The sequence below is a fragment of the Aquisalimonas lutea genome (genome assembly GCF_030409225.1).
In the GTDB taxonomy this organism is placed as follows: Bacteria; Pseudomonadota; Gammaproteobacteria; order Nitrococcales; family Aquisalimonadaceae; genus Aquisalimonas; species Aquisalimonas lutea.
Genome location: NZ_JAUFPK010000005.1, coordinates 161303 through 271485, shown reverse-complemented (window position 1 = coordinate 271485; position 110183 = coordinate 161303). Strand labels below are relative to the sequence as shown.

Below are 110183 nucleotides of genomic sequence, written 5' to 3'. Positions count from 1 at the left end.
GTAGCACGGCCCGAGCGAGCAAACAACCTCGACGGCCCCACCATGCGACAGCCGGCCCAAGGCGACTCCTTGGCGCGCTGTCTCGGCGGAGGGCGGCCGGCGATCCCGTGGAGTCACCGGAGGCCGGACCCGACCGCCCCGGGGTGATCCGCAAACCACCCGGGGGAGGTCAAGTCCGTATGATACGGCCGGGCAGAGCCCGGCAAGGTGGAGCAAGCCGGCCCGTCGGCCGACGTCGTGGCCCGGATGGGCAAGTCCGGGCAAGTCAAGCACCCCTGGCCAGAGGCTCCTGTATCAGGGGTGCATGGACCGACCAGCGCGGGGCTGGCGTGCCTCCTCCCGATCCGCAGGCACTTCACCGGGCCTGGATCCGCTCCAGGCGCGCGGTTGCAGGCGCAAGGGCGTTGGCACAGCTGACAACGCCTTGTAGACACGATACTGACCAGGCACCAGCTAGCGACATCCCGTAAGAAGCCGTGGCGCCGACAGGCCTGTTCGCACGCCAGCAGACCATTCACGAAGGCCTGTGACAAACGCAACGGCTCGGCCAGCGCAGGTCATGCGCATCAGCGATTCACCCTGGCCAGTTCTTCCAGCCGCTCAAAGATCAACGTCTCTCGCCCCGGGTCTCGCGCCTGGCTTTGCACGGCGTACTCAAAGTTGCCGTCGTCGAGGAGCCGGGCGAACTCGGCGGCGATATAGTCCTGGAGATCGCTGTCGCTTGCCTGCACGTCCGCCAGTAGCTCCGCGCGTCCATCCACGAGGTTGAGGATGTCCTCGATATCGCGACTCTCGAGCGGGTCACCATTGCCTCGTCCCTTGTAGGCCTCCAGCTTGGTGGCAATGAACAACGCTGGGCCGACCACTCGAATGGTGAGATCCTCTCCCAAGGAGATCGGCAAGGCGGTCTCCAGGGCCTGGCGGTACCATTGGTTGCTGAAACCCAGCACCTTGGGGTCATCCGGCATCAAGTCTATACGCAGATCGTCCAGCTTCACGGCACAAATGGGCATATCGATATCCATCGACGACGGCTCTCTGAAGCCGCGTGCTTTCATGGTTTCCTTGAGCCGATGCAGCTCAGCGTAGCTGATGACGTGCACGACCACGTCGACGTCATCGGTGCTGCGTACCTGCTCCCGCGTGAAATCATCGGTTACCAGAAGCCCGGTCGTACAACCGCCCACGAAGGCGACCTGCTCCCGCAACTCCTCTCCCAATGCCTGAGCCACATGGCGCAGCATGGCGCGTTGATCATCGAACTGGCTCATCACTCACCCCCAGAAACTCTGCCAGCAGAGTGGCCGCCATTTGGCTCTCGCGGGGTTGTCCGAGCCGGATGGCGTCCACCAGAGCCAACATGGCGTACAGATCCCGGTCGCGGCGTACCGCGTAGGGCGCACTCCTGAACAAGGGTGCGACCGCCTGTCCCTTGGTATTCCCCCTGGCGTCCGGCCAGACCATCGGCAGGTCTCCCGAGCTGAACAGTCGCCCTTCCAGCACGGGCGCAGCAAAGGAGGTGGCGATGCCCCGGGTTATCTCGCCGGGCCGAGCGGGAAAGACATAGCGCAGCCCATGCACAATGAACTCGAATAGCGCCTTGGTATTGGCCCGTGGCACACCGGTCTTGCGATCCTTGCGCGCCAGCCCGACCTCCAGGCAGCGCTGCAGTGCCAAGCTGACCTGGCTCTTGCTGATGCCGGTCTCATCCGCCAAGGCCCTGATGCTGTAACGAGCCGACAGGAGGTCGCTATCCAGAAGCGAGGCTTCATCCTCCGCCAGCGGGTCTTCTTCCTCGACCTGCCAGTCGCGCCAGTCGTCCGGGAGTGACATTTCCGCTTTTCCGACCCGTCCCTCAAGGTCCTCACTCTCCCGGTTCTTCAAGGCAACAAGCTTGAGCATCAGGCCGACATCTTGACTTTTCATACCATTCCCCGCTGTACTGTCCCGAGTCCTAGGACGAGGGACAAGCTTCACGACGTGATTGAGAGTTGTCAAGAAGATTCGGGTTCGGTGCGCCCGAGTGCGCTCTACCTGGCGACAGTCCCTGGCCTCCCGTCCGGCATTCACGGTACGCAGGGAGCCGCCGAGCTGCACGCTTTCCATGGCGACGCCTCCATGGCTGCGAGTGACCGTCTGGCTAGCGTTCGTGTCACCCCTTGGCTTGGAGGCAGCAACAAAAAGGGGAGGCCAATCGGCCTCCCCCGGTGCGAACAAAGTGCCCACGAACGGCTCACGCCGCGGTCATGGTTCGTGCCGTCCCAGGGCGGACCGTGGCGTCCGCCTGGCCCATCAGGTACTCGGTGGCCTCCTTGGCCCGCGTTGACGCCTTGAAGATCGCCCGCTTGTCGTCGCGCAGAACCTTGAGCCACGAGGCGATATAGCCCTCGTGGCGCAGATCGCCCTGGATACCGGTTTCGGCACACAGGAACGCACCGCCAAGCTCAGCGACGAGTTCTTCGAAGGCATAGGACGTCGAGCCGAAGCCCTGGAAGTGGACGATCCCTTCACGGGCCAGACGGTCCGCATGCCCCGTCCAGTGCGTGAGCTCGTGGAGCAGCGTCGCATAGTAGCCTGCCGACGTCGCGAACGCCGGAGCCGGCGGCATCCGGATCATGTCGGCGCCCGGGACATAGCCCGCCTCGGGCCCGCCTTCCCGGATCGTGGCCCCCGATGCAGCGACCACCGCGTCGGCGGCCGTCACCGGCTCCGGCGCCGGATCGTCGGTCGGGCCCGGATCCCGATAACGAGCCGGAAGATCCTCGACCTGATCGACGTTGAACACAGTGAACCCCTTGAGCACTGGAACCGTGCGCTCGACGGGTTCACCATCATCGTCGTAGACCGGATTGCCGGCGGCATCGGTCTCCTGCTTGCGCAGCGGCTTGAAGAAGGTGACGAGTGACCCCTTCTCGCCCCTGCGTACGTGGGCACCAACCTCCTTGGCTTGCCGGAATGTCAGCCAGCGGTTCGAGGAAAAGCCCCGCATGGACTGACGCATCCACAGAAGCGGAACGTTGACCCCGTGATAGGGTCGTCCGGTCAGTGCATTGGCGGGGTAGCCCGCCATTACGCTGTCGTGAGCGGGATCCCAGGGCTTCACCCACGGGACAACCCCCTTCTCCAGGGCGGCGATGATCTCGTCGGTGATCTCCTGGTACAGATCGCGCTTGGCCATGGCCTGTCCTCCGTGGTTGTGCCAGGGGACAGGCCACGCCCGTTGCCGGGGGGTACCTGTCCCCGGCAGGGGTGGATTGCGCGCAGTGGATCGACCGGCAGCACTGCCGGCGCCCCTCCTCCCGATCCGCAGGGGCTTCAACGGGCCTGGATACGCTCCAGGTCGGCGCTAGGAACAACGCCCTCAACCCACGCACACACGGGCTCAGGGCGTCGCCCCCGTGAGCCAAGGCAAGCTGGCGATGGAAAAGGGGAGTAGCGCCGGCAGGGGTGGAAAGCCTGTACGCACGAGACTTCCTGCCGGCGAGGACTCACCGGCCGAGCCGGCCGGTGAGATCGTCAGTCACTTCTTGCCGCGTTTGCGGTCCTTGTGCGCGAGGTACAGGCCGAGAGCGCAAAGGACCAATGCTGCAGCGGTCGTGGAGGCAATACCGATCATGGACATAGAGTCATTCTCCGTTGGCCAGACTGTCAATATCGACTGCGATTGCAACGCACACGACACCGACAGCCGCGATTGAGGGCAGACCCCAGTGGCTACCCGCGGGTTCGACGAATAGCTCGATCAGCGGCGTAACAACAAGGGTCACTCCGATCTTCTCGAGTGCTGACGCGAGTCTGGAGCGATTCATGCTGTCCTCCGTGGCAGTGGCGGGGACAGACACCCAAGCCGGGCGTCTGCCCCGGCCCGGGTGCATTCCACGGCGCTACGCAGCCGAACCGTCACCGGTGAGACTGCATGACGTGAGGGTCACGACCTCGGTAAGCCACTCGATGTGGCTCCAGACCGGATCGGCGACCGACCCTGAAGCCGCGACGTCGACGACGTCGGCCGAGACCGGAATCACGAGACCGTCGGTCGTGATATAGACAAGCACCGACGGATCCCGGAGGCCCCCGTAGACGGGGCCTTCGTAGTGGACGAGTTCCCGCACAGGCGTACTGCTGATGGCTTCCAGATCCATGTGGCCTGACCTCCATGGCAGAGCCGGCAGACAGGCCGCCCCTGCCGGGGCACCTGTCCCCGGCAGGGGTGGATTGCACGTGGTGGACCGACCGGCACCGCCGGCGCCCCTCCTCCCGGTCCGCAGGGGCTTCAACGGGCCTGGCTGCGCGCCAGGCGAGCGATGGAAGCGTCTTCCCGAGCCCGCGCACGCACGAGCTCGGGAAGACGCCGGGGCACCGGGCCCCGGAGTCTTCCGTCGTGGTGAGCCGTCTTGTTAAAGAGCACTCAGGCGGTCTCCTGGTTGCGGGCTTCGACGGGCGGATACACCTTCTCACCGTCGATCCGCACCCAGTCGATGCGCAGGAGCCTCGCCTTTAGCGAGATGCCGGTCTCGCCGGCCTTCTCGCCTTCGCGATAGGTGAAGCTCTCCGCGTAGAGATCGCCGAGCTTGAAACCGACGAGCACCTTACGGCCCTGTTCGAGGTGCCGCGGCATGGCCTCAACCAGGCGTCGCGCCTCCTGGCCAGCCACCCGGCAGTCGAACCGCGTCCGTTCAGGGTCCTCGGCGTCGCCATGAATCGCGACGATGTCGCACGCGAGGAACGGCTCGCCGCGCCGGGGCCGGACTTCCCGGATCCGGTTCATGTACCCGAGACCGGTGATGTGGAGATCGAAGTAGGACTTCTCGGACATGGCGCCTTCTCCTTCACGATAAAGAGCCGGAGAAAGCGCCACCCCCCGCGGGGAAACGCTTTCCCCGGCGGGTGGAAGTGAGGTTGGAACCGTGTGGATCGACCGCTCAGGCGGCGCGCCTCTTCCCGATCCGCAGGCGCTTACAAGGGACCTGGATGCGCTCCAGGCAAGCGTGAAAATACCGTACTCCCTATACAGATACGAAACACGGCACGGCCGTGTCAAGACGCGGCCCGACCCCGTCGCGGCGGCCGCGGCGGGTTGCGACCCGAATCGCCGCCGTCAAACTGGAACTGCACTTTCCCGTCGACCAGGCGGGCACGGGTATTGAATGGCTTGCCGTTACGGCTCTTGAGCCCTTTCAGGTGGACGGTCTGCCCGGCGAAGAGAGCCAGCGCCTGCTTATCGGAGAGGCGCTTACGGCAAATCGTCTTCCACACCAGCGCACCGCAATCGCTGCACTGCCAGGCTTTCGGGCCGATCCGGACGCGGCCTTTGCCCCGACAACCACAGGTCCCGAGGACTTGACCGCTCCCCCGGGTGGCCGCACCGGCCTCGCCACCGGAAACCACGGGCGCACCGTCCTGACGGACCTGCTCGACGAGCTGGCGCACCCACTGGCTCTGGCGCTCGAGGAACGCCTCGACACTGCCCTTCCCCTGGGCGATCTCATCGAGTGCCTGCTCCCACATTGCCGTGGTGGCGGGATCGGTCACGGCCTGCGGCAACGCATCGATCAACGCCCGCGCGGCGGCGGTGGACACGAGGTGGTGCTTCGTCTCGACGACGAAACCACGATCAACCAGCGTCTTGATGATCCCGGCCCGCGTCGCCTCGGTCCCGATGCCCGTGGTCTCCTTGAGGACCTGTTTCAGCCGCACGTCCGAGACCTCGCGGGCGATGTTCTTCATGGCAGCGAGAAGCGTACCCTGCGTATACCGCTTCGGCGGTTGCGTCTGCTTGTCGTGGACTTCCGGCTCCGCGAGGCCGACGCGGTCGCTCTCGGCGACGGCCGGCAAACGCTGCGCGGGTTGTTCGCCCTGCTCTGCAGCATCGACTTCCTGCTCGCCGGTGAGCACCCGCCAACCCCTGTTCCGGATGACACGCCCCCGGGCCCGGAAACGCTCGCCGGCGGCCACCACCTCGATGCGGCTTTGATCGTAGACACATGCCGGGTAGAACTGCGCCAGATAGCCACGACGCACGAGATCGTAGAGTCGATATTCGTCGCGCGAAAGCTGGTCCACGGCGACCACCGCGGTGGTCGGAATGATCGCGTGATGGGCGGTGATCCGGCCGTCGTTCCACGCCCGGGAACGCACCTCGGGCTCGGCACCCTCGACCACCGCGGCCAAGTCCGGGTCGGACCGGGCCAGTGCATCGAGCACCTTCGGCGCATCACCGTGCTGGCTCAACGGCAGATAGCGGCAATCGGTACGGGGATAGGTCGTCGCCTTGTGGCGCTCGTAGAGCGCCTGCGCCAGATCCAGAACCTGCTGCGCCCCGAGACCCCAGCGGCGCGACGCCTCCTGCTGCAGGGTGGACAGATCGTAGGGCAGCGGCGGCCCCTCGTGCTTGCGCTCGGTCTGCGCCAGGGCGACTTCCGCACCGGCGCCATCAACACGCCGCGCCACGGCAACCGCCGCCTGCCGGTTGACGCAGCGGCCTTCGCCGTCGGCAACACTTTTGCCGGGCAACCACCGGGCCTGCCACTGCCCGCGCTCGTGCGTACAGCGGACCCAGAGTTCGTAGTACGGCGTGGGCTGGAATTGCTCGATTGCCCGATCGCGGTCGACCACGAGCTTGAGCGTCGGCGTCTGCACGCGCCCAACGGAGAGCACACCACCGTAGCCGCCGCCCCGGGCGGCCAGCGTATACGCCCGGGTGAGGTTCATGCCCACGAGCCAGTCGGCCCGCGAGCGCGCAAGACCAGCATGATACAGCGGCTCCGTACGCTCACCGGGATGGAGTTTCGCAAGGGCGTCTCGGATGCTGGCCTCGTCCAGCGCCGAGAGCCACAATCGCCAGACGGGTCCCTCATGCACGCAACGGTCCAGAATCTCCCGCGCGATCGTCTCGCCCTCGCGGTCCGCATCCGTGGCGATGACGACCTCGCTTGCGCGCCGGACCAACTCCTGCACGGTTGTGAAATGATCCTTGACGTTCGGCCGCACATGGAGGCGCGACTCCGTCGGAAGGATGGGCAACGTCTCCAGGGACCAGCGTTTGAAGGCGACGTCATAGGCCTCCGGCGGAGCCATCTCCAGCAGATGCCCGTAGGCCCAGGTCACCACAACGCCGTCACCCCGGAAGCACCCGTTACCGCGCCGGGTCGCGCCCAGCACGCGCCCGATATCCCGGGCCTGTGACGGCTTCTCGGCGAGGAAGAGTCGTGCCATGAAGCGGGCTCCTTCTGCCTCCGGTCCCGTTACTCCAGCGCGCGGCGGACCGAATCCTTGACCCTCTTCCGGAACGCCTCCGTCGCGGGGAACGCGTCCTCGCCCGTGTAATAGCCAACGAGGATGCGGCTGCCCTCGCCCTCCTTGTCGATATCCACCTGCATGACGTACTCGTACCCATCGAGTTCGACGTGCTGGCGCATGCTGTAGGAGACACCGGGCTGGGTCCGGTGGTGATAGCCAACATCAAGCTGCAGCAATTCGCGCTTCGTGGTGCCTGGCGCGGCGACTTCATCAGGAACCTTGTAACCGAAAGCGTCCCGCAATCGCGTGTATGTCGTATCGACATCGCGATCGGTTTCCATTTCGATGATCACGTCCTCGGCGGCGATCTCGTCGGCCGCGCCGGCGAGCCGCGGATCACGCTCGCTGCGCCGACCGGTCGCCTCCTGCCCTGGGTGATCCCCGCGCCCACCCGATTCATCGCGGTCGGCGTCCTCGCTACCCAGTCCCACGGCTTCCGGGTCGAGACCGACCTCGTAGGCACCGTCGCTCCGGCTGAAGCTGCATCCACCCAGGAGCAACGCGGCAATGATGAGCACACACAGGGATTGCTCCATGCGCATGATGACGTCCTCCCTTACTACTCGACGGACGACGAAGCATCATGGGTGACGTCGGCCCCGTCCGTATCAGCGGCTTCCGTCGTGCGTTGACTGCTTGATCGCAGCTGCAGCGACTCCACACGCGCCAGGTCGAGGTCCACGTGACCGGCGCGGATCTCCAGCTGGCTACGGGGTTGACCGGTTTCGCGATCCTGCCAGGTGGACTGGAGCAGTTCGCCCTCGACAGCGACACGCGCGCCCTTGGGCAGGACACGGGCGGCTACCTCTGCGCGTCTGCCCCAGAAAGAGACGTTCGCCCAGAATCCGCCGCGGTCGGTGAAACCGTCGTTGGTCGGCTTGGGGCGGTCGAAATAAATCCGGAGATGGGCGACGGCGACAGCCTGGCCGCTGGCATCGTCCGTATGACGGAGTGTCGGTGCGGCACCAAGGTTGCCCCGACCCTGGAAGTGGTTGGCCATCACGGTACCCTCCTGTAGCAAGTGCAGCGTCCATGCTGCCCCGACCAACACAGGGGCAGGCGCAAAAACCCGTCACGTGGCCTGCCAGGTTTCCTCCAGTGCGTTCAAGCAACGAATGTGCTCAACGTAGTCCGTCAACCGGCGATACTCGTAGAAGAGCAGCCGTGCCCGGACATTGAGCACCTGTGCCCTGCGGTCAATGGCAGCCCAGGCCCGCCGTGTCTCCGCCGGCACGTTGGCCGATTCCAGCCGCCGTTGAACCTGGTCACTCGTAAAGACCACCGGACCCTGGCCGATGCCGTCCACGCCGCTCGGGCGCCAACGCAGGATCGCCGGACTGCTGGGCCCCGGACGGTGCACAGCCGGATGAACCGGCCAAGGCCTTCGCCACGTCGCTTTGAACTCACGAATCAGGTCATCCATCTCCCGCCGTACCTGATCCAGATCATGCTGGACGCTCCTCAAGCGATCCTTCGCCGAACGGAGTGTCCAAGGGTTAACAGCCATGCTTCCCCCTTACCCTTAAAGGGCCCTTTACACTGGATCTATGTCTCCCGACTCCAAAGGTCCCTAGCCAACTGTCGGAGCTACCTGCGGCCGGCCCCCTGGAACACTGTTCCACCCCCGGACCGGCCACCGGCCCCCCGGAACACTGTTCCACCCCGGCGCCGGCCACCGGCCCCCTGGAACACTGTTCCACCCCGGCGCCGGCCACCGGCCCCCCGGAACACTGTTCCACCCCGGCGCCGGCCACCGGCCCCCTGGAACACTGTTCCACCCCCGGACCGGCCACCGGCCCCCCGGAACACTGTTCCACCCCCGGACCGGCCACCGGCCCCCCGGAACACTGTTCCACTCCGGCGCCGGCCACCGGCCCCCCGGAACACTGTTCCACCCCCGGGGCCCTCCCAAAAAAGGCAGTCCTCCAACCGAATGAAGCATGTTCTCCCATCATCAACACGACGTTCGCCGGAAACGCTGACGGCGGGCTTCGCGGTTTTCCGCCCGCGTATGGCCGAGAACGCGGCAGACTTGTGAGCTGTGCCTTTTCGCTGAAACAAACGGTCGATGCTTCATTGGTTTCGCCAGCGAACGCCGAGCCGCACAAGCGAAGATCGTCCTGTACCTCCCAGACCAGGGCTCCTTCGTATTCACTCGGCAGAACAGTTGCTAGCCGCGGAGCACCGCCAGGTACTCCAACGCCAGATTCAGGGGCAACTTTCTCTACCGGTGGACCACCAAACGGAATACGTCGACAACGCGCTGCATCGCTATGCTGCCTTTGTCCAGCTCCTTCCGGCTTCGGAAGTCCACCACCACGCCGGCCTCGGGGGCCTCCTCGATCACACCATGGAGGTCACGCTCAAGGCGCTGCAGTTGCGCCGGGGGTATGTGTTGCCGCCGGATGCTGAACCCGAACGCATTGCCCACGAAGCCGATACATGGTCGTACGCCACTTTCACGGCGGCACTCATCCACGACCTGGGCAAGCCCGTTGTGGACCAGGAGGTCAGACTGTACAACGCCGAAGGGCGGCTTCTCGGTCCATGGGAGCCATGGCATGGAGCAATGACCGAGCGGACCGGCGCAGCCTGGTATTCCACGCGGTACCGCCAGCACCGGCGACACAAGTTCCACGAACCGGTCGCCCTCCTGGTCGCCCACTGGGTGATACCGGCCGAAGGACTCGCCTGGATCGCGCGTCTACCTAACCTCTTCGCGCACTGGCTCCCGGCCATTCAGGGAGATCTGGAGAACGCAGGCCCCCTGGGCCAGATTGTCTTGCAGGCAGACCGGGAATCGGTGGCTCGTAACCTCGGTGGGCAATCCCCGGAACGCCTGCCGACACCGCGAAAGCCATTGCATGAAAAGCTGATGACGGCGCTGCGGTACCTGCTCAGCGAACAGGTGCTGCCACTGAACGGCAACGGCGCTGCCGGGTGGCTCGTCGGCGATGAGCTCTGGCTGGTCTCAAAGCGAACCGCGGACAGCCTACGGACACAACTGCGCGACGAAGGCCATACGGATATACCGGCTTCCAACGACCGCATCTTCGACACTCTCCAGGAGCACGGACTGCTGATGGCCAACGGCAACCGTGCGATCTGGACAGCCACGGTGTCAGGCGATGGATGGAGCCACAAACTCACTCTCATCCGGATCGATGCGACGCGTGTCTGGCCGGAACCCGACGCACGCCCTGCACCATTCGAGGGCGAGATCATCCCGCTTGATGAACCAGTCCAAACGCCGCCTGAGCCGACGCAGACACATGAACCAACCCCGGCCGAGGACGAAGCCGCTTCCGCCGACGTGGCGGCGACAGCTGACGAAGAAACGACCGATAGCGAGGGCGCTTCTTCCCTGCTCTTGCCGCCCGGTACCGATCTACCCAAAGCCGAAATGGCCGCCACGAACCCCGGGTCAGCAAATGGAGCAGAAGAAGGCGCAGACGAGGAAGCGGACCTCGAATTGCCCGCGGACAACGGCGATGCCTTCCTGCAATGGCTGCGATGCGGGATCACGGACGGCGAAATCGCCGTGAACACGCCTGACGCCCGAGTGCACGTTGTCGATGACGGTGTCCTGCTGGTCAGCCCGGGCATCTTCCGCGACTTCGGGCAGGCAACGCAGCGCAACTGGAGCAACACCCAGAAGCGCTTCCTGAAACAACGCCACCACAGGAAGAACCCCGCCGACGGCACCAATATCCATCATTTCATCGCGGAGCGGGACCGCCGTAGCGGCTATGTGAAAGGCGTACTGATTCCGGACATCGAGCTCATCTTCGGCGCATGGCGTCCCCGGCCAAACCGCTACCTGCGCCCAGCCAGCACTGCCTAGGCCCTATACCCATCGCCTGAGCTGTTCTACTCTGGGTGGTGCCAGAGGCATGATTTTCTTTCCACGTGTAAGCAAGGAGGAATCATGCCACTGGCAGGATTGGAAGGAAGCAGTCCAGAAGCCATCGCGGATCACACCCTGCGGGATGTCTGGGATGTGTACCGCAAAGAACGGATTCTCCGTCCAGCCACCATCGCCAGCTATGACCAGGTCGTCCGGCGATTCGAGGATGACGTCGGGCCGATCCCGCTCGGCACGATCAGCCGTGATCATCTCTTCGCGTGGCGATCAACGGTCCTCGAACGAGCCACCCCGATCACCTGGAACACATACCGCCGGACGTTCCGCGCATTGTGGCGTTATGCCATCCAACTCGGCTGGGTCGAACACTACCCGCTGGACCGCGTCGGTGCCGCCCCCGTCGGCAAGCGCCGCAAGAAGACGGTCAATCAGGATCTGTTGGCCCGCGTGCTGACTGTGCTCAGTGACGATCAAAGCCAGCGCCTCCAGCCACGGTGGTTCTGGCGCATTGTGGTCCTGACCTTCTACTACACCGGGATGCGCCTGCGGCAGCTGGTCAACCTGCGCTGGCAGGATGTCGACTGGAAGCGTGGAGCCATCACGCTGACGCAGGAAGGCAGCAAGACCCGACGTGAATGGGAGATCCCGCTCCCCCCGGCACTGGCCAAGGAACTGCAAGTGCTTTGGTACGAAACCGCCAAGATCGTGGGGCACCGCCGGTTCGGACGGCGGCAGGTCTTCGATCTGGGGCTGCACCGCGGGAATACCGGCTACAAGCCGGGGGAGTTGACGTGGCAGCAGGTCAACGGCTACTTCCGTCGCCTGTCCAATTACATGGATGAACCGATATCACCGCACCGGCTGCGGCATACCTGCGCCACGGAGATCGCGCGGCAACCGCAGCCGAACATCCGTGCGCTTCAACACCTCCTTGGCCATACCTCGCTGTCGATGACGATGGAGTACATCCAACCGGACCTGAAGCAGATGTACGAACTCGTCTCCCACCTCCCCACACCTGGCGAACAGCAGTAGGGTGTGGCCTCGGGCACGCGGACCGCGTGCCCGAGCCGACCGATTGGCGACACCGGGTACGATAGGCTAGGATAGATCCATCTGGTTGTTTTCCTTGAAGGAAGCAACCGGAAGGAAGGGCTCTGGGAGCGCGATTCCAGAACTGTCGTATTAAGAGAGAGCCAGGGGATCCACGAAAAGGAAGAGGGGCCGGTGTAGCAGCACCGACCCCTCTGAGCCCGCGGAAGGGCAAACGGGCTCGCCTCTGGCACGGTAACGCGCGGATCGTGAGGTTCCCGCGCTGCTGTCTGGTGCCGGTGGACGGAATCGAACCGCCGACCTACTGATTACGAATCAGTTGCTCTACCGACTGAGCTACACCGGCTATCTGGTTGGAGGTGCGGAGTATAGCGGAAGTGGCGCGGGGGTCACAACGGCTGTTCTGCATGGCTTTGTACCCGACGCGGCGGCGACTCTCGGCCCGGGTTTGTCAGGCGCCGGGCGTGCGCTCTTCCCAGCGGTCGCCCTGCTCGTCCAGGCGGCGCTGGAGCGCTTCGATGACGGTGTCCACGGCGTCGTTGGGGCCGCGGACGCCGAGCTCGAGCTCGTAGTCCGGCGGGCACCAGCGGGGGAGGCAGGATACGCGCACCTGCGGGTATTCCGCCGTGAACTCCTCCAGCAGCGGGATGGCCTGGCTCTCGCGCACGCCGTGGACGACCAGGGCGCGCTCCTTGCGGCTGCCGACGGCGTGGAGGTGGCCGTAGTGGTGGTCGAGCACCCATTCGATCATGGGCCACGCCATGTTCGGGAAGCCGGGCACGAAGTAGTGATGGCCGAGGCTGAACCCGGGGACGCGGTTCACGGGGTTCGGGACCAGGCTGGCGCCCTTGGGGAACTCGATCATGCGCAGGCGCTCGGGCTTGATGTCGTCGCCGAACTGCTCGCGGATGAGCCGCAGGCCTTCCGGGTGGGTCTCCAGCTCCAGGCCGGCGGCGGCCGCGGCGCATTGGCGGGTGCGATCGTCCGGCGTGCCGCCGATGCCGCCGAAGCTGAACACCACGTCGTTGCCGGCCATGGTGCCGCGGAGGGTGTCGGTGAGCCGCTGGGGCTCGTCGCCCAGGAAGCAGGCCCAATTGAGCTCCAGGCCGCGCTGGTCCAGGAGCTCGATGATCTTGGCCATGTGCCCGTCCCGGCGCTTCCCGGAGAGGATCTCGTCACCGATGATGATGGCGCCGAAGCCGCTGGGGAATGTGGGGTTCATGCATGCTCCGGGTTGGTTCACTCGCGCTCCAGCAGGGGCAGGAGCTGGTCCAGGCTGCGGATCTCCTCGTAATCCACGCGCGGCAGGTTGCTCGGCCAGGGCATGCCGGAGCGGTTCAGCCAGATGGCGCGCAGGCCGTGCTGGGCTGCGCCGGCGACGTCGGTGACCGGGTCGTCGCCCACGTGGATGAGGCGCTCCAGCGGCACCCCGGCGCCGCGGGCCGCTGCCTCGAACATGGGCCGGTCGGGCTTGGCGGCGCCCACGTGGACGGCGGAGTACGCCGCGACGAAGTAGTGCCCCAGGGCGAGCCGGTGGACGTCGGCGTTGCCATTCGTCAGCGCCACCAGGGGCAGGCGCTGGTACAGCGCCTCCAGCACCGGCAGCGCGTCCGGGTAGAGGTCCACCCGGTGGCGGGCATCGAGGAAGACGTCGAAGGCCTCTTCCGCCGCCTGGGGCGGCGCGCCCACGGCCCGCGCGGCGCGCTCGAAGGTGCGGATGCGCAGTGCGGTGACGTTGTACAGCAGCTCCGGGTGCAGCTCGGCGGTCTCGTCGCGCAGGGTACGCATGCGCTCGGGCGGATAGGCCTCGGCGATGCTCGGGTAGCGCTCCCGGAGGAAAGCCACGGTGGCCTCCTCGGCCTGCTCCAGTACGCCGTCCAGGCGCCACAGGGTCTCGTCCAGGTCGAGGCTGATCGCCGTCATTCCGCCGGCTCCTCGGCGGCGCGCCACACGCACCGCCCGCCCACGGACGCGTCCAGCTGATCCAGCCAGGCCTCGTGGGCGGCGCGCTCGTCGTCGCTGGCGGCGACCACGCGCAGCCGCGGGCGGTCGCTGCTCACCGGGCGGGGGGCGTGGCGGCCGCCGCCGGTGGCGGAGCTGTCGTCGTCCTCGGTATCCAGCGACAGCGTGACCTGCCCGCCGGTCATGGTCAGGTACAGGTCGGCGAGGATCTCGGCGTCCAGCAGCGCGCCGTGGAGGTCGCGCTGGGAGTTGTCCACCTGGTAGCGCTTGCAGAGCGCATCCAGGGTATTGCGCTGACCCGGGTGCATGCGGCGGGCCATGATCAGCGTGTCGGTGATGCTGCAGCACTCGCTGACCGCCGGCAGGCCGCGCTCCAGCAGGCCGAACTCGTGGTCGATGAAGCCCACGTCGAAGGGGGCGTTGTGGATCACCAGGTCGGCGCCGTTGATGAACTCCAAGAACTCGTCGGCAATGTCGGCGAAGCGGGGCTTGTCCGCCAGGAACTCGTTGTTGATGCCGTGGATCTCGACGGCCCCCTCGTCCACCTCGCGGTCGGGGTTGAGGTAGACGTGGTAGGTGCGGCCCGTCTTGCGCCGCGCGTCCACTTCCACCGCGCCGATCTCGATGATGCGATGGCCCTGGGTGGTCTCCAGGCCGGTTGTCTCCGTATCCAGTACGATCTGCCGCATGGTGCTCCGATCCCTCGCTAGTTCCGGCTCAGCATCTCGTCGATGCCCTGGTTGGCCAGGCGGTCCGCGGTCTCGTTCTCGGCGTGCCCGCTGTGGCCGCGGACCCAGCGCCAGTCCACCTCATGCCGCTGAGCCTCTTCGTCCAGGGCCTGCCACAGGTCGGCGTTCTTCACTGGCTTGCGTGCCGCCGTCTTCCAGCCGCGCCTTTTCCAGTTGGGTAACCACTCGGTGATGCCCTTGCGCAGGTACTCGGAGTCGGTGGTCAGGATCACGCGGCACGGCTGCTTCAGCGACTGCAGCCCCCGGATCGCCGCCGTCAGCTCCATGCGGTTGTTGGTGGTCTCGCGCTCGCCGCCATAGAGCGTCTTCTCCTTGCCGTTCCAGCGCAGCAACGTGCCCCAGCCACCCGGCCCCGGGTTGCCGCGACAGGCGCCATCGCTGTAGATCTCCACTTTCTTCATGCATCGTCCCGTAGTTGCTGAGGTATGCCCGGCTGCACGCCTGCGCCACGGCGGCCACCGCCTGGCGCTGCCGGACCACGGCCCCCATGGGGATGGCGCGCACGACCCGCTTGCGGCTGAGCTGGGCGTAGACGCCGCCCAGCACCGGCCAGCAGCGCCGGCCGACGCGCTCCAGCACGCGGAGCCGGCGCTGGATGCCGCGCCGCTGCAGCGGCGGCCGGAACACCAGCCGCTCGTGCTGGCGGTGCTCCAGGCCGAGCAGCCGGCACCAGTCGCGCAGGCGCACGCCGGTATAGTAGTGACCGCACCAGGGCGACTCGTTGCCCCGCAAGGGGCCCGCCGCCCGGCCCAGCCCCCAGAGGCTGAACGGGTTGAACGCCAGGATCAGCAGATGTCCCTCCGGCGCCAGCACGCGCTCGGCCTCGCGCAGGAGCTGGTGGGGCTCGTCCTCGAACTCGAGCTGGTGAACCACTACCAGGGTGTCGACGGTGCCATCGCGGAACGGCAGATCGTCGTGCCAGGCGCGGACGTGCGGCCGCTCGCCCGGGGCGCGGTCCACCACCCATTGGCGCACCGCCGCGGGCACCGGCAGGGGCTCACCGTCGCCCATGCCGCCGAGCTGCACCAGGAAGCCGGGCCGGCAGTCCGCCAGGAGGCGGCCCACGGCCTCCCGCTCCGTGTCGGCCACCATCCGGCCGAGCGGTGTCCGGAACCAGGCCTGGAGTGCGGCTGCGTTCATCATGGCGCTGCTCTGCTGTTTCGGGAACCCCTCGCAAGGGCCACCACGACAGGTACCATGGGGAAGTCTATCAGGCCCGGGAAGCCGCAGTCGCGGATTCTTTGGCCACGCACACCGGACTCGTTAGGATGCACACCATGGCAGACGTAACCCCGATTCCCGCACTGCGCGACAACTACATCTGGCTGATCACCGGCGAGGACGACCGCTGCGTGGTCGTCGACCCGGGCGATGCCGCGCCCGTGCTGGAGGAGCTTCGCCAGCGCGGCCTGCGCCTGGACGCGATTCTCGTCACGCACCATCATCCGGACCACCAGGGCGGCGTCGACGCCTTGCTGGCGCAGGCGCAGGTGCCGGTCTACGGTCCGGCCGACGAGAACATCCCCTATCGCACGAACCCGCTCAGCGAGGGGGATACCGTCTCCCTGGGCGCGGTGGGCCTGGAGCTGGGCGTGCTGGAAACCCCGGGGCACACCGCCGGGCACATCAGCTATTACGGCAACGGCCTGCTGTTCTGCGGCGACACGCTGTTCGCCGGCGGCTGCGGCCGGCTTTTCGAGGGCACGCCGGAGCAGATGATCCAGTCCCTGGGCAAGCTGGCGGAGCTGCCCGGGGATACCGTGTTCTACGCCGGCCACGAGTACACCGAGGCGAACCTGCGCTTCGCCTCCCAGGTGGAGCCGGACAACGAGGCGCTCCAGGAGCGCCTGGAGAAGGTCCGGGCCATGCGGGCGCGCGGCGAGTACACCCTTCCCGGCACGCTGGAAGAGGAGCTGCGGACCAACCCGTTCCTGCGCTCGGGTATGGAAGGCGTGAAACAGAGCGCAGAACGCCACGCCGGAAAGAAGCTATCGTCGCCGGTGGAAGTGTTCGCCGCAGTCCGGGCGTGGAAGGACGCCAGCTGAATTCGCGACGCCGGCGGCGGAGGGCATGGCCGCCGGCTTTCATCGCTACAGGTGAACCCTGGGTAGAACAACAACAGGGAGAGGCAACTCGTGGTCTCCATCAGAACGCTGCTGCTCCTGGCCTCGAGCCTGGTACTGACGGCCTGTGCCCACATGACGGGCCTGCACGACGACGATAACGGATCCGCTAGCGCCCGGGGCACGCCACCCCAGTCGGCACAACCGTTGCCTGCCGCCGAGGTCGCCCTGCTGGAGCAGCAGGGCGTGCTTTTCCCGGGCATCGTCCTGCAGCCGACGCCGGAGTACACCGAGCCGGAGGAATCCGGCTCCACCTACCCGGACGATCTCTGGGCGCGGCTGCGTTCCGGCTACGGCATCGATGCCGATCTCGACAACCCGCGGGTGGTCTCCGAGCTGAATACCTTCAGCCGGCAGCAGGCCTACCTGGACCGGGTCGCCCGGCGCGCCGAGCCGTACCTGCACTACATCGTCGAGTCCATCGAGGACCGCGGCCTGCCCATGGAGATCGCGCTGCTGCCGGTGGTGGAGAGCGCCTACCGCCCGTTCGCCTACTCCCACGGCCGCGCGGCGGGCCTGTGGCAGTTCGTTCCGGCCACCGGGCGGCACTACGGCCTGCGCCAGTCCTGGTGGTACGACGGCCGCCGCGACGTGCTCGCCTCCACGGAGGCCGCGCTGGACTACCTGGAGCGGCTCGGGGAGATGTTCGACGGCGACTGGCTGCTGGCCCTGGCGGCGTACAACGCCGGCGAGGGACGGGTCATGGCGGCCGTCCGGCAGGCGCGCAGCAACGGCAAGCCGACGGACTTCTGGCACCTTTCCCTGCCCCGGGAGACGCGCCAGTACGTCCCGCGCCTGCTCGCCATCAGCGAGCTCATCAAGGATCCCCGGGCCTACGGCCTGGAGCTGGTGAGCATCCCGGACGAGCCGTACCTGGACGTGGTCGCCCTGGACAGCCAGATCGACCTGGCCCTGGCCGCCGACCTGGCGGGCATCAGCATCGAGGAGCTCTACCGCCTCAACCCGGGCTTCGACCGCTGGGCGACCGACCCCCAGGGCCCGCACCGCATCGCGGTGCCCATCGACAAGGCCGAGCCCCTGCGCAACGAGCTGGCGAGCCTGTCACCGGACGAGCGCATGCGCTGGCATCGCCACAAGATCCAGCCCGGCGACAACCTGCGCGCCATCGCCCGGCAGTACAACACCACGGTGCGCGTGCTGCAGCAGACCAACGACATCAACGGCCACCTGATCCGCGCCGGCGAGCACCTCATGGTGCCCACGGCCAGCGCCGACTCCGGGGCCTACTCGCTCAGCGCCTCCAACCGGCTCAGCCGCCAGCAGAACCGCGAGCGTCCCGGCCAGCGCGTGGACTACACCGTGCGCTCCGGCGACACCCTCTGGGATCTCTCCCGGCGCTACAACGTGGACATGGGCAACCTCGCCGAGTGGAACGGCATGGCCCCGGGCGACCCGCTCCGGCCCGGCCAGGAGCTGGTGATCTGGGTCCGGGACGGCAGCGTGCAGGAAGTGGCCAGCGGGCCGCCGCGCAGCGAGCCGGTAATGCAGTCCATCAACTACCGCGTCCGCCGGGGCGACAGCCTCTACGCCATCGCCCAGCGGTTCAACGTCTCCGTGCAGCAGCTCCAGCGCTGGAACAACATCGATCCGGACAGCTACCTGCAGCCCGGCGACACGCTGTCGCTGAAGGTGGACGTACGCAACCAGCGCGGCAGCATCTGACCCCGTGCGGCCCGGGCGCCGGGCCGCGCTGCGCTACTGGTGGTGTTCCGGGAGCGTGATGTTGAGCTCAAGGATCTCGCAGTCGCCTTCGCGGTCGACGTGCATCTGCACCGCGTCCTGGTCCACCTCCACGTACTTGCGGATCACCTGCAGCAGCTCCTCCTGCAGGGCCGGGAGGTAGTCCGGACCGCCGCGCTGGGCCCGTTCCCGCGCGACGAGGATCTGCAGCCGTTCCTTCGCCACGCTGGCGCTCTTCTTGCGCTGGGAGCGGAAATATCCGAGCAGGTTCATGACTAGCTCCCGAACAGACGACCGAAAAAGCCCTTGCGGGGCACGTCGGTAAAGCGCAACGGGCGCTGCTCACCCAGGAACCGCGCCACGGCGTCGTCATAGGCCTGGCCGGCATCGCTCTCGGACTCCAGGATCACCGGCACGCCGGCATTGGACGCATTGAGCACGGCCTGGGATTCCGGGATGACGCCCAGCAGGTCGATGGCCAGGATCTCGCCCACGTCCTCCAGGCTCAGCATCTCCCCCTTGTTGACGCGCTCCGGGGAATAGCGGGTCAGCAGCAGGTGCTCGCGCACCGGCTCGTCGCCCTGCTCGGCGCGACGGCTCTTGCTGGCGAGAATGCCCAGCACCCGGTCGGAATCGCGCACCGACGACACCTCGGGGTTGGTCACCACGATGGCGTCGTCCGCGTGGTACATGGCCATCAGGGCGCCGCGCTCGATGCCCGCCGGGGAGTCGCAGATAACGTAGTCGAACTGCTCGGACAGCTCCGTCATCACGCGCTCCACCCCGTCCTGGGTCAGGGCGTCCTTGTCCCGGGTCTGGGAGGCGGCCAGCACGTACAGGCCCTCCACCCGCTTGTCCCGGATCAGCGCCTGGTTCAGGGTCGCGTCGCCGTTGATGACGTTGACGAAATCGTAGACGACCCGGCGTTCACAGCCCATCACCAGGTCGAGATTGCGCAAGCCCACGTCGAAATCCACCACGGCCGTCCGGTGCCCCTGCCGGGCGAGGCCGGTTGCCAGGGCCGCGCTGGTGGTCGTCTTGCCGACGCCCCCCTTGCCGGAGGTCACTACGACAGTCTTTGCCACTCTTCACCTCCTGAATGCGTCACCGGCGGCGTACCGCCTGCCGGCCCTTACTTGCCGCCGAGCCCCGGCAGCGGCTCGATACGCAGGTCGCCGCCGTCGAGGAAGACCTGCACCGCCTGCCCCAGGCTGGCCTCGTCGAACTGCTCGCTCACGCGGTAGGTCCCCGCCACGGTGACCAGCTCGGCGTGGAAGTCCATGCAGAACACCCGCGCCGTGTCGTCCCCCCGGACCCCTGCCAGGGCGCGACCATGGAGACCGCCGTAGATGTGGATGTGCCCGTCCGCGAGTACTTCGGCCCCGGGGCTGACCGACGACAGTATGATGAGATCACCCCCGCGTGCATAGACCTGCTGCCCCGAGCGGACCTGCTGGGTGATCACGGTGCTCGGTGTGCCCTCGGGCGCGGCCGGCGCCGGCGCCTCGCTGCGCCGGGAGGCGGGCACCTCGCTGCCGCCGGCGAACACGCCGATGCCGGCCTGCTCGGCGGCGGCCTGCCAGCGCTCGTCGCCGCCGCGGATGCCCACGGGCAGGAGCTCCTGGGCGCGCAGCAGGCCGACGAACCCCGGCAGATCCAGGTGCAGATCGGACTCGGCCACCGCCTCGACATCCAGGATCACCGGCAGCTGGCGGAAGAACTCGGGGGCCTCCTGCATGCGGCTCTCCACCGCGCGCCCCAGGGCATCCACGGACGGGCTGAGCAGGCGCATGACCGTGAGCGTCATCATGCGGCCCTTGATCTCGAGGGCGGCTTCGGTGGTCTCGCTCTGGCGCGTCATCCGTGCTCCCGCATAGGCCCTGCGTGCCCTGTACGACGCAGCCCCCTCACCGGTGCGGCCGGGAGGGGGCTGCCTGTAGGGCGCCTTTTATAGCGCGGTCATCGGGCCGCATCAAGCGTCGCTGATTCACGACTCCGCCAGCAGCCGGTTCAGCCGGCGCACGAACCCGGCCGGGTCGTCCAGCTGCCCGCCCTCGGTGAGCATGGCCTCGTCGAACAGCACGTGGGCCCATTCCCGGAAGGTCTCCTCGTCCTCCACGGACTGCAGCCGCTGGATCAGCGTATGGTCCGGGTTGATCTCCATGGCCGGATTGCCCGCCGGCACCGTGTGGCCCGCCGCCTTGAGCATCCGCTGCATGCTCACGGCGAACTCGTGCTCGCCCACCACCAGGCAGCTGGGCGAATCCGTCAGGCGGTGGCTGACGCGCACCTCCCGCACCTTGTCGCTGAGGGCCTGCTCCAGGCGCTCGGCCAGCGGCTTGTACTCGGACTCCGCCTTCTCGCGCTCGGCCTGGTCCTCGGCGTCCTCCAGCTCGCCCAGGTCGAGATCGCCCTTGGCCACGTGCACGAGCTGCTTGCCGTCGTACTCGCCCAGGTGGGTGACGCACCACTCGTCCACCGGATCGCCCAGCAGCAGCACCTCGATGCCCTTCTTGCGGAAGACCTCCAGGTGCGGGCTGTTCTTCGCCGCGCTGAAGCTGTCGCCGGTGACATAGTAGATGGCCTTCTGGCCTTCCTTCATGCGGGCGATGTAGTCGTCCAGCGAGACGGTCTCGGCCTCGCTGTCCGTCTGCGTGGACGCGAACCGCAGCAGCTTGGCGATACGCTCGCGATTGCTGAAATCCTCCGCCGGCCCCTCCTTGAGCACCCGGCCGAAGGTGCTCCAGAAGCTGGCATAGTTCTCCGGCTCGTCCTTGGCCATGGACTCCAGCCGGTCGAGCACGCGCTTGACCGACGCCGAGCGGATCTTCTCGATCTGCCGGTTGTGCTGGAGCAGCTCCCGGGAGACGTTCAGGGGCAGATCGTCGGAGTCGATGATGCCGCGCACGAAGCGCAGGTACCGGGGCATCAGGTTCTCGGCATCGTCCATGATGAACACCCGGCGGACGTACAGGTGCACGCCGTGGCGCTGGTCGCGGTCCCACAGGTCGAAGGGCGCGCGCTTGGGGATGAACAGCAGCGAGACGTAGCTGAGGTTGCCCTCGACCTTGTTGTGCAGCCACGTCAGTGGCCCCTCGAAGTCATGGGCGATCTGCTGGTAGAAGGCCTCGTACTCCTCGTCGGTGATCTCCGACTTGGACCGCATCCACAGCGCCGAGGCCTTGTTCACGGTCTCGTCGCCCTCCGCCTCTTCTTCCTCGCCGGTGGGCTCCTTCGGCATGCGGATGGGCAGCGAGATGTGATCGGAATAGGTACGGATGATCTGGCGCAGCCGCCAGCCGTCCAGGAACTCGTCCATATCGTCGCGCAGGTGGAGCACCACCCGCGTGCCGCGCTCCGGCATCTCCACGGCTTCCAGCGTGTAGGCGCCCTCGCCGTCGGACTCCCAGTGCACGCCCTCCTCGGCGGGCCGCGCGGCCCGGCGGGTAAACACCTCCACCCTCTGCGCGACGATGAACGCCGAGTAGAAGCCGACGCCGAACTGGCCAATGAGCTTGGCGTCCTTGGCCTGGTCGCCGGTGAGCTGATTGATGAAGTGCTGCGTGCCGGAACGGGCGATGGTGCCCAGGTTCTCGATGACCTCGTCACGGGTCATGCCGATGCCGTTATCCTCCACCGTGACGGTGCCTGCATCCTTGTCGTAGCTCACGCGGATGCCGAGGTCCCCCTCGCCCTCGAACAGGCTCTCGTCCTTCAGCCCCTCGAAGCGCAGCCGGTCACAGGCGTCCGAAGCATTGGAGATCAGCTCCCGCAGGAAGATCTCGCGGCTGCTGTACAGCGAGTGCACCATCAGGTTCAGAAGCTGGCGCACCTCGGTCTGGAACTCGTGGGTTTCCTTCTGCGCGGCAACACTCATGGCTCACTGCTCCCCGGGTTGTCCTTGGTTGTGCGTTCGACTGCGCGGCCCGCGCTGCGGTGCGAACCGCCCGACACCCGCTTGATGGGCACGCCGGCGGGGAAATTCAACCCCTGCCGGGGCGATCGTGGACAACACGGCCCCTGGCAACGACCATGGACGTTCCTGAAGGGGGGATTAAGCCTATGCTGACGGTACCGACCTGGGTCTTCCTGCTCCTAGCCCAGACACTGATCCTGCTGGCGGCGGCCGCGGGCTTCCTGGCCTGGCTGGCCCGGCGCCGCCGCTCGCCCGGAGAGCCCCGGCAATCGGTCGATACGGCACCCGCGACGCCGGCGCCCGTCGACGGCGAGGACATGCCGCCGGTGCGGCGCTACCTGCAGAGCGAGCTGGCGCGCACCCGCGCCCAGCGCGAGAACAATGACCGCAACCTGCCGGACCAGGTGCTGGACTGCCGGCTCCACTACCTGCAGGCGGAGCTGGAGGCACTGGACTACAGCGACAGCCCTGACCCCTTCTGGGCCCACCTGTGCGATCGCATCGAAAGCCTGAGCGCGCCGGCCGGGGACACGGAAGAGACGGCCGACCTGGCGACCACCCAGCGGCGCCTGCAGCACCTGCTCACGGAGCTGGAGCAGGCGGACGAGCCGTCACAGGTCACCGTGCGCCAGCTCGCGGTCATCGAGCGCCGCCTGGCCGCCCTGCAGCAGAACGGCCGGGAGGACGAGGCGCCCGCCCCCCGCGGCAACGGCGACGATCAGCCCGCCGCGGCGCAGGAGGCCGCGCCCGCCAGCGACGACGGCGGCCGGGCGTAGCCCTGCCCCGGGCTGCCCTCCCGCGCGGCGATCGTGGTACGTGTTAGCAGGCCCTAGAACAGCTCCGGCGACGTCTGCGGGTCGACGGCCTCGCCGGCCGGCTCCCGGAACTCCCGGGCCGGGATCCATTCGCCGGTGACCATCTGGCTGTAGCCCATGCCGGGCCCGACCATGGGGTAGACGCTGGCGTTGCTGTCGATCATGACCTCCATGAACGCCGGGCCGTCGAACGCCACGAACGCCTGCAGGGCCTCCTCGAGGTCCGCCCTGTCGGTCACCCGGCGGATGAAGGGGAAGCCGTCGGCCTCGGCAGCCTTGACGAAGTCCTTGCGGTGCAGGGTCTTGTCGCTGCCGGAGAAGTTCTCGTTGAAGTACAGGCGCTGCCACTGGCGCACCATGCCGTCGCCCATGTTGTTCAGCAGCAGGATCTTCACCGGCAGGTTGTAGTTGGTGACGGTCTCCATCTCGCCCAGGTTCATGCGGATGCTGCCGTCGCCGTCGATGTCCACCACGGTCTTGTCGGGACGGGCGAACTGGGCGCCGATGGCCGCGGGCAGGCCGTAGCCCATGGTGCCCATGCTGCCGGAGGTCAGCCACAGCCGGGGCTCGCGGAAGTCGCAGTACTGCGCGGCCCACATCTGGTGCTGGCCGACCCCGGTGCTGATGATCGCGTCGCCCCCGGTGACCTTGTTCAGCGTCTCGACCACGTAGTGCGGCTGGATCAGCTCGCTGCCGCGGTCGTAGTTCATGGGGTGGTTGCGCTTGAGCTTCTGCACGTGCCGCAGCCAGGGGCTGAAGTCCCGGTCGAAGCCGGCCTCGCGGCCGTGGTTGAGGAGCTGGCGCAGGCTGCGGCCGGCCTCGCCGACGTGCGCCCAGTCCACCACCTTGACCTTGCCGATCTCGGCGGCATCGATGTCGATGTGGGCGATGTGCTCCGCCAGCGGCGCGAACTCGTCCACCTTGCCGGCCACCCGGTCGTCGAACCGCGCGCCCACGGCGATGAGGAAGTCGCAGTCCTCCACCGCGTAGTTGGCGTAGGCGGTGCCGTGCATGCCCAGCATGTGCAGCGACAGCTGGTCGGTGGTGTCCATGGCGCCGAGGCCCATGAGCGTGCTCACCACCGGGATGTTGTAGGTCCGCGCAAAGGCGCGCAGCTCCTCGGCGGCGTTGCCGTTGACCACGCCGCCGCCCACGTACAGGAGCGGCCGGTTGGATTTCTCCAGCATCTCGAAGAACTGCCGGCACTTGCGCTCGGAGAGCTTGGCCGCCCGCAGGGAGTCCATGCGCTGGCGGTAACCGCGCATCTCCAGCAGCCCGGAGCCGGCATACTCGCCGACCCAGTTCTGCACGTTCTTGGGCACGTCCACCACCACCGGGCCGGGCCGGCCGGAGCGGGCGATCTCGAAGGCCGTGCGCATGGTCGCCTCCAGCTCGTCGGGCCGGGTGACCAGGAAGACGTGCTTGGCGCAGTTGCCCATGATGTTGACGATGGGCGCTTCCTGGAAGGCGTCCGTGCCCATGGCGCCGGTGGGCACCTGCCCGGTGATCAGCACCACGGGGGTGGAGTCGGCCATGGCGTCGCGGATGGGCGTGACGGTATTGGTCGCGCCGGGCCCCGAGGTCACCAGGAACACGCCGACCTTGCCGCTGGCGCGGGCGTAGCCCGCGGCCATGAAGCCGGCTCCCTGCTCGTTGGCCGGCACCACCAGGCGCATGGGATCCTCGGCGTCGCCGTCGCGGTGTTTCTCGTTGTACCGGAAGACCGCATCGTAGGTCGGCAGAATGGCACCACCGCTGTAGCCGAAGATGGTGTCGACGCCCTCGTCCGCCAGTACCTGGACGATGGTCTCGGCGCCGCTCATCGTGGTTCCGGCCAGAGGGTGCTGCTTGGCATTCTGTCGCGTCATCATGGGTCTGTCCGTGGCGTGGTCGTTGTGATCGATCGGGAATCGATCACTTTAAATGGTTGATGTTGCAGGACACAAGCCCGCGCGCACACGGCCGGAACCCTTCCGCCCGCGGCCGCGCTACTCGCCCCGGGGCCGGAAATCCAGCGCAACGGAGTTGATGCAGTAGCGCAGCCCGGTGGGCTCGGGCCCGTCCGGGAACACGTGGCCGAGGTGGGCCTCACAGCGGCTGCACAGCACCTCTTCCCGGCGCATGCCCAGGCTGTGATCCGCCTCCGTGGCCACGTTCTCCGGCTCCAGCGGCGCCCAGAAACTCGGCCAGCCGCTGCCCGAGTCGAACTTGGTCTGCGTATCGAACAGGGGCTGACCGCAGCACACGCAGTGGAACACCCCGGGCTCGCGGACATGGTTGTACTCGCCGGAGAACGGCGGCTCGGTGCCTTTCTGCCGGGTCACCCGGTACTGCTCCGGGGTGAGCTCCTGGCGCCACTGTGCGTCCGTCTTGTCTGTCGTACCGGCCATCAGTTCACCTCTCGCGAAACCTGGCTCCGCCGCAGGCCACCCTAGTACTATACTGCCATCGGCACCGCGGCGTCGCCATGCAGGCGTATACCAACAAGGGATTGCATCATGGCAGTTACTTCCATTGCCCGCCCGGCCCACTCGGCCCTGGACGCCACCCTCGCGACCCTGGACTCGGTCACCCAGCGGGTGGATGCGTTCGAGCGCGGCATCGAGGATGTGCCGCCCTGGGGACCGTGCCGGGATGCCTTGGGCGAGGCCCGCGGCGCGCTGATCATGCTGGAAATGGACGGCGCGCGGCTGCTGGTGGACGAGTGCATGGCGCTCATGGAGGCACTGGACGGCGACGCCGCCCTGTCGGACCGGCACGCCATGGATGCCCTGCTCTACGCGCTGCTGCTGCTGCCGCGCTACATCGAGCACAGCCGCAGCGCCCGCGACGAGGCCCCGGAGACCCTGCTGCCCACCATCAACGGGCTGCGCGGGCTGCGGCGGGCGGTACCGGTACCCGAGTACGAGTTCGCCGACCTGACCGACGTCAGCCGCGACCTGGCCCCCCTGGCCGGCGAGCTGCCGGCGGCCGACGCCCCGGACCCGGCCCGGCTGCGCCGCATGCGGCACATGTTCCTGACGGGGCTGCTGGGCCTGTTCGCATCCCCGGAGGCGCTCGTCCACCGCAAGCAGGTGCATCGGGCGCTGGCGCGCCTGGCGCCGGCCTGCGGCGACACGCTCACGGGGCGCTGGCTGCTCCTCGCCGCCCGCCTGGCGGGCTGCGCCATCGACCTGCAGTCCCCGGCCGGGGCATCGGTGCGGCTGCTGCTGTCGCGCCTGGATTTCTACATCCGCGAGACCCTGCTCGGCGACCCGCCGGTCCTCAACCAGCGCCCGCCGCCCATGGTCCGCCAGGCGCTGCTGTACTACACCGGCCGGCTGGCGGACCGGGACCCGTTGCTGGGCCGTGTCTCCCGGGAGCTCGAGCTCGCCGCGCGGATGACGCCGGCCGAACGCATCCGGCAGGAACGCGACGCCGTGGCCGCCCCGGATGCGCAGGTCCTGGAGGCCGTCTCCCGTGCCCTGGGCGAGGAGATGGAACAGGTCCAGAGCTTCATCGAGACCCTCAGCCGGCTGAGCAGTGTCACCCGCACGGAACGCGACGAGCTGGCCGAGCACCTCAATCGCCTGGGGCACACGCTCACGCTGCTGGGCCTGTCCGGTCAGGCCGCGGCGGTCAAGCGCGAGCACACGCGCCTCCAGTCCCTGGGCGACGACGTCGACGGCGAGCGCCTGCGGGAGCTGCTCTCCCAGTGCGTCGACACCCTCAGCGAGAGCGAGGATGCCGTGTCCCGGCTGTCCCGGCCCGAGGCGGCGGCCAGCGCCACCGAACGCGGCCCCCGCCTGGAGGAAGCCAGCCGGCAGGCCATCTCGGAGGCGCTGACCAACCTCGCCCGGGTGCGCCACAGCCTGGAGTACTTCAACGGCGACCGTGACGACGGCGACGACCTCGAGAGCACGCAGGCGCCGCTGAACGAGATCCGCGGCAGCCTCGCCATTCTGGGCCTGGACCGCGCGGCCGAGCAGCTCGCCCGCGCCGGCCGCGCCATCACCGCCCTGGACGAGCACGACGCCGGCAACGGCGAGCGGCTCAACGCCGTGGCCGACGCCCTCGCCGCCATCGAGTGGTACATGGAAAGCCTGCTGGAGGGCATCGAGGGCGGCGACGATACCCTGGAGATCGCCGAGGAAGCGCTGGCGAAGGGATGAAAGGGAACGGCTCGTAGGAGCGACGTGAGTCGCGACCGTTGCAGAGGATCCTGCTCTCTGGAAAATCGGGGCTGAAGCCCCTCCCACAGTGGCACCAGGGTCCGCGAGGAAGGGTTGTAGGAGCGGCTTCAGCCGCGACCTGGGAAGTGAACCGGGTTCTCTGGAAAGTCGCGACTGACGTCGCTCCTACCGTCGCTTCCAGCCGCCGGCGGTGGCTAGCCCTTCGCTGATCGGGGCCGAAGCCCCTCCCACAGTGGCATCAGGGCCCGAGGACGGATTGTAGGAGCGGCTTCAGCCGCGACCTGGGGTTGAACCAGGCTCTCTGGAAAGTCGCGACTGACGTCGCTCCTACGGCCGCTTCTACAGCCCTACCCTGATCTAGCCGACCGCCGCCAGCAGCTGCGGCAGCAGCTCCGCGGCCGGCCCGCGGAAGCTGACGGTCACGCGCTCGGTGATGGGCGTGGGCTCCGGGTTGATCTCGATGACCGCGGCGCCCTGCTCCAGGGCCATCAGGGGAATGCTGGCCGCCGGCTGCACCAGGCCCGAGGTGCCGATGCTGAGCAGGACATCGGCCTCGCCCGCCGCCCGGATGGCCGCCTGCCAGGCCTGCTCCGGCAACGCCTCGCCGAACCACACCACATCGGGGCGCACCGGTGCGGCGCATTGCGGGCAGCGCGGCGGCTGGTCGTCCGCCCCGGCGGGCACGGGCTCGGTGACGACCCCCCGTTCCGCCGAGCATATGTTGCGGTGGATGTTGCCGTGGAGTTCCAGCACGCGGCCGCTGCCGGCCTGCTGATGGAGCCCGTCGACGTTCTGGGTGGCCACCACGAACGCGGGCACCCGCTGCTCCCACTCGGCCAGGGCGCGGTGCCCGGCGTGGGGCGCTGCGGCGGCGACCCGCTCGCGCCGCCAGCTGTACCAGCGCCAGACCAGCCCGGGGTCGCGCTCGAACGCCTCCGGCGTCGCCAGGTCGGCGGGATCATAGCGCTGCCAGAGACCGGTCTGCGCGTCGCGGAATGTCGGCACGCCGCTCTCCGCCGACATGCCGGCCCCGGTGAACGCCACCACGGACCGGGCGCGGCGCAGCCTCTCGCGGATTTCTTCGTCCAGCTCCATGGCCCCTCCGTGACGGACCGCTTGCCCCCGGATTACGCAACCGGGCGCGGATTCCCATACAATGCACAGTGTTGAACGCACCCGCTGCGGCCCCGGCCTCCGGGCCGGTACCACGCCACCCTGCGCCGGTGCGACCACCCACGCGCCCGACCCGGCCTCGGCGAGCACCCGCGCGGGTCTCGGGCCGCGAACAATCCAGAGGTTTGCGGATGAGTGAAATCATGCTGATCAATGTCTCGGGCCAGGACAAGCCCGGGCTCACCCACTCCCTCATGGAGATCCTGGCCGAGTACAACGTCGGCATCCTGGATATCGGCCAGGCGATGATCCACAACACGCTGTCGCTCGGCATCCTGGTGGAGGTCCCCGACCAGGAGGCACGCTCCCCCGTGCTCAAGGACGTGCTCTTCCACATCCACCACCAGGGCATGCACGTGCGCTTCACGCCGATCTCCCGGGAGGACTACGAGCGCTGGGTCAGCGGCGAGGACGAGCCGCGCTACGTGTTCACGCTGCTGGGGCGGCGCATCACCGCCGAGCAGATCGCCCGGGTGAGCAAGGTCATCAGCGACAACGGCCTCAACATCGAGGACATCGTGCGGCTGTCGCGGCGCGAGCCCCTGTACAAGGCCGAGGGCCTGGGGCGTGCCTGCATCGAGCTCACCGTGCGCGGCAAGCCGGTGGACCTGGACATCATGAAGCAGCAGTTCCTGGCCATCTCCCGGGACCTGGACGTGGACATCAGCTTCCAGGCGGACACCGTCTACCGCCGCAACCGGCGCCTGGTGGTCTTCGACATGGACTCGACGCTCATCCAGCAGGAGGTCATCGACGAGCTGGCCAAGAAGGCCGGCGTCGGCGACGAGGTGAGCAAGGTGACCGAGGCGGCCATGCGCGGCGAGATCGACTTCAGCGAGAGCCTGCGCCAGCGGGTCGCCCTGCTGGAGGGTCTGGACGAATCGGTACTGCAGGAGGTGGCGCAGGAGCTGACCCTGACGGAGGGCGCCGAGCGCCTGATCCGCACGCTGAAATCCTTCGGCTATACCACCGCCATCGTCTCCGGCGGTTTCAGCTACTTCGGTCGCCGCCTGCAGGAAGAGCTGGGCGTGGACTACGTCTACGCCAACGAGCTGGCCATCCGCGACGGCAAGGTCACCGGGCAGGTGGACGGGCCCATTGTCGACGGCGACCGCAAGGCGCAGCTGCTGCAGGACATCGCCGAGCGCGAGGGCCTGTCCCTGGACCAGGTCATCGCCGTGGGCGACGGCGCCAACGACCTGCCCATGCTGCGCCTCGCCGGGCTGGGCGTGGCCTTCCGGGCCAAGCCGCTGGTCCAGCGCAGCGCGCGCCAGTCCATCTCGGCGCTGGGGCTCGACGGGATTCTCTATCTCATCGGCATCAAGGACACCGACGCCGAGGCGAACGGCCTGGCGACGCAATAACGGGTTGCCAACTTGGTCCAGCCGCGGGGCAATTTCCTTTCTGTTCGGCGCCGCCGCGGCGTGCTAACAATCGTCGGCGCATCGAGACAAACCAAGAAGGGAGGAGAGCATCATGGCCGCCAACATCGTCCTGCCCCGCTACATGCGCGTCGGCGCCGGCGCCAGCCGGGAGCTGGCGGGGCTTCTGCAGCAACTCGGGGTCGGGCACCCCTTCATCGTCACCGACCAGGATATGGTGCGGTTCGGCTACCTGGACGCCCTCACCCGGGGCCTGGATGACGCCGGCATCCCCTACGCGGTCTTCGCCGATACCGTCCCCGACCCCACCGTCGCCTCGGTCAACGAGGGCGTGGCGGCGCTGAAGAAGCAGGATCACGACGGCGTGGTCGCCCTCGGCGGCGGCAGCCCCATCGACAGCGCCAAGGCCATCGCGCACCTGAGCGTCCACGGCGGCCGCATGCGCGACTACAAGGCCCCGGTGATGAGCGACACCCAGGGCCTGCCCCTGGTGGCCATCCCCACGACCGCCGGCACGGGCTCGGAGGCCACCCGGTTCACCGTGATCACCGACGAGGAGACCGACGAGAAGATGCTCTGCCCGGGCGCGGCGTTCTGCCCCGTCGCGGCCCTGGTGGACTACGAGCTGACGCTGACCATGCCCCGCCGCCTGACGGCGGATACCGGGGTCGACACCCTCACCCACGCCATCGAGGCCTACGTCAGCGCCAAGCGGAATCCGTTCTCCGACGGCATGGCGCAGATGACCATGACGGCGGTGGCCCGGTACCTGCGCACCGCCTGCGACGAGCCGGACAACCGCGAAGCCCGCGAGGGCATGATGCTGGCGGCCATGCACGGCGGCATGGCGTTCTCCAACGCCTCGGTGTGCATGGTCCACGGCATGAGCCGCCCCATCGGGGCGTTCTTCCACGTGCCGCACGGCCTGTCCAACGCCATGCTGCTGCCGGCGGTGACGGCGTTCTCCATCGACGCGGCGCCGGACCGCTACGCCGCCTGCGCCCGCTTCATGGGCGTGGCCGGCGCCGAGGACAGCGACGGGGATGCCTGCCGCAAGCTCCTGGACGAGCTGCGCCGGCTGAACCGGGATCTGGGGGTGCCGACACCGAAGGACTACGGCATCGACGAGCAGCGGTACTTCGATGTTCTGCCCACCATGGCGGAGCAGGCGCTCGCCTCCGGCTCACCCGGCAACAATCCGCGGGTGCCCACCGCCGACGAGATCGTGGAAGTCTACAAGCAGGCGTGGGACGGACGGGGCTGAGCCCGTCCTGGTGTCCTGTAATCCAGGTTCATTGGATTACAGGACACTAGCCTCGTCATGATCGCCGCGCCGGGGGTTGCTCCCGGCGTCAGACCTTCTCGCGGATCCGGGCGGCCTTGCCGCTGAGGTTGCGCAGATAGTAGAGCTTGGCCTGGCGCACGTCGCCGCGGCGCTTGACCTTGATGCTCTCGATCAGCGGGCTGTAGGTCTGGAATACGCGCTCGACACCGGTGCCGTGGGAGACCTTGCGCAGGGTGAACGCGGAATCCAGGCCGCGGTTGCGCTTGGCGATGACCACCCCCTCGAAGGGCTGCAGCCGCTCCCGGGTCCCCTCGCGGACACGGACCTGCACCAGCACCGTATCCCCGGGACCGAACTCGGGCACGTTCTGCCCCAGCGCCTCGATCTGTTCCTTGTTGAGCTCGTCGATGATGTTGGTCATGCCGTTTCCCCTGCCGATTCAGACCGGGGCATCCCGGTCGCCGGTTCGATACTCGTTGATGAACTCCCGCAGCAACCTGCGGCTTTCCGTATCCAGTTCCTGTCGTGCCAGCAGCTCCGGGCGCCTGAGCCAGGTCCGCCCCAGCGCCTGCTTGCGGCGCCACCGGGCGATCGCCTGGTGGTCGCCGCCGAGCAGCACCGACGGCACCGTCATGCCGTCGATCGTCTCCGGACGGGTATAGTGCGGAAAATCCAGCAACCCGTCCGTGAACGAATCCGCCTGGGCGGAATCCTCGTGCCCGAGCGCCCCGGGCAGCCAGCGGGCGACGGCATCGATCACCGCCATCGCCGGAATCTCGCCGCCGCTGAGGACGAAATCCCCCAGCGACAGCTCGTCGTCGATCTCCGTGTCCAGCAGCCGCTCGTCCACGCCTTCGTAGCGCCCGCACAACAGGATCACCCGTTGTTCCGCCACCAGCTGCTGCACGTCCGCCTGCTGCAGGCGCCGCCCCTGGGGGCTGAGGTACACCACCCGCGCCGGCGGCCCGGCCGCGCCGCGCGCGCGCCGGATGGTCGTGCGCAGCGGCTCGACCTTCATGACCATGCCCGGGCCGCCGCCGTAGGACCGGTCGTCCACCGTTGCGTGCCGGTCCGTGGCATCCTGCCGCGGATCCCAGGTCTGCAGCTCCAGCAGCCCCTGGCGGGCGGCGCGGCCGGTCACCCCGTAGTCAGTCACGGCCCGGACCAGCTCGGGGAACAGCGTGATCACGTCAATCCGCATGTCCCCTCCACGGGCACCGCCCGTTTCAGAATTCCGGGTCCCAATCCACTTCCATGAACCCGGCCTGCAGATCCACCCGCAGGACGAACTCGTCCGGGACCATGGGGATCAGCCGCTCCCGCTCGCCCTCGACCACCAGCACGTCGTTGGCGCCGGTCTCGATCAGGTGCGAGACGGTGCCGAAATCCTGGCCGTCCCGGTTGTACACCCGCAGACCCTGCAGGTCGGCCCAGTAATACTCGCCCTCATCCAGCGCCGGCAGCTGCTCCCGGGGAATCGCGATCTCCCGGCCGATCAGGCCGCGGGCCTGGTCGCGGTCGTCATACCCGGCCAGGTGGGCGACCACGGAGCGCCCCTGGCGCCGCCCGGTCTCGAGATCCAGCTCCTTCCAGCCGTGGTCGCTCCAGACGTGCCAGCGGCTGTATCCGAGAATGTTCTCCCGGGGGTCGGTGAAGGAGTAGACCCGGATCCAACCGGCCACTCCGTAGACACCCGACACACGCCCGAGGACGATCAGCTCGCCGGTCTCATCCACCACGACGGCTCACCAGGTAGCGGGCAGGCGGCCTCAGGCGCTGACCTGCTGCTCCTTGCGGGCGCGCTTGATCAGGTGATCCACGCGCTCGGAAGGCCGTGCGCCGTGCTCGAGCCAGTGATCCACGCGCTCCAGGTTCAGGCGCAACGGCTGGTTCGCCTCCTGCCCCCGGGCGACCGGGTTGTAGAAGCCCAGCCGCTCGATGAAGCGGCCGTCGCGCGGCGCGTGGTTATCGGTCACGACCACGTAGTAGAACGGATTTTTCTTGGCGCCGCCACGTGCCAGACGAATGGTAACCATGGTTTGACTATCCCTCAGAGCTGCCCGGAAAGCGGTCAACCCGCTGCTTCGGTGAATCGCGCATTGTACTGAAATTCAGACGCATGTGAAGGGTGTACCGCCACTGCGGCTGTGCGGCTCGCCGGCTTCCGGTATAGTCGGGCGCATTCGCAACCTGCACGTGGATAAACGACCATGGACACACCCAATCAGACCGACCCGGCCAGCATCCTGGCGCGCTGGCAGGAGGAGGCCGCGGCCATCCGTGCACGCCAGGGCCAGCCCGGCACCAACGACGTGGCCACCATTGCCCGCTACACGGGGCTCGAGTTCCTCAACGCCATCATCGCCGGCGAGCTGCCCTACCCGCCCATCGGCGGCACCCTGGATTTCCTGCCCATCCACGCCGAGACGGGACGGGTGGTTTTCCAGGGCACCCCGGCCGCGGCGCACTACAATCCCATCGGCTCGGTCCACGGCGGCTGGGCGGCCACCCTGCTGGATTCCTGCGTCGGCTGTGCAGTGCAGTCCACCCTGCCCCGCGGCAAGGGCTATACCACGCTGGAGCTGAAGGTGAACTACGTCCGCGCCCTGACCCCGGAGACCGGGCCGGTGCGCGCGGAAGGCACGGTCATCCACGCCGGCGCCCGCGTCGCCACGGCCGAGGGCCGCCTCACCGACCCGTCCGGCCGTCTCTACGCCCACGCATCGACCACCTGCATGGTCATGGATCTGCCCGGTTCCTGAGGGTCCGGCGGGCGGGGATGACTGATCGGGCGACTTTGCGTAGCGCCGGAGCGCAGGGCGTCCGGCCCCGAAGGGGTGGCGGCAGGGATGCCGCCACCGGCTGTCAGCACAGGGATGTGCTGTCAGCCGGCCAGCCCGGAGCGGAGGGTAGGCTCCCTGCTTCAACCGAAGCAGGGAGCCGTAAGCGGAGCTCCGGAGCCCGATCAGTCATCCCCGCCCGCCGGGCACTCAGGAGCCGCGGAGACCAATCCCGAGATACCCCTCCAGCTCGCCCAGCGCCGCATCCGGATCGCCGACCTTGATGGTGGCCATGCCGAGCTCCCGGGCGGGCTTCAGGTTGACGCCCAGGTCATCCAGATAGACCACCTCTTCCGGCGCGACCGCCATCACCTCGCAGGCGTGGCGGTAGATCCGCGGGTCGGGCTTGCGCAGGCCGAGCCGCGACGACTCCACCACGTGCTCGAACCGCGCCATGACCTCCTGGATCGCCGCCGCCCGGTCCGCATCCACCTGCATGCCCGGGCCCTCGCCGGCGCGCACGTTGTTGGTGATGCACGCCACCCGGTAGGCGGCCCGGATGCGGTCCAGCGCAGCCACCATCTCCGGGCGCAGCTCGCCGGCGAGCAGGCGGATGACGTCGCGCCCGGGCACCGGATGGCCCGCTGCCCGGCTCTCCGCCTCGAAGGCCGCGTCGAAGGCGTCCAGATCCAGCTCGCTGCGCTCGAAGCGCGCCCAGGCATTGGTATCCGGGTTCGTGGCGTTGATGGTGCGCAGGAAGTCCCGCGGCAGCCCGTGCTCGTGCTCGTAGCGCTGGAAGTTCTCGAACGGGCTCGTGGTCAACACCCCGCCGAAATCCCAGAATACCGCCCTGATGGCCATGCCGTGCCCCGACTGCTTGTGAACGCCGCATTATTCGCAACCGCCCGCAACAGCGCAAGCAGCACAGCGGCCACGTGTTGGCTATGCTTGCAACAGGTTCCCAACCCGATCGGGAGGCGTAGTAATGGAAACGAGGCTCGGCACGATACTCAAGGAAAAGCCCCAGGCCCTGTTCACCGTGGCAAGCGACGCAACGGTACAGGAGGCGGTGGACATCATGTCCAACAGCAACGTCGGCTGCATCATGGTCATGGACCACGGCCGGCTCATGGGGCTGTTCACGGAGCGGGACCTCATGAAACGCGTCATCCACGCCGGGCTGAACCCGCGACAGACCGCGGTACATGACGTCATGACCACCGAGATCGCCACGGTGACGCCGGCCCTGACCGTCGGCGAGGCCATGGCCCTGTGTACCGACAAGCGCCTGCGTCACCTGCCCGTCTACGACGGCGATACGCTGCTGGGCATCGTCTCCGCCGGAGACCTGACCAAGTGGGCGATCAGCGAGCAGGAGCACACCATCGACGACCTGACCCGCTACATCTACGGCGAACGCGCCTGAGGAAACCACACGCATGGGCGATCCGGAACTGGGCGTCATCGAGGGCTACTACGGTCCCCCATGGTCGTGGCAGGCGCGCCGCGAGGTCACCGCGCTGCTCGCCGGGCACGGCTACCGCTTCCATCACTATGCGCCCAAGGCCGACCCCCACGTCCGTGACGACTGGACGAGCCCCTGGCCCGAGGCCGCGCGGCAGGAACTGACGGCGTTCGGGGAGCACTGCCGGGAACACGGCACGCGCTTCGGCGTGGGCCTCAGTCCGGCCGGGCTGCAGGCCGGGCTCGACGATCACGGCCTGGCCGCGTTGCACCGGAGGCTGCTGGAGATCAACGAGCTCGGCGTCGACGACCTGGTGCTGCTGTTCGACGACCTGGCGGGGGACGCCCCCGACGGCCTGGCGGGGCGCCAGATCGAGCTCGCCCACCGGGCGGCGGACACCACCACGGCCACGCGGATCTTCCTCTGCCCCACGTACTATTCCGACGATCCGCTGCTGGATCAGCTCTTCGGCCCGCGGCCGGAGCACTACCTCACGGAGCTCGGGCGCGGCCTGGACCGCGGCATCCGGGTGTACTGGGCCGGCGAGGAGATCTGCCCCGCGGAGATCACCCTGGGCGAGCTGCGCCCGGTCACGGAGCAGCTCCGCCGCCGGCCGGTCCTGTGGGACAACTACCCGGTCAACGACGGGGCCGTCATGGGCCAGCACCTGCACCTGCGGGGCTTCACCGGCCGTCCCTCGTCCCTGGCCAATGCCGTCGCCGGCCACGCCATCAACCCGGCGCTGCAGCCGTGGCTGAGCTGCATCCCGGCGCTGACCCTGCCCGCGAGCTACCGCGCCCACGCCAGCTACCGCTACGCCCGGGCCCAGCGCCAGGCCGCCGAGACGGTCCTGGGCGCGGAGCTCGGCGCCCGGGTCATGGCCGACCTGGCGCTGCTGGTCGACCGCGGCCGCGATCGCCTGACGGACGGTGAGCGCGGCGAGCTGCGGGCCCGCTACGCGGCCTACGACCATCCCGCGGCGCGGGAGATCGTCGACTGGCTTGCCGGGGCGTACGGGCTGGCGGGGGCGCCCACCGGGGCGTGACGGCGGGCGCAACGTCGCGGCTGAAGCCGCTCCTACACTGCCGGGCATGCCGTGGGCCGGGTCAGGGCTCCAGGCTCGGGGTGCTGCGCAGGTCCAGGCGGCGCCGCAGGTAGCGGGCCAGGGCATCCACGCCGATGTTCAGCAGCGCCGTGATCAGGATGAGCACCATGGCCCGGTCGAAGCGGATCTCGCTGATGGCGCTGTCCACGTAGAAGCCCAGGGTCGTGATCCCGAGCATGCCGAGGATGGCCGTCTCGCGCATGATGATCTCCCAGCGGTAGAACAGGAAGGCCAGGAACGGCCCGTAGACCCGCGGCAGGATCTCGAACGCATAGCGGCTGAGGCCGCGGCTGGCATCACGCCGCAGCTCGATCTCGTTGCTCCGGTGGCCGATGAGATGGCTGATGATGCCGCCGTTGTGAATGGCCAGCGCCACCACCGCCGGCAGCATGGACGGCCCCCACATCTGCAGCAGGATGAACGCCAGCATGTACTCGGGCGTGGAGCGGAACACCACCAGCAGGACATGCCCCAGGGTTCCGCCGAGCATGCCGGTGAAATGCCGGGAGATCAGCGGGAAGGCCAGCAGGGCCAGCAGCCCCGTGGCGACCAGCGCGATCTGGGTGAGCACGACGGTGTGCCAGATGCCCGGCAGGGCCTGGTTGATCAGCACCTCGTGGAGCCACGGACCCATGCCGGCCCAGCCGGCGCCGTCCTGCAGCGGCGCCGGCACGATGTCCTCGGTGAAGAAGCGCCCGACGTTGCTCCAGACGATCGGCAGCCCCGAGCCCAGCAGGAACGGCGCCGCCAGCAGGTACAGCGGCAGCAGGCGCGGTCGCAGCCACAACCGCAGCGTGGCGATGAGCACGTAGAACACGATCAGCAGCGCCCCGACCTCGCTGTAGTAGCCCTCGGAGAAGGACGACTCCAGGTAGAACCCCAGGGTGGGCAGGCCCACGAACCCCAGGATGGCGCTGGAACGCAGCCCGCACTCCAGCCGGTAGCTGGTGTAGCGCACCAGGTGCGGCCATGACAGCGGAATCCGGGTGAACAGGTATGCTGCCAGCGTGCCCGTCCCGTGGGGCAGGCTGCGCTCGGGCAGAGCGTCGCTCTCGTCCAGGATCTCGGCATAGACCTTGCCGAACACCCCGGCGAACGGGATGGCGATGGCCAGCACCCCGCTGAGCGGATGGAAGCCGAAGAACTGCAGGAAAATCAGTGCCCAGAACAGCTCGTGGATGGCGCGCACGAAGGCGCAGAACACGCGCACGACCCGGAACCGGAACAGCAGGGCGAGGAAGAAGCCGGCCACCACCGCCAGCGCCACGCCGGTGATGGCGAACGCCAGCGTCCGGATCACGGCGACGCCGAGCTCGTCCACGGCCATGAAATCGGGGGTGACGAAGCCGGCGACGAAGCGGCCCAGATCGATCCAGGGGTCGGAGGTGGAGATGCCCAGGTCCGCGAACGCCAGGCAGATCAGGGCCACGACCACGAACCCCAGGGTCGTCCGGACAGCAGCGGATTGCAGCATGGGGACTCGTACCTCCCGAGGCAGCCGAGGGTGCCGTGCCGCCGGCGGCGCTACAGGCGGGCGCTCAGCGCGCTGTCATCGAGCGTGTCCGCCGCTCCCGCTGCGGTCTCGCCCTCCCCCCGGTACAGGGGCAGCAGATCGGCCGCCCGCAGGCGGCTGCTGGCCTCGTCCACCATCACCACGCCGTCGCCGATGCCCACCACCCGGTCGGTGAAGCGCAGGGCCAGCTCGACGTCGTGCATGGCGAGCACGGCGGTGGCGTAGTTGCTGGTCAGCGCCCGCATGGTGACCTCCGCCAGCGGCCCGTCCAGCGCGGAGACGGGCTCGTCCGCCAGCAGCATCTGCGCCCCCTGGTAGATCGCCCGCGCGGCGGCCACCCGCTGGCGCTGGCCGCCGGACAGCTCACCGACCCGCGCGCGCAGCTTGTCCGCCATGGCCAGCTCCTCCAGCAGCGCGGTGACGGCGCGTACCTCGCGACGGGCCGGCCAGGCGAGATTGCGCAGGTTATACCAGGTGGACTCCGCGGCCAGCCGCCCCATGTAGACGTTGTGGAAGACGCTCAACGTCTCCACCAGCCCCAGCTGCTGCGGCAGCAGGGCGCACTGCGCGCGCCAGCGGTCGTACATGAGCCCGAGCAGCGTTGACTTGCCCGCGCCGCTGCGGCCGACGAGCGCCACCCGCTCCCCGGGCCGGATGGTCACGCTCAGGGGGCCGATGACGCGCGCGCCGCCGTAGGAGGCGCTGACATTGTCCAGATGCAGGGGCTGCATCAGTCCAGCAGGTCGAGCTCGCGGGCGAGCTGCCGGATGGTGTCGTAGTCGGCGTTGTCGACCGGAATGAAGCCGCTGCGCGGGAAGCTCTCCAGCAGCTCCGGGTCGTCCATCGCCAGCAGGGCCTGCCGCACCCGCTCGGTGAATCCGTCACCGAAGCGCTCGTCGACATCGCCGCGGATGGTCCACTGGTAGTCCTTGTACGTGGGCGTCTCCCAGATCACCTGCACGTTGTCGGTGTCCACGCGGCCCGCGTCGACGGCCTTCTCCCAGGTGGTGTAGTTCACCGCGCCCACCTGGTAGGCGCCGGACTCGACCAGCGCGATGGTGCGGCTGTGATTGCCGCTGAAGCCGACGCGGCTGAAGATCTCTTCCGGCGCCGCGTCGAACTGCTCCCGGATGTAGTACTCCGGCATCAGGCGACCGGAGGTGGAGCCCTTGGAGCCGAAGGTGAAGGTCCGGTCGCGGATGCTCTCCGGCAGGGCGTCCTCCGCCGGCTCGATGCCCGTGTCGCGGTTGGCGATGAAGTACGTGCGGAAGGCGGCGTCCTCCTCGCCCTGGGCCAGGGCCTGCGAGCCGGGCACGGCCTGGCGCGCCTGCACGCCGGACAGGGCGCCGAACCAGGCGAGCTGGACCTGGTTGTTGCGGAACGCGGTCACCGCTGCGGCGTAGGACTTCACCGGCACGTAGCGCACGTCCACGTCCAGGCGCTCCTCCAGGTAATCGGCGACCTTGGTGAAGCGTTGTTCCAGGCGGGTTTCGTCCTCGTCGGGAATAGCGGTGAACACGAACGTCTGGGCGCTGGCCGTGGCGCAGCCCAGCGCCAGGACCAGGGCTATGCCGTAGACGATGTGCTTGAACACTCCGTAGCGCAGGAACTTGTACATGATGATCTCCTGTCGTGTCGTTGTCGTGGCAGCAATCCGGCGGGGCGAAGCACCCCGCACGCAGGTGGTGGCAGTACCGCTGCTATACCGCGCAGGTGCGGAACCCGGCAAAGATATCGTTGCGGTCCGGCGTGAAGTAGTTGCGATGGCCGTTGTGCACCAGCCGGCTGCGCGTGGCCCATGCCCCGCCCCGGAGCACGTGCCGGCCTTCCTCGAACCAGGGAGCAGAATAGTCCTTGTACAAATCCGCTTCAAATCCTGGATACGGCTTGAACAGCGAGGCGGTCCACTCCCAGACATTGCCCAGCATCTGGCGGCATCCCATGGCGCTTTCACCTTCCGGGAAAGCCGCCACATCCACGCAGCCCAGCCGGTGACCGTCCATGTTGACCAGCGACGGGCTCGGCGGCGTATCGCCCCACGGGTACAGGCGCTTGCCCGGCACCAGGGCGTTGCCGTCCGCGGCCGGGACCCGGCTCGCCGCCACTTCCCACTCGGCCTCCGTGGGCAGACGGCGCCCCGCCCAGCGGCAATAGGCCTCGGCCTCATGCAGGCTGACGAAGCACACGGGGTGATGCGGCTGCAGCGGGACCCAGCGGTCGAACCAGCGGATCTCCCAACCGTCCTCGCCGCGGCGCCAGTACAGGGGCGCCTCCTGGCCCCGCTCGCGGCACCACCGCCAGCCTTCCTCGCTCCAGAGCTCGGCGCGACGGTAGCCGCCGTCTTCGACGAATGCCGCGAACTCGGCGTTGGTCACCGGCGCCCGGGCAATGACGAAAGGCGCGACCTCCACGGTGTGAGGCTGCTTCTCGTTGTCGAACCGGAACGGCACGCTGTCGTCGGAACCCAGCAGATGCGCGCCGCCGGGCACGCGGACATCGCCGCGCAGCGATCCGGTGACCTCCACCGGCGGCGGCGTGACGCCGTCGGTGAACTCCGGCGGCGGATACCCCAGGGTCTGCCGGGTGTAGGTGAACGCCTCCGCGTGCATGTCCTCGTGGAGGACGGTGAGCTGGTAGACGTAGCTCTCCGCCTCGCTGGCCTCTCCCTCCGGCAGCCGCGCCACCATGGCGTTGCGCACCGACTCCAGGTAGTCCAGGGTTCCCTGCATGGTGGGCAGGGGCAGATCCCAGCGGTCGTCGTGGTGGATGCTGCTGGAGTCGTACAGCCGCTCGGCGTCCGGCTGCTGGTAGTCCGGCAGGCCGTGGAGCGTGCGCAGCGCGAAGTAGTCGTGGAAGAAGCCCACGTGCCCGACCTCCCACAGCGGGGGGTTGACGATGCGCAGGTTGGGTCCGAACTGGCGGTCCCCGGTGAGGTCCCGGGTGAGATCCAGGGTGCGCCGCCGTGCGTCGTCCACCATGCGCACCAGGTCCCGGGCGTGAAGGCGCCGGGTTGCGGGAACATCGATCGACTCGGTCATGACACTCGCTCCGCGTTACGTTCGTTCTGAGGAGATGCCGACCCCATGAACATCGCCCTGATCACTCCGGCCGGCCGCCAGTCCCGCGCCGGCAATCGCGCCACGGCCACCCGTTGGGCGCGCTTCCTGCGGCGCCTGGGTCACCGCGTGCAGGTCGCCGAGACGTGGGACGAGCGCGGCGCCGGCCTGATGATCGCGCTGCACGCCTGGCGCAGCGCGGACTCCATCCGCCGGTTCAGCGACCGGCACCCGGGGCGCCCACTCATCGTGACGCTGACCGGAACGGACATCTACCACTTCCAGCATAGCGACCCGGAGGTCACCCTGGACAGCATGGACCGGGCCCACGCGCTCATCGGCCTGCATGACCGGGTACACCGAGACATTCCAGCACGTTTCCGCCGGCGTCTGCACACGGTTTTCCAGTCCGCCGAGCCGCTGCCCCGGCGCCTGCCGCCGGTGAAATCGTGGTTCGATGTGTGCGTGGCCGGCCACCTGCGCGAGGAAAAGGACTCCCTGCGGGCCGCGTATGCGGTGCGCGACGTGCCGGACAACTCGCGCCTGCGGGTCATCCACGTGGGCAAGCCCCATGACAGCGAGTGGGAAGCGGCGGCGCGCACCGAGGACCGCGACAATCCCCGCTTCCGCTGGAAAGGGGAAGTCCCCCACGGCGAGGTCCGCCGCCTCATGGCGCGTGCCCGGCTCATGGTCATGAGCTCGGTCATGGAAGGCGGCGCCAACGTGGTCTCCGAGGCCTGCGTCGCCGGGCTGCCGGTGATCGCTTCGGACATCTCCGGCAATCGCGGGCTGCTGGGGGACGACTACCCGGGCTACTACCCGGCCCGGGACACCGAGGCGCTGCGTGAGCGGCTCCTGCAGGCCGAGCGCGACCCGGACTACCTGGAGTCGCTGCGCGCTCACTGCGCCTCCCTGGCACCGCTGTTCCGCCCCGAGGCCGAGCGCGACGGCCTGGCCCGGGTCGTCGACCGGGTCAGCCCACCAGGGTAATCGGCTCCAGCGCCTCGCCCTGGGGCAGGATGCGCCCAACGGCCGCCGTGTGCGGATAGCCCAGCGCCCGCAGCGCCTGCACGCACGCCTCGGCCCGCTCCGCCGGTACGCTGGCCATCAGCCCGCCGGCGGTCTGCGGGTCGAAGATCAGCGGGTAGCGCGGGTGGTTCACCATGTCGGACTGGTTGCGGATGGCGCGGCGCAGCCGCACGTTGGCCGGCTGCAGGGAGCTCAGCACGCCGGCGGCCACGGTCTCCTCGGCGCCGTCGAGGACGGGCAGTGCCGCGAGGTCGACTTCCGCATCCACTTCCGAGGGCCGGGTCATCTCCACCAGGTGCCCGAGGACGCCGAAGCCGGTGATGTCCGTGCAGGCCGTCGCGCCGTACTGGTGCAGGCAGGCCGCCGCCTGCCGGTTCGACTGGCACATGGACGCCAGCGCGCCGTCGATCCAGCGGCCCCGGGCCTGGAGCTTGGCGTGGGCGGCGAACAGCGTGCCCGTGCCCACGGGCTTGGTGATCACCAGCACATCCCCGGGGCGCATGCCGCCCTTGCGCATGATGGCGTCCAGGTCGTCATCCACCAGGCCGTTGACGGCGAACCCCAGGGCGAGCTCCCGGCCCTCGCCGGTATGGCCGCCCACCAGGGCGCAGTTGGCATCGTTGAGGATCTCCAGGGCCCCGGACATCATCTGGAAGACGGTGTCCTCCACCTTCGACTCCAGCCCCGTGGGAATGGTCGCCACCGCGGTGGCGGTCTGGGCCTCGGCACCCATGGCGAAGATGTCGCCCAGGGCATGGTTGGCCGCCACGCGGCCGAAGACGTAGGGGTCGTCGAGAAAGGCCCGGAAGAAATCCACGGTGTGGACCATGGCCTTGCCCGGGGGCACGCGCACCACTGCGGCGTCGTCGGGGGCGTGCAGCCCCACCAGCACGTCGTCGCGCTGGGCGGGCTGCAGCATGCCCAGCGCCCGGGACAGCGTCGAGGCCCCCACCTTGGCGCCGCAGCCGCCGCAGCGCATGGCCACTGCGGAGATAGCCTGGCTCGCCTCCTCGCCCTCGAGCTGCACCGGGGAGCGCTGCTCCGGCGCCTCCTCCTCCATGGCGGGCAGCTCGTTGAACTTCGCCATAAAGCGCCGGTCGATCCAGTCTTTCCACCGCCACACCCAGTCGCCGCTGAAGCCCACGGCGCCGCGGGAGGCCACCGCATGCCGGTCGCCGGTGCTGATCAGCGCCAGCCACCGGGACTGCGGATGGTACGGCTTCAGCGCCCGCCCCTCGACGGCGCGGCGCAGATTCGCCGCCAGGGGCTTGCCCTGGCGCACGGCGAACACCCCGGCCTTCTCCCGCGGATGATTCACCATGGTGGCAATGTCGCCGGCGGCGAAGATGCGCGGATCCGTCACCGTCTGCAGCGTATCGCGGACCTGGATGAAGCCCTGCTCGTCCAGCTCGAGGCCGGTGGCCCGGAGCCAGGGGGCACCCCCGGCGCGCGTCACCCAGACGATCTCGTCGGCGTCCAGCGTCTCCCCGGAAGCCGTCCGCAGCCGGCCGGCGCTCACCCGATCCACCTCGGCACCGCAGTGCACCTCGACACCGCGCTCGGCCAGCACGCGCTCGAACCGGCGGCGCACGGAGCCGTTGTGGGTGGACAGGATGCGCGGGCCGCTGTCGAACAGGTGGAAGACCAGCTCGTCGGGGTTGCGGCCCAGGGCCCGCAGCTCGTTGCGCAGGCGGTACTGCATGGCCAGGGTCAGCTCCACCCCGCCGGCACCGGCGCCGACCACGGCGATCCGCGTCTCCCCCGGGTGACCGCGCACGCGCTCCAGGAGCAGCTGCCAGCGGTCGTTGAAGCGGTGGATCGGCTTCACCGGCACCGCGTGGTCCTCGGCCCCCGCCACCTGCTGCACCTGGGGCGTGGAGCCGATGTTCACGGACAGCTGGTCGTACGGGATCGGCGGGCGCTCGCGGCACAGCACCTGCCCCCGGGAGCGGTCGATGCCCACGGCTTCATCCCGGAAGAAGCGTGCGCCGGCGAACTCGGCGAGCGTGCGCAGATCGATGTGGACGTCGTCGTAGCTGTAATGCCCGGCGATGTAGCCGGGCAGCATGCCCGAGTACGGCGTGTGGGTGTCGCGGCAGACGAGATTCAGCCGCACCCCGGGCACGGGCTTCATGCCGAAGCGGCGCAGTACGCCGATGTGGCTGTGGCCGCCACCGACCAGGACGATATCGCGGAGAACCGGCTGTTCCGGGGTTTGCATGAACGGCACTCACTGTCGCACGGGTGAATGACGCGGCGCGCCGCCGCAGCGTCCCTGCCGGCGTGGGTCGCGCCGCGCTCGCGGCGCCTTCAGGAACGCTGGCCGCGGTCCTTGTCGTTCTGGGACTGGATGGCTTCCCGGGCCTGCTGCCACTGCTCGTCGGTCCACTCGCGCAGCTCGTAGAAATTGCCGCCGGTGGCCAGGGAGCCGCCGCCGTCCATGGTGACGGTCTGGCCGGTGAGCCACGGGCAGCCGTCGGACAGCAGGAACGTGGCGAGATTCTGCAGCTCTTCCATGGTGCCGCACCGCCCCATGGGGTTGATGCGGGCAGTCCGCTGGCCCGGCTGCTCGCCGGGGTTGAGGCGCTTGCTCATGCCTTCCGTGGGGATCTCGCCGGGGGCGATGGCATTCAGGCGGATGCCGTAGCCGCCCCATTCCGTGGCCAGGGACTTGGTCATGGTGTTCACCGCGGACTTGCTCATGGCCGAGGGCACCACGAACGGCCCGCCGTTCTCGACCCAGGTGACCACGATGGAGACCACGCTGCCCGGATGGCCGCCGGCGATCCAGCGCTTGCCCACCGCCTGGGTCACGTAGAACGTGCCGTGCATGACGATGTTGGCGATGGCGTCGAACCCGCGCGGCGACAGATCCTGGGTGCGGCTGATGAAGTTGCCGGCGGCGTTGTTCACCAGCCCGGTCAGCGGACCGTCCTCGAAGATGGCGGCCACCATGTCGTCCACCGCCTGCGGATCGCGGATATCCAGGCCGAACGGGGTCACGCTGCCCCCGTGGCGCTCCTCGAGCTCGCGCGCCGTGTCCTCGCACACGGACCGGCGCCGGCCGCAGATGTACACGTCCGCGCCCAGCTCCAGGAATTTCTCGGCCATGCCCCGGCCCAGGCCGGTGCCGCCGCCGGTGACGAGGATGCGCTGGCCATGGAACAGATTCGGCTGAAACATCGGTCGTCCTCGCGTTGCCCGGCGCCCTCGGCGGCGCCGGAAAAGGTGCGCCTACAGGGCGCCCAGGAACTGCCACACGGAGCCCATGCTGGTGCCGTTGGCGTGAACCGTGCCGTCACGCAGGGCGAGCTCCGTACTCACCTCACCGTCCTGGAGCACGATCAGGCCCTGCTGCTCCAGCGCCGCCAGCCGGTCGCCGGTCGCCTCGCCCTTGGCGGTACCGGTCATCTCCGAGAACAGCGTGCGGACACGCTCTTCCGGGCCCGACAGCTGCAGCTCGATGAGCAACCCGTTGATCAGCGCCATGGGATTGTTCATGTCCGGCCGGCCCGCCGTCCATTCCGCGCTGGCGCTGCCGCTGAACGGCCCCTCCGGCGTTTCCAGGTGCAGCTCATCCATGGCCAGCCGGGGGTTGGCGGCAAGCAGGTCCGGCCAGATGTTCATGAACCGGGAATTCAGCTCCTGCGGCGTCAGCTCGCCCCGCTCCATCGCCTGGCTCCACTCGACCATCTGCTCGATGGCGGCCTGGTCGAGGTTGCCGCTGCTCACGCGCAGCCTGCCCTCGGAGAACGTCCCCCGGGGCGTGTCCACGGACTCGGCGGACAGATCCATGCTCCCCTGGAGCAGCCCGTCCTCGGCATCGCTGGAAGCGGTCAGGGTCACGCCGTCGATGGCCACCGTCTCGTCGGCCTCCTCGATGCGGATGCCGTCGACCTGCATCTCGGTGGAGCCGGTCCACAGCCACGACGACAGCGCACGCGCGTCGCTGCGGAACGTAACCCCGGAGATCTCCGCCCGCGCATCCGGCCCCTCCACAAGGAAGCTGTCCATGGCGCCGTCGCCCTCCATCCGGTCCATGGCGGCGCTCACCTGCGCCGTACCGTTCAGCCCGGAGAAGGACATGTGCACGTCGTCCTGCTGCCATTCCCGCGCGGGGCTTGCGTAGCGCATCCGGCTGCTGCCGTCGAACGCCACGAAGGTGTCCGCGGTCAGCAGCGGCTTGTCGCCGGCCAGGCCGGGATACGCCGCCGCCGTCTCCTCGCTCGGCCGCACCACCGACTCGACCCGCGCCGCGCCGAGCACGGAGTCGCCGCCGAGCAGCACCGGGCCATGGTGGATGGTGTCTTCCTCGACGAACACCAGCCTTTGCACCTCGCCCTTGGCGTTGTTCCCGCCCACGGTGATGGCCAGCTCGGTGCGCGCCGTGGACTGCCGCATGCCGCGGTTGTACTCCCTGGAGACGACCTCCAGCCGCGGGTCCTCGGCGATGGTGTCCCAGGCGGCCTGGTGCTGCTTCTCGGCAACGCCGCCCGCCCAGTGCGGCAGGGCGAACGCCGCGCCGCCGGCGGCGACGACGACAACCAGGCCGGTGGTGAGAATCGTACGTTTCATGGCTCCCTCCTATGTGGGTCCGTGTGCGGAATGCACGGTCGGTGTCAGGCCTGGAGCGCCTGATCCAGGTCCCAGAGAATATCATCCGCGGTCTCGATGCCCACGGACAGGCGAATCATGTCGGGGCTGACGCCCGCCACCCGCTGCTGCTCCTCGTCCATCTGCCGGTGGGTGGTGGATGCCGGATGGATCACCAGGGTCTTGGCGTCGCCGACATTGGCGAGATGGCTCAGGAACTGGCAGCTCTCGATGAAGCGCACGCCCGCCTCGTGCCCGCCCTTGACGCCGAAGGTGAGAATCGCGCCGGCGCCCCGCGGCAGGTACTTGCGCGCCAGGTCGTGGTAGGGATTGCCCTCGAGGCCGGCGTACTTCACCCAGCTCACCCGGGGGTGCTCCTGCAGGTAGCGGGCCACGCGCAGGGTGTTGTCGCAGTGGCGCTCCATGCGCAGGGGCAGCGTCTCCACGCCCTGGATCAGCAGGAAGGCGTTCATGGGCGACAGCGTCGCCCCCAGGGTGCGCAAAGTCTCCACGCGGCACTTGGTGATGAAGGCGAAATCGCCGAAGGTCTCGTAGAAGCGCACCCCATGGTAGCCCTCGGAGGGCTCGATCATCTGCGGGAAGTTGCCGTTGTCCCAGGGGAAGCTGCCCGACTCCACGATGACCCCGCCCAGGGTGGTGCCGTGGCCGCCGATAAACTTGGTGGCCGAGTGGACGACGATGTCGGCGCCGTGCTCGATGGGCCGGCACAGGTGCGGGCTGGCCAGGGTGTTGTCCATCACCAGCGGGATGCCGGCATCGTGGGCGATATCCGCCACCGCCCGGATGTCCAGCACATTGCCCAGCGGGTTGCCGATGGTCTCGGCATACAGGCACTTGGTACGCGGCGTGATGGCCCTGCGGAAGTTCTCCGGGTCGTTCGGGTCCACGAAATGGACGGTGATCCCCATCTTGCGGAAGGTCACCTGGAACTGGCTGAACGTCCCGCCGTAGAGCGTGCGCGCGGCGACGATCTCGTCGCCCTGCTCGCACAGCGTCAGCAGCGCGGTCATCTGCGCGCTCATGCCCGAGGCCACGGCGAGGCAGGCGCGCCCGCCCTCCAGGGCGGCGATGCGCTCCTCCAGCACCGCCGTGGTGGGGTTGTTCATGCGGCCGTAGATGTTGCCGAAGGTCTGCAGGTTGAACAGGCTGGCCGCGTGGTCCGTGCTGTCGAACACGTAGGACGTGGTCTGGTAGATGGGCACGGCCCGGGCGCCGGTGGCCGCGTCCGGGATGTGCCCGGCATGCAGGCACAGGGTCTCGAAACCGAATTCTCTGTCACTCATGGGATCCGCGCTCCCCGGGGTGGATCAGCAGGGTATCAGAAGGGGACGTGGGCCGGCCGCTTCGCCGAGATCACGCCGGTGTTCACGCCCATCCAGTTCAGGCCGCCGAACAGCCGCCCGTACTCGATCTTCATGCAGCGGTTCATCACCACCTCCAGGCCGGCCTCGCGCGCCCGGGCCGCGGCCTCCTCGTGGACGATGCCGATCTGCATCCAGACCACCTTGGCACCGATGGCAACGGCCTCGTCCACCAGCGCCGGCACCTCCTCGGGCCTGCGGAAGATGTCTACCACGTCCACCGGCTCTGGAATGCTGCGCAGATCCGGGTAGCTGCGGCAGCCGAGGATCTCCGGGTAGACGGGATTCACCGGGATGACATTGTAGCCGTGATCCAGCAGGTACTTGGCCGCGAAGTAGCTGGGCCGGTACCAGTTGGCCGACAGCCCTACCACCGCCACGTTGCGGTAGTCGGCCAGAATGCGCCGCAAGCGGCTGATCTCGTCCGTCATGATCCGCTCTCTCCTTCCGGGGGTCGCCACGTTTCCGGGATTCTCGCCCAGGCAGCGGCGTCGTGTCATCTGCCGTTTGGCCGCCGTCCCGGCGGTGGTACGCTCGTGGACACGGCACACCAATAACACCGGTACGGAAAGACGGAGGAGACGCGGGCATGTCCGGAGGCACCGACATCTACGAGCAGCACCTGGCGCAGAACCCGGCCAACTACGCGCCGCTGACCCCGCTGACGTTCCTGGACCGCACGGCGTCCGTCTATCCCGAGCACACCGCCGTCATCCACGGCGACACGCGCCGCACCTGGGCACGAACCGCCGAGCGCTGCCGGCGCCTGGCCAGCGCCCTGGAGCGGCGCGGCATCGGCAAGGGCGACACCGTCGCCGCCATGCTGCCCAACATCCCGGAGATGCTGGAGGCGCACTTCGGCGTGCCCATGACCGGTGCCACCCTCAACGCCCTGAACATCCGGCTGGATGCCGAGGCCATCGCCTTCATGCTCGACCACGGCGAGGCATCGGTGATCCTGGTGGACCGGGAGTTCACGCCGGTGATCCGCGACGCCCTGGCTCAGGTGCGACACGACATCCTGGTGGTGGACGTCAACGACCCGGAATTCGACGGCGGCGAGGCCATCGGCCCGCTGGACTACGAGGCGCTTCTCACCGAGGGCGATCCGGACTACCGCTACACGCCGCCCGCCGACGAATGGAACGCCATCGCCCTGAACTACACTTCCGGCACCACCGGCAACCCCAAGGGCGTGGTCTACCATCACCGGGGCGCCTACCTGAACGCGGTGGGCAACACCATGGTCTGGGACATGGCCGGCCACCCGGTCTATCTCTGGACCCTGCCCATGTTCCACTGCAACGGCTGGTGCTTCCCCTGGACCGTCACTGCCTGCGCCGGCACCCACGTCTGCCTGCGGCGGGTGGAGCCGGTCCGCATCCTGGAGCTGATCAAGGCCCACGGCGTCACCCACCTGTGCGGCGCGCCCATCGTCCTCAACGGCCTGCTGAACGCCCCGGACGAGGCGAAACAGGGGATGGAGCACGAGGTCAAGATCATGACCGCCGCGGCCGCGCCGCCGGCCCAGGTCATCGCCGGCATCGAGGCCATGGGCTTCCGCCTGACCCACGTCTATGGCCTCACGGAGGTCTACGGGCCGGTGACGGTATGCGCCTGGCACGAGGAGTGGGACGAGCTGCCCGTGGAGCAGCGCGCCCGCGTCAAGGCCCGCCAGGGCGTGCGCTACCACACCCTGGAAGGGGTCATGGTGGCCGACTCCGAGACGCTGGAGCCGGTCCCCCAGGACGGCGAGACCATGGGCGAGATCTTCATGCGCGGCAACACCGTCATGAAGGGCTACCTCAAGAACCCCGAGGCCACCGACAAGGCCTTCTCCGGCGGCTGGTACCACACCGGCGACCTGGCCGTGTGGCACCCGGACGGCTACGTGGAGATCAAGGACCGGCTCAAGGACGTGATCATCTCCGGCGGCGAGAACATCTCCACCATCGAGGTGGAGGACGTCCTCTACCGCCACCCGGCGGTGCTGGAGTGCGCCGTGGTGGCCCGCCCCGACGACAAGTGGGGCGAGACCCCGTGCGCCTTCGTCACCCTGCACGCCGGCCACGAGGACACCACCGCCGAGGACATCATCGCCTTCTGCCGCGACAACATGGCCCATTTCAAGGCGCCGAAGACGGTGGTCTTCGAGGAGCTGCCCAAGACATCGACCGGCAAGATCCAGAAGTTCGCGCTGCGCGACCGCGCGCGGGAGCTGGCGGACTGATGAGTACCATTGACGGGTCACCCAATGCGCGCCGTGCGGGTGCGGGAGGGTCCGGTTCGGGCGACTCGCGCAGCGCCGGAGCGCAGGGCGCCCGGCCCCAACGGGGTGGCGGCAGGGATGCCGCCACCGGCTGTCGGCACAGGGATGTGCTGTCAGCCGGCCAGCCCGGAGCGGAGGATAGGCTCCCTGCTTCAGCAGAAGCAGGGAGCCGTAAGCGAAGCTCCGGAGCCCGAACCGGACCCTCCCGCGCCCGCACGGCCCCCGAATGAGCCTGACGAATCGACGGAGGAAACCATGAGCCAACCCGCCCCCAACACCGAAAGCCCCATCCGGGTACGCCAGGAAGGCGCCATCGCCCGCGTCGGCTTCAACGAGCCCGACCGCTACAACCCGCTGCGGGCCGACGTCATCGAGGCCCTGCACACCGCCCTGGATGCCATCGCCGCCGACGACAGCATCCGCGTCGTGATCCTGGATGCCGAGGGCAAGGCCTTCTCCGCCGGCCACGACCTGCGGGAAGTCCGGTCCACCGAGGATCGCGCCGCCCACCAGGCCCTGTTCGAGCGCTGCAGCGCCTTCATGCAGCGCATCGTCAGCCTGCCGCAACCGGTGATCGCCCAGGTCCAGGGCATTGCCACCGCCGCCGGCTGCCAGCTCGTCGCCACGGCGGACCTGGCCGTCGCGGGCCGCTCGGCGCGCTTCGCCACCTCGGGGATCAACCTGGGGCTTTTCTGCAGCACCCCGGCGGTGGCCGTCAGCCGGGTGGTTCCGCGCAAGAACGCCCTGGAGATGCTGTTCACCGGGGACTTCGTCGACGCCGAGGAAGCCGCCCGGCTGGGGCTGGTCAACCGCGTGGTGGACGACGACGCCCTGGCCGGGGCCGCCACCGAGCTGGCGGAGAAGATCGCCGCCCGGCCGCCGGAAGCCATCCAGGCCGGCAAGGCGCTGTTCTACCGCCAGAGCGACAAGGACCTGGCCGGCGCCTACACCGATGCCTCGGAGACCATGGCCTGCAACATGGACACCGAGGCCGCCCGCGAGGGCATCGATGCGTTCCTGGAGAAGCGCAAGCCGCGCTGGTGAGTACCGCAGCCGCTGCACAGGGATCACCGTAGAGGTGGCTGCGCGGAACTCGCTGTAGGAGGGGCTTCAGCCCCGAGCCGGTATACCTGTCGGGACTGAAACCCAGCATTCAGCCCGTCAGGCTGCGGGCTCACGGATGGGTTATTCCGGGTGCGGGGTTCCGGGTTGCGGCTCCGAGCTCCGCTTACGGCCCCTGCTTCGCAGGAAGCAGGGGCCTATCCTCCGCTCCGGGCTGGCCGGCTGACAGCACATCCCTGTGCTGACAGCCGGTGGCGGCATCCCTGCCGCCACCCCTTCGGGGCCGGACGCCCTGCGCTCCGGCGCTACGCAAGTCACCGCAACCCGGAACCCCGCACCCGGAATAACGCGCAGGTATCCGCCGTTCACTCGGCTTTGGAGGAAGTCCGTCGCGCAGCTTCAGCTGAAGCGGCTGAAATCCGGCTGGCGCTTCTCGAAGAAGGCGGCCACGGCCTCCTGGTGCTCCTCCGAGACCAGGCCCGCGTTGAAGGCCTCGCTCTCGCGGGCGATGGCGTCGCGCAGGCGCTCCTGCTGGAAGGCGCTGTTGATCAGCCGCTTGGTGGCGCGCAGGGCCTGGGGCGGCAGGGCGGCCAGCTTCTGCGCCGCGGCCATGGCCTGCTCGTCCAGCTCGGCGTCGCTGCAGCTCATGGAGACGATGCCCAGCTCCCGCGCGCGCTCGCGGTCGAAGGCCTCGCCCAGCAGCAGCGTGTGACTGGCCTTCACCCGCCCGGCGAGCATCGGCAGCAGGTAGCTGCTGGCGAACTCCGGCACCAGCCCCAGGCGCGCGAACGGCAGGGAGAACGTCGCCGTGTCGCCGGCGGCGACCACGTCGCAGTGGAGCAGGATCGTCGTGCCGATGCCCACGGCATGGCCGCGCACCGACGCCACCAGGGGCTTGTCGAAGTCCACCATGTCGTCGATGAGCTTCATGGCCGGCGGCTTCTCGCCGCTGGCCACCCGCTCCGCCGCCCCGGGACCGAAGTCCTGCAGATCGTTGCCGGCGGTGAAGTTCTCGCCCGCGCCCTGGAGCAGCACCGCGCGCACGTCGCCATCGCTGCGTGCCTCGCCCATGGTGGCGCGCAGCGTGTCATACATCTCGCCGGTGAGCGCATTGCGCTTGTCCGGCCGGTCCAGGGTGACGACGAGCACGCCGTCATGGCGCTCGGTACGAATGCTCATGCCTGTCCTCGGTTATGGGTCGCAATGACCCGCGCACGGCCGCGGGCTCGCGGTGCGCGCGGGCATGGGGACGATCGGTGTCAGAAGTCCTGCTTCGCCAGCCAGGGCACGATGCGCTCGAAGGCTTCCTCGATCTTCTCCATGGAGGTCGAGTAGCTGATGCGCAGGGAATTGCTGCAGCTCTCCCCGAAGGCATCGCCGGGCACGGTGCACACCCCGGTCTCCTGGAGCATGCGCAGGCAGACCTGGTTGGCGTTGGCGCCGTGGGGCAGCGACGGGAAGATGTAGAACGCCCCCTGGGGCCAGTAGCCCGTCAGGTGCGGGGTCTCGCTCACCAGCTGGACCACGCGGTCGCGCCGCTGGGCGTACTCCTGCACCATGTCGTCGATGCAGCTGCGATCGCCCTTGAGGGCGGCGATGCCCGCCCACTGGGCCGGGGTGTTGGCCACGGTGGTGGTGAACATGTGGTAGCGCCGCAGCTTCTTGATGGCCCCCTGGCTGGAGATGATCCAGCCGATGCGCAGCCCGGCCATGCTGAACGTCTTGGAGAAGCTGCTGGCGACCATGACGTTGTCCAGGTCCATGGCGTGCCGCAGCACGCTGGGGTACTCCATGTCGTCCAGCAGCAGGTGGTCGTAGACCTCGTCGCTGAACACGTAGACGCCGCGGTACGCGGCCTCCTGGCAGATGGCGTCGATGGTCTCCGCCGGGTAGACCGTCCCGGTGGGGTTGCTCGGCGAGTTCAGCACGATGCCGTAGGTGCGCATGCCGATGTTGTCGATCACCTCCTGGGGATCGAGCTGGTGACCGTGCTCGGCGCGCGTGGGAATGTACTTCACCTCGCCGCCGTTCATGCGGATGAGCGGCGCGTACAGCAGGAACGTCGGGTCCGTGACCAGGAACTGGCGGCCGGGCGCCGAGGTCGCCGTCAGCGCCAGGTACATCGCCTCGGTGCAGCCGGCGGTAATGAGGATGTTGTCTTCCGTGAGCGTGCGGTTGTAGCGCTGGCTGTAGTACTCGGCCAGGGCCGTGAGCAGCTCCGGCAGCCCGGCGTCCATGGTATAGCCCGTGTGCCCTTCTTCCAGCGCCTCGATGTAGGCATCGACGATGTGCCGGGGCGTGGGGAAGTTGGGCTGGCCGATGGACAGATGCACCACATCCTCCATGCTGGCCGCCAGATTCACCATCTTGCGGATCCCGGCCACCGGAATGGCACGAAGCGCCGGCGCCCAGCTCGCGTCCCGTACGTCGTCCAGATCCTGGGCATCGGTCTCGGTGGGATTGACTGCCATGGTTCCTCCGCAGGGACGATCGGTGCACGAGCACCGTGCGCGCACAAACACTGGGCTGATCAGCCGGAGCGTATGCCCCTGCGCAGCACCGGGTCAAGCATTCTCAAAGCCCATCGTGGCGGGGCCTGAGAGGGTGCGGTTGACGGCCGCATGGCCGCTGTATAACGTCGGCTCAGTATCCCGTTTCGACCGGCATCCACGAAACCGGCCCAGCCCGACACGCACGCGCGGCCGGTGCCGCCATCGCAGGAGCCCGACATCATGCAGAAGCCGGTGATCGCCGTTCTCACCGCCGAGAACGAGGACTTCCCGCCCGGGCTCGACGCCGTCACGGACGCGGCCGAGCTGCGCCTGGCGAACAGCCGGGAGAGCCTGGAGCGCGCCCTGCCCGGGGCCGACATCCTGCTGGTCACCGACTTCCGCACGGACATGCTCGCCGAGTGCTGGCACCTGGCGGACCAGCTGCAATGGGTCCACGCCACCAGCGCCGGCGTCGACGCCCTCATGTTCCCGGCGCTGCAGGACAGCGCCATCCCGGTCACCAACGCGCGCGGCATTTTCGACGGCCCCATCGCCGAGTTCGTCCTGGGCCTGGTGCTCGCCTTCGCCAAGGATCTGCCCGCCTCGGTGCGCTACCAGGACCGGCATGTCTGGCAGCACCGGGATACCGAGCAGATCGCCGGCAAGCGGGCGCTGATCGTCGGCGCCGGGGCCATCGGCCGGCGGATCGGGCGCCAGCTCGCCGCGGCGGGGCTGGCCGTCGACGCCGTGGCCCGCTCCGCCCGCGACAGCGACCCGGACTTCGGCCGCGTGCACGCCCAGGAGACGCTGCTCGAGCAGCTCCCGGACGCCGACTACGTGGTCGTGGCCGCACCCTTGACCGACACCACACGCGGCCTGTTCGGCCGGGCGGCGTTCAAGGCCATGAAGCCCGGCGCCCGGTTCATCAACATCGGGCGCGGCCCCATTGTCGATACCGATGCCCTGGTCGAGGCACTGCGCAGCGGTGACATCGCCGGCGCGGGGCTGGACGTGTTCGAGCAGGAACCGCTGCCGGCCGACCACCCGCTGTGGGACTTCCCCCAGGCCGTTCTCACGGCACACATGGCCGGTGACGTGGTGGGCTGGCGCGAGGCGCTCACCGAGCAGTTCCTCGACAACTTGCGGCGCTGGCAGGCCGGCGAGGCCCTGCACAACGTGGTGGACAAGGCGCGGGGCTACGTGCCCCCGACGCGCTGAACCGGTCGGGCGCTGGACGTCGTGCCCGGTTCCATTCAACATGGTTCTTTACCCGCGGCCTTCCCGATGCGGCGCTCGCGCGGCAGAACGTGCGCGCAGGGCACCGGCACCATCGGGACGGATTGCGCGACCGCTTTCGTGATCGAGAACAGATCGAGGGGGTGCCATGCTCGAATCGTCATTGCTCAGAAACTGCCAGGGCTACATCAACGGCCACTGGGTGGACGCCGACAGCGGCAAGACGCTGACGGTGTACAACCCCGTGGACGGGGCCACGCTGGCCCAGGTCCCGGGCATGGGCCCCGAGGAGACCACCCGCGCCGTGGAAGCCGCCCGTGAGGCGCTCAAGACCCCGGCGAGCCTGGAGCAGCGCCGCACCTGGCTGAACGGCATCGTCCAGGCGCTGCAGGACAACCGCGAGGAGCTCGGCCGCATCCTGTGCATGGAGCACGGCAAGCCGTGGAAGGAGGCCCAGGGCGAGGTGGACTACGCCGCCGGCTTCTTCCGCTACTGCGCGGAGCACATGGACGCGCTGGCGCCCCGCGTGCTGGACGAGAAGCCGCGCAACTGCACCTGGACGGTGCACTACCGGCCCGCCGGCGCGGTCGCCCTGGTGACGCCGTGGAACTTCCCCATCGGCATGATCGCCAAGAAGCTCTCGGCGGCGCTGGCGGCGGACTGTCCCTGCGTAATCAAGCCGTCGTCCAAGACGCCGCTGACCATGGTGGCGCTGTTCAGCCTGCTGGACCAGGCACTGGACCTGCCGCCGGGCAAGGTCAACCTGGTCACCGGCTCCGCCGGCCCCATCGGCGACACCCTGTGTGATCATCCCGATATCCGCGTGCTGAGCTTCACCGGCTCCACCGAGGTGGGCCGGGAGCTCATCGAGCGCAGCGCGCCGCAGGTCAAGAAGCTCACCCTGGAGCTGGGCGGCAACGCCCCCTACATCGTCTTCGAGGATGCCGACCTTGACGCTGCCGCGGAGAACCTCATCGGCAACAAGTTCCGCGGCGGCGGGCAGACCTGCGTGTGCGCCAACCGCATCATGGTCCACGAGAGCGTGGCCGCGGACTTCGCCGAGCGGGTCAAGGCCCGGGCCAGCAAGCTCAAGGTGGGCGACGGGCTGGAGCCCGACACGGATCTGGGCCCGCTGGTGGATCGCAACGGCTACGAGAAGGTCCGCCGCCATCTCACCGACGCCCTGGACAAGGGTGCCGAGCTGGTCATGGGCGACGTTCCGCCGTCGCTGGAGAACGACTGGGGCGGCTTCTTCCCGCCCACCATCGTCCTGGGGGTGAGCCCGCAGATGGCCTGCTGGAAGGAGGAGACCTTCGGGCCGCTGGTGCCCATCGCCACCTTCAGCAGCGAGGCCCAGGCCATCGAGATGGCCAACCAGACCGAGTTCGGCCTCGCCTCGTACCTGTTCACCGGCGACGATGCGCGCGCGCAGCGGGTAATCGCCGCGCTGGAGTTCGCCCACGTGGGCTACAACACCGGCTCGGGGCCGGCACCCGAGGCCCCCTTCGGCGGCATGAAGCAGTCCGGCTACGGCCGCGAAGGCGGCCTGGAGGGTCTGTTCGAGTTCGTCGAGCCGCAGACGGTGCCGCGGGGCAGCTAGGGCCTGTCAACACGCCGCGCCTGCGCCGCGGTGCCGGCCGGTATCGCGGCGCAGGCGCGATTCCCGGCAAGGGCCCGGCCTTGCCCCGGGGCCGTGCGGCGGTCGGGCACAGGGGTTCTCGCCTCCGCTACCGCCCGAATGCCGCCCGACCCTACCCCACCAGCAGGTGCAGCACCACCGAGACGCTGGCCACGGCGATCACGGTGGTCACCAGGATCGCCGACGAGGCGCCGGAGATGTTGACGCGGTAGCGCTGCGCCAGCACGTAGACGTTGGCCGCCACCGGCAATGACGCCATGATGATGAGCGCCTTCTGGGCCGTCGACCCCACGTCCAGGGCCGAGGTCGCGCCCCAGACCAGCAGCGGGTGGGCCACCAGCTTCAGCAGGACCAGGACCCCGGTCTCCTTCGCCTGGCTGCCCAGGCGCTGGCGGGCCAGCGTGGCGCCCAGCGCGAACAGCGCGGCCGGTCCGGCCGACGCCCCCAGGAGCTCCAGGTAGGAGAACACCGGCGCCGGCACCGACACCGACGCAGCGCTCAGCACCACGCCCACCGCCGAGGCACCGATCAGCGGATTGCGCGCCACTCCCATGGCGGCGGTGCGCACGGCATGCGGCAGGTTGCCGCTGCCGCCCTGGGCCACCTCGATGACGGCGGTGGCAACGCCGATCATGATGGCGGTATCCACGACGATGACCACGGCGGCCGAAGGGGTGGCATCCGTGCCCAGGGCCGCGATGACCAGCGGCAGCCCGACGAAGCCGACGTTGGCGAACGACGCGGTCAGGGCCTGGACGGCCCGCGTGGCCGCGTCACCCCCGAACAGCACGCGCATGAGCCCGAATGTCCCCGCGAACAGCGCGCCGCCGGGGAGCAGCCAGGCGAAGAACAGCGCCGGCTCGCCCAGGTCGCGCACGGGGGCGTCGGCGATGCTGGTGATCAGCAGCGCCGGCAGGGCGAAATAGAACACGAAGGTGTTCAGCCCGGCGATGGTCTCCCCGGGCATCAGGCGGGTCCGGCCCGCGATCATGCCGGTGAAGATCAGGGCGAAGAACGGCAGGGCGATGGTGAGGACGACGTTCATGGCGCGATTGCATTCACCGACGGCCGCCCGGCATCACGCCGGGACGGGCCGGCGCAGCGGCAATGCTAACGGGCGGCAGCGGTCTTCACCGCAGCGGCGTCGTCGGAGCCGCCCTCGTCATCGGTGCCGTTGCAATAGTGCACCAGCTTCCAGTAGCCGAAGAGGTTCGTGTTGTGCACGGCCAGCCGCTGGAAGCCCTCGTGGTCGGGCAGCGTGTCCAGGTCCATGTCCGGGCGGAAGCCCACCAGCTTGGACAGCGGGCGCAGGCCCTTCTCGAGACCGCGCAGGACGGGATTGCGGGACGCGAAATGATTGAGGATGAGGATATCGCCGCCGGGCCGGCAGACCCGTCGCATCTCGCTGATCAGCCGGTCCGGGTTCGGCACCACGGAGGCGACGTACATGCAGGCGATGCTGTCGAAGCTGTTGTCCGGGAACTCCAGCGCCTCGGCATCCATGACCAGGAGATCCTCGACCTGGCCCTCGGGGCATTCCCGCTCGGCACGATCCCGGGCGATGTCGAGCATCTCCGGGGAGATATCGATGCCGACCACGCGGGTGCGCGGGTCGTAATCCGGCAGCGACAGGCCGGTTCCGACGCCGACCTCCAGGATCCGCTGCCCGGGCTTCTGGTTGAGCATCTCCATGGCAACATGCCGCCCCGGGGCGAACACCGGGCCGAAGACACGGTCGTAATACCGGGCGTAACGCCGGTATGCGCTGCGAATGGAAGCGAGATCCATCGGTCTCCTACTCCTGTTGCCTTACAAGCCGCGACGATCGCGGGGCGTGTTCCCCGGAGCTTACCGCGCGGACGCCTTGAGCGCCTCGGCGAAGATGCCGACCCCCTCGTCGATCTGCTCGCCGGTGACGATCAGCGGCGGCAGCCAGCGGACGATCTGCCCGCCGTAGGCGCCGCAGCGGATCATCACGAGCCCCCGCTTCTCGGCCTCCTGAAGGATGCGCATGGCGCGGTCGCCGTCCGGATTGCCGTCGCCGTCGACGATCTCCGTGCCCTGCATCAGGCCCTTGCCACGGACATCACCGATGGCCGGGTTGTCGGCCTTGAGCTCGTCGAGCTGCTTGCGCAGCCGCGCACCCTGGGTGGCGGCGTTCTCCACCAGGCCTTCCTCGTCGAAGACCTCCAGCGTCGCCAGGGCGGCCGCGCAGGCCACCGCGTTGCCACCGTAGGTGCCGCCCTGGGAGCCGGGCCAGCCCTTTTCCATGGTCTCCGGCCGCGCCGCCATGGCCGACAGCGGGAAGCCGCTGGCGAGCCCCTTGGCGGTGAGCACGATATCCGGCTTGACGTCGAAATGCTGATGCCCCCAGAACAGGCCGCTGCGCCCGTACCCGGCCTGCACCTCGTCCATGATCAGCAGGATGTCGTGGCGGTCGCAGATCTCCCGCAGCCCCTGCATGAACGCGGTGTTCGCCGGCACGTAGCCGGCCTCGCCCTGGATGGGCTCGATGAGCATCGCCGCCGTCTCCTTCGGCGCCGACTGGGTGTGCAGGATGTTGTCCAGCTCCCGCAGGCAGAACTCCGTCGCCGTCTGCTCATCCATGCGCAGGCGGTAGGTGTTCGGGAACGGCGCCACGATGACGCCGCCCATCAGCGGCTGGACGCCGGCGCGCAGCCCGACGCTGGACGTGGTCGTCGACAGCGAGCCCATGGTGCGGCCGTGGAAGCACCCCTGGAAGGTGATGATGTTGGGCCGCCCCGTGGCCTGGCGCGCCAGGCGGATCGACGCCTCCACCGCCTCGGTGCCCGCGTTGGAGAAGAAGATCGAGCTCAGCCCCTCGGGCATGCGCTCGCCCAGGCGGGCCGCCATGGTCTCCAGCGGTGGGTGCTTCATGATGGCGTACTGGCCGTGGATCAGCCGCCCCACCTGCTCCTGCGCCGCCGCCACCACCTTCGGGTGGCAGTGGCCGGTTCCGGTGACGCCGATGCCCGAGCTGAAATCCATGTAGCGGTTGCCCGCCTCGTCGAAGAGGTACATGCCCTCGCCACGGGTGGCGGTAATACCGGACGACTGCTTCATCAACGGCGTCAACTGACCGGGAGCGCTGGTCATTGGGGACCTCCTCAGGGGCGGAGAAACAAAAACGAAGTCTACACCCGTCTGTTGCGGGCCTTCAAACCGCTGCCGCGGGCACGACGACGGGCATCACACGGCCTCGAGGGCCTTCACGACGGCCTCGCCGATCACCGTGGTGGCCCGCTGGGCCGTGCCGTGGACGCGCAGGTCCGACTCCACCGCGGTGCGCAGGCGCGACGCGGCGCGCGCGGCGCGGGCGTCCTCCTCGCCCATCCAGTCCAGCATCATGGCGGCGGTGAGCAGCATGGCCTGGGGCCCCGCCAGGTTCTGCCCGGCTATATCCGGGGCACTGCCGTGGGTGGGCTCGAACATCGGGGGCTGGCGGCGATCCGACGGATTGAGGTTGCACGACGGCGCGACGCCCATGCCGCCGCTGAGCACGGCAGCGAGGTCGGTGAGAATGTCGCCCTGCAGGTTGCTGGCCACCACGACGTCGAACTGCCACGGACTCATGACGAACTTCATGCAGGCCGCGTCCACCAGCTCGTGATGGGTCGCCACGTCGGGGAACTCCTCTGCCACCGCGGCGAACACCTCGGTGTACATCTCGCCCCAGTAGCGCAGGGCGTTGCGCTTGGTGACCAGGCATACCTGGGCATGCGCGGTGCCGCCGTCCGGCAGCGGGAACTGCCGGTCGCGCCGCTGGCCGGCCCGGCGCTCGCCGGCGCGCGCCGCGGCGCGCTCGAAGGCATGGCGGAAGATGCGCTCGGCCCCCGCGCGCGTGAACACCTCCATCTGGGTGGCGACCTCCCGCGGGCTCCCGGGGGCAAGACGTCCGCCCTGGCCGACGTACTCGCCCTCGCTGTTCTCGCGGATGACCAGCATGTCGAGATCCCGGGCGCGCTCGTCGGCCAGGTAGCGCGGCGCCCCCTCCAGCAGCATGGCGGGACGCTCGCAGGCCCACTGGTCGAAGCCCTTGCGGATGTCCAGCAGCGGCGCGAGCGACACCGCATCCGGGAGCAGATAGCGCCCGGGGTCGCTGGAAGGCCCGGGATCACCCAGCGCGCCCAGGAGAATGGCGTCGTAGCCGGACAGGACCGCGTGCCAGTCCTCGGGCATGATGCGCCCGTTGTCCCGGTGCCAGCGGTGGGAGGGCCAGGGCAGCTCGTCCAGCACCAGGTCCGGGCCGCCCTGCTCCGCCAGCGCGCGCAGGGCCTCCACGGTGACCGCCATCACTTCCGGGCCGATGCCGTCGCCGGGCAGCACGGCCACCCGCCACTGCTTGTCCTTTCCGCCGTCCGGGTTCGCCATCGCGCCGTCCTCATCGCGGTTGCCGGGAGTCATGCAGTACGGTCACCGACAGCGGGGCAAAATGCAACGGGTACAGCGACGACGAACGGGAACTGTGCTGGTAGAATAAGGACGAAATCGGTACGGATTGCCAGTCAGTATGACGGCAGGCGGAGGTCAGCATGTTCAGCCCGGGCGGCGAACCCGTTGTTTTCAATCGCGACTGCGATGCCGTGGTCATCCCCGCGGGCGAGTCGGGCACCATCCCCGAGGGCGTGGAGGGCGTCATCACCCAGGCCTTGGGCGGCAGCTACACCGTCTATATCCAGGGCAACCTGTTCCGCATCGCCGGCGTGGACGCCGACGCCATCGGCAAGGAGCCCACGCCGCTGCCCGAGCTGCCGGACAACGCCACCGACCAGGACGTCGAGGCGCTGGTCTGGGAGCAGCTGCATACCTGCTTCGATCCGGAGATCCCCATCGACATCGTCGAGCTGGGGCTGGTGTACTACTGCAACATCGAGCGGATCGAGGACGACCGGCGGCGCGTGGACATCCAGATGACGCTGACGGCGCCCGGCTGCGGCATGGGCGATATCATCGCCAGCGACGTCAAGCACAAGGTGGAGCTGGTGCCGACCATCGAGACGTGCAACGTGGAGCTCGTCTTCGACCCGCCCTGGTCCGCGGAAATGATGACCGACGCGGCCAAGCTGCAGACGGGGATGCTGTAGCCGCCCGGCCGGTGCGCCGCTCGCCCCCGGCGTGCGGCGACCGACGATCTCAGGCGCCCGGCAGCAGGGACAGATCCGGGGCCTGACGCCACAGCGCCATGCCCTCTTCGAACATCTCTTCCATCACCGAGAAATAGGAGGGGCCGAGCAGCTCGAGGCGCCCCTCCAGCTCGCCCGCCTCCGCGGACAGGACCATGCCGGACTTGCGCGCGATGCGATGCATTCGCAGGTTGCCCGGCTCGGAGACGATGTAGACCCGGCGCACGGAATGGTTGCGCGCGTGCACCAGCAGCCGCCGGAACAGCGCGCTGCCCAGGCCCTGGTTCTGCCACGCGTCCTCGACGCTGAACGCCAGCTCGGCCTGCCGGGGCCAGTCCCGGTCCAGGAGCGCGAACTCGCCCACGGCGCGCAGCGTCCCGTCGACGAACGCGCCGAACAGGGCCAGCGTGAAGGGCGATGCCGCCTGGCAGTAGCGCTCGATGAAGGCATCGCTGACCAGCCCGGCGAAGCGATCCCGCCGCGCCTCTGGCCCCAGGCGCAGCAGGTGCTGACGCCACAGGTCGCGCTCGGCCCACCACAGCCGGCGCACCACCGGCTCACCGCCGCCGGCTGACCATGATTCAAGTGCCTCGCCCATGATCGCTCCGAGTAGACAAGTCTGTTTATTGCTGCAATGCAATATACGCCTAGTCGCCACCCACCACAAGCGGCGTTCATGTCAGAATGTGACACCTTCTTCACTCTCGGCGCGGCGGAGGGCGGCGTCGCCGTCGTTGACGCCGCGGGGCTTCGCGGGGGTATCGTTCTCCCTCGGCCCTGCCCCATGCGGGCGCCGGGCAGCCACGGCACAGCGGAGGAAGACAAGCATGAAGGCCTGGATCATCACCCAGCCCGGCACGCCGGACGTACTGGAATGGCAGGACACCCCGGCACCGGAGATGGGTCCGACGGACGTACGGGTGCGTGTCCGGGCCGCGGGCCTGAACCGCGCGGACCTGCTGCAGCGACAGGGGCTCTACCCGGCCCCGGCCGGCGCCGCACGGGACATCCCCGGCCTGGAGTATGCGGGCGTCATCGACGAGGTGGGCAGCAACGTCCAGTCCCGCCAGCCCGGCGACCGGGTCATGGGGCTCATCGGCGGCGGCGCCTATGCGGAGCAGCTGGTGATCAACGAGCGCGAGACCATCCCCGTGCCGGACGCCCTGGGCCTGACCGAGGCCGCGGCCGTCCCGGAAGCATTCCTGACCGCCTACCGCGCCATGTTCCTGGAAGGCGGGCTGCAGCCGGGCGGCTGGTGCCTGGTCCGCGCGGCGACGTCCGGGATCGGCATCGCCGGCCTGCAGCTCGCCCGCGCCCTGGGTGCCCGCACCATCGGTACCAGCCGCAGCGCGGCGCGCCTCGAGCAGGTGCGCCACTGGGGGCTGGATGTCGCCCACGGCGAGGACGACGGGCCCATTGTCGATACCGTGCGCCAGCACACCGGCGAGGGCGTTCACGTGGTCATGGACCTGGTCGGCGGCAACGGCCACCTGCGCGAGAACATGGACTGCCTGCGCCCGGAGGGCACCCAGGTGGTGGTGGGCCTGATGGCCGGGCGCGAGGACACCATCAACATGGGGCTGCTGCTGTTCAAGCGCCTGACGCTGCGTGCCATGACCATGCGCTCCCTGCCCCTGGAGCGGCGCATCCAGCTGGCGCAGCTGTTCCAGGAGCGGCTGGGCCCCTTCTTCGCGGAAGGCCGCCTGAAGCCGGTGGTGGATACCGTGCTGCCCTTCGGCCAGGCCCGCGAGGCCCACGAACGCATGCAGGCCGGCGGCCACGCGGGCAAGATCGTCCTCAGCGCCGAGTCGTGATCCGCCGACGCCGGCATTTCATTTCGCTGCGTGTCAATGCACAATCGCGGTTCGCGAGCCAGCGGGGATACTCCAGCCAATGGTCCGGAACGCCGAGAAACGCCTTGCCAGCCTGCTCAACACCCAGCAGCGGGGCCTGCTGCGGGGCAGTCTCAAGGGGCTGGAGAAAGAGAGCCTGCGCGTGGACCGCGACGGCCACATCGCCCAGACCCCCCATCCCCGGGCCCTGGGCTCCAGCCTGACGCACCCCTGGATCACCACGGACTACTCCGAGGCCCTGCTGGAGTTCATCACGCCCCCGGAAAGCGAGACCGGCAACACGCTCGGCTTCCTGGAGGACGTGCACACCTTCGCCTACCACAACATCGGCGACGAGCTGCTGTGGGCGACCAGCATGCCGTGCATCGTCGGCGGCGACGCCAGCATCCCCATCGCCTGGTACGGCGAGTCCAACGTCGGCTGGATGAAGCACATCTACCGCCGCGGCCTGGACTGGCGCTACGGCCGCGCCATGCAGGCCATCTCCGGCATCCATTTCAACTATTCGTTCAGCGACGCGTTCTGGGAGGTCCTCCGGGAGCACGAGGGCGACGCCCGGGACCTGCAGACCTTCGTCTCCGACGCCTACTTCCGGCTGATCCGCAACTTCCAGCGATTCGGCTGGCTGGTGCCGTTCCTGTTCGGTGCCTCCCCGGCGGTGTGCAAGTCCTTCACCGGCGGCCAGAACATCGACTTCCACGACTTCGACGAGCACACCTTCTACGAGCCGTTCGGCACATCGCTGCGCATGAGCGACATCGGCTACAAGAACAACGCCCAGGCGGCGCTGAACATCTCCTACAACGACCTGGACTCCTACGTGCGCACCCTGGAGCGGGCCATCGCCACGCCGGACCCGGAATGGCAGCGCATCGGCACCCGCGTCAACGGCGAGTGGCGTCAGCTCAGCACCAATACCCTGCAGATCGAGAACGAGTACTACAGCTTCGTGCGACCCAAGGCCGTGGCCCGCTCCGGGGAACGGCCGTCGCGGGCGCTGCACCGCGCCGGCGTGGAATACATCGAGATCCGCGCCCTGGACCTGAACCCGTTCGAGCCGCTGGGCGTCAACGCCGGGCAGCTGCATTTCCTGGAAGCGCTGCTGGTCTACTGCCTGCTGGAGGACAGCCCGGAGATCTCCGCGCGGGAGCAGTGCAGCATCAACCACAACCAGGGGCAGGTCGCCCGCTACGGCCGCGACCCCGAGCTGGTGCTGGACGACGGCGGCACGCCGGTTCGCCTGCGCGACTGGGCCGAGCGCATCTGCGGCGACCTGGAGACCATTGCCGAGCTGCTCGACCAGACGCGCCCGGATACGCCCTACGGCGACGCGGTCCGTTACTACCGGGACAGCGTGCGGGACGCCGACCGCACGCCCTCGGCGCAGGTGCTCGCCAGCATGCGGGGCCATGGCGAGAACTTCATCGAGTTCGCCATGCGCCAGTCGCGACAGCACGAGCACGCTTTCAAGGAGCACGTCCTGGACCCGGAGACGCGTCGCCGGCTCGAAGAGGCCAGCCGCACGTCCCTGGAGGAACAGGCCGCCATCGAGCGCCGCGACACCCTCAGCTTCGAGGAGTACCTGGCACGATACTTCGACCAGACCGAAACCGCCTGACCTGCGTGGCAGGACGACCCCCGATAGTGTGAAACAGTTCACTTTCTGGCGGGCACAGGCACCTGTCATTTATGACAGGTCTGGTAAACTTGCTGCTCCATTCACGATTGACGCGCACCGCTGCCGCACGCATTCGCGATCGACGTTCGGCAGCGACGGCGGAACGGCTCGGTCTGAAGGCGCAGACAACACGATGGCAGAAGACACACCCAGCCCGGGAGCGCCGGCCCCCGGCAAACGCCCGCCACGGCGGCAGACCCGGGAGACGGTACGGGAGGCCGCGTTCCGCCTTTTCGGGCGTCATGGCTACGACGGTGTCTCCATCGATACCATCGCCCGGGCGGTGGGGCTCAGCAAGGGCGCCCTGTACTGGCATTTCGACGGCAAGGAGGCCCTGTTCCGGGAGTGCCTCGCCATCCTCAACGAGCTGTTCCGCGAGCACATCATCGGCCCCGTCGAGGCGGCCCGCACGCCGGAGGAGCGGCTGGATCGCTTCTTCGAGGGCGTCATCTCCCTCGGTGAGGCGCCGGAGATCGCCGACGGCATCGCCGGCTACTGGCAGGAGCCGTACAACGAGGCCATGAACCGCTGCTTCCGGAACCACCTGGAGCAGCTGGAGGAGGCCATCCGCCGCCCGCTGCGCGATACCGCCGGCGCGACCAGCGATGCCGACCCCCTCGCCCCCGCCGCCGGCACGGAAACCGGGGTGGAGACGCTGCTGGCCCTCATGGAAGCGATGCTGCTGCCGCTGCGCCGGCGCTCACCGGCGCTGCGCCGTGCCATCGTCGACGACCTCCGCACCGCCGTGCGCCGCCCCCGCTAGTGTCCTGTAACCCAACGAACTCGGGTTACAGGACACTAGCTATTGCGCATAGCCGGTGAGCTCGGCGTACCCCCGCCCATCCGGGCCCGAGCGCCCGCGCACCCGCACCGCCCCCTCCCAGTAGCGGAACGCGCCGTCCAGCTCCTGATAATCCAGCACCGGCTCCAGGGCGAGGTCGAGGTCGTGCTCCGGCACCTGCATGCGCCAGGCCACGGGATAGCGGCCGCCGTGCGGGCTCCGCCAGTAGCGCTGCGGCTCGAGCCGCACCTGGCCGGGCCCCAGCCGTTCCGCGGTGCCGTCCCGGGCAACCAGAACGCCCTCGCTGTACGGCGACGTCGATCCATCGCCACGGCGCAGGCGGTAGAACATGAGCTCGCGCCCGTCCTCCAGCTGCAGTGCGAACCAGTCCCAGCCTTCCTGGTCGGCACCGAGGCTGCTGGTGCCCCATTCCCGATCCATCCAGGCGGATCCCGAGACCGTATGGGTCTCGCCGGCCACGGTGATCCGGCCTTGCGCGGCCAGGCGCGTATACGAGTAGTAGCGGGAGGCGTTGCCCGGCTCCGGCCCCTTGCGGCTGTACCCCTGCTCGCCCTGCAGCACCAGGGGCTTGCGCGGGGTGAGCCGCATCTCGATGGCCAGATCCCCCGCGGGAAAGTGCAGCTCCACGGGCATGGCGCCGGAATCCGCCGACCGCATGACCCAGTCCTCGGCGTGCACGCGGAACGGGCGGGCCGTCCCCCCGGCGAGCCCTGCGGCGCCGCGGACGAAGCGCTCGCGGTGATGAAAGGCGCCGGCCCGGGTGTCGGTTACCGCCATGTGCGCCATCCACAGCTGATTCGTCGCCAGGTCGGATGCCCGGGCGGGCATCTCCGGGGCGATGTTGAACCGGAACAGCGTCGCCTGGAAGCCGAAGTGCCGGCCGCCGTCCGTGGTCACGTTGCCGGTGACATACCACCACTCGTGGCGATAGCCGGGATGGGGTCCGTGGTCCTGCGGAAACGCCAGCGGCTCGGGGCCGGTCACCCGGCGGTAGCCCGCGGCCTGCTCCTCGCCGCCGAGAGCGGCGGTTACATCGAATGCAGCGCCCGGCCCGGGCCCGGTTTCCTCGGGCGGACCGGACCGGTCGAGCAGGGCGATGCCGCCGGCCGCGAAGGCGATGATCACCAGCGCGATGGCCGTACTCCGCCCGGGCCGCAACCGCAAGTGCCGTCGCATCGTCTACTCCTCCCGCAGGGCCAGGGCCGGCTCGGTGCGCGCCAGGCGCCACGCCGGATAGATGCCGGCTGCTACCGCCGCCGCCACGGACAGCGCCACCGCCTGGAGCAGGATCCAGGGATCCACCGCCAGGTCCATGGACCAGCCGAACGAGCGGCGGTTGATGACGCCGATCAGGCCACCGGCCAGGGCCAGCCCCAGGGGCACGGCGAAAAGGCCGCTGAGCAGCCCCACCAGCGCGTTCTGCGCCGTCACCAGCCCGCCCAGCTCGCGCGCGGTCATGCCCCCGGCCCGCAGGACCGCGTACTCCCGGGCCCGCTCCAGCGCCAGGGCCAGCAGCGCGCTGAGCACGCCGGTCACGGCGACCAGGATGGCCAGCAGCCGCAGCACCTCGGTGATGGTGAACGTGCGGTCGAACACCGCCAGGGACCGGGCGCGGATCTCGTGGTCGGCGCGGAACGCCAGCTGCTGCCCGCCCGCCGCGGCCGCCTGCCGGAGCCGCTCCTGCAGGCGCTCCGGGTCGACGCCGTCGGCGGCGCGGATGCCGAGGCTGTCCACCGCGTTGTCGTCCCAGTAGCGGGTATACGTCCGTCGCGCCATGATGATGGCGCCCTCCGAGGTGCCGTAGTCGTAGACCACCGCGGCCACGGGGAACGTCGCCGTCCCCGAGCCGGTGTTCAGCGTCACGCGGTCGCCCACCTCCAGTTCCTGGTGCCAGGCGTAGGGCTCGGTGACGAACACGGCCCCGTCCTGCCGATAGGCACGCCAGGCCGTTTCCGGATTCCCCGTGCGGAAGCTGAAGCCGTCCTCGGCCGCCGGCGGGACGGCGAACACCCGCAGCCGGGCCTCGTGGTCCCCTGCCCCCACCCGCACGAACCGCGAGCGCGTGGCCGTCGCCACGCCGGATACCGCCAGCAGCCGCCGGCGCTGCTCCGCGTCCATGGGACCGCCGCCGGCAACGGAGACGTAGACATCGGCGTGCAGGGTGGCATCCAGCCACTCGGCGAAGGTGGTACGGAAGCTGTCCACCATGACGCCGACGCCGATCACCGCGGACACCGCCACCGCCAGCGCCGACGCCGCCACGCCGGTGCGCGACAGGCTCGCCGCCACGCCGCGGGCGGTCATGCGCCCGGTGAACCCGGCCGCTGCGCCCAGTACCGGCGCCAGGCCGCGGGTGACCAGCCACAGCCCCGGGGGAACCAGCAGCGCGCCCCCGAGGATGACGCCGAACAAGCCGGCGAACGGCACCACCAGGCTGCGCTCGCTGGCCACCAGCAGCAGCCCGCCGGCGGCCAGCAGCGCGACGCCGGCCAGCACCAGCCCGGGCAGCCAGCGCCGGTGGGCGCGCTCCAGCACCGAGCGGCTCAGCGCCGCCCGGGGCGGAACCGTGGTCGCCTCGCGCGCCGGCGCCAGCGCCGCCACCACCGTCATGCCGATACCCAGTGCCGCGCCCCGCAGCAGGGAGCCGGGAGTCAGCGTCAGCTCCCGCACCGCCAGGACGAAGTACAGATCGTTGATGGTCCGGGTCACCAGGTCCACCAGCACCGTGGCCAGCGCGACCCCCAGGGCGACCCCCGCGGCGGTGCCCAGCACGCCGATGACCACGGCCTCGCCGAGCACCACCCCCAGGAGCTCGCCGCGCGTGGTGCCGGTGGCGCGGAGCAGGCCCATCAGCCGCCGGCGCTGCACCACCGAGAAGGTCATGGTGTTGTAGATGAGAAAGGCGCCCACCACCAGCGCCAGCAGGCTGAACGCCTGCAGGTTGAGCCGGAAGGCGTCGGTCATCTGCTCCAGGGTCTCGGCGCGCCGGTCCGCGACGACCAGCCGGGCGCCGTCGGGGATCCGGTCCGCCACCCTGTCCGCGGTTGCGGCGTCGGCGACCAGGTCCACGCGATCCAGGCGGCCAACACGACCCAGCAGCTCCTGGGCGGCGGCGATATCCATGATGGCCACGTCGCGCAGCCCCACCGCCTCCAGCTCCCGCTCCGGCCGCAGGCCGGCGACAATCCGCAGGGCGTGGTCGCGGCCGCCGTGACGCACCGTGAGCGTGTCGCCGACGGCGCGCCCGAGCCGCTCCAGGTCCGAGGCGAGCAGAACGGCGCCCCGGGGTCGAGCCAGCAGATCCGCCGGCTCCACGGTCGCCGACACCGCGCCCAGCGCGGGGCGCACGCCGGCCTCGGCGAAGACGTCCACGCCCAGGATGCGCAGGGTCCGGTCGCCGTGGCCGGGCAGCCGCACGAACCCTTCCACTACCGGGGCCGACGGGCGTATCCCGGCCTCGGTTCGCAGGCGCACGTACCATTCCTCGGGCAGGCCTTCCGGCCCCGCCACCACCTGGTGGGTCGCCCGCCCGGTCAGGGCCTCGGCGGACAGGCTGAAGCCGCGGGAGGCGCTCTGGTTGGCGAGATCCACGGCCACCACCACCGCCACGCCCAGGGCCACCCCCAGCAGCGCCAGCCCCAGCTGCCAGGGGTGCCCCAGCAGGTAGCGCAGGCTCGCGCGCGCGAGCAGGGGCCGCGGCAGCAGCGTCATCAGCCGCCGTCGCTTCCCAGGCGCAGCACGCGATCCATGCGGCTTGCCACCTCTGGGCTGTGAGTGACCAGGACCACTGTCACCCGTCCGCCGCCGGTGAGCTCGTCCAGCAGGGTCAGGACCTCCTCGGCGGTGGCGGTATCCAGGGTCCCCGTGGGCTCGTCCGCCAGCAGGACGCCTGGCCGATGCACCAGGGCCCGGGCCAGGGCGATGCGCTGCTGCTCGCCGCCGGAGAGGGTGTCGGGGAAGGCATCCCGGCGGTCTGCCAGGCCGACCCGCTCCAGCAGCTCCTGCGCCCGCCGGCGACCCGCGGGCGTGAGACCGCCGGTCATTTCCAGGGGCATGTGCAGGTTCTCGGCCACGGTCAGGGTCGGGATCAGGTTGAAGAACTGGAACACGAAGCCGATGTGGTAGCGCCGGAACAGGGTCCGGTCACGCTCGCTCAGCGCCGTCAGCTCGGTATCCGAGACGGTGATGCGGCCGGCATCGGGCCGGTCCATGCCGCCGATGAGATTGAGCAGGGTGGACTTGCCCACGCCGCTGCGCCCCACCAGGGCCAGGCGCTCGCCGCCGGCCACGGACCCGGAGAACCGGTCCAGCACCACGCGGGCGTGCTCGCCTTCGCGGAAGGCGCGGGAGACCCCGTCGAGGACGATCATCAGCGCGGCTCGGTGCGTTCCCGCCCGCAGCGGCGGCAGCGAAGCAGCGTCACCAGCCGGCCCTCGCGGACGTCGAAGCGCGCGTCCGTCACCACCTCCCACTTGTGCCGCCCCGCCCGGCACAGCGTGTCGCCTTCACTACGCCGGCGACGCCGCTCGCGGCGCTTCAGGGGGATGACATCGGCCATGGCGGACTCCCGCTGCAGTTTCCGTTGAGGCGCTCGATCTCCCGGTATTGTGCATGATGGCCGCCATGACCTGCACGGTCATGGAGTGTTCAGTGCCGAAACAACACCAGTGCCTCGCCGCTGCAGACCAGCCGCCCGTCCGCGCCCAGGCAGATGGTGTCCAGGTTCACCAGGGCCTTGTCCGGGCGCAGCCGGGTCACGGTCACCCGAGCGGTAAGGGGCTCGCCGGGCCGGGCCGGATTGCGCATCTCCAGGTGCTGCTTGAGGTAGTTCGTGCCGTGCCCGGGGAGGTGCTCGCCCAGCAGGCACGAGAACAGCCCCGCGAGCAGCGGCTCCGGCACGCGGTCCACGGGCACCGGCGCATGTGCCAGCTCGGCCCAGGCCTCCAGGTCGGCCGTGCGGAAGGTCCGCTGCAGGGAGGCCGTATCGCCCAGGGCCAGGCGATGGAACCGCGGCAGTGCACCGGTCATGGCCGGTCCGCTCCCGGCAGCCGCAGGTGACAGACGCCGTCGAGTCCCAGCCGGCCGTCCGCCTTGGCCACTCGGGCGAGCACGCGCCACGGTTCGCCGGCCTGCCGCGCCTGCGGCTCCAGGCGGAGCGTAACGGGCTCGTCGGCGTAGGTGGGCGCCGGGAACATCAGCTCCTGCGTGCACAGCTCGGCATCCGGCCAGGTCCGCGCGACCAGCCCGCGGACGGCGCTGAACAGCAGCATGCCGTGGGCTACCGTCGCCCCGAAGGGGGTATCCGCGGCGAAGCCGGGATCCACGTGGATGGGATTGCAGTCCCCGGACAGCGCCCCGAAGCGGTCGAACTCCGCCTGGGTGAACACCCGCGCCTCGGCGACGACACTAGCGACGTGCGTCATCGCGCAGCTCCTGCTTCTGCACCTTGCCCAGGGCGTTCCTGGGCAGGGTGGAACGCACCACGAAGCGCCTGGGCACCTTGTAGCCCGCCAGCCGCTCGCGGCACCACGCCCGCAGGGCCTCGTCGTCCGGCGCCGCACCGTCCTCGGCCGGGCAGACGAAGGCGCAGCCCACCTCGCCCCAGCGCGGGTCGGGCATGCCGACCACGGCCACGTCGGCCACCTGCGGATGCTGCTGCAGGACCTGCTCGATCTCCGCCGGGTAGACGTTCTCGCCGCCGGAGATGAACATGTCCTTCCAGCGGTCGACGATGTAGTAGTAGCCGTCCTCGTCGCAGCGGGCGACGTCGCCGCTGTGCAGCCAGCCGTCCGGCTCCAGGGCCTCCGCCGTGGCGTCGGGGCGCTGCCAGTAGCCCGGGGTCACCCCGGGACCGCGGATCAGCAGCTCGCCCGCCTCGCCTGGGGCCACGTCGTTGCCGTCGCGGCCGACGATGCGGACCTCCGCCAGCAGCTGCGGGCGCCCCACCGAGCCGGTCTTGTCCAGCACGCTGGCCTCGTCCAGCAGGAACACCGTGGGACCGGTCTCGGTCATGCCGAAGCCCGTGCGCACGCGGATGCCTTCGTCGGCGTAGCGCTGCGCCACCGACAGCGGCAACGGCGCCCCGCCGCAGCCCCAGGAACGCACGCCCCGCAGCGCCTCGCCGCTGAATCCGGGCTGCTCGGCCAGGACCTGGTACACGGCGGGGACGCCGAAGAACACCGTGGCCCGGTGCGTCAGCACGTTCATGGCCTCCTGCGGCTCGAAGGTGCGCTGCACCAGCACCGTGCCCCCGACCAGGAAGACCGCGGTGGAGTAGAGGTTGATCCCCGCGGTGTGGAACATGGGCAGGACGTTCAGGAGCACGTCGCTGGCGCGCAGCTCCACGGGTACGCCGATGTTCCAGTAGTTGGCCATCATCATGCGGAAGGTCTGGATGACCCCCTTGGGGCGACCGGTGGTGCCGGAGGTATACAGCAGGTACCACGGCGCATCCGGCGGGCGCGGCGCGTGCGGGCGCGGATCCGGGCGCGCGGCGGCGACGTCCGCGGCGTAGTCCCGCTCCCCCGGCGACGGGCCGTCCAGGGCCACGCGCACCAGCTCGCCGCGGGCCTCGCCCAGGCGGGCCGCCGCCTCGGCGAACTCGCCGCCGTAGACCAGCGCGCCGGGGGTGGCGTCGTCCATGAGCCCCTCCAGCTCCGGCACCGCCAGGCGCCAGTTCAGGGGAACGAGGACGAGGCCGGCCTTGGCGCAGGCGAACAGCAGGACGAAGAACTCCGCCCGGTTGTGGCCCAGGTAGGCCAGGCGGTCGCCCTCCTGCAGTCCCCAGGCGCCGGTGGCCGCCTCCGCCACCCGGGCCGCCCGCTCGTTGAGCTGCGCGTAGGTATAGCGCGTGCCGTCGGCAAGATCCTCCACCGCCAGCCGGTCCGGTGTCACCCGGGCGCGGTGGGCCGGAAGGTCGAACATGTCCATGGCTTCTCCTCCTTGCCGGTGTCCCGGCTCGGACGTTTGCGTCAACGCGGCGACAGGAACGCCGCCATGCCCTGCTCCGCCTCGTCACTGACGATCTGCTCGACGAACGCATCCTCCTCGGCCCGCAGCCCGCGCTCCACCGCCGCCGGGTCCGGGCGGGTCAGGGCGAGGGTGCGCCGCACGCTGCCGGGCCGGTCCGTCTCCAGCTCCCGCGCCAGGCCGCGCGCCGCCGCCAGAACCTCGCCCTCGGCCGCCAGCCGATGGACCAGGCCGTACTGCAGCGCATCGTCGGCATCCAGGCGGCGGTTGCAGAGCTGCAGCTCCAGGGCGCGGGCGCGGCCGATGCGCTCGGGCAGCAGCGCGGTCCAGCCGCCGTCAGGGCTGAACCCCACGCGGGTGTACCAGGGCGCGAAGCTGGCCTGCGGCCCGGCGATCACCAGGTCGCTGGCCAGCACCAGCCCCAGGGAGCCGCCGGTCACGGTGCCGTGCACCGCCGCGATGGTCGGCACCGGCAGGCGCAGCAGCTCCAGGATGACGCGGTTGAGCCCGCCCACGACCCGGCGCGCATACGCCGCCCGCTGTGCCCGGGGCGTGGCGTGGAATGCGCCGACGTCGCCGCCGGTGGAAAACGACCGCCCCTGGGCCGCCAGGATCACCGCCCGCGGCGATTGCTCCGCGACCCGGCCCAGGGCGCCCGACAGGGCATCCAGAAGCTCCGGAACCAGGGCATTGTGCCGCTGCGGGCGGTTCAGCGTGACCTCTGCCACGCCGTCGGCGACCGCGGCTTCCACCAGCGCTCCACTCACGGGCGTCCTCCGTTGTCCACCAGGCCGTTCTGCAGCAGGTCGCGCACCGTGGCGACCACGTCGTCCAGGGGCACGTCGCGTTGCCAGAGGCCGTAGCGCAATCCCAGGAAATGGGCCATGCCCATCAGCGCCCAGACCCGGACGCGGTTGTCCCCCGGGCGCACCTCGCCGGCATCCCGGGCGCTGTCGAGCAGCCGCAGATAGCTCTCGCCGAAGGCCTCGTAGTACTCGCGATAGATGCTCTCGTCGACGAACTGGGCCTCCTGGAGGACACGGTACATCCACGGATGCCCGGCCACGTAGCCCAGGAACGCGCGCAGGCCCCGGGCTTCGGCATCCAGGCGGTCGGTGGCGTCCATGACCTCCGCGGCCAGGTGGGCCCGCAGGTCCCGCCCCATGTTGCGCACCAGCTCGCGCAGGACGTCCTCCTTGTTGCGGAAATAAGAGTAGAACGTGCCCTGGGCGACCCCGGCGACCAGGGTGATATCGCTGATACCGGCACGATGGAAGCCGCGGGAGCCGAACGCCTCCTCGGCGGCGCCCAGCAGCCGCGCCCGGGTAGCCGCACCGCGCCGGGTGCGCGGCACGCGATCCCTGGAGTCGGGCATTTCCGCCATGACATCACCGAAACATGAATCAATTGTCATATAATGTAGGCTTGCGCCTGTCACCCGTCAACCACGCCGGTATAATCCCGCGCATGTCCGAGCTCCTCCCATCGCAGCCGCTCCGCCGCCGTGCCGCCGGATGGCTTCTCGTCGTCACCGCCGTCCTGGTGGTCCTGGCGGCGCTGCAGGCCCCAGCGCTCCGGCCCGTCGCCGGCGCCGCCGCCTGGGCCGCGTGCGTTCTGCTCCTGCCCGATCTCGCCCGCCGCTCCCTGTGGCAGGCCGGCGGGCTGATCCTGGCGGGGGCCCTCGGCCTGGCCTGGGGCGCGACCCGCGGCGTCAGCGTGGACTGGGAACGCGCGGTGGCCGCCAACAGCGGGCTGATCGCCCTTCTCATCGGCGTCAGCTTCCTGCAGCTGGTCGCCCTGCCGCGGCAATCGGCGGACCGGCCGCCGCCGCGGGGTCCGGTGGCGTTCCGCAACACCCAGATCGGCACGCACCTGTTCGGCGCCGTCATCAACCTGTCCACGGTGTTCATCGTCGGCGACCGCCTGGCGCGCCATGCCGGCATGCCCCGGGAGCTCACCGTCCTGCTGACCCGCAGCTTCTCGGCGGCGGCGTTCTGGTCGCCCTTCTTCGCCGCCATGGCCGCGGCCCTGGCCTTCGCCCCGGACGCCCGGCCCGTCCACCTGCTGGCCACCGGCCTGCCCCTGGCCGGGGCGGCTCTGCTCGGGACCTACTGGACGGTCGGCCGGCACGTTGACAGCCGCCTGCCGGGCTACCCCGTGCGCTACGACAGCCTGGTGCTGCCCGGCGCCCTCGCGGCCACGGTTCTGGGCCTGCACTTTGTCTATCCGGAGGTCTCGGTCATCGCCCTGATCACCCTGCTGGCCCCGCTTCTGGCCATCCTGGTGCTGATCCCGCAGGGGCGCTCCGGGCGCCGGGCGCTGCGCCAGCAGGTGAACGAGAACCTGCCGCGCATGGGCAACGAGCTGGCGCTGTTCCTCGGCGCGGGGGTGCTGGCCGCCGGGCTCGCCAGCGCGCTGGCGACGACCCAGGGCTGGGTTCCCTTCGACACCTTCGGCGCCGTCCAGGCCTGGATGACCCTGGTGCTGATGATCAGCCTGGCCGCCGTGGGCGTCCACCCGGTCATCAGCGTCGCCACCTTCGGCGCCCTGCTGGAGCCGCTGGACCCGCACCACAGCCTGCTGGCGGCGACCTTCCTGTACGGCTGGGGACTGGGCGTGTGCGTCAGCCCCCTGTCCGGACTGACCCTGGCGTTCCAGGGGCGTTACGGAGTGGATGGCCTGGTCATTGCCCGGTGGAACCTGGGCTACACCCTGTGGATGCTCGCTCTGTGCGGCATCGCCCTGACCGCACTGGCCGGGTGGCTGGGGATCTAGCGTCCTGTACCAACCGCCCGTGGCGGCCGCGTGGAGCGTCAGGCGTGATTCCGGTAGCGCTCGAAGACGTAGCGCCGCAGGGCGGTCCGGCTCTGGCGGTCCAGCTGGCGCCGGTCGAATTCCATGGCCAGGCCCACCCCGGAGCCGGAGCGGCGCACGCGCACCACCCGGCCGCCGACCCGCACGGCCTCATGATTGGGCAGGCGCAGGTCCAGCCCCGAGAAGCGCACGCCGCTGGACAGCCCCCGGGCGCTGCTGTCGCTGAGATAGATCCCGCTGGTGGAGATATCCACCACGTCCGGATGCTGGAGGCGGCCGGAGGCATCCCGCACGCGCACCTCGCCCTCGCGCGGGCGCACGCGCAGGCTGCGGGCCCGGCCGCGCCGGTCGATGAGCACGGGATACCGGGCCCGCAGGCGCAGGGCGCCGGCGTCCGCCGTGTCCGGATCCAGGTGCAGGGTGTACTGGAAGGTCTTGTCGTCGTCATCCACCAGCAGGCGCACGCGGCCGGACTCCGTGAGGTGGCGCAGGAAATCGTCCTGGCCCTCCTCGGCCTCGATCACCAGCTGCCGCTCGGGCACCGAAGAGTCCGCCGATGCCGACTCCGCGAACAGCTCACGCAGGAACCGACGCTCGTCCGCGGTCAGCATGCTGCCGGTATCGTTACCCGCCATATCACCCTCCCCCTGCGTTGCGGACCGCCTCGAACTCCTGGCGGTCCCGATCCGAGAAGAACACGAAACGAACCAGCCGCGGCGGCGTCTCCAGCCCCGCCAGCGTCTCGTCGATGGTATCCACCGCCACCCGTGCGGCCTCGCGGAACGGGTAGCCGAAGGCCCCGGTGGACAGGGCCGGGAACCCCACCGACTCCATGCGGTACTCCTCCGCCAGCCGCAGGGCATTGCGGTAGCAGTCGGCCAGGAGACCATCGGCCGGCTCATCGATCCCGTAGCGGGGGCCGAGGCAGTGGATCACCCAGCGATTGGGCAGGCGGAACGCCTCGGTCACCACGGCCTGGCCCGGCGTAATGGGCGCCAGGGGGCGGCACGCCTCGGCGAGCTCCGGGCCGGCGGCCCGGTGAATGGCGCCGGCCACGCCGCCGCCGGGCATGAGCTCGGCGTTGGCCGCATTGACCACGGCGTCCAGATCACCCTGCGCCGCGATATCGCCGGTCGTCGCTTCCACGTCTGCAGCGCTGCGTGCCATGATTGCCACCTCCACTGCTGCGGCAATACCGGAAACTCGTTCCAGCATAGCAGCCCTTCCCAGGACACTGAACATACTCGCATACCGGCCCCGCGAAGCCGTTACCACGGACGCAGCAGGCGCAACCAGGTCCAGACGTTGACGACGCTCACCGCCGCCGCGGCCACGTAGGTCAAGGCAGCCGCACGGAGGATGCGGCGGGCGTGGGGGGTATCCTCCGTGCGCAGGTAGCCCGCCTCCAGCAGCGGCAGGGCTCGGCGGAAGCTGGCATCGAGCTCCGTGGGCAGGGTCAGCAGATGGGCCACGATGCCGGTGGCCAGGCCCGCCAGTCCCAGCGCCGTCGCCGGCAGGATCACCGCCGGCGAGCGCGTCACCAACAGCATCACCGGTAGCCCGAACAGCACGGCGGCGCCTACGCGCTGCCCCGCGTTCGCCCAGCGAACCAGGTGGCTGCGCCAGCGCAGCGGGCGATAGCCGATGGCGTCCTGCACGGCGTGACCCACCTCGTGGGCGGCGACGGTGATCGCAGTCAGGGAATGGCCGTCGTGATTCTCGGGACTCAGCCGGATGCACTTGCCCGCGGGGTCATAGTGGTCACCCTGCCGCGTGATCCCGACCGTGACGTTCGTCAGCTCCAGGCGCTGGAGAAGATCCCGTACCAGCTCGGCGCCCGTTCCCGGATAGCGGTCGCCGGGGCGGCGGTAGCGGCTCATGACACGGCGCACCCACCAGGCCGGAAACCCGGCCGCCAGGACAATGATGCCGGCAAGTACGAGTACTGCGATCACGCTAGTGTCCTCCGGTTCGCATACCGGCCCCACTACAGGTATTGTTCGGTTTTACCACCCTTCGGAACGCGAGGCGAAAGCCTGGCGCAGGACGGGCTCGGCGCCGTCCGGCGGATACAGGGGGCCGTACAGGAAGCAGACATGGCAACCACCGAGAACCAGAAGCGCCAGCGTGCGGAGCGCACCCGGGCGTTTCTCGACCAGCTCATCCAGCTCTATCCCGAGTGCTTCTGCCGCGACCGCGAGCGCATCCAGCCCCTGGCCATCGGCATGCAGCAGGAACTGCGGCAGGCCCTGGCCGGGCACGAGGAACTCCGGGACACGCCCGGCTGGCTCGTGCGCCAGGCCCTGGCCCTGTACACCCGCTCGCCCGCCTACCTGGATGCCACCATCGAGCGGCGTCAACGCGTGCACCTGGACGGCAGCGACGCCGGCCCGGTCAGCGACGAGGCCGTGGCGTACGCCCGGCAGCGGCGCGACGAGCAGAAGAAGCGCCAGGCGGAGAAACGCCGGGCCCAAAAACCCCGCAAGCCCCGCAAGCCGACCGCCGAAGAGCGCAAGCAGCAGAAGCTCGAGGCGCTGGCCCGCAAGTTCAACGGCTGAGCCGCGGCCACCCGACGCGGGGGCCCCATCAATCGCACGAACGCCCGGGACGCGACACTAGCGTCGGTCGTCACGCTGCTCCAGCCGCTCCACCTTCTCGTGGAGCTCCTCGATGAGCCGCAGCATGCGCTCGCGCTCCCAGTGCGCCTTCTGCTCCGATTCACGCCGCTTGGCGTCGGCCTCTTCCATGTGCCCTTCCTGCATGGTGTTGACGATGATGCCGATGAACAGGTTCAGCACGGTGAACGCCGACAGCATGATGAAGCTGATGAAATAGACCCACGCCAGCGGGTGCTGCTCCATCACCGGGCGCGCGATCTCCTCGGACCAGCTCTCCAGGGTCATGACCTGGAACAGCGAGTACAGGGTCAGGCCCAGGTGGCCGAAGTCGTCCGGAAAGCCGTCGCCGAAGAGCTTGGTGCCGATGACGCCGAAGATGTAGAATACCAGCCCCAGGAGAAAGGCGATCCAGCCGATGCTGGGGATGGCCCGGAGCAACGACTCCACGATCATGCGCAGCCGGCCCACCTTGGCCACCAGCCGCAGCACCCGCAGGATGCGCAGGGCACGCAGGACCGTGAACGGCCCGGAGGCAGGCATCAGGGAGATGCCCACGATGGCGAAGTCGAAGACGTTCCAGCCGTCCCGGAAGAAGCGGTAGTCGAACGCCACGAGCTTGATCACGATCTCCAGCACGAACACCGCCAGCACGGCGCTCTCCAGCAGCGCCAGCGCGCCCCCGAAGTGCCGCTGGACCACGTCGAAGGTCTCCAGGCCCAGGGTGACCGCGTTGATGCAGATGAGCACGATGATGAAGGTCTGCACCCGACGGTGCTCGATCCACGCACCGAGCCGGCTTCTCAGTCCCCACGATGCGCTGTACTCCATGAAACTCCCTCTACTGCCCCGTGATGGCGCGCGCCCGACGGCGCCGACAATGCCGGTGCAGTCGGTCCGGTCACGGACCGTCTGCGGCCAGGACGGCCGCAGTCGAGCCTACATGGACGTATTCACGGCACGTCCGTGACCGGATCGACTGCACCGGCGTCCCGGATCAAGGCCGACTGAAGCGCCGCGGATATCGGCTACGGCGGCATTATACGGATAATTCAATGCCCGAAAACGAATCCCGTCACCACGAACAGCACCATGCCCACCAGCGCCCCGACCAGCGTGCCGTTGATGCGAATGTACTGCAGGTCCCGGCCCACCGCGAGCTCCAGGCGCTCCACCAGGCTCTGCGCGGGCCATTCGTTGACCACGTCCTCGATGAAGGCACCGATGGCGTCGCGGAACGGCAGAACCAGCTCGCGCAGCAACGCCTCCAGGCGCTCGTCCAGGCGCGCCCGCGCCGCCGGGTCGGTCTGCAGCGTGTGGCCGAAATGCTGCAGGCTGCGGGTCAACGACTCGCGGAAGCCCGAGTCACCGGACCGGGCCCCGTCCAGCATAGCCTGGCGCAGGTCGTCCCAGAGCGTCTCCAGCATCCGCTGCAGCTCCTCGCTGGCGAGAAGCTGCTCGCGCAGCCGGTCCAGCCGCGCGCGGAACGCGTCCGAATGGCGCAGCCGGCCCGGCAGCTCCGCCACCGCCCGGTTGAAATCCTGCCGCACGGGATGATCGTGCTGCGCCAGCTCGCCGAGCCATTCCTCCACCCCCTCGATGATGGCGTCGGCCAGCCGCCGGTCGAAGCGGCGCGGCACCCACCAGCGGCTGCGGGCATGGACCTGCTCGCGGATGTGCTCCTGGTTGCGCAGCAGGAACGCGCGCACCATGCCCAGGGAGCGGTCGAACAGGCGCTGGTGCTCGCCGCTGGCCATGAACACGCGCAGGAGGCGCTCGACCACCGGCACCAGGTCCATGCGCCGCGCCTGGGCCGCCAGCGCATCGCGGTAGAAGCCCCGCACCTCCTGGTCCTGGAAGGCGTTGATGACGTCCGGGGCCAGGGCCAGCAAGCGGTCCGCCACCAGCTCGGCGTTGTCCCGGCGCGCCAGCCAGCCGCCCAGGTACAGCGACGGGTCCGCCCCGCGCAGGCGGGCAAGCACCACGTCCTGGTCGAGGAAATTGCGCGCCACGAAGCGGCCCAGCCCGCGCCCGAGCCGGGCCTTGCTGGCGGGGACGATGGCCGTGTGCGGGATGGGCAGCCCCAGCGGGCGCCGGAACAGCGCGGTCACCGCGAACCAGTCGGCGACGCCGCCGATCAGCCCGGCCTCGGCACCCGCGCGCAGCAGCAGCCAGCCGTATCCCGGGTCCGGGACGAGCTGCGTGGCCGTGTACACGGCTCCGGCCGCCACCAGGGCGGCGGTGGCCACCCGACGATGGCGCGCGAGAACCCGACGCTGTTCCGCATCCTCGCTCGCCGGCGTCATCCACCCGACCGCTGGTGCTGCACGCTGGCCACCTTGTCGTCCAGGGATTGCTGGCGGTCGGTACGCGTACCCACCTTCAGGCTGGTGAACAGGCGCGGCGCACCCATGGCGTGGAGCCGCTCGTGGCAGCGCTTCACCGCCGCGAACACGGCATCCCAGTCGCCTTCGACATTGGTGCCGTAGGCATGCAGCTCCGTGCGCAGCCCGGCGGCCTCGAGCTCATCCTGGCAGGCGGCGATGTACGCGGTCAGCGACGTACCGGAACCAATGGGGATCACGCACAATTCCACATGGACATGCATGGCAGGGGCCCTCCTGATCGTCAGGTCGGCACTTCGACGATGCGGGTCGGGTCAAAGGGCTCGCCCGGCACCGTCTCGTCCGGGTAGCCGCGTTGATTGCTCACGACCCGCACCCCGCAATGATACAGATCGATGTTGGCGTGCGTGTGCCCGTGGATCCACAGCTCCGGCCCGGTCTCGGCCAGCAGCGGATGCAGATCGCTGACGAACGCGGCCGCCAGCTCGTCCATGGGGTGCCCGGGGTGGGCACAGTCCAGCAGCGGGGCCGCGTGGGTAACGACCACCGTGGGCACACTGCTGCCCGAGGCCAGGTTCCGGTACAGCCATTGTCGCGTCTCGCGGTGGCGCTCGCGGGTCTCCTCCGGGGTGAGCACGGCGTCCTCCGTGCCGGTATGGATGCACCGGTAGTCCGGCATGAGCTCGCCGGCGACCGGCATAGAGCGCGTCGCCGGGATATGGCCATCACCGGCAAAATCCGTCCACAGCGTGGCCCCGAGGAAGCGAACCCCGTCCAGGGTAACCGTCTCGCGCTCGAGCACGTGCACCCGGGTCCCGAGCGCGGCGTCCTGCAGCTCCTCCAGCAGGCCCGGGTAATGGCCGCCGTAGAACTCGTGGTTGCCGGCCACGTAGATCACCGGGACGCCCAGGCGCCGGCCCTGCTCCGCCGCCCACTCCACGCCGCGCCGCCCGCGGTCGATGTCGCCGCTGAGCACCAGCACGTCCGCTCCCGCATCCGGCACGTCCGGCGGCTCGTCGCCGGTGACGTGCCGCAGGACCTCGTTGTGCAGGTCGCTCACCACCTGAATGCGCATGGCCTCCGCTCCTCAGTCTTCGGCCACTAGGGAAACGCTGAACAATTCGCGCGCGCCTCTGGCCGAGCAGCGCGGGCGCAGACAAGGCGCGTTGCGCAGCGCTGTACTGGCGGGTACAGTCAAGCAACGCAACGCCGGCTGCGCCCGCGCTGCTCGGCCCCGAAGGGCGCTCCACAGCGGCGTTGTGGTCTGCGTTGGCCTTCTTGTAAAGGGCGACGGCCATTCACGGCGAATGCCGCCTTGCCACAACGCCGCTGGGGAGCGCAGAGGCACGCGGGAATTGTTCAGCGTTTCCCTAGCCCGTCCAGGGTCGCCAGGTACTCGCGGATGCGCGCGGCGTTGACGCCCAGGTCGCCGCGCCCGATCCGGGAGGCCGAGCGGACATCGATCACCACCTCGTCCCCGGCCTGCCGGAGTCGCACCACCACGTCGTCGCGGAAGCCGAACCAGGGCGTTGTCGCCACCGCCTCAATGCGACCCCGGGACGCATCGGCGGCGACAATGCGCCACTGCATGAGCCGGGCGGCTTCCTCGGCCCGGTCGAAGACTGCCTCGAGATCGCCGGCCACCACGCGGGAGTCGAGATCCGGGTAGGCCGTGCGCTGCTGCTCCGCCGTTTCCCCGCCCGGGTAGGCCACCGCGTTCGGGGCCACCTCGCGCTCGTCCACCAGCGCATCGAAGGCGGGCGGATCCTCGGTATCCGTGGTGATGTCGTGGATCGGCGGCACCGCGTCGGCCTGCACCTGCAGGTAGAGCGGCCAGGCCGCGCCGGCGGCACCCATGGCCACCGCCAGCCCCGCCGCCGCGGCCAGGCCGCGCCGGCGAGCCACCAGGGCCAGGACCACGCCGGCCAGCCCCACGGCCATCGCCGCCAGGCCCAGCCAGCCGCCCCACTCGACCATGGTGAACGCGGCACCGAGGCTCAGCCAGCGGAGCTGGTACCAGGGGCCGGGCAGCAGAGCCGCCAGCCCGGCCAGCGCACCCAGGCCGAGACCGAGCCCGGCGGCCGCTCGCCCCCAGGTGCCGGCTGTTCGCGTTACGCCGCTCATGGCACGAAGGCTCCCCGAAGTCCTGTGTCGTCCCGGCGCCATCGCCGGCGCGCCGCAGGCGCCCCGGCGGGGGGCGCCGTCACCGCAGCGGCGCCACGGCGCCGGTGCGCAGCCACTCCAGATAGTCGTCCAGAATCAGCCGGTGGTCAAAAACCAGGCCGGTCGCCCGGGCGGGATCTTCGACGCGTACCGCGGCGGCATCGTCATCGGCAACGGGCCGGCCACCGGCGTCGGCGATGTAGACGCAGCTCGCCGTATGGCCGCGCGGATCGCGATCCGGCGCCGAGTAGACGCCCAGCAGGCACACCAGCGCGACCTGCAGCCCGGTCTCCTCCTGCGCCTCCCGCCGCGCGGCCGCCTCGACGCGCTCGCCGCGGTCGACGAAGCCGCCCGGCAGCGCCGACCCGAGCGGCGGCCGGGCGCGCTCCACCAGAACGACCCGCCGCGGATCGCCGTCCAGGCGGATGATGCAGTCGGCGGTCAGCAGCGGCGTCTCGGGAGCGGCCATCAGCGCTCCCGGGCCGCGGCGCAGCCCAGGCACAGCGAGGTGGCCGGGTCGGCGCCAAGGCGCCGGATGTCGATGGGTTCCTCGCACTCCAGGCAGTAGCCGTAGTCCCCGGCGTCCAGGCGTCGCAGGGCCGCGGCGATGCGCTGCAGCCGTTCCTGCGCCCGGGCGGAGACCGCCTGGGCCATGGCCTGGCCCTGCAGCGCATCCATGCGCGACAGGCGGCCCGTGCGGGTCTGATCCAGCTCCACCGTGGCGCTGCCCTCGCGGCGCATGGCATCTCCCTCGGCAAGGGCGTCGCGCTCGTCCAGCAACCGCCGGCGCATGGTTTCCGGGTCCAGGGTGTCGGCCATTACATTGCGCTCCAGGGCAGCGCCGGGCGGGTATCCGCCTCCAGGCCCAGGAGCTCGCGCACGGCGCCGGAATCCGGCGCATCGCAAACGGCCCGGGCCAGGGGCGCTGCCTCGCGAGTGTCGGTGCGTTGCACGACCCGCGCCAGCGTCGGCAGCAGGCGCGGAGCCATGGAAAAGCGCCGGAACCCCAGCCCCAGCAGCAGCGGCAGGACGCCGGGCAGCTGCTGCAGCAGGCCACATAGCTGCACCGTATCCTGCCGGGTGCCCGCCATCTCGCCGATGGTCCGCAGGAACCGCATCAGCGGCGGCGAGTACGGGTCCAGGTACCCGGCCACCTCGGGGATGTCCCGGTCGGCGCCGAACAGGCACTGCATGAGATCGTTGCAGCCGATGGACACCAGGTCCGCGTGACGGCGCCACTCCGGCATGGCCAGCGCGGCCGCCGGCGTCTCCGCCATGATGCCTACCGGCACCGTCTCCGGCAACCACGCCGCCAGCTCCCGGCGCCAGTGCGCGAACTCCTCGGGACTGGCCACGTAGGGGATGAGCACGCGCACATCGAAGGCGGCGGCGAGCTCGGCCACCGCCTGGGCCTGGGCGCGCACCACGCTGCGCACCGGCTCGACGCCGAACAGGCGCGAGCCCTGCATGCCCAGCAGCCCCGCCATACCCGCCATCTCTCCCAGCCACGGGGGCCGCTTGTCCACGGAGATATCCAGCAGGCGCAGCGTCACCCCGAGGGGCGCCGCCGCCCGGCACAGGGCGCCGAACGTCTCCACGTAGAAGGCCCGGTCCGGTTGCCGCCCGTGGGGCGGCACCAGGTATTCCGTACGTACCATGCCGATGCCGGTGGCACCCATGGCCAGTGCCTCGCCGGCGCCGTGCTGGCTGGTGATGCTGGCGCGCAGCTCCACCGGAACGCCGTCCCGGGTCGACACGGGGACACCGGGCTCGAGCCCCGGCGCCGGCGCCGCTGCCGCGCCCGCCGCGTCCCCCTCGGTGCGCAGGACGCCGTCACCGCCGTCCAGGTGGATGCTCCGCCCCGGGGCCAGCTCCGCCGCCTGGCGGCGCCCCACCACCACCGTGGGAATGCCGAGCCCCTGCAGCTGGCTCATGGGGTGCGACAGCGGCGCGCCGCCGACGACAACGAGCCCCGCCGGGCGCGCTGTGAACCGCTCCAGGTCGGCGTAGTCGACCAGGAGCACGTGATCCGCTGTGGCGCCGTGGAGATCGGTACTGAGAGCCCCTCGGGCAGTACCGGGCACGTACGGCATGGCCTGCATGGTCATGGAGTCAGTCTACGGCGAGCCCGTCGTCCGGGTCATGCTGCGTCGCACGGTAGGCGAGGGCCGGGGCCAGCTGCTGCAGTGCGCCCGGCGGGTTCACCAGCATGCGCTGCCACAGCGGCACCAGGGCGACGGGGTTGTCCGGGGCCACCTGGAGGCGCAGCATGCCGGGATCACGGAGGAACCGCTGCAGGGCGTCCACGCTGCCGTCGGCCATGGCGCCCTGCCACTGGGCCGTGGCGCGGTCGAGCTCGCTGGCGATGACGGCGACGAGCGTGTCACGGGCCATGCCCCGCTGACGGGCCAGGCGGCCGAGAAGGGAACGGACCAGGTCACCGCCGTGCCAGCGGGCATCCAGCCATTCCAGCACCGGCGCGCACAGGGAGCCGCCGCACCCGGACCAGGCTTTCCGGGTGGCCGGCCGCAGGTGCGCCCGGACCCGGAGCTCGTCGCCGCTCAGCAGGGCCACGACCAGCCGTTCCAGGCTCACCCGGCCGGAGTCCGCGTCAACGCGCATGGCCAGGGACACGTCGCCGAGAACCGGCCCCTGGAGGGCATCCTCCAGCAGTCGATGGATGAAAGCGTCACCACCCCGGACCCACTCAACGTCGTGCAGCTCCACCTCCAGGCGCTCCGGCAGGCGCTCGCCGGCCCGGTAGTCGCGGACATGCAGCCGGCGAACCCGGAACGCGGGCCCGCCCGCCGCGGCGACCAGGGTCAGGTCATGCACGTCGGCCGTCCGGTCGACGACGTCGACGCGGACGCCCCCGTAGGTCACCCGGAGGATGCCGGGCAGCTCCGTCAGGGTCGTCTCGACGGCGTGCCCGACGCGGTCTTCCAGGTAGCGCTGCCCAGCCAGTAGGGCCGCGCCCGCCAGCACCCCGAGGACGATCACGAGCAGCGCCGTGCGGACCATGCGCGTCATGCAGCTCCCCCGAGGCGGGCCAGGACCGCGAGACAGGCCGCCGCATAGACGCCTGCCAGGACGTCGTCGGCCATGATCCCCAGGCCGCCGGTGACGCGGCGATCCAGCCAGCCGATGGGCCACGGCTTGACGACATCGAAAAGACGGAACAGCGCGAAGCCCGCCACCACCCAGGGCCACCCCGCCGGGGCCGCGGCCATGGTGACAAGAAAGCCGGTGACCTCGTCCCAGACGATGGCCGGATGGTCGTGGACGCCGAAATCCCGCGCCGCCCGGTCACAGATCCACAGGCCCGCCACCGCGGCGGCGACGACCAGGACGCCGTAGAGCCAGCCGGGGGCAAGCAGCAGCAGGCCGTACAGGGGAATGGCCGCCAGGGTCCCGGCGGTCCCCGGCGCCCACGGCGACAGCCCCGCACCGCCCCCCAGCGCCAGGATGTGGACCGGGTCGCGCCAGCGCACGCGGCCCCGCAGGGAACGATGGATGCCGGATTCCGCCATGGATTCCCCCGGGGAGATCAGTCGGCCTCGGAGAAATGCTGGTAGCCGCTGTCCTCCAGGACCACCGGCGTGCGATCGGCGTGCCGCAGCCGCAGGCCGGCGCGCGGCTGCACGGTGCCGATCCGGGTCAGGGCGACCCCGAGGCGGCTGGCCAGGCCGTCGAGCTCGTGCAGCCGGGAGCGCGGCAGCGTGAAGCACAGCTCGTAGTCATCACCGCCGGTGAGCGCCGTGCGCCACTGCTGCTGGCGGCCGCCGAAGCGCAGCCCCGGCTCGGACAGCGGCAAGCGGTCCACGTCCACGGTCGCGCCGACACCGCTGGCCTCCAGGAGATGGCCCAGGTCGCCGGCGAGCCCGTCGGAGACGTCCACGGCGGCGGTGGCACGGCCCCGCAGGGCCTGCCCCAGGCTCACCCGCGGCACCGGCCGGTGCAGGCGATCCAGGAGATAGGCGACGTTGGCGTCATCGCGGTCCGCCCGGCGCTGCCACAAGGCCAGGCCGAGGGCGGCGTCGCCGAGGCTGCCGCTGACTACCACGGCATCGCCCGGACGCGCCCCGCGGCGCCGCAGGGCGCCGCCGACGGGCACGAAGCCCACCACCTGGACGCAGATATTCAGGGGGCCCCGGGCGATATCGCCGCCCACGAGCCGCACCTGGTGGTATCGCGCCAGCCCCGCGAGACCGGCCGAGAACCCCTGCAGCCAGGCGTGATCCGCCTCCGGCAGGGTCAGCGCCAGCTGGAACCAGGCCGGCTCCGCGCCCATGGCAGCGAGATCGCTGAGGTTCACCGCCAGGGCCTTCTCGCCGACGGCCGCCGCCGGCGCATCCACGGGGAAGTGCACGCCGCCGACCAGCGTATCCGTGGCCATGACCAGGGACTCGCCCGCGCGCGGCTGCAGCACGGCGCCGTCGTCGCCGATGCCGGCCAGCACGTCGTCGCGGCGGCTGCCGATGTCGCCGAAATACGTCCGTATGAGCTCGCGTTCCGTCATGCCCACGTTCGCATCACCCCGCAGCGGCAGAGGCGTCAGCGCCTGGAGCCGCGCCGCTCGATTTCCGCCGCACGCAGCGGGTGCCGGCGGGCGACCTTGTCCAGAACGCCGTTGATGTACTTGTGGCTGGCCTCGGCGCCGAAGGCCTTGGCCAGCTCCACGGCCTCCGATATGACCACCCGGTACGGAATATCCGGGCGCTCGCTGAGCTCGTAGGCCCCCATGCGCAGCACCAGCCGCTCCACCGGGTCCAGGCTCGCCATGGCCCGATCCAGGTGGGGCGTGATCTGCTCGTCCCATTCCTCGAGCCGGTCCAGCACGCCGTGCAGCAGCTCCCGGAACAGCACCAGGTCCGTGTCCGCCATGTCCAGGGCTTCCTCCAGCTCCCGGTCCGGCTCCACCGCCGGCGGCTTCTCGCGGGGCGCGCTGTCGTCCTGCTCGGGCAGGAACTGCAGCTCGATCTCGCGCGCGCTCTGCCCCGTGAGCTGCCACTGGTACAGCGCCTGCAGGGCGCGCTGGCGGGCCGCCCGGCGCTGTCGGTTGTGATCCTGGTTGCGGTGTGACATCAGGCCTCGAGACGGCGCAGCAGGCTGACCATTTCCATGGCCGACATGGCTGCCTCGGCGCCCTTGTTGCCAGCCTTGGTGCCCGCGCGCTCGATGGCCTGCTCGATGGAGTCGACGGTGAGCACGCCGAAGGCTACGGGCAGGCCGCGCTGCTGGGTCACCTGGCCCAGCCCCTTGCTGCATTCGCCGGCGACGTAGTCGAAATGCGGGGTGCCGCCGCGGATCACCGCGCCCAGCGCGATGATGGCATCGTACTGGCCGGAGGCAGCCGCACGGTCCACCACCAGGGGCAGCTCCCAGGCGCCCGGGGCACGTATCAGCGTCAGCCGGTCGTCGCCGACACCGTGACGCTGCAGCGCGTCCACGGCGCCGCTGACCAGGCTGTCCACCACGAAACCGTTGAAACGGGTGGCCACCAGGGCATAGCGCCCGTCCACGGAGGTGAAATCCCCCTCGATCGTCTTCATGTCATCCATCCCGCCGTTCGTTGTCGGCTCCCGCGGGGGCAGCCGGGATTACTCCGGATCCACGTATTCAACCACTTCCATGCCGAAGCCCGACAGCGCGTGCATGCGCTTGGGCGCACTCAGCACGCGCATGCGCCGCACGCCGAGATCCGTGAGGATCTGGGCGCCCTTGCCGTAGGTCCGCAGATCCGCGCTGCCCTGGGCGCCGCTGTCTTCCTCGCCGCCGTCCGGCTGGCGGTGGTACTCGTGCATGCGCTTGAGGATGGCGGAGTCGTCCTCGCCGCCGCGCAGGACGACGATGACGCCCTCGCCCGCCGCGGCCACCTGGCGCAGGGCGGCGCGCAGGGGCCAGCCGCACAGCGGCCCGGTGCTGGCGAACATGTCCGAGAGCGTGTTCTGCAGGTGCACCCGCACGAGCACCGGGGTATCGGGCTCCGGGCGGCCCCGTACCAGCGCGAAATGCAGGGCGTCGTCGACGTTGTCCTGGTAGGCGTACAGGTGGAACGGACCGAACTCGGTGGGCAGCTCGCAGTCGGCGACGCGCTCCACCGTGCGCTCGTTGCGGACCCGGTAGGCGATGAGGTCGGCCACGGTACCGATCTTCAGGTCGTGCTCCCGGGCGAAGGCGACGAGATCGTCCCGCCGGGCCATGGTGCCGTCCTCGTTGAGGATCTCCACGATCACCGACGACGGCTCGAAGCCGGCCATGCGGGCCAGGTCGCAGCCGGCCTCGGTATGGCCGGCGCGGGTCAGCACGCCGCCGGGCTGCGCCATGACCGGGAAGATGTGCCCGGGCTGGGTGATGTCCTCCGGCTTGGCCCGGGGAGCGACCGCGGCCTGCACGGTACGCGCCCGGTCCGAGGCGGAGATGCCGGTGGTCACCCCGCTGCTGGCCTCGATGGAGACCGTGAAGTTGGTGCTCTGCGCGCGGTCGGTGCCGCCGACCATGAGCGGCAGGCGCAGCTGCTCGCAGCGCTCCCGGGTCAGGGTCATGCACACCAGGCCGCGGCCGTAGCGGGCCATGAAGTTGATATCCTCGGGCCGCACCATGCTGGAGGCCATGACCAGGTCGCCCTCGTTCTCGCGATCCTCGTCGTCCATGATGACGACCATGCGCCCCCGGCGCAGGTCGTCGATGATCTCCTCGATGCTGTTCATGGCCATGCCGTCATTGCTGTCGCCGGACATGCGGACACTCCCGTCGTGGTCAATCGGTGCGGAAACCGCTGCGGGCGAGAAATTCGCGGGTAATACCGGAAGCGCCGGGTGCCGCCGCCTGCTCCCCGAGCATGAGGCGCTCCAGGTACCGGGCAATCAGATCCACTTCCAGGTTCACTGAATGGCCGGAACGATACTCGCCGAAGCGGGTGGCGTCCATGGTATGGGGCACGATGTTGACCTCGAAGCAGGGACCGTCCACGGCATTGACGGTGAGGCTGACCCCGTCGACGCAGATGGATCCCTTCTCGGCAATGTAGCGTGCCAGGCGGTCCGGTGCCCGGAACCGGAAGCGCCAGGAACGACCGTCCGGGTGGCACGCCTCGACGGTGCCCAGGCCGTCGACGTGACCGCTGACCAGATGCCCGCCCAGGGGCGTCGCCGGTGTCAGCGCCTTCTCCAGGTTCACGCGGCTGCCGGCCCCGAGCCCACCCAGGCTGGTGCGATCCAGGGTCTCCACGGACACGTCCGCCTCGAACGCCTCCGCGGCGACCGCGACCGCCGTCAGGCAGACGCCGTTGACGGCGATGCTGTCGCCCACGGCCACGTCGTCCAGGGACAGCCCGCCGCCGCTCACGCGCAGCCGGACGTCGTCCCCCCGGCGTTCCTGCCCCTGAATGCGGCCCAGCGCCTGCACGATCCCGGTAAACATGGTTCAGCTCCCTGCGCGTGATCCCGGTCGTACCATGATACGAAGGTCGGCACCGACTTGTCGCACGTCCAGCAGCTCCAGCGGCTGACGCTGCGCCATGGCATCCAGGCCGGGCAGGTGCATCAGCGGCCGGCCCTGGTGCCCCATCAGATGCAGTGCCTGGTAGAGAATCAGCTCGTCGGTCAGGCCCCGGGCCAGGAACGCGCCCGCCAGGGTCGGCCCCGCCTCCACCAGGACCTCGTTGACCGAGCGCTGTGCCAGCCGCGCCAGCACGGCGTCGAGATCGAGCCCGCCCGTGCCGGCGGCCAGGCGCTCGACCTCCGCCCCCGCCGCTTCCAGCGCCGCGCGTCGCTCCGGGGCGTCGGCGGCGGTGACGATCAGCACCGGCCCCGGCTGCCTCAGCATGGCGGCGTCCGGCGGCGTCACCAGGCCGGTGTCCAGGACCACGCGCAGGGGCGGCGGGATCTGCTCGGCATCCGCCACATCGCGGACGGTGAGCGCCGGATCGTCGGCCCGTACCGTGGCGCTGCCGGTGACGATGGCGCAGGAGCGCGCCCGCCAGCGGTGGACATCGGCGCGTGCCGCGGCGCTGGTGATCCAGCGGCTCTCGCCGGAGGCCATGGCGGTGCGCCCGTCCAGGCTGGCGGCGAGCTTGCACCGGACCCAGGGGCGCCCCGCCTCCATGCGCCGGACGAAGCCCGGGTTCAAGGCTCGGGCCTGGGGCTCCAGCAGGCCCTCGCGCACCGCGACGCCCGCGCCGCGCAGGCGCTCCAGCCCGCGCCCGGCGACCGCCGGATTGGGATCGCGCATGGCCACCACCACCTCCGCGACACCGGCCTCGACCAGGGCATCGGCGCAGGGCGGCGTACGTCCGTGGTGCGAGCACGGCTCCAGGCTTACGTAGGCGGTCGCCCCGGCGGCGGCCGCACCCGCGGCCCGCAGGGCGTACACCTCGGCGTGGGGCTCGCCGGCGCGCGCGTGCCAGCCTTCGCCCACCGCCATGCCGTCGTGGACCAGGACGCAGCCGACACGGGGATTCGGGCGGGCCGACATGCGGCCACGCTCGGCGAGCCGGAGGGCACGGGCCATCCACTGATGGTCCTGCGCCGTGAATCCGTTGCCGCTCATGGCTCGTCCGTCGCGGAGGAAGAGTCTTCCAGCCCCTCGATCACCTCACGGAAGGCGCTGACATCCTCGAAGCTCCGGTAAACGGAGGCGAAGCGCACGAAGGCCACCTTGTCCAGCTCGCGCAGCTCCTCCATGACCCAGTGGCCCACGTCCCGGGTGGCAATCTCCCGCTCGCCCCGGGCGCGGATATTGCGGATGATGCGGTGGATGGACGCCTCGACGCGCTCGGTATCCACGGGGCGCTTCTCCAGCGCCCGCAGCATGCCGGTGCGCAGCTTGTCCTCGTCGAAGGGCTCGCGGGTGCCGTCCTGCTTGACCATGCGGGGCATGAGCAGCTCGGCGGTCTCGAAGGTGGTGAAGCGCTCACCGCAGTGCCCGCACTCGCGCCGCCGACGCACCTGGTCGCCCTCCCGCGCGAGGCGGGAGTCGACCACCCGCGTATCCTGCGCCTGACAGTACGGGCACCGCATGAACGCCCTCGATCAGCCCTGCCCGGGCCGGTATACCGGCTTGCGCCGGCAGATCTCCAGCACCTGCTCGCGCACGCGCCGGATGGTGGCTTCATCCGACATGTTGTCGAGCACGTCGCAGATCCAGTGGGCCAGCTGCCGGGCGTCGTCCTGGTCGAAGCCGCGGGTGGTGATCGCCGGCGTGCCGATACGCAGCCCGGAAGTGACGAACGGCGATTGCGGGTCATTGGGCACGGTGTTCTTGTTCACCGTGATGTGGGCCTCGCCCAGGGCCGCGTCCGCGTCCTTGCCGGTCAGGCCCCTGGCCACCAGATCGATGAGGAACAGGTGATTGTCGGTGCCCCGGGAGACCACGTCGAAGCCGCGCTCGCGGACCGTCTCCGCCATCACCCGGGCATTGTCCACCACGCGCTGCTGGTACTCGCGGAATTCCGGCTCCAGCGCCTCCTTGAAGGCGACGGCCTTGGCGGCGATGACATGCATCAGCGGGCCGCCCTGGGTGCCCGGGAAGATCAGCGACTGGAACTTCTTGGTGATCTCCGGGTTCTCGCGGGCCACGATGAGACCGCCCCGCGGGCCGCGCAGGGTCTTGTGGGTGGTGGTGGTGCAGGCGTCGGCGTAGGGCACCGGGTTGGGATAGACGCCGGCGGCGATGAGCCCGGCCACGTGGGCCATGTCCACCACCAGGTAGGCGCCCACCTTGTCGGCGATCTCGCGGAAGCGCGCCCAGTCCACGATCCGGGAATACGCGGAGAAGCCGGCGACGATGATCTTCGGCTTGTGCTCCTGGGCCAGCTGGTCGACCTGCTGGTAGTCGATCTCGCCGGTGGCCGGGTCCAGGCCGTACTGCACGGCGTTGAAGATCTTGCCGGAGAAGTTGACCTTGGCACCGTGGGTCAGGTGGCCGCCGTGGTCCAGGCTCATGCCCAGGATGGTATCGCCCGGGGAGGCCAGCGCGAGGTAGACCGCGGCATTGGCCTGCGAGCCGCTGTGCGGCTGGACGTTGGCGTAGTCGGCGCCGAACAGCTGCCGGGCGCGCTCGATGGCCAGGCGCTCGGCCTCGTCGACGAACTCGCAGCCGCCGTAGTAGCGCTTGCCGGGGTAGCCCTCGGCGTACTTGTTGGTCAGCACGCTGCCCTGGGCCTCGAGCACCCGGGGGCTGGCGTAATTCTCCGAGGCGATGAGCTCGATGTGCTCTTCCTGGCGCTGGTTCTCCTTCTGCATGGAGTCCCAGAGCTCGGGGTCAAAGCTGGCGATGTTCATGTCTTCGTTGAACATGCGGCTCCCTCAATGTTGCCAAAGAAACTGTGTACCACGGCCCGGCGCACCCGCTCGGCACTTGCGGCCACGGGCGCGGCTGCCAATCAGGTGAACGCCGACCGGCGGCGCCTGGCGCCTGCAGCGGTCGCTTGCGGATCGTCGTGGAGTAAGCCTATCACCTTACCGCATTGCCATTGCATCTGCACGGACATCCCGTTACCCCTGCGCGACGCCGGCGGCGGGTTGCCCGTGCGGGCGCTTTGCTCTACAAGGGCGGAAACACCGGCACGGGCACCGCGCAATGAAGAAACGAACCCCCCGGGTCACCGTCGGCTGGCGGGAGTGGGCCGGCCTTCCGGACCTGAACATCCCGAAGATCAAGGTCAAGGTCGACACCGGCGCCCGCACCTCGGCGCTGCACGCCGTCCACGTCGTCCGGTTCAGCGATAACGGGCGCCGCCGCGTGGCGTTCGAGATCCACCCGTTCCAGCGGCGCAGCGTGCCCACCATCGCCTGTGTCGCCGATCTCGTCGGCGACCGTGCGATCACCAGCTCCACCGGGCACCGCGAGTACCGCCCCGTGATCCGTACCACGATCCTGCTCAACGGCGTACGCTGGCCCATCGATCTGACCTTGACCAATCGCGATACCATGGGGTTTCGTATGCTGCTCGGCCGGCGTGCCATGCGTGGCCGACTGCTGGTCGACCCGTCCGCCTCGTTCATCTGCGGGCCGCCCGGGGGACCGGAGGCCGCTACCTGACCCACGGAGCAGCGCTGCCCGATGAATATCATCATTCTCTCGCGCAACCGGCGACTCTACTCCACGCGGCGCCTGCAGGAGGCCGGCGAGGAACGCGGCCATACCATGCGCGTGGTGGACCCGCTGCGCTGCTACATGAACATCAGCGCCCACAAGCCGGAGATCCACTACCGCGGCGAGCAGCTGGAGATGCCGGACGCCGTCATCCCCCGCATCGGCGCCTCGATCACGTTCTACGGCACCGCCGTGGTGCGCCAGTTCGAGATGATGGGGGTGTTCCCGCTCAACGAGTCGGTGGCCATCAACCGCTCCCGGGACAAGCTGCGCTCGCTGCAGCTGCTCGCCCGCCGGGGCATCGGGCTGCCGGTCACCGGGTTCGGCTATTCCCCGGACGACAACCAGGACCTGATCAACCTGGTGGGCGGCGCACCGCTGGTGGTCAAGCTGCTGGAGGGCACCCAGGGCCGCGGCGTGGTCCTGGCGGAGACCAACAAGGCGGCCGAGAGCGTCATCGACGCCTTCCGCGGGCTGAATGCGTACTTTCTCACCCAGGAGTACATCCGCGAGGCCAACGGCGCGGACATCCGCTGCTTCGTGGTGGGCGACCGGGTGGTGGCGTCCATGATCCGCCAGGCCAAGGAAGGGGAGTTCCGCTCCAACGTCCACCGCGGCGGCAGCGCGCGGGCGCTGCGCATCACCCCGGAGGAGCGCTCCACGGCGGTGCGCGCCGCCCGCATCATGGGCCTGAACACCTGCGGCGTGGACATCATGCGCTCGAATCACGGGCCGGTGGTCCTGGAGGTCAACTCCTCCCCGGGCCTGCAGGGCATCGAGAAGGCCACCAGCAAGGACATCGCCTCGTCGGTCATCCAGTTCATCGAGAAGAGCGGGCGCAAGGGCAAGACGCGGACGCGCGGGAAAGGATAATTCAAGAGTCGCTTGGAGGGGTGGCGATTCCGGGTTGAAGCGACTAGCGGAGCCCCGGAGCGCAGGCCGTCCGGCCCCGAAGGGGTGGCGGCAGGGATGCCGCCACCGGCTGTCAGCACAGGGATGTGCTGTCAGCCGGCCAGGCCGGAGCGGAGGAACCAGGCGGAGCTTCGGAGCGCCAACCCGGAACCGCCACCCCTCCAAGCGACACCGGCACAGAGGGCTCATCGTTCAGTACTAAGGCGTTCTGTGGAGGTGCAGGCGGGGATCGGGGTGTGAGCTCCGGAGCTCCGCCTTTTCCGTCGCTCCGGGCTGGCCGAGCGACAGCACATCCCTGTGCTGACGCTCGGTTGCTTCATCCCTGAAGCAACCCCTTCGGGGCCGGGCGCCCTGCGCGACGGGGCTCCGCTAGTCGCACACACCCCGATCCCCGCCTGCACCTCCACAGAACCATCTGTCCTCGTACAAGGCACTGGCCAGCCCGTGTGCAACAGGTAGAATGTCGGTCCACTTTCCAGAGCAACAGGCTTGCTGACCAATGGCGCAGTACATCTACACCATGAACCGGGTGGGCAAGGTCGTCCCGCCCAAGCGCGAGATCCTCAAGGACATCTCCCTGTCGTTCTTCCCCGGCGCCAAGATCGGCGTGCTCGGGCTCAACGGCGCCGGCAAGTCCACGCTGCTGAAGATCATGGCCGGCGTGGAGAAGGAGTACGAGGGCGAGGCGCGCCCGCAGCCGGGCATCAAGATCGGCTACCTGCCCCAGGAGCCGCAGCTCGACCCCGACAAGGACGTGCGCGGCAACGTCGAGGAAGGCGTCGCCGAGATCAAGCAGATGCTCGACGAGTTCAACGCCGTCTCCGCCGAGATGGCCGACCCGGACGCCGATTTCGAGGCCCTGATGGAGAAGCAGGGCAAGCTGCAGGACCGCATCGACGCCGCCGGCGCCTGGGACCTGGAGCGGCAGCTGGAGCAGGCCGCCGACGCCCTGCGCCTGCCGCCCTGGGATGCCGACGTGAACACCATCTCCGGCGGCGAGAAGCGCCGCGTCGCGCTGTGCCGCCTGCTGCTGTCCGGCCCGGACATGCTGCTGCTGGACGAGCCCACCAACCACCTGGATGCGGAGAGCGTGGCCTGGCTGGAGCGCTTCCTGGCGGAGTTCCCGGGCACGGTGGTGGCGGTCACCCACGATCGCTACTTCCTGGACAACGTCGCCGGCTGGATCCTGGAGCTGGACCGGGGCCAGGGCATCCCCTGGCAGGGCAACTACTCCTCCTGGCTGGAGCAGAAGGAAAAGCGCCTGGAGCAGGAGAAGAAGCAGGAGCAGGCCCACCGGCGCGCGGTCAAGGCCGAGCTGGAGTGGGTGCGTACCAATCCCAAGGGGCGGCAGGCCAAGAGCAAGGCCCGCCTGCAGCGCTTCGAGGAGCTGCAGTCGAAGGAGTTCCAGAAACGCAACGAGACCCAGGAGCTCTACATCCCGCCGGGCCCGCGGCTGGGCGACAAGGTCATCGAGTTCGACGGCGTGCGCAAGGCCTTCGGCCAGGAGCTGCTCTACGAGGACCTCACCTTCAACCTGCCGCCGGGGGGCATCGTCGGCGTCATCGGCCCCAACGGCGCCGGCAAGACCACGCTGTTCCGCATGATCACCGGCCGGGAGACCCCCGACGCCGGCGAGATCCGCATCGGCGACACGGTGGATCTGGCCTACGTGGACCAGAGCCGCGACCACCTGGACGACAGCAAGACCGTCTGGGAGGAGATCTCCGGCGGCCAGGACCTCATCCAGGTGGGCAGCTACGAGGTGCAGTCGCGGGCCTACGTGGGCAAGTTCAACTTCAAGGGCACCGAGCAGCAGAAGCGCATCGGCGAGCTCTCCGGCGGAGAACGCAACCGCGTGCACCTGGCCAAGCTGCTGCAGAGCGGCGGCAACGTGCTGCTGCTGGACGAGCCCACCAACGACCTGGACGTGGAAACCCTGCGCGCCCTGGAGGAGGCCCTGCTCACGTTCCCGGGCTGCGCGGTGGTGATCTCCCACGACCGCTGGTTCCTGGACCGGATCAGCACCCATATCCTGGCCTTCGAGGGCGACAGCCAGGTGACCTTCATCGAGGGCAACTACCAGGACTACGAGGAAGACCGCAAGAAGCGCCTGGGCGACGACGCCACGCCGCACCGGATCAAGTACAAGCGCCTGGCGTAGTGAATCGCGCCGTCGGCGGCGAAATCCCGGGCGCAGAGCCCGGGACGCCGCGTGGTCGACGGCGCATCAAGGTTGCCACCGGGATCGGTGCCCTGCGACCGCTGGTGTCGATGCCTATCCCCGCGCCCCCGCGAGCGACAAGAAGTCAGGATAGCCCAACAGCGTTTCCATCTTCTGCCGAGTATCCGAATCGCTGGTGGGGACGTAGGTGACGAGCTGCAATGAAGCGCCGTTACCACCGGCCACCTGGAGGATGGCGTAGTCGAATACCAATCGCCCCGCTTCGGGATGCTGGTAGCCCTTCACGCCATCCTGGGGAAGCTGGACATTGTGCTCCCCCCACCAGCCGGCAAACTCCGGGCTTTGGGCAAGGAGTATTCCGATCAGCTCGTTGAACCACGAATCATCGATGTAGTTCGCATGAGTCAGCCGCAACTTCGCGACACAGTCCCGGGCGTGGGACTCCCAGTTCACGAGCATCTGACGTATACGCGGATTCAGGAAAAGCTGGTAGATACCGTTCCTTTCGATTCCCCGCATGGCGCCGAGATCACCGTGGATGACGGTCGCGGCGCGGTTCCAGGCCAGGATGTCGGAACGTGCCCCCGTGATCCACGCCGGACAGAACTCGAGCTGATCCATCAGCCGCTGATGCTGAGGGCTCACCGCAGCCTCGCGCGCCGAGCCATTGCTCCCGCTCTCCGGCCCGTATCCGCCCAGCGTCAGCAGATGCTGCTGCTCGGCAGGTTCGAGCCTCAGCGCATGGGCGATATGCTGCAACGTATCCATCGATGGATGCACGTCGCGCATCTGCTCCAGCCACGCGTACCACTCGGTGCTGATTCCGGCCAGCTCGGCGACTTCCTCGCGACGCAGACCGGGAGTTCGCCGCCGCGTACCACGCGGCAGGCCGATGTGCTCCGGCTGCAGCCGCGCACGCCGAATTCTCAGAAAGGTAGCGATCTCGCTACGACGGTCATTACTAAGCACTACGCTATTCCTTCTGGTTTGCTGAACCATCGCCGAACGATGCCGAGACCCGGTTTTACCTCCTGAAAGGTTAGTAACCAATTTCCAGGGGGGAAGTGCGGATACCAGTATACGGCGTTCCTTACCTCTCCCTGACAGCCGATATAGGGTCTCCACTTCAGTCGAGGCGCACACTGCAAAAGGAGCACAACCATGCGTTACCGCAAATTCGGCAATACCGGCCTGTTCGTCTCCGAGCTTTGCCTGGGCACCATGACCTTCGGCGGCGAGGGAGAGCTATGGAGCCAGATCGGTGACTTGCAGCAGGCTGACGCCGACCGCCTGATCGGTCGGGCCCTCGATGCCGGTATCAACTTCATCGACACCGCCGATGTCTACTCCGAAGGAATATCGGAACAGATGACCGGCCAGGCCCTGAAGAATCTCCAGGTACCGCGCAGCGATGTCGTGCTCGCTACCAAAGTATTCGGTGAAACCGGCCCGGGAGTGAATGCCCGGGGCTTGTCGCGCTATCACATCATGGACGGAGTAAAAGCCAGTCTGCGGCGCCTGCAGGTCGATCATATCGATCTGTATCAGGTCCACGGCTTCGACCCGGCCACACCGATCGAGGAAACCCTCCACGCCCTGGATACCTTAGTGCAACAGGGGCATGTCCGCTATATCGGGGTGTCCAACTGGGCGGCCTGGCAGATCATGAAGGCACTGGGCATTGCCGACCGACTGGGGCTGGCTCACTTCCAGTCACTGCAGGCGTATTACACGATTGCGGGCCGCGACCTGGAGCGCGACATCGCTCCCATGCTGCAAAGCGAAGGACTCGGGCTCATGGTGTGGAGCCCTCTCGCCGGCGGCCTGCTCAGCGGCAAGTACACGCGAGACGGTCGAGCCGAGGAAGGCGGCCGGCGTACCCGCTTCGATTTCCCGCCAGTGGAGAAGGAACGCGCTTACGATTGTATTGACGTGATGCGCCGCATCGCCGACAACAAAGGCGTCTCGGTCGCCCAGATCGCGCTTGCCTGGCTGCTGCATCAGGACGTCGTCACCAGCGTCATCGTCGGGGCCAAGCGAACGGAGCAGCTCGACGACAATATTGCCGCGACGCAAATCGAGCTCGGCGGTCATGAACTTACTGAGCTCAATCGCGTCAGCGAGCTGCCGCCGGAATATCCCGGCTGGATGCTGGAACGCCAAGGCCAGTACCGGCGTGAGCAGTTGGCAGCGCAAGGGCGCTGACGAGTTCACACGGGCCGGGCTCCACGGACATCCATCCGGGAAGCGCCACCGCCTTGCACTACCTTGATGCATGCCCGGCGACGGATGCGGGCACGCATAGGGACCTTGAAACCGGTATGCTCGGAGACCAAAGGGCCCCGGCCGGGGCCCTTTGGTCTCGACCGCCATCCCGGGCGTTGATACGGCCTGGCCGAAGCGGACCCCGAAATCCGAGCAGGTCGGCTTGTGGGCTTGCCCCGGAGCACGTATTCCGACCGGCCGGCGGCAGCGAACGCGTTATTAATTGTCGTCGTCAGGACGCAGGTTTTTCACCTCGTCCAACAGGCTCATTAGAGTGCAATATTTCTCCTCCCCCAAGGCCTCCTGAATCCTCCTGTATTGCCGCATCATTTCTTCCTTCATTTCGTCGAAAAGCGCATTGCCCTTCGGCGTAAGAGTGATGCAAAGACGGCGCTGATCGGTTTCGGGCTTCCAGCGGTGTACCAGGCCGCTTTGTTCCAGACGCACCAGTACGCCGGTCAGGCTGGGGCGCAGAATGCATGCCAACTCGGCCAGCTGGTGACTTTCGAGCGTCTGATTGTCGGCTTGCCATAGGATGCGGATAACCCGCCACTGCTGCTCGGTAATATTGTTGCGGTTGAGGTTGGGCCGGAAGAAGTCCATTACGGACTCACGGGCCTGAAGCAGTGCCAAGGGGAGAGAGGGAGTCGGACGCGCCATGTTCTGCCTTATCAAGAAAACGGCCGAGGGGTCCTCCCCTCGGCCTTGATCGTTGGGTTATCGAATACCCATACACAAGTATTTAATTTCGAGATAGTCTTCAATGCCGTAGTGGGAGCCTTCCCGGCCTACGCCTGAGGCTTTGATTCCACCGAACGGCGCTACTTCCGTCGAGATTATGCCCTCGTTTATGCCGACCATACCATATTCGAGAGCTTCCCCTACGCGCCAGCTGCGGCCAATATTCTGCGTATAAATGTAGGAGGCGAGACCGAACGGAGTATCGTTCGCCATGCGAATGGCTTCCTGTTCGCTATTAAAGCGAAACAGCGGGGCAAGCGGACCAAACGTCTCTTCACTGGCAACATCCATGCTCGGCGTCACATCACCGAGCACCGTTGGCTCGAAGAAGTTGTCTCCCATTGCATGAGGCCGCCCGCCACAGAGCACCGTGGCACCCTGATCGACGGCGTTATCGATGTGAGCTCTTACCTTGTCGACCGCCTTCCGGTTGATCAGCGGCCCCTGTTGCGCGGTTTCGTCGTTGGCTGCTGCGACCTTGAGCCGTTTCACGGCAGCTACCAACTTTTCACTAAAACTGTCGTAGACGGCATCGTGTACCAGGATGCGATTGGTGCAAACACAGGTCTGCCCGCTATTGCGAAACTTGGAGGCGATCGCGCCCTCGACGGCGGCGTCCAGATCCGCATCATCAAAGACGATGAAGGGAGCATTGCCGCCAAGCTCCATGCTGACCTTCTTGATGGTGCCGGCGCACTCCTCCATCAACTGCCGGCCGATTTCGGTCGAACCGGTGAACGACAGCTTGCGAATGCGTTCATGGCGGGTCAGCTCACTGCCGATCTCGCCCGCACTACCGGTTACCACACTAAAGACGCCGGCGGGCACGCCTGCGCGCTCGGCCAATTCGGCCAGTGCCAGCGCCGACAAGGGTGTCTCGGAAGCAGGTTTGAGCACCATGGTGCATCCGGCAGCCAGAGCCGGGCCTGCCTTGCGTGTGATCATGGCAACCGGGAAGTTCCACGGCGTGATAGCGGCTACGACGCCGACAGGCTGCTTGATCACCACCAGGCGGCGGCCCGGCTTGTCGTTGGGAATGACATCGCCGTATACGCGTTTGCCTTCCTCGGCAAACCACTCGATGAAGCTGGCGCCATAATCGATCTCACCGCGACTTTCAGCCAGCGGTTTACCTTGCTCCCAGCTCAGCAGCCGTGCCAAGTCTTCCTTGTGTTCCTGCATTAACGCGAACCAGCGATGCAAGAGCGTCGCCCGCTCTTTGGCGGTCCTGTCGCGCCAGGCTGGCAACGCGGAATCGGCCGCTTCGATAGCGTGCCGCGTTGCAGCGGCACCGACGCGCGCGACCTCGGCAATGGGCGTGTTGTCGGCCGGGTTGGTGACAGTGAAGGTGTCGCCATTGTCGGCGCTGACCCACTGTCCGTTGATGTAGGCGTGCTGGCGAAGTAGATGGGAGTCAGTCAGGTTCATGGGAACTGCCCAAATAAAGAGAGAATCAGTCATCCAGGCCAAAGAATGGGCCGGCCGAGCGTATTCAATATACGGAGGCGGGAGGCTCCGGCGTCTCGCCGCCTTTGAAAGTGGCGGCCAATTCACGCAGCGAGCACATCAGCAGGCTGGCATCCACCCCGACGGCCACGAAGGTGCAGCCCAGCTCGAGATAGCGCTTGGCAAGCGTCGGATTGGCCGACAGAATGCCGGCCGCCTTACCTGCCTGGTGGATGCGCTGGATCGCCTTCTCGATGGCGGTCTGCACCTCCTCATGCTCCGGATTGCCGCGATGACCGAGTGAAGCGCTCAGATCCGCCGGGCCGATAAAGACGCCATCGACGCCCTCGACGGCGGCGATGGCGTCGAGGTTGTCGAGCCCTTCCTGCGTCTCGATCTGCACCAGCAAACATACTTCCTCGTCGGCCTTGTCCAGATAGCCGGGTATGGAATTCCAGCGGGAAGCCCGCGCCAGCGCACTGCCGACGCCACGTACACCCTCCGGCGGATAGCGCGTCGCACGCACCAGGGCGCGCGCCTGATCGGCGCTGTCCACCATGGGCACCAGCAAGCTCGCCACGCCGATATCGAGATACTGCTTGATCAGTGCCGTCTCTCCCACGGGAGGACGCACCACGGGCTGCACCTCGTAGGGGGCGACCGCCTGCAGCTGCTCGAGAATGGAACGCAGGTCGTTGGGCGCATGCTCACCATCGATCAACAGCCAGTCGAAGCCGGCGTTGGCGGCAATTTCGGCGCAGTAGCCATTGGCCAGGCCCGACCAGATGCCGATCTGGGCCTCGTTCCGGGCCAATGCCTGTTTGAACGTGTTGGTGGGCATGTCCATGGATACTCTCCCGATCCTCTGTGTGGTGGGGCCCCATGCGGCATGGTGAGGGTCTACCCGGACCACCGGCCGTTGCATCAGCAGGGACTGATGCGCTTTTTGACGCCCGACCGTCACGCTAGCGCCGCCGCTAGCCCGGTCAGGCATGAGCCGCAGCGGCAGGGGCAGCCGATCAATCGAACCGCAGCGTCACTTTCCCGAACGAGCCGTAGTCCGCCTCGATACCGCTGCCGGACGGGCATTCAACCGGACCGATGAAGGAGCCGGACAATACGACCTGACCGGCTTCGATCCGTTGGCCATAGTCCGCCATGCGGCGTGCCAGCCACATCAGGCCGATCACCGGGTCGTCGAGCACGCCGGCACCCAGGCCCGTGGCGACGACATCCCGGTTCTTCTTGACGATCGAGCCGACCCAGCGCAGATCGATGGCATTCGGTGCGTGTTGCTCCTCGCCCAGCACGATGCCGGCGTTCGCCGCATTGTCGGACACGGTATCGACGATGACGCGCATCTGACCGGTTCGAGCATCCCTGCGCACGACACGGGTATCGAGAATCTCGATGGCGGGCGACACGTAGTCGGTGGCGGCCAGTACCTCCTCCCGAGTGACTTTCCCCTCCAGCGGCGCCTTCATGACGAAGGCGATCTCGGTTTCGATCCGCGGCTGAATGAAGTGGTTATCGGGAATCACGACGCCGGTATCGAAGCGCATGTAGTCGTAGAGCACGCCACTGTCGGGCGTATCGATGCCCAGCGCATCCTGCATGGCCTTAGACGTCAATCCGATTTTCCAGCCAATGATCTCCTGTCCCCGGGCCAGTTTCCGCTTCATCTGGGCGGCTTGGATGGCATAAGCGTCATCCAGTGTCATGCCCGGGTACTGTAGCGACAGAAGGCCGATCTGCTCGCCGCTTTCCTCCGCCGCAAGCAGGGCATCGGCTGCCTCGGCGATCTGGGTATCAGTCAACGGCATGTTTTTCGTCCTCCACACCGTTGACCAGGGTGCCGATGCCATCGGCTTCGACTTCGATGACATCGCCCGGCTTGAGCCAGACCGGCGGATCGAAGCGCGCACCTGCACCGGTAGGCGTGCCACAGACGATGACGTCGCCCGGTACCAGGGTGGTGAAGGTAGAGACGTAGCTCACGATGTAACGGAAATCGAACATCATGCGCGAGGTCCGATCGCGCTGGCGTACCTCGCCGTTGACGCGGGTGGTCAGCTCGATGTCGTCGAGCTGGGAGGCATCACGAAACGGCACCAGCCAAGGGCCCATGGCGCCGGTGGCATCGAAGTTCTTACCCTGCGTGACGTTAAACTTGGCGTGATGGACCCAGTCGCGGATGGTGCCTTCGTTGCACAGGGTCAGCGCCGCGATGTGTTCATAGGTCTTCTCCATGGGAATGCGGCGCCCGCCCTTGCCGATCACGATGGCAACCTCGCCTTCGTAGTCGAGCTGCTCGCTCTCCGGCGGGCGCACCAGATTCTGCCGATGGCCCACGAAGCTGCGGGGAAAACGAATGAACAGCGAAGGCTTGCTCGGTGCCGCCTGGCCGTCCTTGTACTCTTCGTTGCGTGACGGGAAGTTGACGCCGACGCAGATCAGTTTCTCGGGGTTGGCCAGCGGAATCAGGAAAGTGACGTCCTCTTCGCGGTAGCTTGGGCGGCGTCCCTCGGCAGCATCCATGATTTCGTCGATCGCGCCGGCCTCGATGATCTCTTTGAGCCCCTTGAAGCGAGTACCGAATTCCGGGGTCAGATCGATGATGGCCTCGTCGCCGACGACACCGTAGCGATCCGCGCCGTCGGCGTGGAAGGATGCCAGACGAGGGAGAAGGGTGGTGCTCATGACGTCTCTCCTGAACGGCCCGGGATCACCGGGCCGCTTGTGCTCGGGCTACAGGACACTAGGGGGCAACAATGGGCGTTGCGTTCAGCTGTGACGCCTGAGTGTCGACGCCCTCGAACAGCGAGCCGCGCTCGAACCAGGAGCGTGGTGCCGGCGCACCCCACAGGGTCTGGCGCTGCGGGTCCTTCAGATCCCACTTGATGGGCTCAAGGTCCGGATCGACGGTCTGGTAGTCGGAGCAGTAAACCTCGATGCGGTGACCATCCGGGTCGAGGATATAGAGGAAGAAGGCGTTGGATATGCCGTGGCGGCCTGGCCCGCGCTCGATGCTGCTGACGTAGCCGGTGGTGGCCATCAAGTCGCAAAGGTCGATAATGTTGAGCGGGGTCGGCACCCAGAAAGCCGTGTGGTGAAGCCGGGGACCTTCGCCGTTCGTGAAGGCGATGTCATGAACGCCACCCTTGCGGTGCATCCAGGCCGCCCACAGGCGGCCACTCTCCTCGTCCTCGGTGTATTCGGTGAGGCGGAAGCCGATACGGTTGTAGAACTCGACTGCCTGGTCGACGTTGGCCGAGAACACGTTGAAATGGTCGATGCGCAGTGGTTTGACACCACGGTACAGCGCGTACTGCTGATGGATGGGTGGCAAACGGTCCATCCTGAAATAGAACTCGATGGGTGTATCGAAGCAGTCGACCGTGCGCAGCGTACGCCCTTGATAGGGCCGCTCGACCCACTCGACCGGATGGCCCTGCTCCTGGAACCAGGCGTATGTATTGTCCAGTTCCTGCTCATCGAAGACCTTGAAAGACAGTGCCTGAACCGTAGCGGTGTCGCTCTGCTCGAGCACGATGCAGTGGTGTCCACGCTCTTCCAAGGCGCGCAGATAGATGCGCCGGTCGTCCTCGTCCGTCACCTGAAGACCCAGCGTATCGACATAGAAGTGACGGCTCTTGGCCAGGTCGGTTACACGGAACACGACATGGCTCAGGCGAATGACGTTGAACGGTGGATAAAGATTCGGAGTCGGAATGGGCATGGTATGGCTCCCTGATCCTTTCAAGCGGGTGGTGGAATAACGCCTGCGACAATGCCGTCAGCCGAGTTTCGGCGCTTGGTGCATCTTGCGGGGGAAGGAAACGTTGACGGTCTCCATGTAGAAGTCGAATGACCAGTCGCCACCGTCGCGGCCGATGCCCGACGCCTTGACGCCCCCGAACGGTGCGGGCAGATGGCGAACGTTCTCGGAGTTGACCCACATCATGCCCGCTTCAAGTTCGTCGGTTAGACGCATGGCTCGGTTGAGATCGTTGGTCCACAGATAGGCGGTTAGACCGTACTGGGTGTCGTTGGCGATGTTCAGTGCCTCGTCTTCGTCCTTGAAGGCAATGGCGGTCAGCACCGGGCCGAAGATCTCCTCCTGGGCGATGGCCATGTCATTGGTGGCATGGGTGAACAGGGTCGGCCGAACGAAACAGCCGTCGTTGCCGACCTTTTCACCGCCGGCGGCAATGGTCGCGCCCTGCTCCCGGGCCTTGTCGAAGTAGGAGAGCACCTTCTTCTCGTGCTCGGGGTGGATCAGTGGGCCGACGACCGTTTCGGGGTCGAGTGGATGGCCGACCTTGATGTTATTGGCGACCTTGGCCACGCGACGTGTAAAGTCCTCGTAGATGCTGTCCTGCACCAGCAGGCGAGACGAAGAGGTGCAGCGCTCACCATTGAGTGAGTAGATCATGAAGCTGGCGGCGTCCACCGCGCGGTCGATGTCGGCGTCGTCGAAGACGATGACCGGGTTCTTGCCGCCGAGCTCGAAATGGAAACGCTTCAGGGTCGGCGCGGCCTGGGCCATGATCATCTGTCCGGTACGGCTTTCGCCGATGAAGGCGATTGCCTTGATATCGGGATGTTCGGTCAGGGCCTTGCCGGCGTCTTCACCGAAACCATTGACCAGGTTCAGTACCCCCTTGGGAAGACCGGCATCCTCGGCGATCTCGACCAGGAGCTTGGCTGTCATCGGCGAGAACTCGGCCGGCTTGTGCACCACGGTACAGCCCGAGGCCAGCGCTGGTGCGATTTTCCAGGTCGACAGCATGAACGGCGTGTTCCACGGAGTGATGACGCCGATGGGGCCCAATGGACGCTTGGAGGTGACGTTCATCTGGCTGTCGTTGCGAAGCGCGAGCCCGTCCTCGGCTTGCGGCGCCTTGTCGGCAAAAAAGCGGAAGTTGGCCGCGCCGCGAACGGCTGCCTTGGACATGAAGCGCAGCGCCTGGCCGGTGTCCATGCACTCGGTGAAAGCGATTTCGTCGGCGCGCGCCTCGATGGCTTCCGCTACTTTGATCAGGATGGCGCGGCGCTCCTCGCCCGGCATCCTGCTCCACGTCTTGAAGGCCTCCTTGGCCGCTTTTGCCGCCTGATCGATGTCGCCGGCACCACCCCGGGCGACCTTGGCCAATGGCTCAAGATCGACCGGCGACAGGGTCTCGAAGGTCTCACCCGAGCTAGCGGGTACCGATTCGCCGTTGATGTGGTTGTTGATCCCTCGCTCGCGAAAACGCTTCATGTATTCCTGCGCGCGGGCAAGGTTCTCTTCCAATGTGCTCATCGGAAATACTCCTGGCATGTCGACAAGTCCGGTGTCTCCGAAGACTCAGTGTTGCGAAAGACGGCTATGAATCGGGGTGTCCTTCCAACCCAGCGCGGCATCGATCTCGCGAATCTCCAATGACAGCGCGAAGTGGGTGGTGGCCAGCGGCGCGGCGAGCGCATCCTGTACCGCCGAGAAAAGGCGCTCTCCCGCTGCCTTCAGGGCCGCTTTCTCGCGGCCGGCGCCGACGGATAGCGTCATCGCAACGAAATCGTTGTCCGGATGGTCGTCGGCGACGATGCAATGGTCGGCGGCAAAGGCGCGCACGCGGATCCCGGCGAGCGGAAAGAGCTCGCTTTCCTTCATGACCTCCCAGGCGGCCCGGCAGACATCCTGCACGGCCACGTACCGCTCGAGGTTCGGTGAGTACTCGATATGCAGATGTGGCACGTCGTTCTCCTTGGTATGGCGGCGGGACGCTGAGCAGGCTTCCATGGGCGCATGCCACGCGATCACCCTCGTCCAGCACCTTAAGGACCATCCTTTTATTAATATATTAATAATTTTGTTGGGCTGGTCTGTCAAGGGTCTCCCTGATCCTGTGCGTGATTATTCTGGTCTCCCACCCGAACGATGATGGCCCCCGTAAAGGGAGCTTGCCGGGTGCCTTTTGGGAGGGTCTCACGGTCCGTGCAGCACGGCGGCGTGCACAAGGGTGAGCCGGGGGTGGGCCACTGCGCTCGCGGCACGGCAAGGTGAAATCGCGGCTGGCGGGCGGCTCGGCGGCGAGGGATACTCCAGCGATCCCGGGTTACAGGACCCTAGTGTCCTGTAACCCGAGTTCGTTGCATTTTGCTAGCCTCGGCCGTAGACGTCCTCGAAGCGCACGATATCGTCCTCGCCCAGGTAGCTGCCGGTCTGCACCTCGATGAGCTCCAGCGGGATCTTGCCGGGGTTCTCCAGGCGGTGCCGCGTGCCCAGCGGGATATAGGTGGACTGATCCTCGCCCAGCAGGAACGTCTGGTCATCGCGCACGATTCGCGCCGTTCCCCGCACCACCACCCAGTGCTCGGCGCGGTGGTGGTGCATCTGCAGCGACAGGCTGGCACCCGGGTTGACGATGATGCGCTTGACCTGGAAGCGCTCGCCGGCGGTGATGCTCTCGTACGACCCCCAGGGCCGGACCACCCGCAGGTGGTTGTGGGGCTCTTCCCGGCCCTGGCTGCGCAGGCGCTCGACTACCTTCTTGACGTCCTGGACGTGCCCCCGGTCGGCCACCAGCACGGCGTCCGCCGTTTCCACGATGACGGCGTCATTCATGCCCAGCGCGGCCACCAGCCGGTGCTCGGAGCGGATGTAGCTGTTGTGGCTGCCTTCCGTGATGACGTCGCCGCGGGTGACGTTGCCGTCCGCGTCCGCCGGGCTCACCGCCTGCAGCGCCGACCAGGACCCCAGGTCGCTCCAGCCCGGGTCCATGGGGATCACCATGGCATCCCGGGTGCGCTCCATGACGGCATAGTCGATGGAGTCGGACCGGCAGCGGGCGAATGCCTCCGGCTCCAGGCGGATGAAGTCGAGATCCCGCTGCGCGCCGTCGAGCGCCTCGCGGCAGGCCGCCACCATGTCCGGCTCCAGGCGCTCCAGCTCCTGCAGGTAGCGGTCGGCCCGGAACAGGAACAGGCCGCTGTTCCAGAAGTACTCGCCGGAGTCGACGTACCGCTGTGCCGTGTCCGCATCCGGTTTCTCCACGAACTCGGCCACGGGCATCGGACCGCCGGCATCCGCCTGCCCGTCCATGCGAGCGCGGATGTAGCCGTAACCGGTCTCGGGGTGGGCGGGGCGGATGCCGAAGGTCACCAGGGCGCCGTCGCGCGCCGCCTCCCGGCCGCTGGCCACCGCGTCCCGGAAGGCCGCCGGATCGTTGATGCAGTGATCCGCCGGCATGACCAGCAGCAGCGCCTCCGGGTCCCGGGCGACGGCATGCAGCGCGCCGGCGCAGGCCGCCGGCGCCGTGTTGCGCCCCACGGGCTCCAGCAGGATGGCCGGCCGGTGAAGAGCGGTATCCCGCAGCTGCTCGGCCACCAGGAAGCGGTGCGATTCATTGCAGACGACGACGGCCTCGTCCGCCAGCCCGGGCAGGCCGTGCAGGCGATCCGCGGTGACCTGCAGCATGGTCCGCTCCGGCTCGGTGAGCGCCAGCAGCTGCTTGGGATACAGCTCCCGCGACAGCGGCCACAGACGCGTCCCCGCCCCGCCGGACAGGACCAGCGGCGTAATCCCGGCCATGCCTTCTCCTTGATTGGTCCCTTGGTTGGCTCCCATAACCCTCCCGCGATCTCGTCTACAGGATCGCACCGCTCCAGAACAGGAATGCGAACAGGGCCAGCAGGAGCGCCCCGAGGGCCCGAACGGCCGGGTCCGGGATGCGCTCCAGCCGCAGCACGCGGTCGATGCGCCCCGGCCCGACCCGGCCCCGCGTGGCCCCGGGCCACTCCTGCGTGCCCAGACGGTGGACCAGCGCAAAGGCGATGTACACCAGCAGGATGCTGAATACGCCGTACAGCGGCCCCAGGATCGCCGGCCGGACATCCCCCATGGGCGCCTCGACCCATATCGCCAGGGGCCACGCCACCAGCAGGCCCGCGAACAGCGCGGCCAGGTACAGGAAGAACGTGATGAACGCCTGCGACAGGGTCGCGGTGAACAGCAGCACCACGCGCCCCGGGGGCAGGCGCCGCAGCACCAGAACGACGC

At 68.8% G+C, this 110183-nt stretch carries 109 protein-coding genes, 1 tRNA gene and 1 pseudogene (1 of these 111 cut by a window edge); 26 read left to right on the top strand and 85 right to left on the bottom strand.

Annotated elements, in window-relative coordinates; genetic code table 11:
- Positions 1–566 precede the first annotated feature (566 nt).
- The 10 genes from QWY84_RS15435 to QWY84_RS15390 form a co-directional block, all read right to left on the bottom strand.
- Entirely contained in the window at positions 567–1271 is a 705-nt protein-coding gene (locus QWY84_RS15435) for a hypothetical protein (protein ID WP_290203757.1), read from the bottom strand.
- On the bottom strand, positions 1255–1926 hold the full coding sequence (locus QWY84_RS15430) for a hypothetical protein (RefSeq protein WP_290203756.1): 672 nt from the start codon (positions 1924–1926) through the stop codon (positions 1255–1257). Before QWY84_RS15430 ends, QWY84_RS15435 begins: the two co-directional genes overlap by 17 nt.
- Positions 1927–2233: 307 nt before the next feature.
- The gene (locus QWY84_RS15425; protein ID WP_290203754.1) at positions 2234–3178 is read right to left on the bottom strand and encodes an ArdC family protein; all 945 of its coding nucleotides are present in this window, start codon (positions 3176–3178) and stop codon (positions 2234–2236) included.
- Between the two features lie 448 nt (positions 3179–3626).
- The gene (locus QWY84_RS15420; RefSeq protein WP_290203753.1) at positions 3627–3809 is read right to left on the bottom strand and encodes a hypothetical protein; all 183 of its coding nucleotides are present in this window, start codon (positions 3807–3809) and stop codon (positions 3627–3629) included.
- A 75-nt stretch (positions 3810–3884) separates the two neighbouring features.
- A complete protein-coding gene (locus QWY84_RS15415; RefSeq protein ID WP_290203751.1) occupies positions 3885–4142 on the bottom strand; it encodes a hypothetical protein in 258 nt (85 codons plus the stop codon).
- Positions 4143–4408: 266 nt separating this feature from the next.
- Positions 4409–4816, bottom strand: a complete 408-nt coding sequence (locus QWY84_RS15410; RefSeq protein ID WP_290203749.1) for an STY4534 family ICE replication protein — start codon at positions 4814–4816, stop codon at positions 4409–4411.
- 221 nt (positions 4817–5037) lie between these two features.
- On the bottom strand, positions 5038–7215 hold the full coding sequence (locus QWY84_RS15405; RefSeq protein WP_290203747.1) for a DNA topoisomerase III: 2178 nt from the start codon (positions 7213–7215) through the stop codon (positions 5038–5040).
- A gap of 29 nt (positions 7216–7244) precedes the next feature.
- The gene (locus tag QWY84_RS15400) at positions 7245–7841 is read right to left on the bottom strand and encodes a hypothetical protein (protein WP_290203746.1); all 597 of its coding nucleotides are present in this window, start codon (positions 7839–7841) and stop codon (positions 7245–7247) included.
- Positions 7842–7858: 17 nt separating this feature from the next.
- Entirely contained in the window at positions 7859–8299 is a 441-nt protein-coding gene (ssb, locus tag QWY84_RS15395; RefSeq protein WP_290203744.1) for a single-stranded DNA-binding protein, read from the bottom strand.
- 72 nt (positions 8300–8371) lie between these two features.
- Positions 8372–8722, bottom strand: a complete 351-nt coding sequence (locus QWY84_RS15390; protein ID WP_290203742.1) for a hypothetical protein — start codon at positions 8720–8722, stop codon at positions 8372–8374.
- Positions 8723–9367: 645 nt separating this feature from the next.
- Between QWY84_RS15390 and mobH the strand changes: the two genes are divergently transcribed.
- A complete protein-coding gene (gene mobH / locus QWY84_RS15385; RefSeq protein WP_290203741.1) occupies positions 9368–11143 on the top strand; it encodes a MobH family relaxase in 1776 nt (591 codons plus the stop codon).
- A gap of 84 nt (positions 11144–11227) precedes the next feature.
- On the top strand, positions 11228–12199 hold the full coding sequence (locus QWY84_RS15380) for a tyrosine-type recombinase/integrase (protein WP_290203740.1): 972 nt from the start codon (positions 11228–11230) through the stop codon (positions 12197–12199).
- Between the two features lie 288 nt (positions 12200–12487).
- Here the strand turns inward: QWY84_RS15380 and QWY84_RS15375 are convergent.
- The 6 genes and pseudogenes from QWY84_RS15375 to QWY84_RS15350 form a co-directional block, all read right to left on the bottom strand.
- A tRNA-Thr gene (locus tag QWY84_RS15375) sits at positions 12488–12563 on the bottom strand.
- Positions 12564–12668: 105 nt separating this feature from the next.
- Positions 12669–13439: a competence/damage-inducible protein A gene (locus QWY84_RS15370; RefSeq protein WP_290203739.1), complete on the bottom strand. Its 771-nt coding sequence runs from the start codon at positions 13437–13439 to the stop codon at positions 12669–12671.
- A gap of 17 nt (positions 13440–13456) precedes the next feature.
- Complete coding sequence (locus QWY84_RS15365) at positions 13457–14140, bottom strand: HAD family hydrolase (RefSeq protein ID WP_290203737.1); 684 nt, start codon at positions 14138–14140, stop codon at positions 13457–13459.
- Positions 14137–14868, bottom strand: coding sequence for a DNA polymerase III subunit epsilon (dnaQ, locus tag QWY84_RS15360; RefSeq protein ID WP_290203735.1), 732 nt, complete (start codon positions 14866–14868; stop codon positions 14137–14139). Before dnaQ ends, QWY84_RS15365 begins: the two co-directional genes overlap by 4 nt.
- A 17-nt stretch (positions 14869–14885) precedes the next feature.
- Complete coding sequence (gene rnhA / locus QWY84_RS15355) at positions 14886–15329, bottom strand: ribonuclease HI (RefSeq protein ID WP_290203733.1); 444 nt, start codon at positions 15327–15329, stop codon at positions 14886–14888.
- Between the two features lie 394 nt (positions 15330–15723).
- Positions 15724–15939: pseudogene (locus QWY84_RS15350) on the bottom strand (methyltransferase domain-containing protein); the annotation flags it as partial.
- A 266-nt stretch (positions 15940–16205) separates the two neighbouring features.
- On the opposite strand from QWY84_RS15350, the gene gloB reads away from it, so the two are divergent.
- Together gloB and QWY84_RS15340 are read left to right on the top strand one after the other, a co-directional pair.
- Positions 16206–16973 carry a hydroxyacylglutathione hydrolase gene (gene gloB, locus QWY84_RS15345; RefSeq protein WP_290203732.1) on the top strand — a complete coding sequence of 256 codons (768 nt, stop codon included), beginning with the start codon at positions 16206–16208 and terminating at the stop codon, positions 16971–16973.
- A 90-nt stretch (positions 16974–17063) separates the two neighbouring features.
- A complete protein-coding gene (locus tag QWY84_RS15340) occupies positions 17064–18734 on the top strand; it encodes a LysM peptidoglycan-binding domain-containing protein (RefSeq protein ID WP_290203731.1) in 1671 nt (556 codons plus the stop codon).
- 33 nt (positions 18735–18767) lie between these two features.
- On the opposite strand, the gene minE is transcribed toward QWY84_RS15340, so the two are convergent.
- The 4 genes from minE to htpG form a co-directional block, all read right to left on the bottom strand.
- Complete coding sequence (gene minE / locus QWY84_RS15335) at positions 18768–19025, bottom strand: cell division topological specificity factor MinE (protein WP_290203730.1); 258 nt, start codon at positions 19023–19025, stop codon at positions 18768–18770.
- 2 nt (positions 19026–19027) lie between these two features.
- On the bottom strand, positions 19028–19837 hold the full coding sequence (minD, locus tag QWY84_RS15330; protein ID WP_290203729.1) for a septum site-determining protein MinD: 810 nt from the start codon (positions 19835–19837) through the stop codon (positions 19028–19030).
- Positions 19838–19884: 47 nt separating this feature from the next.
- A complete protein-coding gene (minC, locus tag QWY84_RS15325) occupies positions 19885–20613 on the bottom strand; it encodes a septum site-determining protein MinC (protein WP_290203727.1) in 729 nt (242 codons plus the stop codon).
- Between the two features lie 126 nt (positions 20614–20739).
- Positions 20740–22629 carry a molecular chaperone HtpG gene (htpG, locus tag QWY84_RS15320; protein ID WP_290203725.1) on the bottom strand — a complete coding sequence of 630 codons (1890 nt, stop codon included), beginning with the start codon at positions 22627–22629 and terminating at the stop codon, positions 20740–20742.
- 185 nt (positions 22630–22814) lie between these two features.
- Here htpG and QWY84_RS15315 point away from each other — a divergent pair, with 185 nt between their 5' ends.
- Positions 22815–23444: a hypothetical protein gene (locus QWY84_RS15315; RefSeq protein WP_290203723.1), complete on the top strand. Its 630-nt coding sequence runs from the start codon at positions 22815–22817 to the stop codon at positions 23442–23444.
- 53 nt (positions 23445–23497) lie between these two features.
- Here QWY84_RS15315 and ilvB read toward each other — a convergent pair whose 3' ends face one another.
- Together ilvB and msrB are read right to left on the bottom strand one after the other, a co-directional pair.
- On the bottom strand, positions 23498–25354 hold the full coding sequence (gene ilvB / locus QWY84_RS15310) for a biosynthetic-type acetolactate synthase large subunit (RefSeq protein WP_290203721.1): 1857 nt from the start codon (positions 25352–25354) through the stop codon (positions 23498–23500).
- 117 nt (positions 25355–25471) lie between these two features.
- Positions 25472–25873: a peptide-methionine (R)-S-oxide reductase MsrB gene (msrB, locus tag QWY84_RS15305; RefSeq protein ID WP_290203720.1), complete on the bottom strand. Its 402-nt coding sequence runs from the start codon at positions 25871–25873 to the stop codon at positions 25472–25474.
- A gap of 108 nt (positions 25874–25981) precedes the next feature.
- Between msrB and QWY84_RS15300 the strand changes: the two genes are divergently transcribed.
- Complete coding sequence (locus tag QWY84_RS15300) at positions 25982–27634, top strand: FimL-related protein (RefSeq protein WP_290203719.1); 1653 nt, start codon at positions 25982–25984, stop codon at positions 27632–27634.
- 378 nt (positions 27635–28012) lie between these two features.
- Here the strand turns inward: QWY84_RS15300 and QWY84_RS15295 are convergent, their stop codons facing one another.
- On the bottom strand, positions 28013–28750 hold the full coding sequence (locus QWY84_RS15295) for an SIR2 family NAD-dependent protein deacylase (protein ID WP_290203717.1): 738 nt from the start codon (positions 28748–28750) through the stop codon (positions 28013–28015).
- A gap of 209 nt (positions 28751–28959) precedes the next feature.
- Between QWY84_RS15295 and serB the strand changes: the two genes are divergently transcribed.
- Positions 28960–30192, top strand: a complete 1233-nt coding sequence (serB, locus tag QWY84_RS15290; RefSeq protein WP_290203716.1) for a phosphoserine phosphatase SerB — start codon at positions 28960–28962, stop codon at positions 30190–30192.
- A 112-nt stretch (positions 30193–30304) separates the two neighbouring features.
- Complete coding sequence (locus QWY84_RS15285; RefSeq protein ID WP_290203715.1) at positions 30305–31474, top strand: iron-containing alcohol dehydrogenase; 1170 nt, start codon at positions 30305–30307, stop codon at positions 31472–31474.
- A gap of 88 nt (positions 31475–31562) precedes the next feature.
- Here QWY84_RS15285 and rplS read toward each other — a convergent pair whose 3' ends face one another.
- The 4 genes from rplS to rpsP are packed head-to-tail and all read right to left on the bottom strand — an operon-like array spanning position 31563 to position 33531.
- Complete coding sequence (gene rplS / locus QWY84_RS15280) at positions 31563–31916, bottom strand: 50S ribosomal protein L19 (RefSeq protein WP_290203714.1); 354 nt, start codon at positions 31914–31916, stop codon at positions 31563–31565.
- Between the two features lie 18 nt (positions 31917–31934).
- Positions 31935–32696 carry a tRNA (guanosine(37)-N1)-methyltransferase TrmD gene (gene trmD / locus QWY84_RS15275; protein WP_290203712.1) on the bottom strand — a complete coding sequence of 254 codons (762 nt, stop codon included), beginning with the start codon at positions 32694–32696 and terminating at the stop codon, positions 31935–31937.
- 25 nt (positions 32697–32721) lie between these two features.
- On the bottom strand, positions 32722–33231 hold the full coding sequence (rimM, locus tag QWY84_RS15270; RefSeq protein ID WP_290204052.1) for a ribosome maturation factor RimM: 510 nt from the start codon (positions 33229–33231) through the stop codon (positions 32722–32724).
- Between the two features lie 33 nt (positions 33232–33264).
- Positions 33265–33531 (bottom strand): 30S ribosomal protein S16, encoded by a 267-nt coding sequence (gene rpsP, locus QWY84_RS15265; RefSeq protein WP_290203711.1) that lies wholly within the window; start codon positions 33529–33531, stop codon positions 33265–33267.
- Between the two features lie 174 nt (positions 33532–33705).
- On the opposite strand from rpsP, the gene QWY84_RS15260 reads away from it, so the two are divergent.
- Positions 33706–34257, top strand: coding sequence for a PaaI family thioesterase (locus tag QWY84_RS15260; protein ID WP_290203709.1), 552 nt, complete (start codon positions 33706–33708; stop codon positions 34255–34257).
- A 228-nt stretch (positions 34258–34485) separates the two neighbouring features.
- Here QWY84_RS15260 and QWY84_RS15255 read toward each other — a convergent pair whose 3' ends face one another.
- Positions 34486–35136 carry an HAD-IA family hydrolase gene (locus QWY84_RS15255; protein ID WP_290203707.1) on the bottom strand — a complete coding sequence of 217 codons (651 nt, stop codon included), beginning with the start codon at positions 35134–35136 and terminating at the stop codon, positions 34486–34488.
- Between the two features lie 124 nt (positions 35137–35260).
- On the opposite strand from QWY84_RS15255, the gene QWY84_RS15250 reads away from it, so the two are divergent.
- Both QWY84_RS15250 and QWY84_RS15245 read left to right on the top strand, forming a co-directional pair.
- Positions 35261–35701: a CBS domain-containing protein gene (locus QWY84_RS15250; protein WP_290203705.1), complete on the top strand. Its 441-nt coding sequence runs from the start codon at positions 35261–35263 to the stop codon at positions 35699–35701.
- 13 nt (positions 35702–35714) lie between these two features.
- Positions 35715–36785, top strand: coding sequence for a beta-N-acetylglucosaminidase domain-containing protein (locus QWY84_RS15245; protein ID WP_290203704.1), 1071 nt, complete (start codon positions 35715–35717; stop codon positions 36783–36785).
- Between the two features lie 61 nt (positions 36786–36846).
- Here the strand turns inward: QWY84_RS15245 and QWY84_RS15240 are convergent, their stop codons facing one another.
- The 4 genes from QWY84_RS15240 to senA form a co-directional block, all read right to left on the bottom strand.
- Positions 36847–38319 carry a PhnE/PtxC family ABC transporter permease gene (locus QWY84_RS15240; protein ID WP_290203703.1) on the bottom strand — a complete coding sequence of 491 codons (1473 nt, stop codon included), beginning with the start codon at positions 38317–38319 and terminating at the stop codon, positions 36847–36849.
- Between the two features lie 50 nt (positions 38320–38369).
- Positions 38370–39089: an ATP-binding cassette domain-containing protein gene (locus tag QWY84_RS15235; RefSeq protein WP_290203702.1), complete on the bottom strand. Its 720-nt coding sequence runs from the start codon at positions 39087–39089 to the stop codon at positions 38370–38372.
- Positions 39089–39976: a putative selenate ABC transporter substrate-binding protein gene (locus QWY84_RS15230; RefSeq protein ID WP_290203700.1), complete on the bottom strand. Its 888-nt coding sequence runs from the start codon at positions 39974–39976 to the stop codon at positions 39089–39091. The genes QWY84_RS15235 and QWY84_RS15230 overlap by 1 nt, the downstream gene beginning before the upstream one ends.
- An 82-nt stretch (positions 39977–40058) precedes the next feature.
- Positions 40059–41396 carry a selenoneine synthase SenA gene (gene senA, locus QWY84_RS15225; protein WP_290203698.1) on the bottom strand — a complete coding sequence of 446 codons (1338 nt, stop codon included), beginning with the start codon at positions 41394–41396 and terminating at the stop codon, positions 40059–40061.
- 45 nt (positions 41397–41441) lie between these two features.
- On the opposite strand from senA, the gene senB reads away from it, so the two are divergent.
- Entirely contained in the window at positions 41442–42404 is a 963-nt protein-coding gene (senB, locus tag QWY84_RS15220) for a selenoneine biosynthesis selenosugar synthase SenB (protein ID WP_290203696.1), read from the top strand.
- Here the strand turns inward: senB and selD are convergent.
- The 5 genes from selD to QWY84_RS15195 all read right to left on the bottom strand — a co-directional run bounded on the left by selD (position 42388) and on the right by QWY84_RS15195 (position 48849).
- Positions 42388–44664 (bottom strand): selenide, water dikinase SelD, encoded by a 2277-nt coding sequence (gene selD / locus QWY84_RS15215; RefSeq protein WP_290203695.1) that lies wholly within the window; start codon positions 44662–44664, stop codon positions 42388–42390. The genes senB and selD overlap by 17 nt on opposite strands.
- Before the next feature lie 89 nt (positions 44665–44753).
- Positions 44754–45626: an SDR family oxidoreductase gene (locus tag QWY84_RS15210; RefSeq protein WP_290203694.1), complete on the bottom strand. Its 873-nt coding sequence runs from the start codon at positions 45624–45626 to the stop codon at positions 44754–44756.
- A gap of 51 nt (positions 45627–45677) precedes the next feature.
- Positions 45678–47018 (bottom strand): YdgA family protein, encoded by a 1341-nt coding sequence (locus tag QWY84_RS15205; protein ID WP_290203692.1) that lies wholly within the window; start codon positions 47016–47018, stop codon positions 45678–45680.
- Between the two features lie 44 nt (positions 47019–47062).
- Positions 47063–48340, bottom strand: a complete 1278-nt coding sequence (locus tag QWY84_RS15200; protein ID WP_290203690.1) for an O-acetylhomoserine aminocarboxypropyltransferase/cysteine synthase family protein — start codon at positions 48338–48340, stop codon at positions 47063–47065.
- Positions 48341–48375: 35 nt separating this feature from the next.
- Entirely contained in the window at positions 48376–48849 is a 474-nt protein-coding gene (locus tag QWY84_RS15195; RefSeq protein WP_353959899.1) for a CoA-binding protein, read from the bottom strand.
- 158 nt (positions 48850–49007) lie between these two features.
- On the opposite strand from QWY84_RS15195, the gene QWY84_RS15190 reads away from it, so the two are divergent.
- Positions 49008–50648, top strand: coding sequence for an acyl-CoA synthetase (locus tag QWY84_RS15190; RefSeq protein WP_290203688.1), 1641 nt, complete (start codon positions 49008–49010; stop codon positions 50646–50648).
- Positions 50649–50942: 294 nt separating this feature from the next.
- The gene (locus QWY84_RS15185; protein WP_290203686.1) at positions 50943–51731 is read left to right on the top strand and encodes an enoyl-CoA hydratase; all 789 of its coding nucleotides are present in this window, start codon (positions 50943–50945) and stop codon (positions 51729–51731) included.
- Between the two features lie 417 nt (positions 51732–52148).
- Here the strand turns inward: QWY84_RS15185 and QWY84_RS15180 are convergent, their stop codons facing one another.
- Together QWY84_RS15180 and QWY84_RS15175 are read right to left on the bottom strand one after the other, a co-directional pair.
- Entirely contained in the window at positions 52149–52928 is a 780-nt protein-coding gene (locus QWY84_RS15180; protein ID WP_290203684.1) for an enoyl-CoA hydratase, read from the bottom strand.
- Between the two features lie 80 nt (positions 52929–53008).
- On the bottom strand, positions 53009–54220 hold the full coding sequence (locus QWY84_RS15175) for a pyridoxal phosphate-dependent aminotransferase (protein ID WP_290203682.1): 1212 nt from the start codon (positions 54218–54220) through the stop codon (positions 53009–53011).
- A 261-nt stretch (positions 54221–54481) separates the two neighbouring features.
- On the opposite strand from QWY84_RS15175, the gene QWY84_RS15170 reads away from it, so the two are divergent.
- Positions 54482–55459, top strand: coding sequence for a D-2-hydroxyacid dehydrogenase (locus QWY84_RS15170; protein ID WP_290203681.1), 978 nt, complete (start codon positions 54482–54484; stop codon positions 55457–55459).
- 166 nt (positions 55460–55625) lie between these two features.
- Complete coding sequence (locus QWY84_RS15165) at positions 55626–57077, top strand: NAD-dependent succinate-semialdehyde dehydrogenase (protein ID WP_290203679.1); 1452 nt, start codon at positions 55626–55628, stop codon at positions 57075–57077.
- 151 nt (positions 57078–57228) lie between these two features.
- On the opposite strand, the gene QWY84_RS15160 is transcribed toward QWY84_RS15165, so the two are convergent.
- The 4 genes from QWY84_RS15160 to QWY84_RS15145 all read right to left on the bottom strand — a co-directional run bounded on the left by QWY84_RS15160 (position 57229) and on the right by QWY84_RS15145 (position 61541).
- Positions 57229–58161, bottom strand: coding sequence for an AEC family transporter (locus QWY84_RS15160; RefSeq protein WP_290203677.1), 933 nt, complete (start codon positions 58159–58161; stop codon positions 57229–57231).
- Between the two features lie 65 nt (positions 58162–58226).
- Complete coding sequence (locus QWY84_RS15155) at positions 58227–58904, bottom strand: class I SAM-dependent methyltransferase (protein WP_290203676.1); 678 nt, start codon at positions 58902–58904, stop codon at positions 58227–58229.
- A 60-nt stretch (positions 58905–58964) separates the two neighbouring features.
- Positions 58965–60233 carry an aspartate aminotransferase family protein gene (locus QWY84_RS15150; protein ID WP_290203675.1) on the bottom strand — a complete coding sequence of 423 codons (1269 nt, stop codon included), beginning with the start codon at positions 60231–60233 and terminating at the stop codon, positions 58965–58967.
- Positions 60234–60326: 93 nt separating this feature from the next.
- Positions 60327–61541 carry an isocitrate/isopropylmalate dehydrogenase family protein gene (locus QWY84_RS15145; RefSeq protein WP_290203674.1) on the bottom strand — a complete coding sequence of 405 codons (1215 nt, stop codon included), beginning with the start codon at positions 61539–61541 and terminating at the stop codon, positions 60327–60329.
- Positions 61542–61669: 128 nt separating this feature from the next.
- Here QWY84_RS15145 and sufT point away from each other — a divergent pair, with 128 nt between their 5' ends.
- Positions 61670–62221, top strand: a complete 552-nt coding sequence (gene sufT / locus QWY84_RS15140) for a putative Fe-S cluster assembly protein SufT (RefSeq protein ID WP_290203673.1) — start codon at positions 61670–61672, stop codon at positions 62219–62221.
- A gap of 49 nt (positions 62222–62270) precedes the next feature.
- Here sufT and QWY84_RS15135 read toward each other — a convergent pair whose 3' ends face one another.
- Complete coding sequence (locus QWY84_RS15135) at positions 62271–62858, bottom strand: GNAT family N-acetyltransferase (protein WP_290203671.1); 588 nt, start codon at positions 62856–62858, stop codon at positions 62271–62273.
- Positions 62859–63087: 229 nt separating this feature from the next.
- On the opposite strand from QWY84_RS15135, the gene QWY84_RS15130 reads away from it, so the two are divergent.
- The 3 genes from QWY84_RS15130 (at position 63088) to QWY84_RS15120 (ending at position 66554) form a co-directional block, all read left to right on the top strand.
- Complete coding sequence (locus tag QWY84_RS15130; RefSeq protein WP_290203670.1) at positions 63088–64074, top strand: NAD(P)H-quinone oxidoreductase; 987 nt, start codon at positions 63088–63090, stop codon at positions 64072–64074.
- Between the two features lie 79 nt (positions 64075–64153).
- Positions 64154–65731: a glutamate--cysteine ligase gene (gene gshA, locus QWY84_RS15125; RefSeq protein ID WP_290203668.1), complete on the top strand. Its 1578-nt coding sequence runs from the start codon at positions 64154–64156 to the stop codon at positions 65729–65731.
- 193 nt (positions 65732–65924) lie between these two features.
- Entirely contained in the window at positions 65925–66554 is a 630-nt protein-coding gene (locus QWY84_RS15120; protein ID WP_290203666.1) for a TetR/AcrR family transcriptional regulator, read from the top strand.
- 39 nt (positions 66555–66593) lie between these two features.
- Here QWY84_RS15120 and QWY84_RS15115 read toward each other — a convergent pair whose 3' ends face one another.
- The 9 genes from QWY84_RS15115 to QWY84_RS15075 all read right to left on the bottom strand — a co-directional run bounded on the left by QWY84_RS15115 (position 66594) and on the right by QWY84_RS15075 (position 74946).
- The gene (locus QWY84_RS15115; RefSeq protein WP_290203665.1) at positions 66594–67769 is read right to left on the bottom strand and encodes a lipocalin-like domain-containing protein; all 1176 of its coding nucleotides are present in this window, start codon (positions 67767–67769) and stop codon (positions 66594–66596) included.
- Positions 67770–67772: 3 nt separating this feature from the next.
- Positions 67773–70304, bottom strand: coding sequence for an ABC transporter permease (locus tag QWY84_RS15110; protein WP_290203663.1), 2532 nt, complete (start codon positions 70302–70304; stop codon positions 67773–67775).
- Positions 70304–70963, bottom strand: coding sequence for an ABC transporter ATP-binding protein (locus QWY84_RS15105; RefSeq protein WP_290203661.1), 660 nt, complete (start codon positions 70961–70963; stop codon positions 70304–70306). The genes QWY84_RS15110 and QWY84_RS15105 overlap by 1 nt, the downstream gene beginning before the upstream one ends.
- Positions 70963–71151 carry a hypothetical protein gene (locus QWY84_RS15100; RefSeq protein ID WP_137707898.1) on the bottom strand — a complete coding sequence of 63 codons (189 nt, stop codon included), beginning with the start codon at positions 71149–71151 and terminating at the stop codon, positions 70963–70965. Before QWY84_RS15100 ends, QWY84_RS15105 begins: the two co-directional genes overlap by 1 nt.
- An 89-nt stretch (positions 71152–71240) precedes the next feature.
- Positions 71241–71621, bottom strand: coding sequence for a hotdog family protein (locus QWY84_RS15095; protein WP_290203659.1), 381 nt, complete (start codon positions 71619–71621; stop codon positions 71241–71243).
- Positions 71618–72016, bottom strand: coding sequence for a MaoC family dehydratase (locus tag QWY84_RS15090; protein ID WP_290203658.1), 399 nt, complete (start codon positions 72014–72016; stop codon positions 71618–71620). The genes QWY84_RS15095 and QWY84_RS15090 overlap by 4 nt, the downstream gene beginning before the upstream one ends.
- Positions 72000–73523: an AMP-binding protein gene (locus QWY84_RS15085; RefSeq protein ID WP_290203657.1), complete on the bottom strand. Its 1524-nt coding sequence runs from the start codon at positions 73521–73523 to the stop codon at positions 72000–72002. The genes QWY84_RS15090 and QWY84_RS15085 overlap by 17 nt, the downstream gene beginning before the upstream one ends.
- 41 nt (positions 73524–73564) lie before the next feature.
- Complete coding sequence (locus QWY84_RS15080) at positions 73565–74329, bottom strand: enoyl-CoA hydratase/isomerase family protein (protein WP_290203655.1); 765 nt, start codon at positions 74327–74329, stop codon at positions 73565–73567.
- A complete protein-coding gene (locus QWY84_RS15075; protein WP_290203654.1) occupies positions 74326–74946 on the bottom strand; it encodes a TetR/AcrR family transcriptional regulator in 621 nt (206 codons plus the stop codon). The genes QWY84_RS15080 and QWY84_RS15075 overlap by 4 nt, the downstream gene beginning before the upstream one ends.
- 83 nt (positions 74947–75029) lie before the next feature.
- Here QWY84_RS15075 and QWY84_RS15070 point away from each other — a divergent pair, with 83 nt between their 5' ends.
- Positions 75030–76337 (top strand): hypothetical protein, encoded by a 1308-nt coding sequence (locus QWY84_RS15070; RefSeq protein WP_290203653.1) that lies wholly within the window; start codon positions 75030–75032, stop codon positions 76335–76337.
- Between the two features lie 38 nt (positions 76338–76375).
- Here QWY84_RS15070 and QWY84_RS15065 read toward each other — a convergent pair whose 3' ends face one another.
- The 3 genes from QWY84_RS15065 to QWY84_RS15055 form a co-directional block, all read right to left on the bottom strand.
- Positions 76376–77011, bottom strand: a complete 636-nt coding sequence (locus QWY84_RS15065; protein WP_290203651.1) for a PilZ domain-containing protein — start codon at positions 77009–77011, stop codon at positions 76376–76378.
- A 1-nt stretch (position 77012) separates the two neighbouring features.
- Complete coding sequence (locus tag QWY84_RS15060) at positions 77013–77543, bottom strand: macro domain-containing protein (RefSeq protein WP_290203649.1); 531 nt, start codon at positions 77541–77543, stop codon at positions 77013–77015.
- Between the two features lie 101 nt (positions 77544–77644).
- A complete protein-coding gene (locus QWY84_RS15055) occupies positions 77645–78331 on the bottom strand; it encodes a zinc metallopeptidase (protein ID WP_290203648.1) in 687 nt (228 codons plus the stop codon).
- Positions 78332–78472: 141 nt separating this feature from the next.
- Here QWY84_RS15055 and QWY84_RS15050 point away from each other — a divergent pair, with 141 nt between their 5' ends.
- Positions 78473–78934 carry a ProQ/FINO family protein gene (locus QWY84_RS15050; RefSeq protein WP_290203647.1) on the top strand — a complete coding sequence of 154 codons (462 nt, stop codon included), beginning with the start codon at positions 78473–78475 and terminating at the stop codon, positions 78932–78934.
- A 57-nt stretch (positions 78935–78991) separates the two neighbouring features.
- Here QWY84_RS15050 and QWY84_RS15045 read toward each other — a convergent pair whose 3' ends face one another.
- The 18 genes from QWY84_RS15045 to glyA form a co-directional block, all read right to left on the bottom strand.
- A complete protein-coding gene (locus QWY84_RS15045; protein WP_290203646.1) occupies positions 78992–79822 on the bottom strand; it encodes an ion transporter in 831 nt (276 codons plus the stop codon).
- Between the two features lie 221 nt (positions 79823–80043).
- Positions 80044–81297 (bottom strand): DUF445 domain-containing protein, encoded by a 1254-nt coding sequence (locus tag QWY84_RS15040; RefSeq protein ID WP_290203645.1) that lies wholly within the window; start codon positions 81295–81297, stop codon positions 80044–80046.
- Positions 81294–81599 carry an MTH1187 family thiamine-binding protein gene (locus QWY84_RS15035; RefSeq protein ID WP_290203644.1) on the bottom strand — a complete coding sequence of 102 codons (306 nt, stop codon included), beginning with the start codon at positions 81597–81599 and terminating at the stop codon, positions 81294–81296. The genes QWY84_RS15040 and QWY84_RS15035 overlap by 4 nt, the downstream gene beginning before the upstream one ends.
- Positions 81600–81619: 20 nt before the next feature.
- A complete protein-coding gene (locus tag QWY84_RS15030) occupies positions 81620–82411 on the bottom strand; it encodes a metallophosphoesterase (protein WP_290203642.1) in 792 nt (263 codons plus the stop codon).
- Positions 82412–82695: 284 nt separating this feature from the next.
- Positions 82696–83460, bottom strand: a complete 765-nt coding sequence (locus tag QWY84_RS15025; protein WP_290203641.1) for a DUF1499 domain-containing protein — start codon at positions 83458–83460, stop codon at positions 82696–82698.
- 79 nt (positions 83461–83539) lie between these two features.
- On the bottom strand, positions 83540–83968 hold the full coding sequence (locus tag QWY84_RS15020; protein WP_290203639.1) for an NUDIX domain-containing protein: 429 nt from the start codon (positions 83966–83968) through the stop codon (positions 83540–83542).
- The gene (locus QWY84_RS15015) at positions 83968–84318 is read right to left on the bottom strand and encodes a TraR/DksA family transcriptional regulator (protein ID WP_290203638.1); all 351 of its coding nucleotides are present in this window, start codon (positions 84316–84318) and stop codon (positions 83968–83970) included. The genes QWY84_RS15020 and QWY84_RS15015 overlap by 1 nt, the downstream gene beginning before the upstream one ends.
- Positions 84318–85607, bottom strand: a complete 1290-nt coding sequence (locus QWY84_RS15010) for a putative PEP-binding protein (protein WP_290203637.1) — start codon at positions 85605–85607, stop codon at positions 84318–84320. The genes QWY84_RS15015 and QWY84_RS15010 overlap by 1 nt, the downstream gene beginning before the upstream one ends.
- A gap of 4 nt (positions 85608–85611) precedes the next feature.
- Positions 85612–86529, bottom strand: a complete 918-nt coding sequence (locus tag QWY84_RS15005; protein WP_290203636.1) for an aq_1923 C-terminal domain — start codon at positions 86527–86529, stop codon at positions 85612–85614.
- A complete protein-coding gene (locus QWY84_RS15000) occupies positions 86526–87029 on the bottom strand; it encodes a phosphatidylglycerophosphatase A family protein (RefSeq protein WP_290203635.1) in 504 nt (167 codons plus the stop codon). Before QWY84_RS15000 ends, QWY84_RS15005 begins: the two co-directional genes overlap by 4 nt.
- A 17-nt stretch (positions 87030–87046) precedes the next feature.
- Positions 87047–88018 carry a thiamine-phosphate kinase gene (gene thiL / locus QWY84_RS14995; protein WP_290204051.1) on the bottom strand — a complete coding sequence of 324 codons (972 nt, stop codon included), beginning with the start codon at positions 88016–88018 and terminating at the stop codon, positions 87047–87049.
- A 35-nt stretch (positions 88019–88053) separates the two neighbouring features.
- A complete protein-coding gene (nusB, locus tag QWY84_RS14990) occupies positions 88054–88584 on the bottom strand; it encodes a transcription antitermination factor NusB (protein WP_290203634.1) in 531 nt (176 codons plus the stop codon).
- On the bottom strand, positions 88584–89051 hold the full coding sequence (gene ribH, locus QWY84_RS14985; protein ID WP_290203632.1) for a 6,7-dimethyl-8-ribityllumazine synthase: 468 nt from the start codon (positions 89049–89051) through the stop codon (positions 88584–88586). Before ribH ends, nusB begins: the two co-directional genes overlap by 1 nt.
- Before the next feature lie 48 nt (positions 89052–89099).
- Positions 89100–90215, bottom strand: a complete 1116-nt coding sequence (gene ribBA, locus QWY84_RS14980) for a bifunctional 3,4-dihydroxy-2-butanone-4-phosphate synthase/GTP cyclohydrolase II (protein WP_290204050.1) — start codon at positions 90213–90215, stop codon at positions 89100–89102.
- A gap of 43 nt (positions 90216–90258) precedes the next feature.
- Positions 90259–90921, bottom strand: a complete 663-nt coding sequence (locus QWY84_RS14975) for a riboflavin synthase (protein ID WP_290203630.1) — start codon at positions 90919–90921, stop codon at positions 90259–90261.
- A gap of 3 nt (positions 90922–90924) precedes the next feature.
- Complete coding sequence (gene ribD / locus QWY84_RS14970; protein WP_290203629.1) at positions 90925–92049, bottom strand: bifunctional diaminohydroxyphosphoribosylaminopyrimidine deaminase/5-amino-6-(5-phosphoribosylamino)uracil reductase RibD; 1125 nt, start codon at positions 92047–92049, stop codon at positions 90925–90927.
- Complete coding sequence (gene nrdR, locus QWY84_RS14965) at positions 92046–92519, bottom strand: transcriptional regulator NrdR (protein ID WP_290203628.1); 474 nt, start codon at positions 92517–92519, stop codon at positions 92046–92048. The genes ribD and nrdR overlap by 4 nt, the downstream gene beginning before the upstream one ends.
- A 12-nt stretch (positions 92520–92531) precedes the next feature.
- Positions 92532–93797 (bottom strand): serine hydroxymethyltransferase, encoded by a 1266-nt coding sequence (glyA, locus tag QWY84_RS14960; RefSeq protein WP_290203627.1) that lies wholly within the window; start codon positions 93795–93797, stop codon positions 92532–92534.
- A 283-nt stretch (positions 93798–94080) separates the two neighbouring features.
- Between glyA and QWY84_RS14955 the strand changes: the two genes are divergently transcribed.
- The 3 genes from QWY84_RS14955 (at position 94081) to ettA (ending at position 97669) form a co-directional block, all read left to right on the top strand.
- Positions 94081–94542, top strand: coding sequence for an ATP-dependent zinc protease family protein (locus QWY84_RS14955; protein WP_290203626.1), 462 nt, complete (start codon positions 94081–94083; stop codon positions 94540–94542).
- A 21-nt stretch (positions 94543–94563) separates the two neighbouring features.
- Positions 94564–95469: a 30S ribosomal protein S6--L-glutamate ligase gene (rimK, locus tag QWY84_RS14950; RefSeq protein WP_290203625.1), complete on the top strand. Its 906-nt coding sequence runs from the start codon at positions 94564–94566 to the stop codon at positions 95467–95469.
- A gap of 538 nt (positions 95470–96007) precedes the next feature.
- Entirely contained in the window at positions 96008–97669 is a 1662-nt protein-coding gene (gene ettA / locus QWY84_RS14945; RefSeq protein WP_290203624.1) for an energy-dependent translational throttle protein EttA, read from the top strand.
- Positions 97670–97783: 114 nt separating this feature from the next.
- Here the strand turns inward: ettA and QWY84_RS14940 are convergent, their stop codons facing one another.
- Entirely contained in the window at positions 97784–98659 is an 876-nt protein-coding gene (locus tag QWY84_RS14940) for a helix-turn-helix domain-containing protein (RefSeq protein ID WP_290203623.1), read from the bottom strand.
- A gap of 192 nt (positions 98660–98851) precedes the next feature.
- Here QWY84_RS14940 and QWY84_RS14935 point away from each other — a divergent pair, with 192 nt between their 5' ends.
- Positions 98852–99895: an aldo/keto reductase gene (locus tag QWY84_RS14935; RefSeq protein WP_290203621.1), complete on the top strand. Its 1044-nt coding sequence runs from the start codon at positions 98852–98854 to the stop codon at positions 99893–99895.
- A gap of 279 nt (positions 99896–100174) precedes the next feature.
- Here the strand turns inward: QWY84_RS14935 and hpaR are convergent, their stop codons facing one another.
- From hpaR to QWY84_RS14885, 10 genes are all read right to left on the bottom strand, one after another.
- Complete coding sequence (gene hpaR, locus QWY84_RS14930; RefSeq protein ID WP_290203620.1) at positions 100175–100615, bottom strand: homoprotocatechuate degradation operon regulator HpaR; 441 nt, start codon at positions 100613–100615, stop codon at positions 100175–100177.
- A gap of 57 nt (positions 100616–100672) precedes the next feature.
- On the bottom strand, positions 100673–102124 hold the full coding sequence (gene gabD / locus QWY84_RS14925; protein WP_290203618.1) for an NADP-dependent succinate-semialdehyde dehydrogenase: 1452 nt from the start codon (positions 102122–102124) through the stop codon (positions 100673–100675).
- A 64-nt stretch (positions 102125–102188) separates the two neighbouring features.
- On the bottom strand, positions 102189–102989 hold the full coding sequence (gene hpaI, locus QWY84_RS14920; protein WP_290203616.1) for a 4-hydroxy-2-oxoheptanedioate aldolase: 801 nt from the start codon (positions 102987–102989) through the stop codon (positions 102189–102191).
- A gap of 172 nt (positions 102990–103161) precedes the next feature.
- Complete coding sequence (locus QWY84_RS14915; RefSeq protein WP_290203615.1) at positions 103162–103965, bottom strand: FAA hydrolase family protein; 804 nt, start codon at positions 103963–103965, stop codon at positions 103162–103164.
- Entirely contained in the window at positions 103952–104842 is an 891-nt protein-coding gene (locus QWY84_RS14910; protein ID WP_290203614.1) for a fumarylacetoacetate hydrolase family protein, read from the bottom strand. Before QWY84_RS14910 ends, QWY84_RS14915 begins: the two co-directional genes overlap by 14 nt.
- 58 nt (positions 104843–104900) lie before the next feature.
- Complete coding sequence (gene hpaD / locus QWY84_RS14905; protein ID WP_290203613.1) at positions 104901–105881, bottom strand: 3,4-dihydroxyphenylacetate 2,3-dioxygenase; 981 nt, start codon at positions 105879–105881, stop codon at positions 104901–104903.
- 57 nt (positions 105882–105938) lie between these two features.
- Positions 105939–107447 carry a 5-carboxymethyl-2-hydroxymuconate semialdehyde dehydrogenase gene (gene hpaE, locus QWY84_RS14900; RefSeq protein ID WP_290203612.1) on the bottom strand — a complete coding sequence of 503 codons (1509 nt, stop codon included), beginning with the start codon at positions 107445–107447 and terminating at the stop codon, positions 105939–105941.
- 45 nt (positions 107448–107492) lie between these two features.
- Positions 107493–107879, bottom strand: coding sequence for a 5-carboxymethyl-2-hydroxymuconate Delta-isomerase (locus QWY84_RS14895; protein ID WP_290203610.1), 387 nt, complete (start codon positions 107877–107879; stop codon positions 107493–107495).
- Positions 107880–108284: 405 nt separating this feature from the next.
- Complete coding sequence (locus tag QWY84_RS14890; protein WP_290203608.1) at positions 108285–109715, bottom strand: mannose-1-phosphate guanylyltransferase/mannose-6-phosphate isomerase; 1431 nt, start codon at positions 109713–109715, stop codon at positions 108285–108287.
- 55 nt (positions 109716–109770) lie between these two features.
- On the bottom strand, positions 109771–110183 hold the 3' portion of the coding sequence (locus tag QWY84_RS14885; RefSeq protein ID WP_290203607.1) for a hypothetical protein. The gene runs 223 nt beyond the window's last position; 413 of the gene's 636 nt are visible here — the last part of the coding sequence; its start codon lies off the right edge, out of view; its stop codon occupies positions 109771–109773.

Excerpts from the sequence above, each read along its gene's own strand:
- QWY84_RS15435 (WP_290203757.1), bottom strand. The coding sequence starts at position 1,271 with ATGAGCCAGTTCGATGATCAACGCGCCATGCTGCGCCATGTGGCTCAG.
- QWY84_RS15430 (WP_290203756.1), bottom strand. The coding sequence starts at position 1,926 with ATGAAAAGTCAAGATGTCGGCCTGATGCTCAAGCTTGTTGCCTTGAAG.
- QWY84_RS15425 (WP_290203754.1), bottom strand. The coding sequence starts at position 3,178 with ATGGCCAAGCGCGATCTGTACCAGGAGATCACCGACGAGATCATCGCC.
- QWY84_RS15420 (WP_290203753.1), bottom strand. The coding sequence starts at position 3,809 with ATGAATCGCTCCAGACTCGCGTCAGCACTCGAGAAGATCGGAGTGACC.
- QWY84_RS15415 (WP_290203751.1), bottom strand. The coding sequence starts at position 4,142 with ATGGATCTGGAAGCCATCAGCAGTACGCCTGTGCGGGAACTCGTCCAC.
- QWY84_RS15410 (WP_290203749.1), bottom strand. The coding sequence starts at position 4,816 with ATGTCCGAGAAGTCCTACTTCGATCTCCACATCACCGGTCTCGGGTAC.
- QWY84_RS15405 (WP_290203747.1), bottom strand. The coding sequence starts at position 7,215 with ATGGCACGACTCTTCCTCGCCGAGAAGCCGTCACAGGCCCGGGATATC.
- QWY84_RS15400 (WP_290203746.1), bottom strand. The coding sequence starts at position 7,841 with ATGCGCATGGAGCAATCCCTGTGTGTGCTCATCATTGCCGCGTTGCTC.
- ssb (WP_290203744.1), bottom strand. The coding sequence starts at position 8,299 with ATGGCCAACCACTTCCAGGGTCGGGGCAACCTTGGTGCCGCACCGACA.
- QWY84_RS15390 (WP_290203742.1), bottom strand. The coding sequence starts at position 8,722 with ATGGATGACCTGATTCGTGAGTTCAAAGCGACGTGGCGAAGGCCTTGG.
- mobH (WP_290203741.1), top strand. The coding sequence starts at position 9,368 with ATGCTTCATTGGTTTCGCCAGCGAACGCCGAGCCGCACAAGCGAAGAT.
- QWY84_RS15380 (WP_290203740.1), top strand. The coding sequence starts at position 11,228 with ATGCCACTGGCAGGATTGGAAGGAAGCAGTCCAGAAGCCATCGCGGAT.
- QWY84_RS15370 (WP_290203739.1), bottom strand. The coding sequence starts at position 13,439 with ATGAACCCCACATTCCCCAGCGGCTTCGGCGCCATCATCATCGGTGAC.
- QWY84_RS15365 (WP_290203737.1), bottom strand. The coding sequence starts at position 14,140 with ATGACGGCGATCAGCCTCGACCTGGACGAGACCCTGTGGCGCCTGGAC.
- dnaQ (WP_290203735.1), bottom strand. The coding sequence starts at position 14,868 with ATGCGGCAGATCGTACTGGATACGGAGACAACCGGCCTGGAGACCACC.
- rnhA (WP_290203733.1), bottom strand. The coding sequence starts at position 15,329 with ATGAAGAAAGTGGAGATCTACAGCGATGGCGCCTGTCGCGGCAACCCG.
- gloB (WP_290203732.1), top strand. The coding sequence starts at position 16,206 with ATGGCAGACGTAACCCCGATTCCCGCACTGCGCGACAACTACATCTGG.
- minE (WP_290203730.1), bottom strand. The coding sequence starts at position 19,025 with ATGAACCTGCTCGGATATTTCCGCTCCCAGCGCAAGAAGAGCGCCAGC.
- minC (WP_290203727.1), bottom strand. The coding sequence starts at position 20,613 with ATGACGCGCCAGAGCGAGACCACCGAAGCCGCCCTCGAGATCAAGGGC.
- htpG (WP_290203725.1), bottom strand. The coding sequence starts at position 22,629 with ATGAGTGTTGCCGCGCAGAAGGAAACCCACGAGTTCCAGACCGAGGTG.
- QWY84_RS15315 (WP_290203723.1), top strand. The coding sequence starts at position 22,815 with ATGCTGACGGTACCGACCTGGGTCTTCCTGCTCCTAGCCCAGACACTG.
- ilvB (WP_290203721.1), bottom strand. The coding sequence starts at position 25,354 with ATGATGACGCGACAGAATGCCAAGCAGCACCCTCTGGCCGGAACCACG.
- msrB (WP_290203720.1), bottom strand. The coding sequence starts at position 25,873 with ATGGCCGGTACGACAGACAAGACGGACGCACAGTGGCGCCAGGAGCTC.
- QWY84_RS15300 (WP_290203719.1), top strand. The coding sequence starts at position 25,982 with ATGGCAGTTACTTCCATTGCCCGCCCGGCCCACTCGGCCCTGGACGCC.
- QWY84_RS15295 (WP_290203717.1), bottom strand. The coding sequence starts at position 28,750 with ATGGAGCTGGACGAAGAAATCCGCGAGAGGCTGCGCCGCGCCCGGTCC.
- serB (WP_290203716.1), top strand. The coding sequence starts at position 28,960 with ATGAGTGAAATCATGCTGATCAATGTCTCGGGCCAGGACAAGCCCGGG.
- QWY84_RS15285 (WP_290203715.1), top strand. The coding sequence starts at position 30,305 with ATGGCCGCCAACATCGTCCTGCCCCGCTACATGCGCGTCGGCGCCGGC.
- rplS (WP_290203714.1), bottom strand. The coding sequence starts at position 31,916 with ATGACCAACATCATCGACGAGCTCAACAAGGAACAGATCGAGGCGCTG.
- trmD (WP_290203712.1), bottom strand. The coding sequence starts at position 32,696 with ATGCGGATTGACGTGATCACGCTGTTCCCCGAGCTGGTCCGGGCCGTG.
- rpsP (WP_290203711.1), bottom strand. The coding sequence starts at position 33,531 with ATGGTTACCATTCGTCTGGCACGTGGCGGCGCCAAGAAAAATCCGTTC.
- QWY84_RS15260 (WP_290203709.1), top strand. The coding sequence starts at position 33,706 with ATGGACACACCCAATCAGACCGACCCGGCCAGCATCCTGGCGCGCTGG.
- QWY84_RS15255 (WP_290203707.1), bottom strand. The coding sequence starts at position 35,136 with ATGGCCATCAGGGCGGTATTCTGGGATTTCGGCGGGGTGTTGACCACG.
- QWY84_RS15250 (WP_290203705.1), top strand. The coding sequence starts at position 35,261 with ATGGAAACGAGGCTCGGCACGATACTCAAGGAAAAGCCCCAGGCCCTG.
- QWY84_RS15245 (WP_290203704.1), top strand. The coding sequence starts at position 35,715 with ATGGGCGATCCGGAACTGGGCGTCATCGAGGGCTACTACGGTCCCCCA.
- QWY84_RS15240 (WP_290203703.1), bottom strand. The coding sequence starts at position 38,319 with ATGCTGCAATCCGCTGCTGTCCGGACGACCCTGGGGTTCGTGGTCGTG.
- QWY84_RS15235 (WP_290203702.1), bottom strand. The coding sequence starts at position 39,089 with ATGCAGCCCCTGCATCTGGACAATGTCAGCGCCTCCTACGGCGGCGCG.
- QWY84_RS15230 (WP_290203700.1), bottom strand. The coding sequence starts at position 39,976 with ATGTACAAGTTCCTGCGCTACGGAGTGTTCAAGCACATCGTCTACGGC.
- senA (WP_290203698.1), bottom strand. The coding sequence starts at position 41,396 with ATGACCGAGTCGATCGATGTTCCCGCAACCCGGCGCCTTCACGCCCGG.
- senB (WP_290203696.1), top strand. The coding sequence starts at position 41,442 with ATGAACATCGCCCTGATCACTCCGGCCGGCCGCCAGTCCCGCGCCGGC.
- selD (WP_290203695.1), bottom strand. The coding sequence starts at position 44,664 with ATGCAAACCCCGGAACAGCCGGTTCTCCGCGATATCGTCCTGGTCGGT.
- QWY84_RS15210 (WP_290203694.1), bottom strand. The coding sequence starts at position 45,626 with ATGTTTCAGCCGAATCTGTTCCATGGCCAGCGCATCCTCGTCACCGGC.
- QWY84_RS15205 (WP_290203692.1), bottom strand. The coding sequence starts at position 47,018 with ATGAAACGTACGATTCTCACCACCGGCCTGGTTGTCGTCGTCGCCGCC.
- QWY84_RS15200 (WP_290203690.1), bottom strand. The coding sequence starts at position 48,340 with ATGAGTGACAGAGAATTCGGTTTCGAGACCCTGTGCCTGCATGCCGGG.
- QWY84_RS15195 (WP_353959899.1), bottom strand. The coding sequence starts at position 48,849 with ATGACGGACGAGATCAGCCGCTTGCGGCGCATTCTGGCCGACTACCGC.
- QWY84_RS15190 (WP_290203688.1), top strand. The coding sequence starts at position 49,008 with ATGTCCGGAGGCACCGACATCTACGAGCAGCACCTGGCGCAGAACCCG.
- QWY84_RS15185 (WP_290203686.1), top strand. The coding sequence starts at position 50,943 with ATGAGCCAACCCGCCCCCAACACCGAAAGCCCCATCCGGGTACGCCAG.
- QWY84_RS15180 (WP_290203684.1), bottom strand. The coding sequence starts at position 52,928 with ATGAGCATTCGTACCGAGCGCCATGACGGCGTGCTCGTCGTCACCCTG.
- QWY84_RS15175 (WP_290203682.1), bottom strand. The coding sequence starts at position 54,220 with ATGGCAGTCAATCCCACCGAGACCGATGCCCAGGATCTGGACGACGTA.
- QWY84_RS15170 (WP_290203681.1), top strand. The coding sequence starts at position 54,482 with ATGCAGAAGCCGGTGATCGCCGTTCTCACCGCCGAGAACGAGGACTTC.
- QWY84_RS15165 (WP_290203679.1), top strand. The coding sequence starts at position 55,626 with ATGCTCGAATCGTCATTGCTCAGAAACTGCCAGGGCTACATCAACGGC.
- QWY84_RS15160 (WP_290203677.1), bottom strand. The coding sequence starts at position 58,161 with ATGAACGTCGTCCTCACCATCGCCCTGCCGTTCTTCGCCCTGATCTTC.
- QWY84_RS15155 (WP_290203676.1), bottom strand. The coding sequence starts at position 58,904 with ATGGATCTCGCTTCCATTCGCAGCGCATACCGGCGTTACGCCCGGTAT.
- QWY84_RS15150 (WP_290203675.1), bottom strand. The coding sequence starts at position 60,233 with ATGACCAGCGCTCCCGGTCAGTTGACGCCGTTGATGAAGCAGTCGTCC.
- QWY84_RS15145 (WP_290203674.1), bottom strand. The coding sequence starts at position 61,541 with ATGACTCCCGGCAACCGCGATGAGGACGGCGCGATGGCGAACCCGGAC.
- sufT (WP_290203673.1), top strand. The coding sequence starts at position 61,670 with ATGTTCAGCCCGGGCGGCGAACCCGTTGTTTTCAATCGCGACTGCGAT.
- QWY84_RS15135 (WP_290203671.1), bottom strand. The coding sequence starts at position 62,858 with ATGGGCGAGGCACTTGAATCATGGTCAGCCGGCGGCGGTGAGCCGGTG.
- QWY84_RS15130 (WP_290203670.1), top strand. The coding sequence starts at position 63,088 with ATGAAGGCCTGGATCATCACCCAGCCCGGCACGCCGGACGTACTGGAA.
- gshA (WP_290203668.1), top strand. The coding sequence starts at position 64,154 with ATGGTCCGGAACGCCGAGAAACGCCTTGCCAGCCTGCTCAACACCCAG.
- QWY84_RS15120 (WP_290203666.1), top strand. The coding sequence starts at position 65,925 with ATGGCAGAAGACACACCCAGCCCGGGAGCGCCGGCCCCCGGCAAACGC.
- QWY84_RS15115 (WP_290203665.1), bottom strand. The coding sequence starts at position 67,769 with ATGCGACGGCACTTGCGGTTGCGGCCCGGGCGGAGTACGGCCATCGCG.
- QWY84_RS15110 (WP_290203663.1), bottom strand. The coding sequence starts at position 70,304 with ATGACGCTGCTGCCGCGGCCCCTGCTCGCGCGCGCGAGCCTGCGCTAC.
- QWY84_RS15105 (WP_290203661.1), bottom strand. The coding sequence starts at position 70,963 with ATGATCGTCCTCGACGGGGTCTCCCGCGCCTTCCGCGAAGGCGAGCAC.
- QWY84_RS15100 (WP_137707898.1), bottom strand. The coding sequence starts at position 71,151 with ATGGCCGATGTCATCCCCCTGAAGCGCCGCGAGCGGCGTCGCCGGCGT.
- QWY84_RS15095 (WP_290203659.1), bottom strand. The coding sequence starts at position 71,621 with ATGACCGGTGCACTGCCGCGGTTCCATCGCCTGGCCCTGGGCGATACG.
- QWY84_RS15090 (WP_290203658.1), bottom strand. The coding sequence starts at position 72,016 with ATGACGCACGTCGCTAGTGTCGTCGCCGAGGCGCGGGTGTTCACCCAG.
- QWY84_RS15085 (WP_290203657.1), bottom strand. The coding sequence starts at position 73,523 with ATGGACATGTTCGACCTTCCGGCCCACCGCGCCCGGGTGACACCGGAC.
- QWY84_RS15075 (WP_290203654.1), bottom strand. The coding sequence starts at position 74,946 with ATGGCGGAAATGCCCGACTCCAGGGATCGCGTGCCGCGCACCCGGCGC.
- QWY84_RS15070 (WP_290203653.1), top strand. The coding sequence starts at position 75,030 with ATGTCCGAGCTCCTCCCATCGCAGCCGCTCCGCCGCCGTGCCGCCGGA.
- QWY84_RS15065 (WP_290203651.1), bottom strand. The coding sequence starts at position 77,011 with ATGGCGGGTAACGATACCGGCAGCATGCTGACCGCGGACGAGCGTCGG.
- QWY84_RS15060 (WP_290203649.1), bottom strand. The coding sequence starts at position 77,543 with ATGGCACGCAGCGCTGCAGACGTGGAAGCGACGACCGGCGATATCGCG.
- QWY84_RS15050 (WP_290203647.1), top strand. The coding sequence starts at position 78,473 with ATGGCAACCACCGAGAACCAGAAGCGCCAGCGTGCGGAGCGCACCCGG.
- QWY84_RS15045 (WP_290203646.1), bottom strand. The coding sequence starts at position 79,822 with ATGGAGTACAGCGCATCGTGGGGACTGAGAAGCCGGCTCGGTGCGTGG.
- QWY84_RS15040 (WP_290203645.1), bottom strand. The coding sequence starts at position 81,297 with ATGACGCCGGCGAGCGAGGATGCGGAACAGCGTCGGGTTCTCGCGCGC.
- QWY84_RS15035 (WP_290203644.1), bottom strand. The coding sequence starts at position 81,599 with ATGCATGTCCATGTGGAATTGTGCGTGATCCCCATTGGTTCCGGTACG.
- QWY84_RS15030 (WP_290203642.1), bottom strand. The coding sequence starts at position 82,411 with ATGCGCATTCAGGTGGTGAGCGACCTGCACAACGAGGTCCTGCGGCAC.
- QWY84_RS15025 (WP_290203641.1), bottom strand. The coding sequence starts at position 83,460 with ATGAGCGGCGTAACGCGAACAGCCGGCACCTGGGGGCGAGCGGCCGCC.
- QWY84_RS15020 (WP_290203639.1), bottom strand. The coding sequence starts at position 83,968 with ATGGCCGCTCCCGAGACGCCGCTGCTGACCGCCGACTGCATCATCCGC.
- QWY84_RS15015 (WP_290203638.1), bottom strand. The coding sequence starts at position 84,318 with ATGGCCGACACCCTGGACCCGGAAACCATGCGCCGGCGGTTGCTGGAC.
- QWY84_RS15010 (WP_290203637.1), bottom strand. The coding sequence starts at position 85,607 with ATGACCATGCAGGCCATGCCGTACGTGCCCGGTACTGCCCGAGGGGCT.
- QWY84_RS15005 (WP_290203636.1), bottom strand. The coding sequence starts at position 86,529 with ATGACGCGCATGGTCCGCACGGCGCTGCTCGTGATCGTCCTCGGGGTG.
- QWY84_RS15000 (WP_290203635.1), bottom strand. The coding sequence starts at position 87,029 with ATGGCGGAATCCGGCATCCATCGTTCCCTGCGGGGCCGCGTGCGCTGG.
- thiL (WP_290204051.1), bottom strand. The coding sequence starts at position 88,018 with ATGACGGAACGCGAGCTCATACGGACGTATTTCGGCGACATCGGCAGC.
- nusB (WP_290203634.1), bottom strand. The coding sequence starts at position 88,584 with ATGTCACACCGCAACCAGGATCACAACCGACAGCGCCGGGCGGCCCGC.
- ribH (WP_290203632.1), bottom strand. The coding sequence starts at position 89,051 with ATGAAGACGATCGAGGGGGATTTCACCTCCGTGGACGGGCGCTATGCC.
- ribBA (WP_290204050.1), bottom strand. The coding sequence starts at position 90,215 with ATGGCCATGAACAGCATCGAGGAGATCATCGACGACCTGCGCCGGGGG.
- QWY84_RS14975 (WP_290203630.1), bottom strand. The coding sequence starts at position 90,921 with ATGTTTACCGGGATCGTGCAGGCGCTGGGCCGCATTCAGGGGCAGGAA.
- ribD (WP_290203629.1), bottom strand. The coding sequence starts at position 92,049 with ATGAGCGGCAACGGATTCACGGCGCAGGACCATCAGTGGATGGCCCGT.
- nrdR (WP_290203628.1), bottom strand. The coding sequence starts at position 92,519 with ATGCGGTGCCCGTACTGTCAGGCGCAGGATACGCGGGTGGTCGACTCC.
- glyA (WP_290203627.1), bottom strand. The coding sequence starts at position 93,797 with ATGTTCAACGAAGACATGAACATCGCCAGCTTTGACCCCGAGCTCTGG.
- QWY84_RS14955 (WP_290203626.1), top strand. The coding sequence starts at position 94,081 with ATGAAGAAACGAACCCCCCGGGTCACCGTCGGCTGGCGGGAGTGGGCC.
- rimK (WP_290203625.1), top strand. The coding sequence starts at position 94,564 with ATGAATATCATCATTCTCTCGCGCAACCGGCGACTCTACTCCACGCGG.
- ettA (WP_290203624.1), top strand. The coding sequence starts at position 96,008 with ATGGCGCAGTACATCTACACCATGAACCGGGTGGGCAAGGTCGTCCCG.
- QWY84_RS14935 (WP_290203621.1), top strand. The coding sequence starts at position 98,852 with ATGCGTTACCGCAAATTCGGCAATACCGGCCTGTTCGTCTCCGAGCTT.
- hpaR (WP_290203620.1), bottom strand. The coding sequence starts at position 100,615 with ATGGCGCGTCCGACTCCCTCTCTCCCCTTGGCACTGCTTCAGGCCCGT.
- gabD (WP_290203618.1), bottom strand. The coding sequence starts at position 102,124 with ATGAACCTGACTGACTCCCATCTACTTCGCCAGCACGCCTACATCAAC.
- hpaI (WP_290203616.1), bottom strand. The coding sequence starts at position 102,989 with ATGGACATGCCCACCAACACGTTCAAACAGGCATTGGCCCGGAACGAG.
- QWY84_RS14915 (WP_290203615.1), bottom strand. The coding sequence starts at position 103,965 with ATGCCGTTGACTGATACCCAGATCGCCGAGGCAGCCGATGCCCTGCTT.
- QWY84_RS14910 (WP_290203614.1), bottom strand. The coding sequence starts at position 104,842 with ATGAGCACCACCCTTCTCCCTCGTCTGGCATCCTTCCACGCCGACGGC.
- hpaD (WP_290203613.1), bottom strand. The coding sequence starts at position 105,881 with ATGCCCATTCCGACTCCGAATCTTTATCCACCGTTCAACGTCATTCGC.
- hpaE (WP_290203612.1), bottom strand. The coding sequence starts at position 107,447 with ATGAGCACATTGGAAGAGAACCTTGCCCGCGCGCAGGAATACATGAAG.
- QWY84_RS14890 (WP_290203608.1), bottom strand. The coding sequence starts at position 109,715 with ATGGCCGGGATTACGCCGCTGGTCCTGTCCGGCGGGGCGGGGACGCGT.